This window comes from Pseudomonas reactans, from assembly GCF_013385825.1.
In the GTDB taxonomy this organism is placed as follows: domain Bacteria; phylum Pseudomonadota; class Gammaproteobacteria; order Pseudomonadales; family Pseudomonadaceae; genus Aquipseudomonas; species Aquipseudomonas reactans.
On sequence record NZ_JACAPG010000006.1, the window covers coordinates 226,607 to 339,804 of the forward strand.

The window sequence follows — 113,198 nt, forward strand, 5'->3', positions numbered from 1 at the left end:
GCTGCGCTTTATGGTGGGCTTGGCCGAAGCGCCATCGTTTCCCGGAAATGCCCGTATTGTGGCCGCGTGGTTTCCTACGGCTGAACGCGGTACGGCTTCAGCGATCTTCAACTCGGCGCAGTACTTCGCCACGGTGCTGTTTGCGCCGCTGATGGGCTGGATCGTCTACAGCTTCGGTTGGCAGCACGTGTTTATCGTGATGGGTGTGATCGGCATCATTTTCTCGCTGATCTGGCTGAAAGTTATCCACAGCCCGCGTCAGCACCCGATGATCAACGAAGCTGAGTTCAATCACATCGCCGCCAATGGCGCGATGGTCGATATGGATCAGGACAAAGGCAAGGGTAAGAAAACCGACGGTCCGAAGTGGGATTACATCCGCCAGTTGCTGACCAACCGCATGATGCTCGGCGTGTACCTGGGCCAGTATTGCATCAACGGTATCACCTACTTTTTCCTTACCTGGTTCCCGGTGTACCTGGTGCAGGACCGTGGCATGACCATCCTCAAGGCCGGTTTCATTGCCTCGCTGCCGGCGATCTGCGGGTTTATCGGCGGCGTGCTCGGCGGGGTGATTTCCGATTACCTGCTACGCAAAGGTCATTCCCTGACCTTCGCCCGTAAAGCGCCGATCATTGGTGGCCTGCTGATCTCCAGCAGCATCGTGGCCTGCAACTACGTGGATATCGAATGGATGGTGGTGGGCTTCATGGCCTTGGCCTTCTTCGGTAAAGGCGTTGGCGCACTGGGTTGGGCGGTGGTGTCCGACACCTCGCCGAAACAAATCGCCGGCCTCAGTGGCGGCTTGTTCAATACATTCGGTAACCTCGCGTCGATCACTACCCCGATTGTGATCGGCTACATCATCAGCACCACCGGCTCGTTCAAATGGGCCTTGGTGTTTGTAGGCGCCAACGCGCTGGTGGCGGTGTTCAGCTACTTGGTCATCGTTGGGCCGATCAAACGTGTAGTCCTCAAAGAGCCGCCTACCAAAGGGCCAGAGTTGACCAACCTAACCGAAGCGCATTCCTGAGGGGCCGTGTGATGCAGTTGATTGAACATGCCGACTCGCCGCGCTCGATTCGTTTGCACGAACGCGACAACGTGGTGATCGTGGTCAATGACCAGGGCGTTCCGGCCGGGACCGAATTCCCGGACGGCCTGGTGACCGTGGATTTCATCCCGCAGAGCCACAAGGTGACCCTGGAAGACATCCCCGAAGGCGGTCAGATTATTCGCTACGGCCAGACCATCGGTTACGCCTTGGCACCGATCCCGCGCGGCAGTTGGGTGCAGGAGGATCAACTGCGCATGCCCACCGCGCCGCCGTTGGACAGCTTGCCACTGTCCACTGAGGTGCCTGAGGCCCAGGCGCCGCTGGAAGGGTTTACCTTCGAGGGTTACCGCAACGCGGATGGCACGGTGGGCACGCGCAATATCCTTGGCATCACCACCACGGTGCAGTGCGTCACCGGCGTGCTGGACCATGCGGTCAAGCGCATCAAGGATGAATTGCTGCCCAAGTACCCACATGTCGATGACGTGGTGGCGCTGACCCACAGCTACGGCTGCGGCGTGGCGATCACCGCGACGGATGCCTACATTCCGATCCGCACGGTGCGCAACCTGGCGCGCAACCCGAATCTGGGGGGCGAAGCCTTGGTAATCAGCCTGGGCTGCGAGAAATTGCAGGCCGGGCAGGTGATGCACGACAACGATAGCTCGGTCGACCTGAGTGAGCCCTGGCTGTATCGCCTGCAGGATTCCAGCCACGGCTTTAGCGAGATGATCGAGCAGATCATGGCGCTGGCCGAGACGCGCTTGAAGAAACTCGACCAGCGCCGCCGGGAAACCGTGCCGGCGTCGGAGTTGATCCTGGGCATGCAGTGCGGCGGCAGTGATGCGTTTTCCGGTATCACCGCCAACCCTGCGCTGGGCTATGCCTCGGATTTGCTGCTGCGGGCCGGAGCGACGGTGATGTTTTCCGAAGTGACTGAAGTCCGCGATGCTATCTACTTGCTGACGTCTCGCGCTGAAAGCGAGGCGGTTGCCCAGGAACTGGTCCGCGAGATGGACTGGTACGACCGTTACTTGGCCAAGGGCGAGGCGGATCGCAGTGCCAACACCACGCCGGGCAACAAGAAGGGCGGGTTGTCGAACATTGTCGAGAAGTCCCTGGGCTCTATCGTCAAATCCGGCAGCAGCGCGATCAATGGCGTGCTGGGCCCTGGCGAGCGCTTCAAGGGCAAGGGCCTGATCTTTTGCGCCACGCCAGCCAGCGACTTTGTGTGCGGCACTTTGCAGCTGGCGGCGGGCATGAACCTGCATGTGTTCACCACTGGGCGTGGCACGCCGTATGGGCTGGCGATGGCGCCGGTGGTGAAGGTGTCGACGCGTACGGAGCTGGCACAGCGTTGGCCGGACCTGATCGATATCGACGCTGGGCGTATTGCGACTGGGCGGGCGAGCATCGAGGAATTGGGGTGGGAGTTGTTTCACTTTTACCTGGATGTGGCCAGCGGCAAGAAACAAACGTGGGCGGAGCATCACAAGCTGCATAACGACATCACCTTGTTCAACCCGGCACCGATTACCTGAGACCGAGTCGCCAGCATCGGGGGCAAGCCCCCTCCCACATTTGGATCGGTGAACACATTCAAGGTGGGAGGGGGCTTGCCCCCGATAGCGGTAGACCAGACGAAGCGGCCTACACTGGCTTATCATTAGCCACCTAACGACGCTCACCAAGGTTCTCCCCGGCATGCTGGCAATCTTCCTCACCACCCTCACCATCACCGCGCCGGTGTTTGCCATGCTGTTCCTGGGGGTGTTGCTCAAGCGCATCAACTGGATCAACGACAATTTCATCCACACGGCCTCGTCCCTGGTGTTCAACGTCACCATGCCGGCGCTGCTGTTCCTCGGCATCCTGCATGCCGACCTGCACTCGGCGCTCAAGCCGGGGCTGCTGATCTACTTTGCGGTTGCGACCTTGCTTAGCTTCGCCCTGGCCTGGGGCTGGGCGATCTTTCGTTGCCCGCGTGAAGACCGGGGCATCTACACCCAGGGCGCGTTTCGCGGCAATAACGGCGTGATTGGCTTGGCGCTGGCGGCCAGCATGTACGGCGACTATGGGATTTCCCTCGGTGCGATTCTCGCGGCGCTGGTGATCCTGTTCTACAACACGCTGTCGACCATCGTGTTGGCGGTGTACAGCCCGGTGATCAAGTCCGATCCGTGGAGCATCTGCAAAAGTGTGGTGGCCAACCCGCTGATCATCAGCGTGATCGTGGCGGCGCCGTTCGCTTATTTTCAGATTGGCCTGCCGGGCTGGTTGGAAAAATCCATGCAGTATCTGGCGGATACCACCTTGCCGTTGGCCTTGATCTGCATTGGCGGCACCTTGTCACTGGCAGCGTTGCGCAAGAGCGGCAATCGGGCGCTGAGCGCGAGTTTGATGAAGATGGTCTGGCTGCCGGTTGCGGCGACCTTAGGCGCTTGGTTGCTGGGCTTTCGCGGGCCGGAGTTGGGGATTCTGTTTCTGTACTTCGGTGCGCCGACCGCAGCCGCCAGTTTTGTGATGGCCAGGGCGGCCGAGGGTAATCATGAGCTGGCGGCGGCGATTATCGTGATCACCACCTTGATGGCGGCGGTGACCACGAATATTGGGATTTTTGTGTTGCAGGCAGGTGGTTGGATCTGAATGTTACGGTGTCTGTGAGGGCCAATCGCCGGCAAGCCGGCTCCTACAGGGTGTCGTAGGTGTCGATGACTTCCTGGGCAGCGCGGAATGCGTCGATGGCAGCCGGTACACCCGCATACACTGCGCAATGTAGCAACGCCTCGCGGATCTCTTCCACGGTACAGCCATTGTTCAGCGCGCCGCGCACATGGCCCTTCAGCTCCTGGGGGCACTTGAGCGCGGTAAGGGCGGCGAGGGTGATCAGGCTGCGGGTTTTCAGCGGCAAGCCTTCGCGGTTCCACACACTGCCCCAGGCGTGCTCGTTGACGAAATCCTGCAGCGGCTGGGTGAACTCGGTGGCATTGCCCAGGGCGCGGTCGACGAACACATCGCCCATGACCTGGCGACGCATTTCAACCCCGGGCTTTTTCTGATCGGTCATTGCGATTCCCTCTTGTGTTGGCGGCGCCAGGCTCGCAGCGTGCTGAACAACAGAAAAGCCACCAGCACTGGCAGGACGTAGTACAGCATCAGTTGTTCAAGCTTGGTGGCCAGGGGCATGCCGGTGGTAAACGCCATCACGTGCAGCCCGTACGCCAGGTACAGGCCCAGCAGCACCAGGCCTTCGGCGCGGGTCACGCGGTAGCCGGTGTAGAACACCGGCAGGCACAGCACGACTACGCCGAGCATCACCGGCAGGTCGAAATCCAGGGCGTTGGGCGATACCGACAGCGGCGAGGGCGCGAGCAGCGCGGTCAGGCCCAACACGCCGAGCAGGTTGAACAGGTTGCTGCCGATCACGTTGCCCACGGCAATTTCCCGCTCGCCGCGCAGGGCGGCAATCAGCGAGGTCGCCAGGCATGGCAGCGAGGTGCCCACGCCGATCAGGGTCAGGCCAATCACACGTTCCGACAGGCCCAGGTCGCCTGCCACATCCACTGCGGCGCCCAGCAGTAAATGCCCGGCCAGCACCAGGATCAGTAAGCCACCGAGCATCAGCAACACGCTGCTCAGCCAGGGCGCGCGGGCGACAGTGTCCAGTGTGCGTGGGCGGCGCGAATGACGGGTCTGGTAGTGCAGCACGCCGAGGTAAGCGACCAGGGCAACGAGCAGCACCAGGCCATCAATCGGCGTGAGTTCCTCATTGGCGGCGAGCGTGAACACCAGCAACCCGGCGAGGATCATCACCGGAATATCCAGGCGCACCAACTGGCGCGAAACCCGTAGCGGAATGATCAGCGCCGACAGGCCCAGGGTCACCAGAATGTTGAAGATACTGCTGCCGATCACACTGCCCACCGCGATATCGGTGTTGCCAGCCAGGGTGGCTTGCAGGCTGACAGTCATCTGCGGCGCGCTGCTGCCGAAGGCCACGATCGTCAGGCCGATGATCAGCGGACGCACCTTGAGGCTCGCGGCCAGGCGCACGGCGGCGCGCACGAGGATTTCGGCGCCGATGATCAGCAGCACCAGGCCGCTGACCAATTCCAGCAGGCTCCAGGGCGAGAGGGCGGTTAATCCGAAAATGGCCAGGGCTCCGTCTCTAGTTGCTCAGCGCTTGTACGCGTACACGCGCCGTACCGCTGCCGATCATACCCAGCTGCTCGGCCGCCTTGCGTGAAAGATCGATCAGCCGCCCACGGGTATGCGGGCCGCGATCATTGATGCGGACAACCACGGATTTGTCGTTGTCGAGATTGGTGACCTTGACCTGGGTGCCGAACGGCAATTGCCGGTGGGCGGCGGTCAGGGCGTTCTGGTTGAAGGGTTCACCGCTGGCGGTCTTTTTGCCATGGTGCCGGGCGCCGTAATAGGAGGCGGTGCCGGTTTCGTCGTAGCCGTTGGGGTTGATGACGCCGCTGGCGCAGCCGGCCAACAGGGAGAACAAGGCCAGGAGGCCGAGTAGACGCTTCATGCAAGGTGTCCCCGAAAAAGTGCGCCCCCGAAGGGGCGCGTGTGCTGGTCAGCCTTCGAGTTTGCTTTTCAGCAATTCGTTCACCTGTTGCGGGTTGGCCTTGCCTTTGGAGGCTTTCATCGCCTGGCCCACAAAGAAGCCGAACATCTTGCCGCGCTTGGCTTCGTCTGCCGCACGGTATTGCTCGACCTGCTCGGCGTTGGCCGCGAGCATTTCATCCAATACAGCCGAGATCGCGCCGCTGTCGGTGACCTGCTTGAGGCCACGCTTCTCGATGATCTCGTCCGCGCTGCCTTCGCCTGCGGCCATGGCTTCGAACACGGTCTTGGCGATCTTGCCGGAGATGGTGTTGTCCTTGATGCGCAGCAGCATGCCGCCCAGTTGCTCGGCGGATACCGGGGCTTCGTCGATTTCCAGGCCCTGTTTGTTCAGCAGGCTGCCCAGCTCAACCATCACCCAGTTGGCCGCCAGTTTGGCGTCGCCGGCAATGCTCACAACTTTTTCGAAGTAGTTGGCTTGTTCGCGGCTGGAGGCCAAGACACTGGCATCGTAGACCGACAGGCCGAACTGCTCCTGGAAGCGCTCGCGTTTCTGCTGCGGCAGTTCCGGCAGGGTGGCGCGGATGTCGTTGAGGAACGAATCCTCAAGCACCACCGGCAACAGGTCCGGATCGGGGAAGTAACGGTAGTCGTTGGCTTCCTCTTTGCTGCGCATGGCGCGGGTTTCGTCTTTGTTCGGGTCGTACAGGCGGGTCTGCTGGATGACTTTGCCGCCGTCTTCGATCAGCTCGATCTGGCGACGCACTTCGCTGTTGATCGCCTTCTCGATGAAGCGGAACGAGTTGACGTTCTTGATTTCGCAGCGGGTGCCGAACTCGACCTGGCCCTTTGGACGGATCGACACGTTGCAGTCGCAACGCAGCGAACCTTCGGCCATGTTGCCGTCGCAGATGCCCAGGTAGCGCACCAAGGCGTGGATGGTCTTGACGTAGGCCACGGCTTCTTTGGCGCTGCGCATGTCCGGTTCGGAGACGATCTCCAGCAACGGCGTGCCAGCACGGTTCAGGTCGATGCCGGTAGAGCCGATAAACTCTTCGTGCAGGCTCTTGCCAGCGTCTTCTTCCAGATGCGCGCGGGTGACGCCGACACGCTTGATGGTGCCGTCTTCCAGGGGGATGTCCAGGTGGCCCTTGCCAACGATCGGCAGTTCCATCTGGCTGATCTGGTAGCCCTTGGGCAGGTCCGGGTAGAAGTAGTTCTTGCGCGCGAACACGTTGTGCTGGCCGATCTCGGCGTCAATCGCCAGGCCGAACATCACCGCCATGCGCACCGCTTCCTGGTTCAGCACCGGCAGTACGCCGGGCATGCCCAGGTCAACCAGGCTGGCCTGGGTGTTCGGTTCGGAGCCGAACGTGGTGGCGCTACCGGAGAAAATCTTCGATTGGGTGGCGAGCTGGGTATGAATCTCCAGCCCGATCACAACTTCCCATTGCATAGTGTTCTCCTCAGAAGCCGGTAGGGGTGCGAGTGTGCCAGTCGGTGTTCAACTGGTACTGGTGCGCCACATTGAGCAGGCGGCCTTCCTGGAAATACGGGGCGAGCAGTTGCACGCCGACCGGCAGGCCATCGACGAAACCGGCAGGCATGGACAAGCCCGGCAGGCCTGCGAGGTTGGCGGTGATGGTGTACAGGTCTTCGAGGTACGCAGCCACCGGGTCGCCGTTCTTGGCGCCGAGCTTCCAGGCCGGGTTCGGCGTGGTTGGGCCGAGGATCACGTCGACTTGCTCAAAGGCTGCCATGAAGTCGTTCTTCACCAAGCGACGGATTTTCTGCGCCTTGAGGTAGTACGCGTCGTAGTAGCCGGCCGACAGGGCGTAGGCGCCGACCATGATCCGGCGTTGCACTTCGGCACCGAAACCTTCGCCACGGGAGCGCTTATAAAGGTCGGTGAGGTCTTTCGGATTTTCGCAGCGGTAGCCGAAACGCACGCCGTCGAACCGCGACAGGTTGGAAGAGGCTTCTGCCGGCGCGATCACGTAGTACGCAGGAATCGCGTGCTGGTTGTTCGGCAGGCTGATTTCCTTGATCACGGCACCCAGGCTTTCCAGGGTCTTGACGCTGTTATGCACCAGCTCAGCAATACGTGGGTCGAGACCGGCGCTGAAGTATTCCTTCGGCACGCCGATGCGCAGGCCTTTGAGCGAGGTGTTCAGGCTGGCGCTGTAGTCCGGCACTGGCTCGTCAATGCTCGTGGAATCCTGTTTGTCGAAGCCTGCCATGCCTTGTAACAAAATTGCGCAGTCTTCGGCGGTGCGCGCCAGAGGGCCGCCCTGATCGAGGCTGGACGCGTAGGCGATCATGCCCCAACGGGAAACGCGACCGTAGGTCGGCTTCAGGCCGGTGAGGTTGGTGAAGGCCGCAGGCTGGCGGATCGAGCCGCCCGTATCGGTGGCTGTAGCTGCCGGCAGGAAGCGCGCGGCAACCGCGGCCGCCGAACCGCCGGACGAACCGCCGGGCACGTGCTCCAGGTTCCACGGGTTTTTCACCGCGCCGTAGTAGCTCGACTCGTTGGCCGAACCCATGGCGAATTCGTCCATGTTGGTCTTGCCCAGGGTCACGGCCCCGGCGGCAGCCAGCTTGGATACCACGGTGGCGTCATAGGGTGCTTTAAAGTTGTCGAGCATCTTCGAGCCGCAGCTGGTGCGAATGCCCTGGGTGCAGAACAGGTCTTTGTGGGCGATTGGAGCGCCCAGCAGCGCGCCATTTTCACCGTTGGCGCGACGTACGTCGGCGGCCTTGGCCTGGCTCAGGGCCAGTTCTTCGGTGAGGCTGATGAAGCTGTTGACCTTTGGATCGTGCTCGGCGATGCGCGCCAGCAGGGTCTTGGTCAGCTCTTCGGAAGAAAACTTTTTGTCGGCGAGACCGCGGGCGATCTCGGCCAGAGTCATGTGATGCATTGCAGGCTCTTTCCCTTTAGTCGATGACTTTCGGAACCAGGTACAGGCCGTTTTCGACCGCTGGCGCGATGGACTGGTAGGCCTCGCGATTATTACTCTCGGTCACGACGTCTGCGCGCAGGCGCTGACTGGCTTCCAGCGGGTGAGCCAAAGGCTCGATACCGTCGGTATTCACGGCCTGCATTTGGTCGACCAGCCCGAGAATGCTGTTCAGGGCTGCGGTGGTCTGTGGAAGATCGGCATCATTGAGGCCAAGCGAGGCCAGGTGCGCGATTTTTTCCACGTCGGAGCGTTCAAGCGTCATGGGAATCTCCAGTGGAAAACAGAACGGAGGCTGTCCGTGTGTTAGATTGTCGGAACACTACCGCATTTCTACGGTCTTACGGCCGCGATTGTGGGGTTAGGTGCACAGAAAGTCGGCCAATTTAGCACATTGGCGCCTTGCCCAAAATCCCTGTCGTTGTTAGAGTTTGCCGCACTTTTTTACCCACGCGTTGCCTAGGGTCCCTTTCCCATGTTCAAGAAACTGCGTGGCATGTTTTCCAGCGATCTTTCCATTGACCTGGGCACTGCCAACACCCTTATTTACGTGCGCGAGCGCGGTATCGTCCTGAATGAGCCATCGGTTGTGGCTATTCGGACGCACGGTAACCAGAAAAGTGTCGTTGCCGTCGGCACCGAGGCCAAGCGCATGCTCGGCCGTACACCCGGCAATATTGCCGCCATTCGTCCGATGAAAGACGGCGTGATCGCCGACTTCAGCGTCTGCGAGAAGATGCTGCAGTACTTCATCAACAAGGTTCACGAAAACAGTTTCCTGCAGCCCAGCCCTCGTGTGCTGATCTGCGTTCCGTGCAAATCCACCCAGGTTGAGCGCCGTGCCATCCGTGAATCGGCCCTTGGCGCCGGTGCCCGTGAAGTGTTCCTGATCGAAGAGCCAATGGCGGCTGCGATCGGTGCCGGCCTGCCGGTTGAAGAAGCACGCGGCTCGATGGTGGTGGATATCGGTGGTGGTACCACTGAAATCGCCCTGATCTCCCTGAACGGTGTGGTGTATGCCGAATCCGTACGCGTCGGCGGCGACCGTTTCGACGAAGCGATCATCACCTATGTACGTCGTAACTACGGCAGCCTGATCGGTGAATCCACCGCTGAGCGCATCAAGCAGGAAATCGGCACCGCCTACCCAGGCGGCGAAGTGCGCGAAGTTGACGTGCGCGGTCGCAACCTGGCCGAAGGCGTTCCACGTGCTTTCACCCTGAACTCCAATGAAGTGCTGGAAGCTCTGCAAGAGTCCCTGGCAACCATCGTTCAGGCGGTGAAAAGCGCCCTGGAGCAATCGCCGCCGGAACTGGCTTCCGACATCGCCGAGCGTGGCCTGGTGCTGACCGGTGGTGGCGCCTTGCTGCGTGACCTCGACAAGCTGCTGGCCCAAGAGACTGGCCTGCCGGTGATCGTCGCCGAAGACCCGCTGACCTGCGTTGCCCGTGGCGGTGGTCGTGCACTGGAAATGATGGATAAACACACCATGGACCTGCTTTCCAGCGAATAAGCATTTGCTGATTAGCCCATGTTTCGCCCACAGGCAGCACTTTGCAGTGCTGCCTGTTGGCGTTTATCTTCTTCAATCTGCATCCAGGCCGGTTAGATGCCGTATGAATAAAGAGAACATTTGCCTGGGAGGAGCGGCTTATTAAACCGCTTTTCGCCAAAGGCCCCTCATTGGGCGTGCGCCTGTTGGTGCTGGTCGTGCTTTCGGTCGCGCTGATGGTGGTCGATGCCCGTTTTGCACTGCTCAAGCCCGTGCGCAGCCAGATGTCGCTGGTGTTGATGCAGACTTACTGGATCACCGACCTGCCGCAACGTCTGTACCAGGGCGTGGCCAGCCAATTTGGCAGCCGCACCGAACTGGTCGCCGAAAACGAAAAACTCAAGACCGAAAACCTGCTGTTGCAGGGGCGCATGCAAAAGCTCGCGGCCCTCACCGAGCAGAACGTTCGGCTGCGCGAGTTGCTCAATTCTTCCGCGCTGGTCAATGAAAAGGTCGAAGTGGCCGAGTTGATCGGTATGGACCCCAACCCCTTCACCCATCGCATCATCATCAACAAGGGTGAGCGCGACGGTGTGGTCCTGGGCCAGCCGGTGCTCGACGCCCGTGGCCTGATGGGCCAAGTGGTTGAGCTGATGCCCTACACCTCGCGGGTATTGTTGCTGACGGACACCACCCACAGCATCCCGGTGCAGGTGAACCGTAACGGGCTGCGCGCAATTGCCAGCGGCACAGGTAACCCGGAGCGCCTGGAATTGCGCCATGTGGCGGACACCGCTGACATCAAGGAAGGCGACCTGTTGGTCAGCTCCGGCCTGGGTCAGCGTTTCCCGGCGGGTTACCCGGTGGCGACGGTCAAGGAAGTGATCCACGATTCCGGCCAGCCGTTCGCCATTGTGCGTGCCGTGCCGACTGCCGCCCTGAACCGCAGCCGCTACCTGCTGTTGGTGTTCAGCGACAATCGCACGCCGGAAGAGCGCGCCAACGATGCCGCGCAGGCCCAGGAAGCGGAGGACAAGCAAAACGGTACAGCGCCGATCGTTCCGGCGACCGTGCCCAAGCCGGCATTCGTCGGGCCGCCTGCTCCGGCGGCGGCTCCGCCAGCGCCTGTAGCCACCCCGGTCAAGCCGGCAGCCCACAACACGCGTCCTGCCAAGCCAACCGTGACTAAACCGCCGGCCGCGACCCCGGCTGCCAAGCCTCCGGCAGCTGCCCCGGCAACCACGCGGCAGAGGGAGGAATAATGGCCAGTACTCATTCGCGCAACGGCTGGATCGTCTGGCTGACCTTTGCTGTCGGCATGCTGCTGAGCGTTTCGCCCTTGCCGCAGTTCATGGAAATCCTGCGCCCGCTCTGGCTGGCACTGTTGCTGGCGTTCTGGTCGCTGAACCTGCCGCATAAGGTCGGCATGGTCACGGCGATGTTCCTGGGCTTGGCGGAGGATGTGCTCTATGGCACCTTGCTGGGTCAGAACGCGTTGATCCTGACCCTGATCACTTTCCTGGTGCTGTCGTTGCAGCAGCGCCTGCGGATGTTCCCGATGTGGCAGCAATGCCTGGTGATCCTGGTGATCTTCGGCCTGGCACAGCTGGTTCAGCTATGGCTGAGTGCGTTGACCGGTAACCGCCAGCCAACCCTGGCGCTGGTATTGCCGGCGTTGGTCAGTGCCTTGCTGTGGCCATGGATCAGCTTCGGTCTGCGTGGGTTGCGTCGTCGCTATAAAATCAATTGAATGGATTGCGAGGCTCTGCCTGGTTATCGAACCCTACAGGGAGAGTCTGCAATGAATTCGCTTTACCTGGCCTCGGGCTCCCCGAGGCGACGTGAATTGTTGACCCAGATCGGTGTGCCTTTCACCGTGGTCAGCGCCGCTATCGATGAAACTCCTCTTACAAACGAACCCGCCGTTGCCTACGTCGAGCGCCTCGCGCGTGGCAAGGCAGCGGCGGGTTTTGCTGCGCTCGAAAACACTGCCGACGCCTGCGTGTTGGGTGCCGATACCGCCGTAATTGTCGATGGCAAAATCCTCGGCAAGCCCGTCGATCAGGCCGATGCCCTGGCAATGTTGGTGGTGCTGGCGGGGCGTGAGCATGAAGTGCTGACCGCCATTGCCCTCACCGACGGCCAACGCTGTGAGACTGTTTGTGTAAGCAGTCGTGTACGGTTTCGCGGGATTTCCGTCGAGGAAGCGACCACCTACTGGCACAGCGGCGAACCCCAAGACAAGGCGGGCGGCTATGCTATCCAAGGGTTGGGCTCGGTCTTTGTCGCCGGGCTCAATGGCAGTTATTCCGCCGTGGTAGGCCTGCCGGTGTGCGAAACCGCGCAACTGCTCGGCCAATTCGGCATACCCTGTTGGCAAAACCTTACCGCGCGCTGAACGCCGTACTCCAGCGCCCAGCCTTAAGCGATCGGTCACTATTGTGAAAACGCCTGAACGAGACCCAGCCATGAGTGAAGAGATTCTGATCAATATCACGCCGATGGAATCGCGCGTGGCGGTGGTAGAGAACGGTGTTCTGCAAGAAGTGCACGTTGAGCGCACCCAGAAGCGCGGGATCGTCGGCAATATCTACAAAGGCAAGGTGGTGCGGGTGTTGCCAGGGATGCAGGCGGCATTCGTCGACATCGGCCTGGACCGTGCCGCATTTATCCATGCTTCGGAAATTTCGCTGCGCGAAGGGCCAGCGGTGGAAAGCATCAGCGCGTTGGTGCATGAAGGGCAGAGCCTGGTGGTGCAAGTCACCAAGGACCCTATCGGTTCCAAAGGCGCGCGGTTGACGACTCAACTGTCGATTCCGTCGCGTTACCTGGTGTATATGCCGCGTACTGCGCATGTCGGCATCTCGCTGAAAATCGAAGACGAAGCCGAGCGCGAGCGCCTGAAAAAGGTGGTCAGCGACTGTGTGGCGGCCGAAGGCATCAAGGAAGCGGGCGGATTCATCCTGCGCACCGCCGCTGAGGGTGCCGGCGCCGATGAAATCCTCATGGATATCCGCTACCTACGGCGCCTGTGGGACCAGATCGGCGCACAGATCAAGACCATCGGCGCGCCCAGTGTGATCTATGAAGACCTCGGCCTGGCCCTGCGCACGCTGCGCGACCTGGTCAGCCCGAAGATTGAGAAAATTCGCATCGACTCGCGGGAAACCTTCCAGCGCACCACGCAATTTGTTGCCGAGTTGATGCCGGAAATTGCCGACCGCCTGGAACACTATCCCGGCGAGCGACCGATCTTCGACCTGTATGGCGTCGAAGACGAAATCCAGAAAGCCCTGGAACGCAAAGTGCCGCTCAAGTCCGGCGGCTACCTGGTAGTGGACCCGGCGGAAGCCATGACCACCATCGACGTTAACACCGGCGCGTTCGTCGGCCATCGCAACCTCGAAGAAACCATCTTCAAGACCAACCTCGAAGCGGCCACCGCGATCGCGCGCCAACTGCGCCTGCGCAACTTGGGCGGCATCATCATCATCGACTTCATCGACATGGAAGATGAAGAGCACCAGCGCCAGGTGCTGCGTACCCTGGAGAAACAGCTGGAGCGCGATCACGCCAAGACCAACATCATTGGCATCACCGAGCTGGGCCTGGTGCAGATGACGCGCAAGCGCACCCGCGAAAGCCTGGAACAGGTGCTGTGCGAGCCGTGCAGCAGTTGCCAGGGCCGCGGTAAATTGAAGGCCCCGGAAACCGTTTGCTACGAAATTTTCCGCGAAATCCTGCGAGAAGCGCGAGCCTACCAGGCCGAAGGTTACAGAGTGCTCGCCAACCAGAAAGTGGTCGATCGGTTGCTGGACGAAGAATCCGGTAACGTTGCCGAGCTGGAGGGGTTTATCGGGCGCACGATACGCTTTCAGGTCGAAACCATGTATTCCCAGGAACAATATGACGTGGTGCTGCTCTGATCCCCAATCGTTTTCTTTTTACGAGACGGGCAGACCTTGATCTGCCGTCCGACTACTGTCTTGAGGGTCGCCTGACATGGAGCGTCTGATACGCTTTTTTGCCGCTTTGACCCGTTGGGGCCTGGGCCTCTGTGCCTTGCTGCTGGTATTGGCAGCGGTGTATGTGAGCCTGGGGCGCGAGTTGACGCCGCTGGTGGCCGAGTACCGTGCGGAGATCGAAGCCAAGGCCCAGGCCGCGGTGGACATGCCGTTGCACATTGGCAGCCTTGAAGGCCGCTGGAGCGGCTTCGCGCCGGTATTACGGGCCCACGATGTGATGGTGGGCGAGGGCAGCAGTGCCTTGCGCCTGGATCAGGTCGAAGTGGTGCCGGATATGTGGGCCAGCCTGATGGCCCGTGAAGTTCGCATTGCCCATCTGCAAGTCAGTGGCTTGCAGCTCAGCGTCAAGGAAGACAAGGACGGTAAATGGGCGTTGCAGGGCCTGCCGGTGCAGGACGACCAGCCCGTGGACCCTGAGCAGTTGCTCAAGAACATGCAAAAGGTCAAGCGCGTGTCGCTGCTCGACAGTCAGGTGACTTTGCAGCCGTTTGACCAGGCGCCGGTAACCCTGACGTATGTCGGCCTGAGCCTGCACACCGGCATCACCCGTCAACGCCTGGATGCGCGCCTGACGCTGCCCGACGGTCAACCCTTGGCGGTGAACCTGCGCACGCGCATTCGCGCCAACCAGTGGAAGGACGGCGAAGTCCAGGCGTACCTGAGCCTGCCGCAAAGCGACTGGGCCAAGTGGATCCCGGCCAAGCTGACCCAGCAATGGAAGCTCACACAATTCAAGGCTGGCGGTGAATTCTGGCTGATCTGGGCCAAAGGCACCGTGCAAAGCGCGGTGGTGCGCCTCAACTCGCCGCAGGTAAAAGGCAGCTACGCCGACCGCAAACCTGTGCATATCGAGAACCTGGCGCTCACCGCCTACCTGCAACGCAGCGATACCGGTCTCAAGGTGCTGTTCGACTCGCTGGCGATGAACCTGGGGGAAACCCGCTGGGAATCGCGCCTGCAACTTCAGCAAACCCTGGCCACCGACAAGGATCAGGAAGTCTGGAAGCTCCAGGCCGACCGCCTGGATCTGACGCCGATCACGCCACTGCTCAATGCCCTGGCGCCACTGCCGGAGGGTTTCGCCAAGACCATTCAGCACCTCAAGGCCACGGGCCTGCTGCGTAATGTGCTGGTGGATTTCCGTCCTCAAGATACGACGGATCAAAAAGTCAGCTTCGCCGCCAACCTCGAACGCATCGGTTTTGATGCCTACTTTGGCGCACCCGCCGCGCGCAACGTGTCCGGTAGTATCAGCGGTGACTTGGGGCATGGCGAGTTGCGCATGGACAGCAAGGACTTTTCCCTGCACCTCGACCCGATCTTTGCCAAGCCGTGGCAGTACATCCAGGCCAATGCGCGCCTGACGTGGAAGCTCGATAAGCAAGGCTTTACCCTGATCGCCCCGTATATCAAGGTGCTGGGTGAGGAGGGCAAGGTCGCTGCCGACTTCCTGATTCGCCTGCATTTCGACCACGACCAGGAAGACTACATGGACCTGCGGGTCGGCATGGTCGATGGCGATGGGCGTTTCACCCCCAAATACCTGCCGGCGGTGTTGAGCCCGGCGTTGGATGAATGGCTGCGCACGGCGATTCTCAAGGGCGCGGTGGACCAGGGCTTCTTCCAGTACCAGGGTTCGCTGGACCACGACGCGCTGCCGGCTTCACGCAATATCAGCCTGTTCTTCAAGGTGCATGACGCCGAACTGGCGTTCCAGCCTGGCTGGCCGCATGTGAGCAAGGTCAGTGGCGAAGTGTTTGTCGAGGAGAGCGGCGTGCGCATCCTGGCCAGCAAGGGCCAGTTGCTCGACACCAAGGTCAAGGACGTCTACGTCAATATCCCCCACGCGCCGGCGGGCAAGGACAGTCATCTGTTGCTGACCGGCGGGTTTGCCGGTGGTTTGGGCGACGGTTTGAAAATCCTTCAGGAAGCACCGATCGGCACCGCATCGACCTTTGCCGGGTGGAAGGGTGAGGGCGACCTGCAAGGCAGCCTTGACCTGGATGTACCGTTGGCGAAGGGCACCGAGCCGAAAATCGTGGTGGACTTCAAGACGGATAAAGCACGCCTGCAACTGGCCGAGCCGACTCTGGACCTCACTCAGCTCAAGGGCGACTTCCGCTTCGACAGCGCCAAAGGCCTCAGTGGCCAGAACATCACGGCCCAAGCGTTCGACCGGCCGATCTCCGCGCAGATCGTTGCCGATGGCAAGCCGGGCAATATCAGTACGCGTGTGACTGCCAAGGGCCAGGTAACGGTCAAGCGACTGACGGACTGGTTGAAAGTCAGCCAGCCGTTGCCGGTGTCCGGCGATATTCCCTACCAGTTGCAACTGACCCTGGACGGTGCCGATAGCCAACTGATGGTCAGCTCCAACCTGAAGGGCGTGGCCGTGGATTTACCCGCTCCGTTCGGCATGCCGGCGAGCCAGGGGCGTGACAGCGTGTTCCGCATGACTTTGCAAGGTGCCGAGCGGCGTTATTGGTTCGACTACGGCGAGCTGGCCAACTTCACCTTTGCGGCGCCGCCGGACAAATTCAATGAGGGGCGAGGAGAGCTATTCCTCGGTGATGGCGATGCTGTGTTGCCAGGAGCCAAGGGCTTGCGCATTCGCGGCGTGCTGTCTGAACTCGATATCGACCCGTGGAAGAAGCTGGTAGACCGCTACGCGGGCAACGACCCGGGCGGCAGCGCCAAGCAGTTGCTCAGCGGCGCTGACTTCAAGGTGGGCAAGCTGACCGGCTTTGGTACCCAGTTCGATCAGGTCAACCTCCTGCTGGACCGCAAGCCCGCGGCCTGGGGTTTGCAGCTCGACAGCCAGCAGGCCAAGGGCACGGTCAACCTGCCGGACGCCAAAGGCGCGCCGATTGCGATCAACCTGCAGTATGTAAAGCTGCCGGCAGTGGATCCGACGGTGCAGGCTGATGAAAACGCACCGGACCCCTTGGCCGATGTCGACCCCAAAAATATCCCTGCGCTGGATATCGCCATCGATCAACTGTTCCAGGGCCCTGACCTGATAGGCGCCTGGTCGCTGAAAATCCGCCCGACCGCCAAAGGCCTGGCCTTCAATAACCTCGACCTCGGCCTCAAGGGCATGCAGCTCAAGGGTGCGGGTGGTTGGGAAGGGGCGGCTGGTGACAGCAGCAGTTGGTACAAGGGCCGACTGGATGGCAAGAATATCGGCGATGTGCTCAAGGGGTGGGGTTATGCGCCTACCGTCACCAGCCAGGATTTCCATCTGGATGTGGATGGTCGCTGGCCCGGTTCGCCAGCCTATGTCGGGCCCAAGCGCTTCTCCGGCAGCCTGGATGCGGCGTTCCGCAACGGCCAGTTTGTAGAGGTGGAAGGCGGTGCCCAGGCGTTGCGGGTGTTTGGCCTGCTGAACTTTAACTCCATCGGGCGGCGTCTGCGCCTGGACTTCTCGGACTTGCTCGGCAAGGGCTTGAGCTATGACCGTGTGAAGGGCTTGCTGGCGGCGAGCAATGGGGTATTCGTGACCCGTGAACCGATCACCATGACCGGACCTTCGACTAACCTGGAGCTAAACGGCACCCTGGACCTGGTCGCAGACCGTGTCGACGCCAAGCTGCTGGTCACCCTGCCGGTGACCAACAACCTGCCGATCGCAGCGCTGATCGTGGGTGCGCCGGCTATTGGCGGTGCGTTGTTCCTGATCGACAAGTTGATCGGTGATCGGGTTTCACGTTTCGCCAGTGTGCAATACAAGGTCGAAGGGCCGTGGAAGGACCCGAAAATCACCTTCGACAAACCATTTGAAAAGCCAAACTGAGGGCCTGTGGAGTAGCATGGCCGCATGCTCATTACGGAGAGACGGCCCATGTCCTTTGCGGTAATTCAAATGGTCAGCCAGAGCGATGTGCTGGCCAACCTGGCCCAGGCCCGGCGCTTGCTGGAACAAGCTGCTGCGGGTGGGGCGAAGCTGGCGGTATTGCCGGAAAACTTCGCTGCCATGGGCCGCCGCGACGTGGCCGACATCGGTCGCGCCGAAGCATTGGGCGAAGGCCCGATCCTGCCGTGGTTGAAACAGACCGCCCGCGACCTCACCTTATGGATAGTGGCTGGTACTTTGCCGCTGCCGCCAAAGGACCAGCCGAACGCCAAGTCCAATGCCTGCTCGTTGCTGGTAGATGATCAGGGCGAAATCGTTGCCCGTTACGACAAATTGCACCTGTTCGATGTGGATGTCGCCGATGCCCGCGGTCGTTATCGCGAATCCGACGACTATGCTTTCGGAGGCAATGTGGTGGTAGCGGACACGCCTGTTGGCCGGTTGGGCCTGACGGTGTGCTACGACCTGCGCTTCCCCGAGCTGTACAGCGAGTTGCGTGCGGCGGGGGCAGAGTTGATTACCGCGCCGTCGGCGTTTACGGCGGTGACCGGCGCGGCGCATTGGGATGTGCTGATTCGCGCACGCGCCATCGAGACCCAGTGTTACCTGCTGGCGGCGGCTCAAGGCGGTGTGCATCCGGGGCCACGGGAAACCTATGGTCATGCGGCGATTGTCGACCCTTGGGGCCGTGTGCTGACACAACAGGATCAAGGCGAAGCGGTGTTGCTGGCCGAACGCGATAGCAATGAACAGGCGTCGATACGGACGCGCATGCCGGTGGTCAACCATCGGCGCTTTTTCTCGCAGGGCGCACAGCGACCTGCTTCGGAACGATGAATTTAAGGCCATACCTATGAGCGAGTTGTTGTCCTCAGTCAGTGATCACCTCCTGGCGCCCGGTGGCGTGACCATCGAAAGCTTGCAGACCGTACTCGGCGACTTGGCGGGGCCGGGCATCGACGCCGCCGACCTGTATTTCCAGGGCCAGATTTCCGAGTCCTGGGCCCTGGAAGACGGCATCGTCAAGGAAGGCAGTTTCAACCTCGACCAGGGTGTGGGCGTGCGCGCGCAATCCGGCGAGAAAACCGGTTTTGCCTACAGCAACGCAATCACCCTGGAAGCCTTGGGCCTGGCCGCGCGTGCTGCGCGTTCGATCTCCCGTGCCGGCCAAAATGGCACAGTGCAGGCGTTCAGCACTCAGGACGTGGCGCAACTGTACGCGCCCGATAACCCCCTGGAAGTGATCAGCCGTGCGGAAAAGGTCGAGCTGCTCAAGCGCATCGACGCCGCCACCCGTGCGCTGGACCCGCGTATCCAGCAGGTCACAGTGAGCATGGCCGGTGTGTGGGAGCGCATTTTGGTCGCGTCTACCGACGGCGGCCTGGCGGCGGATGTACGCCCGTTGGTGCGTTTCAATGTCAGCGTGATCGTCGAACAGAATGGTCGCCGCGAACGGGGTGGTCATGGCGGCGGCGGGCGTACCGACTACCGTTATTTCCTCACCGACGACCGTGCCATGGGTTACGCCCGTGAAGCGTTGCGCCAGGCGCTGGTCAATCTGGAAGCCATCCCGGCACCGGCGGGTACTTTGCCTGTGGTGCTGGGCTCGGGCTGGTCCGGCGTGCTGCTGCACGAAGCGGTCGGCCATGGTCTGGAAGGTGACTTCAACCGCAAGGGCAGTTCGGCCTACAGCGGGCGCATGGGCGAGATGGTCGCGTCCAAACTCTGCACTATCGTCGACGACGGCACCTTGGCTGGGCGCCGGGGCTCGCTGAGCGTCGACGACGAAGGCACCCCGACCGAGTGCACCACCCTGATCGAAAATGGTGTGCTCAAGGGCTACATGCAAGACAAGCTCAACGCCCGCCTGATGGGCGTGGCGCGCACGGGTAACGGCCGTCGCGAATCCTATGCGCACCTGCCGATGCCGCGCATGACCAATACCTACATGCTCGGTGGCGAAAGCGACCCGGCCGAGATCATCGCTTCGGTCAAGCGCGGCATCTACTGCGCCAACCTCGGGGGCGGCCAGGTGGATATCACCAGTGGCAAGTTCGTGTTCTCCACCAGCGAAGCGTACCTGATCGAAGACGGCAAGATCACCGCGCCGGTCAAAGGCGCAACGTTGATCGGTAATGGGCCGGAAGCCATGAGCAAGGTGTCGATGGTCGGTAACGACCTGTCGCTGGACAGCGGCGTGGGCACTTGCGGGAAGGACGGGCAGTCGGTGCCGGTGGGTGTCGGCCAGCCAACGCTGAAGATTGATGCGATCACCGTGGGTGGCACGGGCTCGTAAGAGGTGGAGCTTCGGGTGACGCAGAGCGCCACCCAGGGCAGAGGATCAACGCAGGCCGCGTTGAGTCTCGTCCAGCTCACGGATGTACTTGAAGATTTTACGGCTGGTCGCCGGCGCCTTGTTATGCGCCAGTTCGTGCTGGGCCTGACGGATCAGGGAGCGCAGTTGCTGGCGGTCCGCGTCCGGATAGTCCACCACAAATTTCTCCAGCACCGCGTCATCGCCCGAGATCAGGCGGTCACGCCAACGTTCCAGGTTATGGAAGCGTTCGTTGTACTGACGAGTGGAGGCATCGGTTTGATCGAGCAAGGTCAGAATGGCGTCGATGTCCTGATCGCGCATGAGTTTGCCGATAAACGAGATGTGCCGTTTACGCGCGATATTCGCGGTGTGCTTGGGCGCATCGGCCAGGGCACGACGCATTTCGTCGGTCAGTGGCAGTTTTGCAATCAAGTCTTTTTTGAGCGTTGTAAGGCGCTCGCCGAGGTCAACCAGAGCATGCAGCTCACGTTTGACCTGGGTTTTGCTTTTCTCCCCATCGAGGGAGTCGTCGTAAGAATCAACCATGGTGGCAGTCCGCAAAGAAACGCCGCCATGATAACCAGTCGGGGGCCGCTTGTCCGGCCCGGTCGCTCGATGGCCTTAACCGAAAGCAGAATTTGAGTGGAGAAAACCATGAGTGCAGCCCAAAGCGTCGGTCCGCAAGCGTTACCGGCACTGCAGGAACAAGTCGAGCAGATCCTTGCCGAGGCCAAGCGCCAGGGGGCCAGTGCCTGTGAAGTGGCGGTGTCGCTGGAGCAGGGGCTGTCGACGTCGGTGCGCCAGCGGGAAGTGGAGACCGTTGAGTTCAACCGCGACCAAGGCTTTGGTATCACCTTGTATGTCGGGCAGCGCAAAGGTTCGGCGAGTACGTCTGCCAGCGGGCCGGAAGCCATTCGCGAGACGGTGGCGGCTGCGCTGGCAATCGCCAAGCACACCTCTGAAGACGAAAGCTCAGGCCTGGCCGACAAGGCGCTGATGGCCAAGGACTTGCAGGATTTCGATCTGTTTCATGCCTGGGACATCACACCCGAGCAGGCCATCGAAAAGGCATTGATCTGCGAAGCCGCCGCGTTCGACGCCGATGCCCGCATCAAGAACGCGGATGGCACCACGTTGAGCACGCACCAGGGTTGCCGCGTGTATGGCAACAGCCATGGTTTTATTGGGGGTTATGCGTCCACCCGTCATAGCTTGAGCTGCGTGATGATCGCCGAAGCCGATGGCCAGATGCAGCGTGATTACTGGTACGACGTGAGCCGCCAGGGTGAGTTGCTGGCGGACCCGGTCAGCATTGGTCTGCGCGCCGCGCAGCGTGCGGCGAGCCGTCTGGGCGCACGCCCGGTACCGACCTGTGAAGTGCCGGTGCTGTTTTCGGCAGAACTGGCCGGTGGGTTGTTTGGCAGTTTCCTGGGGGCGATTTCCGGTGGCAACTTGTACCGCAAGTCCTCGTTCCTGGAGGGGGCGATTGGCCAGAAGCTGTTCCCGGAGTGGCTGACCATCGACGAGCGTCCGCACTTGATGCGCGCCATGGGCAGTACGTCATTCGACGGTGATGGCCTGGCGACGTATGCCAAGCCATTCGTCGAAAAAGGCGAATTGGTGTCTTATGTACTGGGCACGTACGCCGGTCGCAAACTGGGCCTGCCAAGCACCGCCAACTCCGGTGGTGTACACAACCTGTTCGTCACCCACGGCGATGAAGACCAGGCGGCGCTGCTGCGGCGCATGGGCCGTGGCTTGCTGGTGACCGAGTTGATGGGTCATGGCCTGAACATGGTCACCGGTGATTACTCCCGCGGCGCGGCGGGTTTCTGGGTGGAAAATGGCGAGATCCAGTTTGCCGTCCAGGAGGTGACCATCGCCGGTAATATGCGCGACATGTTCAAGCAGATCGTCGCCGTGGGTAATGATCTGGAACTGCGCAGCAACATTCGCACAGGTTCGGTGTTGATCGAGCGGATGACTGTCGCCGGTAGCTGATCTTTCCGACGTTTTACGCAAAAAAGGCGCGCCACCCATTGGGTGGCGCGCCTTTTTTTGTGGGCGTTTTGCAGGCGGATCAATTTGCAGCTATTGTTTTGATTCTCAATATCATTTAATAATAAATATCATTACCGAATGAGCGTGGATCATGAGTTCTGTCCTGCATGAGGATCCTTACCTGGAGAGCTGGCGCTGGATGAGTCGCCAGATTCGCTGCGGCCTTGACCCCAACGAGCCGCGCCTGATCGAACACTACCTCAATGAGGGGCGATACCTGGCGTGCTGCACCGCGACCCATCCGTGGACGATCGCAGAAACCTCATTCCGCCTGCTGCTCGATACCGCCAGCGACATCGCGCTGCCTTGGCATTGGCGCTCCATGTGCCTGGATCAAGCCTGGCGCCCGCTGCGCGACCTGGAAAAACTCTCTCACTGCGCCTGCCGCCTCAAGCGCTGGCAGTCTTTTGCGTGGCGATTGGCGACCTGCGAATTGCTGCCGTCTATTTCTCACTCCGACCTGGTGCAAGGATCTAACGATGAGTAACACCCGTATCGAACGCGACAGCATGGGCGAACTGCAAGTGCCGGCCGAGGCCTTGTACGGTGCGCAAACCCAGCGCGCGGTGAACAACTTCCCGATCAGTCACCAACGCATGCCGGCGCAATTCATCCGAGCCCTGATTCTGGCCAAGGCCGCCGCCGCCAAGGTCAACGTCGACCTCAAGCAAATCAGTGAAGGGCAGGGCAAAGCCATCGTCGACGCCGCCCGAGGCTTGCTGGAAGGCGACTTCATGCAGCACTTCCCGGTGGATATCTTCCAGACCGGCTCCGGCACCAGCTCCAACATGAACGCCAACGAAGTGATTGCCACCCTGGCAACCCGCTTGCTCGGCGAGTCGGTCAACCCCAACGACCACGTGAACTGCGGCCAGAGCAGCAACGACATCATCCCGACCACCATCCACGTCAGTGCCGCGCTGGTCCTGCATGAGCAAACTCTCCCGGCCCTGCTGCACCTGGTGCAGGTGATTGAGCAGAAGGCCGAAGAGGTTCACCCGTTCATCAAAACTGGTCGTACCCACCTGATGGACGCCATGCCGGTGCGCATGAGTCAGGTGCTCAATGGCTGGGCGCAGCAGCTCAAGGCCAATATCGGGCATTTGCAGGACCTTCTGCCGAGCTTGCAGGCGTTGGCCCAGGGCGGCACTGCGGTAGGTACCGGCATCAACGCGCACCCTGAATTCGCGGCACGTTTCAGCCAGCAACTGAGCAGCCTGACCGGCGTTAAATTCACGCCCGGCAAGAACCTGTTCGCCCTGATTGGCTCCCAAGACACCGCCGTCGCAGTCTCCGGCCAGTTGAAAGCCACTGCTGTGTCGCTGATGAAAATCGCCAACGACCTGCGCTGGATGAACTCCGGCCCGCTCGCCGGCCTGGGTGAAATCGAGCTGGAAGGCTTGCAGCCTGGCTCGTCGATCATGCCTGGCAAGGTCAATCCGGTGATCCCCGAGGCAACCGCGATGGTTGCCGCTCAGGTCATCGGTAATGACACGGTGATCACCGTCGCCGGTCAATCGGGCAACTTCGAGTTGAACGTGATGCTGCCGATCATTGCGCAGAACCTGCTCAGCAGTCTCGAATTGCTGGCCAATTCCAGCCGTTTGCTGGCGGACAAGGCCATCGCCAGCTTCAAGGTCAATGAAGCCAAGCTCAAGGAAGCGCTGTCGCGCAACCCGATCCTGGTGACGGCACTTAACCCGATCATCGGCTACCAAAAGGCTGCTGAAATCGCCAAGAAGGCCTATCAGCAAGGCCGTCCGGTGATTGATGTCGCCCTTGAGCACACCGACTTGCCACGTAGCCAACTGGAGATCCTGCTGGATCCGGAAAAGCTCACGGCCGGCGGCGTGTAATAAACGACCCTGCTTTGGAGGCTCACCATGGAGCACTGGAAACGCACGATCGAACGGGCCAATCGCTGCTTTATGGCGGGCGAATTGGTTGACGCTCGCGAGGCTTACTTGCAAGCCCTTGCCCTGGCCCAAGTATTGTTCGAACGCTGGGCGGATGCCGACGAAGCAGTGGCGGCCTGCGTCATTTCCCATCACAACCTGGCGGACCTGCATCTGCGGCTGAACCAGCCCGAGGAGAGCGCCGAATACCTCTGCGCCATCCACCAGCGCCTGCTGCAAACCATGCAGGACCCGCGTCTGAACCCGCAATTGCGCGAAGCGGCGCTGCGCCAGAGCAGCAAGACCTACGTCGAGCTATTGAATTTCATCAGCGATCACGGCGAATACCCTCGCACCCATCGCCTGTTGGGTGGCGCTGCGGCGCAACCCACCACTCCTCAATATGGAGCACATTGATATGACCTACACCTTGCCTGCCTTGCCTTACGCTTACGACGCTCTGGAACCGCATATCGATGCGCAAACCATGGAAATTCACTACACCAAGCACCACCAAACCTACATTAACAACCTCAACGCTGCCGTCGAGGGCACCGAGTTCGCCGGCTGGCCGGTCGAGAAGCTGGTTTCCAGTGTGCAGCAACTGCCGGAAAAACTGCGTGCAGCGGTGATCAATCAGGGCGGTGGTCATGCCAACCACTCGCTGTTCTGGGCGGTGATGTCGCCCAAAGGCGGTGGCAAGCCCGAAGGCGCACTGGGTAAAGCCATCGAGGAGCAATTGGGCGGTTTTGATAGCTTCAAAGAGGCGTTTACCAAAGCTGCACTGACCCGTTTCGGCAGCGGCTGGGCCTGGCTGAGTGTCACCCCACAAAAGACGCTGGTGGTGGAAAGCAGCGGTAACCAGGACAGCCCGCTGATGGGTGGCAACACGCCGATCCTCGGCCTGGACGTGTGGGAACACGCCTACTACCTGCTTTACCAGAACCGCCGCCCGGAATACATCAATGCCTTCTACAGTGTCATCAACTGGCCGGAAGTCGCTGCACGCTATCAGGCCGCCGTGGCCTGACATTCACCTTCATAACAAGATCTAAGGCCGACTATGGGCACTGAAACACTGGCGATCTGCAGCGGGCGAATGTTTCGTTATGCGTTTGGCTCGTTGTTGCTGTTGGCAGGTACTGCATTGCTGGTGGCCCATGGGCTGGCCTGGCTGAACCTGGAACCACGGATTCTGCGTGCGCTTCAGGGTGGATCTATCTGCGCTCTCGGTACGGCGCTCGGCGCGGTACCGGTGCTGGTCATTCGGAGGATGCCGGTGGCGTTGAGCGATACGCTGCTGGGCTTCGGGGCTGGGGTCATGCTCGCGGCGACAGCGTTTTCGCTGATCGTGCCGGGTATTGCTGCGGCTGAAAGCCTGGGGCTTTCGCCCTGGGGCGCCAGTGGATTGATCAGCTTTGGCATCATGTTGGGTGCTTTCGGGCTGTATCTGGTGGACCGCAAGGTCTCCGGTGCCAGTCCGGAAATGCTGGTGGGCACGCCGGAAAAGCCGGTGATTCCGCCACGTATCTGGCTGTTCGTGTTTGCCATCATCGCCCACAACATCCCGGAAGGTATGGCGGTCGGCGTCTCGGCGGGCGGCGGCATGCCGGATGCCGACAGCCTGGCCATGGGCATTGCCTTGCAGGACGTGCCCGAAGGGCTGGTGATTGCGTTGGTGTTGGCCGGGGCCGGGATGTCGCGGGTCAAGGCGTTCCTGATCGGTGCGGCGTCAGGCCTGGTCGAGCCGGTATTTGCCGTGCTCTGCGCTTGGTTGGTGAGCCTGGCCGAGGTGCTATTGCCGTTGGGGCTGGCCCTGGCCGCTGGTGCGATGCTACTGGTGGTGACCCACGAGGTCATTCCCGAATCGCGGCGCAATGGTCACGAAAAGCTCGCCAGTTTGGGGTTGTGCATCGGATTCTGCTTGATGATGGTGATGGACACCGCCTTGGGGTAAACCGCTCCCTTGTAGGAGCCGGCTTGCCGGCGATCGGTCGCGAGTCTTGCGCGGGATGGAAGGACGCCATCGCCGGCAAGCCGGGCTCCTACAGGGGGTTATCCGCCTTCGTCGAAGAAGTTATTGATCAGCGCCACCAGTGCGGCCATCGCTTCGTCTTCCTGCTCGCCTTCCGTCTTCAAGTGAATCTTGGTGCCCTTGCCCGCTGCCAACATCATCATGGCCATGATGCTTTTGCCGTCGACCATGGATTCCGGCGTACGACCCGCGCGGATTTGGCAGGGAAACTGCCCGGCTACGCCCACGAATTTGGCCGAGGCGCGGGCGTGCAGGCCCAGTTTGTTGATGATTTCAATTTCCAGAGCGGGCATCGCGAAGGTGTTCCTTTCAGCTAAGGTCGCGGTGGCGGACCTGGACGTTCTTGAGGGTTTTTTGCAGGACCTGGCCCAGGCGCTCGGTCAGGTAGACGGAGCGGTGGTGCCCGCCGGTGCAGCCGATGGCAATGGTGACATAGGCGCGGTTGCTTGCGGCAAAACGCGGCAGCCATTTGAGCAGGTAACTGGAGATGTCATGGAACATCTCTTCCACATCCGGTTGTGCGGCCAAGTAATCGGCCACGGGCTGATCCAGCCCGGACTGTTCGCGCAGCTCCGGCTTCCAATAAGGATTGGGCAGGCAACGCACGTCGAACACCAGGTCGGCGTCCACCGGCATGCCGCGCTTGAACCCAAACGACTCCACCAGAAACGCCGTACCCGGCTCCGGCTGGTTCAGCAGGCGCAGCTTGATGGCATCGCGCAACTGGTACAGGTTGAGGCTGGTGGTGTTGATCTTGAGGTCGGCGAGGTCAATGATCGGCCCCAGCAGCTTGGTTTCGTCTTCGATGGCTTCGGCCAGGGAGCGGTGAGGGCTGCTGAGGGGGTGGCGCCGGCGGGTTTCCGAGAATCGCTTGAGCAGCGTCTCTTCGTCGGCATCCAGGTAGAGCACGTCGCAATGAATGTGCTTGGCCCGCACTTCCTCGAGCAATTGCGGGAAACGCTCAAGGTGGCTGGGCAGGTTGCGGGCGTCAATCGAGACAGCGACCAGCGGTTGCGCCAGTTCGGTGTGGATCAACGCGCGTTCCGCCAGTTCCGGCAGCAGGCCGGCGGGCAGGTTGTCGATGCAATAGAAACCGTTATCCTCAAGTACGTTGAGGGCGGTGCTTTTACCCGAGCCGGAGCGGCCGCTGACGATGATCAAGCGCATGATTAATGCCCGTTCTGTTCATCCAGGACAACCTGGTACAGCGCCTCGCTGTTGCTGGCGCTGCGCAGTTTGTCGCGTACTTCCTTGCGGTCGAGCATGCTGGCGATCTGCCGGAGCAGTTCCAGATGCGCATCGGTGGCGGCTTCCGGGACCAGCAGCACGAACAGCAGGTCGACCGGGGCGCCGTCGATGGCATCGAAATCGATGGGATGGTCCAAGTGCAGCAGTGCGCTGACGGGTTTCTCGCAGCCTTTGAGGCGGCAGTGAGGAATCGCGATGCCGTTACCAAAACCGGTCGAGCCAAGTTTTTCACGGGCAATCAATGCCTCGTACACAGCTTGCGTGTCCAGTTCGGACACTTCTCGGCCGATCAGGTTGGCAATTTGTTCGAGGGCGCGCTTTTTACTGCCGCCCGGCACGTTCACGAGGGAACGGCCGGGGGTCAGGATGGTTTCAAGTCGGATCATGGGGGGAGAGTTAACGACCTGTACCTTGCATCAGGTGCAGATTCTTTTCCTTATGCTTTATGAGTTGGCGGTCCAGCTTGTCGTAGAGCGAGTCGATCGCCGCGTACATGTCTTCATGCTCCGCATTGGCGACGAGCTTTGCATTCGGTACGTGCAGGGTGGCCTCGATTTTCTGCTTGAGCTTATCGACCTCCATGATGACCTGCACGTTGGTGATCTTGTCAAAATGCCCTGCCAGCTTGTTCAGCTTGCTTTCGGTGTATTCGCGCAGGGGTTTGGTGACTTCCAGCTGGTGTCCACTGATGTTGACTTGCATACAGCTTCTCCTTCGTTGCCAGTGCATAAAGCGGTGGGCAGGAATACCCACCACTGGAACGCTGTGGCCCGCCCGTCACATCAAACGCTTACGCTCGCTGGAAGGCGCGATCCCGAGGGACTCGCGGTACTTGGCGACGGTTCGACGGGCGACCTGAATGCCTTGTGCCTCCAGTAAACCAGCGATCTTACTGTCACTCAATGGCTTTTTCTGATTTTCCGCGGCAACCAGTTTTTTGATGATCGCGCGGATCGCCGTGGACGAGCATTCACCGCCTTCGGAGGTGCTGACGTGGCTGGAGAAAAAGTATTTCAGTTCATAAATACCCCGTGGGGTATGCATGAATTTTTGCGTAGTAACCCGTGAAATCGTCGATTCATGCATGCCGACCGCTTCGGCGATGTCATGCAGCACCAGCGGTTTCATCGCTTCGTCGCCGTATTCCAGGAAGCCGCGCTGGTGCTCGACAATCTGGGTGGCCACTTTCATCAGGGTTTCGTTGCGGCTTTGCAGGCTCTTGATGAACCAGCGGGCCTCCTGCAACTGGTTGCGCATGAAGGTGTTATCGGCACTGGTATCGGCGCGGCGTACGAAACCGGCGTATTGCGGGTTGACGCGCAGGCGTGGCACCGATTCCTGGTTCAGTTCAACCAGCCAGCGCTCGTTGTCCTTGCGCACGATCACGTCAGGCACCACGTATTCGGCTTCGCTGGACTCGATTTGCGAACCCGGGCGCGGGTTGAGGCTCTGTACCAGCTCGATGACCTGGCGTAGGTCGTCTTCCTTGAGCTTCATACGGCGCATCAACTGGCTGTAGTCGCGACTGCCCAGCAGGTCGATGTAATCGGTGACCAGGCGCTGGGCCTCTGCGAGCCAGGGGGTTTTGGCCGGTAGTTGGCGCAGTTGCAGCAGCAGGCATTCACTCAGGGTGCGTGCGCCGATCCCGGCAGGCTCGAATTGCTGGATGCGGTGCAGGACGGCTTCGATCTCGTCCAGCTCGATGTCCAGTTCCGGGTCGAAGGCTTCAAGAATCTCTTCGAGCGTCTCGTCTAGATAACCCTGGTTGTTGATGCAGTCGATCAGGGTCACGGCGATCAGGCGGTCGGTGTCCGACATCGGCGCCAGGTTCAGTTGCCACAGCAGGTGGCTCTGCAGGCTTTCACCGGCGGAGGTGCGGGTGGTGAAGTCCCACTCGTCATCGTCATTGCTGGGCAGGCTGCTGGCGCTGGTCTGGTAGACGTCTTCCCAGGCCGTGTCGACGGGAAGTTCGTTGGGGATGCGTTCGTTCCATTCGCCTTCCTCAAGGTTATCCACCGTAGGGGCGGTTTCCTGATAGGAGGGTTCCTGCACGTCGGAATTGGGTTTTTGCTCGATGTTATCGGCCAGCGGGTCTGCGTTATCGAAGTCGTCGCCTTCTTCCTGGCGTTCGAGCATCGGATTGGACTCCAGGGCCTCCTGGATTTCCTGTTGCAGGTCCAGGGTCGACAATTGGAGCAGGCGGATGGCCTGTTGCAGCTGCGGTGTCATCGTCAGCTGCTGGCCCATTCTCAGGACTAGCGATGGTTTCATGGCAGGGGCTTAACACCTTATTCGCCGGCGCAATGCGCCATCCACGACAGGGCGCGTGAGCGCCAAACATAAGCAAATTATATGCCTGATGTCGGGTGCTTTGCCTAGAGCGCGGTAACAATAAAAATCCGGAGGTTTTCATTGACTCCCGCGCACCTCGGCAAACGGCCGTGACACCACGGTGTTTACAGGCGGAACTCGTGACCCAGGTACACTTCCTTGACCAGTTCGTTGGCCAGGATGGTGGCGGAATCGCCTTCGGCGATCAGCTGGCCATCGTTGACGATATACGCGGTTTCGCAGATGTCGAGGGTTTCACGGACGTTGTGGTCAGTGATCAGCACGCCAATGCCCTTGGCCTTGAGGTGATGGATGATCTGCTTGATGTCGCCGACCGAGATCGGGTCGACGCCGGCAAACGGTTCGTCCAACAGGATGAACTTGGGTGCAGTGGCCAGCGCGCGGGCGATTTCCACGCGACGACGCTCACCACCGGACAGGCTCATGCCGAGGTTGTCGCGGATGTGGTTGATGTGGAATTCCTGCAGCAGGCTTTCCAGCTCCTTGCGACGGCCGTCACGGTCGAGTTCCTTGCGGGTCTCGAGGATCGCCATGATGTTATCGGCGACCGACAGTTTGCGGAAGATCGACGCCTCCTGCGGGAGATAGCCGATACCGGCGCGCGCACGACCATGCATTGGCTGGTGGCTCACGTCCAGGTCGTCGATCAGGACGCGACCCTGATCCGCTTGGACCAGGCCGACAATCATGTAGAAGCAGGTGGTCTTGCCGGCGCCATTCGGGCCGAGCAAGCCGACGATCTGGCCGCTGTCGATCGACAGGCTGACGTCGCGCACGACCTGACGGCTTTTGTAGGCCTTGGCCAGATGCTGGGCTTTCAGGGTTGCCATTACTCGGCCTTCTTCTTCGGCTGGATAACCATGTCGATGCGTGGGCGAGGTGCGGTGACCTTGCTGCCATTGGCACGACCGGCATTAGCGATCTGTTTCACGGTGTCGTAGGTGATTTTCTCACCTTCCGTGGAGTTGCCATCGGGGCTGAGCACCTTGGCCTGGTCGATTAGTACGATGCGGTTCTGCTGGGCGTGATACTGGATGGTCTTGCCGAAGCCCTTCATCTTGCCGGTATCGGTCGCCGACTGCTGCTGTTCGAAGTATGCCAAGTTGCCCACCGACGTCACCACGTCGATATCGCCGTCCTTGGTGCGCGTAAGCGTCACCGTATTGCCGGTGATCTTCATCGAACCCTGGATGATGATCACGCCGCCGGTATAGGTCGCGACGCCTTGTTTGTCATCCAGCTGCGCATCGTCAGCCTGGATGTGGATCGGTTGCTGGCTATCGTTCGGCAGAGCCCAGGCGCTCACGCTTCCCAGTGCTGCGCCCAGACCGAGCAAAATAGGGAGAGTTTTAACGAGCCTCATACTGTCCTCTTACGTTCGATAGCAGGTGTATCCTGCTTTCTTTCAAATACGCTTTCATTCCCTTGCCAGTCGATACACCGCCAGCGCCGTCGATTCTAACGTCTTGCTCGGTCTGCGCATATTGCTTCTGCGGGAATACGGTCATGCGACTGCTGGTAATCACGGTCTCACGATTTTTATCGTCGGTGCGCGCAACGCGCACCGAGTCGATCAGTTCCACCTCGGTACCGTCCGGGTTGACCTCGCCACGCTTGCTGGTGACGTGCCACGGGAACTCGGTACCGCGGTAGATGTTCATGTCCGGGTTGGTCAGTAGCGTGATTTCGCTGGCCTTCACGTGCTCGACCTTGTCCGAGGTCATCTCGTACTGCACCTTGCCGTCGGGCAGGAACTGCACGCTCTTGGCATTGATGGCGTAATAGTCGATAGCACCCTCGTCAACCTGCGCGGCAGGCTGGTCGAGAAAGCGCTCCGGGCTGATATTCCAGTAGCCTACCGCCAGGAACAGCGCGGCAATGACCCCGAATAACAGGAAGTTGCGAATCTTTTTGCTCAGCATAAAACGCTCTATAAGTAGGCGGCGTGGGCCGCTTCAAGGCTGCCCTGGGCACGCAGGATCAGCTCGCAGAACTCGCGGGCGGCACCTTCACCGCCACGGGCGGTGGTGATGCCATGGGCGTGCTCGCGAACAAACGCCGCCGCATTGGCGACGGCCATGCCCAGGCCTACTCGACGGATCACCGGCAGGTCTGGCAGGTCATCGCCCAGGTAGGCGACCTGCTCATAGCTTAGGTTGAGTAGGCCAAGAAGCTCGTCCAGAACCACCAGTTTATCCTCACGGCCCTGATACAGGTGAGGAATCCCCAGGTTTTGTGCGCGGCGTTCCACAACCGGCGTTTTCCGGCCGCTGATAATCGCCGTTTGCACGCCCGACGCCATCAACATCTTGATGCCCTGGCCGTCGAGGGTGTTGAACGTCTTGAATTCGCTGCCGTCTTCGAGGAAGTACAGGCGGCCATCGGTCAGCACACCATCCACGTCGAAAATCGCCAATTTGATGGTTTTACCGCGTTGCAACAGGTCGCTGGTCATTTACATCACTCCCGCACGCAGCAAGTCGTGCATGTTCAGGGCGCCGATCGGGTGGTCATTGGCATCGACTACCACCAGCGCGCCGATCTTGTGGTCTTCCATGATTTTCAAGGCTTCGGCTGCCAGCATCTCGGGGCGGGCGGTCTTGCCGTGAGGGGTCATCACCGCATCGATGGTAGCCGTGTGGATATCTATGGTGCGGTCCAAGGTGCGACGCAAGTCGCCGTCGGTGAAGACCCCGGCCAGGCGGCCGTCGGCTTCCAGGATCACGGTCATGCCGAGGCCTTTGCGGGTCATTTCCATCAGCGCGTCCTTCAATAAGGTGCCGCGCTGGACGTGGGGCAACTCATCACCGGAATGCATGACGTTTTCCACTTTCAACAGCAGGCGACGGCCCAAGGCGCCACCTGGATGGGAAAACGCGAAGTCTTCAGCGGTAAATCCACGGGCTTCCAGCAACGCCACGGCCAGGGCGTCGCCCATGACCAGTGCGGCGGTGGTGGAGGAGGTCGGTGCCAGGTTCAACGGGCAGGCTTCGTGGGCCACGTGAACATTCAGGTTCACTTCGGCGGCCTTGGCCAGTGTCGAATCCGGGTTGCCGGTGAGGCTGATCATCTGGATGCCCAGGCGCTTGATCAGCGGCAGCAGGGTCACGATTTCGTTGGTGGTGCCGGAGTTGGACAGCGCCAGGATGATGTCATCCTTGGTGATCATGCCCATGTCGCCGTGGCTGGCTTCGGCCGGGTGCACGAAAAATGCCGTGGTCCCAGTGCTGGCCAGGGTGGCGGCGATTTTGTTGCCGACGTGGCCCGACTTGCCCATGCCGACCACGACAACGCGGCCCTTGCTGGCCAGAATCATCTCGCAGGCGCGTACGAAATCTGCGTCGATATGCGCCAGCAAGCCTTCTACGGCTTCAAGCTCGAGGCGGATGGTGCGTTGTGCGGATTGAATAAGGTCGCTGGATTGGCTCATGTCTGAAATCGTATAGCCTGACGAAAAGTCGGCGATTATAGCGGTAATGATCAATTCCCTCACGCAAGTTCGTCAGGGTTTGTTCGCAATGCACCTGAGATTCATCCTGAGTAACGACTTTTCCCTGTCCCCAATCTGAACAAGCGCTGTTCCGGCCTTGGGCGCCTTGTACCAGCAGTGATATAGTTCGCCGCCAGTTCGGTCCGCCCAGCCCACGTGCCAACTATTGCACAACGGTTGCAAACGTTTGTCACAAGCGTGGTGTCTGAGTGAGAGGCTGCATCCCAAGGAGTTTAGATGAGTGCCGATAACGCCTACGCGGTCGAGCTGAAGGGACTGACCTTCAAGCGCGGGACGCGCAGCATCTTCAATAACGTTGATATCCGCATCCCGCGCGGCAAGGTCACGGGCATCATGGGGCCTTCCGGTTGCGGCAAGACCACCCTGTTGCGCCTGATGGGCATGCAATTGCGTCCCAGCGCCGGCGAAGTGTGGGTCAATGGCCAGAACCTGCCGACGCTGTCGCGCAGTGATCTGTTCGATGCGCGCAAGCATATGGGTGTGCTGTTCCAGAGCGGTGCACTGTTCACCGACCTCGATGTGTTCGAGAACGTGGCCTTTCCGCTCCGGGTGCATACCCAGCTGTCCGATGAAATGATTCGTGACATCGTGTTGCTGAAACTGCAGGCCGTAGGCCTTCGTGGTGCCATCGACCTGATGCCTGACGAGCTGTCCGGCGGCATGAAGCGCCGTGTGGCCCTGGCGCGCGCCATTGCCCTCGACCCGCAGATTCTCATGTATGACGAGCCCTTCGTCGGCCAGGACCCCATCGCCATGGGCGTGCTGGTGCGCTTGATCCGCTTGCTCAATGATGCGCTGGGCATCACCAGTATTGTGGTTTCCCACGATCTTGCAGAAACCGCGAGCATTGCCGATTACCTCTATGTTGTTGGCGATGGCCAGGTGCTGGGTCAGGGCACGCCTGAAGAGCTGATGAACGCCGATAACCCGCGCATTCGCCAATTCATGACCGGCGATCCCGATGGTCCGGTGCCTTTTCATTTTCCGGCAGCGGATTACCGCTCAGATCTTCTGGGGAAGCGCTGATGCGCAAGACATCTCTCATCGAGAAGGTTCGCCTTTTCGGCCGCTCGGGTATCGACATTGTCGAAGTGCTCGGCCGTTCGACGATTTTCCTGTTCCACGCCCTGCTCGGTCGCGGCGGCATTGGCGGCGGCTTTGGCCTGCTGATCAAGCAGCTGCATTCGGTAGGTGTAATGTCCCTGGTGATCATTGTGGTCTCCGGTGTGTTCATCGGCATGGTGCTCGCGTTGCAGGGCTTCAATATTCTTTCCAGCTACGGTTCGGAGCAGGCGGTGGGGCAGATGGTTGCCCTGACGCTGTTGCGTGAGCTGGGGCCGGTGGTGACCGCCTTGCTGTTCGCCGGGCGTGCGGGTTCGGCGCTGACTGCTGAAATCGGCAACATGAAGTCCACCGAGCAACTGTCCAGCCTTGAAATGATCGGCGTGGACCCGCTCAAGTACATTGTTGCCCCGCGCCTGTGGGCCGGTTTCATTTCCCTGCCACTGCTGGCGATGATCTTCAGCGTGGTGGGTATCTGGGGCGGTTCGTGGGTGGCGGTGGACTGGCTGGGTGTCTACGACGGTTCCTACTGGGCCAACATGCAAAACAGCGTGACCTTCAGCGGTGACGTGCTCAACGGCATCATAAAGAGCATCGTCTTCGCCTTTGTAGTGACCTGGATCGCCGTATTCCAAGGCTATGACTGTGAGCCCACTTCAGAAGGGATCAGTCGCGCCACCACCAAGACCGTTGTGTACGCCTCGCTGGCGGTACTGGGCCTTGACTTCATTTTGACCGCCTTGATGTTTGGAGATTTCTGATGCAAAACCGCACTGTGGAAATCGGTGTCGGCCTTTTCTTGCTGGCTGGCATCCTGGCTTTACTGTTGTTGGCCCTGCGAGTCAGTGGCCTGTCGGCCAGCCCCACCGCCGATACTTATAAACTTTACGCGTACTTCGACAATATCGCCGGTTTGACTGTCAGAGCTAAAGTGACCATGGCCGGTGTGACCATCGGCAAGGTCACGGCAATCGATCTGGACCGCGACAGCTTCACCGGGCGAGTGACCATGCAACTGGACAAGAAGGTAGATAATCTGCCGACCGACTCCACTGCATCTATCCTCACTGCGGGTCTGCTGGGCGAAAAATACATCGGTGTCAGCGTGGGTGGGGAAACAGCCCTGCTCAAGGATGGCTCGACAATCCACGACACACAGTCGTCGCTGGTGCTTGAAGACCTGATCGGTAAATTCCTGCTTAATACGGTCAATAAAGACGCCAAATGAGGAATCTGTTCATGATCTCTACCTTGCGACGTGGCCTGCTGGTGTTGTTGGCAGCGCTGCCGCTGATGGCTAACGCTGCAGGTTCTGCGCACGATCTGGTGCAGGACACGACCAGCAAGATGCTGGCTGACCTGACTGCCAATAAAGAGCAGTACAAGCAAGATCCGAGTAAGTTCTACGACGCACTCAACACCATTGTCGGCCCAGTCGTCGATGCAGAGGGCATTTCCCGCAGCATCATGACGGTCAAGTATTCGCGCAAGGCGACCCCGGCGCAGATGCAGACCTTCCAGGAAAACTTCAAGCGTGGCCTGTTTCAGTTCTATGGCAACGCACTGCTTGAGTACAACAACCAGGGCATTACCGTCGCTCCAGCCGGTGACGAGTCCGGTGATCGCACCAGCGTCAACATGAGTGTCAAGGGCAACAACGGTGCCGTCTACCCGGTGCAGTACACCCTGGAGAAGGTCAACGGCGAGTGGAAGTTGCGTAACGTGATCATCAATGGCATCAACATCGGCAAGCTGTTCCGTGACCAGTTCGCCGATGCCATGCAGCGCAATGGCAACGACCTGGACAAAACCATTAATGGTTGGGCCGGCGAAGTCGCCAAGGCCAAGGAAACGTCCGATAAAGAAGCCGGGAAGCCTGCACAATGACTGAAGCGGCTGTTCGTCTAGGCGATGCCGGCGAGCTGTTCATCAGCGGCGTGCTGGATTACCGCACCGGGCCTGACCTGCGCAAGCAGGGCCAGGCCCTGATCAAGACCAGCTCCGCGCCCGCGCTGGTGCTGGATTGTTCGGCAGTGACCAAGTCCAGCAGCGTCGGTTTGTCGTTGCTGCTGTGCTTCATGCGCGATGCCGAAGCGGCCAAAAAGCCGGTCAGCATCCGTGCAATGCCCGAAGACATGCGTGAAATCGCCGAAGTTTCCGGGCTGACCGAGTTGCTGGCCCATCCTTAATACACATTATTAAAGAGGCCCCCCGTCAGAGTCCTGCTATGCGGGGTTCGCAGGCGCGGGGCTTTTTTGTATGATGTGCGACCCGCGCGCACTGGGCGCCGATAGAGGTTGAGCATGCAGGCCCTAGAAGTTAAGAGCTTTCTTGAAGGAAAGCTGCCGGATACGACCGTAGAAGTTGAAGGCGAAGGCTGCAACTTCCAGCTGAACGTGATTAGCGATGAACTGGCGGCACTCAGCCCGGTCAAGCGTCAACAGCAGATCTATGCCCATTTGAACCCGTGGATCACCGATGGCAGCATCCATGCGGTCACTATGAAATTTTTCAGCCGCGCGGCCTGGGCCGAGCGCACCTGAGCCCCCAAGGCGTCGAGATTCTTATGGATAAATTGATTATTACCGGCGGTGCCCGCCTTGATGGCGAGATTCGCATCTCCGGTGCAAAAAACTCTGCCTTGCCGATCCTGGCAGCGACCCTGCTGTGCGATGGCCCGGTCACCGTGGCCAACCTGCCGCACCTGCACGACATCACCACCATGATCGAGCTGTTCGGTCGCATGGGCATTGAGCCGGTGATCGACGAGAAGCTGGCCGTTGAAATCGACCCACGCACCATCAAGACCCTGGTCGCCCCGTACGAACTGGTGAAAACCATGCGTGCGTCGATCCTGGTGCTGGGCCCGATGGTTGCCCGTTTCGGAGAAGCCGAAGTCGCCTTGCCTGGCGGTTGCGCCATCGGTTCGCGTCCGGTGGACCTGCACATCCGTGGCCTCGAAGCCATGGGCGCAGTCATCGACGTCGAAGGCGGCTACATCAAGGCCAAGGCGCCGGAAGGCGGCCTGCGTGGCGCGAACTTCTTCTTTGATACCGTCAGCGTGACCGGTACCGAGAACATCATGATGGCCGCTGCCCTGGCCAAAGGCCGCAGCGTGCTGCAGAACGCCGCGCGCGAGCCGGAAGTGGTCGACCTGGCCAACTTCCTGAACGCCATGGGTGCCAAGGTTTCCGGCGCCGGCACCGACACCATCACCATCGATGGTGTAGAGCGCCTGCACACCGCTACCTACAAGGTCATGCCAGACCGTATCGAGACCGGCACCTACCTGGTTGCCGCCGCCGTGACCGGTGGCCGCGTCAAGGTCAAGGACACCGATCCGACTATCCTGGAAGCGGTCCTGGAAAAACTGCGCGAAGCCGGTGCCGAAATCACCACCGGTGAAGACTGGATCGAGCTGAACATGCACGGCAAGCGTCCTAAAGCCGTCAACGTGCGTACCGCTCCGTACCCGGCGTTCCCGACCGACATGCAGGCGCAGTTCATCTCCTTGAACGCCATTGCCGAAGGCACCGGCGCCGTGATCGAGACCATCTTCGAAAACCGCTTCATGCACGTGTACGAGCTGCACCGCATGGGCGCGAAGATCCAGGTTGAAGGCAACACCGCCATCGTTACCGGCACCGAGAAACTCAAGGGCGCGCCAGTGATGGCCACTGACCTGCGGGCTTCGGCCAGCCTGGTGATCTCGGCGCTGATCGCCGAAGGCGATACCCTGATCGACCGTATCTACCACATAGACCGTGGTTACGAGTGCATCGAAGAAAAACTGCAGATGCTCGGCGCGAAAATCCGCCGCGTACCGGGCTAGTCCCTGCTGCGCTGTAGGAGCGAGCTTGCTCGCGAAAAACTTCAACGATAACGTGTTTATCTAGAATCAACGCGGTGTCCATGAGTTCTTCGCGAGCAAGCTCGCTCCTACAAATACAGATTTGTTTGAAATCGAGGCTGTAATGGCCTCGATCTGTGTCCGGCGCCGTTTGCGACCGGGCAGCAATAGCCTGATGAAGGACTGACGTTTCCCATGTTGACCATCGCACTGTCCAAGGGCCGCATCCTTGACGACACTTTGCCGCTTCTGGCTGAAGCGGGCATCGTGCCGACCGAGAATCCGGACAAGAGCCGCAAGCTGATCATCCCTACGACCCAGGACGACGTTCGCCTGTTGATCGTGCGGGCTACCGACGTGCCGACCTACGTTGAGCATGGCGCGGCCGACCTCGGTGTCGCCGGTAAGGACGTGCTGATGGAATACGGCGGCCAGGGCCTGTACGAGCCATTGGACCTGCGTATCGCCCTGTGCAAGCTGATGACTGCCGGCCGTGTTGGCGACGTCGAGCCTAAAGGCCGCCTGCGCGTGGCGACCAAGTTTGTCAACGTTGCCAAGCGTTACTACGCCGAACAAGGTCGTCAGGTCGACATCATCAAGCTCTACGGCTCGATGGAGCTGGCGCCGCTGATCGGCCTGGCCGACAAGATCATCGACGTGGTCGACACCGGCAACACCCTGCGTGCCAACGGTCTTGAGCCGCAAGAATTCATTGCCGACATCAGCTCCCGCCTGATCGTCAACAAAGCATCGATGAAGATGCAGCACGCCCGTATCCAGGCGTTGATCGACACCCTGCGCAAGGCAGTGGAGTCGCGACACCGCGGTTGACTTACCCGCGTAGCCGGAAGGCTGCGCCCGTCTATCCGCCTCATAGCCAGAATTCTCAGGTGCCCAAGCGGAAACGACTGCTAGTTTAGGGCGCCTGAGTTTTTGCCAATTCTATTGAGGCCCTCGCTATGACCACGTCCACTGCAATTGCCCGACTCAACGCTGCCGACCCGGATTTCGCCCATCATCTGGATCATCTGCTGAGCTGGGAAAGCGTGTCCGACGAGTCGGTCAACGGGCGAGTGCTCGACATCATCAAGGCCGTGCGCGAGCGTGGTGATGCGGCGCTGGTGGACTTTACCCGTCAGTTCGATGGCCTGGACGTTGCGTCGATGGCCGATCTGATCCTGCCCCGTGAACGCTTGGAACTTGCCCTGACGCGCATTACTGCACCTCAGCGCGAAGCCCTGGAAGTTGCGGCGGCGCGGGTGCGCAGCTACCACGAAAAGCAGAAACAGGACTCCTGGAGCTACACCGAGGCCGACGGCACCGTGCTGGGCCAGAAGGTCACACCGCTGGACCGCGCTGGTCTGTACGTGCCGGGCGGCAAGGCGTCGTACCCGTCGTCGGTGTTGATGAACGCGATCCCGGCCAAAGTGGCGGGCGTAACCGAAGTGGTCATGGTGGTGCCGACCCCGCGCGGGGAAATCAATGAGCTGGTGCTGGCCGCCGCCTGCATCGCCGGTGTCGACCGCGTGTTCACCATCGGTGGCGCCCAAGCCGTCGCGGCCTTGGCTTACGGCACCGAGAGCGTGCCGAAAGTAGATAAGGTGGTCGGCCCTGGCAACATCTACGTCGCCACCGCCAAGCGCCACGTGTTCGGCCAGGTCGGTATCGACATGATCGCCGGCCCGTCGGAAATCCTCGTGGTGTGCGACGGTCAGACTGATCCGGACTGGATCGCCATGGACCTGTTTTCCCAGGCCGAGCACGACGAAGACGCCCAGGCGATCTTGGTCAGCCCGGACGCCGAATTCCTTGACCAGGTCGCCGCCAGCATCAACAAGCTGCTGCCGACCATGGACCGCGCGGAGATCATCGAGAAGTCGATCAATGGCCGTGGCGCGTTGATCCTGGTGCGCGACATGGAGCAGGCCATTGAAGTGGCCAACCGCATTGCGCCGGAGCACCTGGAGCTGTCCGTCGCCGATCCACAAGCCTGGCTGCCGTCGATCCGCCATGCCGGTGCGATCTTCATGGGCCGCCACACCAGCGAAGCCCTGGGCGACTACTGCGCGGGCCCGAATCACGTGCTGCCGACGTCCGGCACCGCGCGTTTCTCCTCGCCACTGGGGGTGTATGACTTCCAGAAGCGTTCGTCGATCATCTTCTGTTCGCCACAGGGTGCTTCCGAACTGGGCAAGACCGCCTCGGTGCTGGCCCGTGGTGAGTCCCTGAGCGCTCACGCCCGTAGCGCTGAATACCGCATCCTTGAAGAGAAGGGGAACTGAGACATGAGCAAATTCTGGAGCCCTTTCGTCAAGGACCTCGTGCCTTACGTGCCCGGCGAGCAACCCAAGCTGACCAAATTGGTCAAGCTCAACACCAATGAAAACCCCTACGGCCCATCGCCCAAGGCGTTGGCCGCGATGCAGGCCGAGTTGAACGACAACCTGCGCCTGTACCCGGACCCCAACAGCGACCTGCTCAAGCAGGCGGTCGCCAAGTATTACGGGATTGATGCCGGCAAGGTGTTCCTCGGCAACGGCTCCGACGAGGTCCTGGCCCACATCTTCCACGGCCTGTTCCAGCACGACCTGCCGCTGCTGTTCCCAGATATCAGCTACAGCTTCTATCCGGTTTACTGCGGGCTGTATGGCATCCAATCCGACCCGGTGCCGCTGGACGAACAGTTCCAGATTCGTGTGGCGGATTACGCCAAGCCCAACGGTGGGATCATCTTCCCCAACCCGAACGCGCCGACCGGTACTGTGCTGGCGCTGGACGCGGTGGAGCAGATTCTCAAGGCCAGTCCGGATTCGGTGGTAGTGGTTGATGAAGCCTATATCGACTTCGGTGGCGAAACCGCCATCAGCCTGGTGGACCGTTACCCGAACCTGCTGGTGACCCAGACCCTGTCCAAATCGCGCTCACTGGCCGGTTTGCGGGTGGGCCTGGCCGTGGGCCATCCGGATCTGATCGAGGCGCTGGAGCGCGTCAAGAACAGCTTCAACTCCTATCCGCTGGATCGCCTGGCGATTGTCGGCGCGGCGGCGGCGTTCGAGGACCGTGAGTACTTCGACAAGACGTGTCAGTTGGTGATCGACAGCCGCAACAAGGTGATTGGGCAGTTGGAGGCGAAGGGCTTTGAAGTGTTGCCGTCGGCAGCCAACTTCATCTTTGCCCGTCACCCACAGCATGACGCGGCGGGCCTGGCGGCCAAGTTGCGTGAGCAAGGGGTGATTGTTCGTCACTTCAAGCAGGCGCGGATTGCCCAATTCCTGCGGATCAGCATCGGCACGCCGGAGCAGAACCAGGCGTTGATCGACGGCCTCGGCCAGCTGTAGCCCCCCTGTAGGAGCCGGCTTGCCGGCGATGAGGCCCTTAAACCATCACTGAACTCAAGGGCGCCATCGCCGGCAAGCCGGCTCCTACAGAGATTGCGTTTACAGCAGCGGTTCGTCCGGCTTTTTGTTCTTCCAACCATCATTGCCCGGCAGCAGCAGGTTCAAACCAATCGCTACCACCGCGCACAGGGCGATGCCCTTCAGGCCGAAATCATCCGGCCCGGTGCCGGTGCCGACCAGCACACCGCCAATGCCGAACACCAACGTCACTGACACGATCACCAGGTTGCGCGCCTCGCCCAGGTCAATCTTGTGGCGGATCAGCGTGTTCATGCCCACCGCAGCAATCGAACCGAACAGCAGGCACAGGATCCCGCCCATCACCGGCACGGGGATGCTCTGCAGCAGTGCGCCAAACTTGCCGATGAACGCCAGGCTGATGGCAAACACCGCCGCCCAGGTCATGATTTTCGGGTTGTAGTTCTTGGTCAGCATCACCGCACCGGTCACTTCCGCGTAGGTCGTGTTAGGCGGGCCACCAAACATACCGGCTGCCGTAGTGGCAATGCCGTCGCCCAGCAAGGTGCGGTGCAGGCCAGGCTTCTTCAGGTAGTCGCGACCGGTCACGCTGCCGACCGCAATCACACCACCGATATGCTCGATCGCCGGGGCCAGGGCCACCGGGACGATGAACAGGATCGCCTGCCAGTTGAATTCCGGCGCGGTGAAGTGGGGCAGGGCGAACCACGGCGCGGCGGCGATCTTCGCCGTGTCGACCACGCCAAAGTAGAACGACATGGCAAAACCCACCAGCACGCCAGAGATGATTGGCACCAGGCGGAAAATACCCTGGCCGAACACCGCCACGATCAACGTGGTCAGCAGCGCCGGCATCGAGATCAGCATCGCTGTCTTGTAGGGGATCAGTTCGGCACCGTCACCGCCTTTGCCCATCGCCATGTTCGCGGCGATCGGCGCCATGGCGAGGCCGATGGAGATGATCACCGGGCCAATGACCACGGGAGGGAGCAGTCGGTCGATGAAACCGGTGCCCTTGATCTTCACGGCAGCGCCCAGGAAGGTGTAGACGAAACCGGCCGCCATCACCCCGCCCATGGTCGCTGCGAGGCCGAATTGCTGCTTGGCGAGAATGATCGGGGTGATGAAGGCAAAGCTCGACGCCAGGAAGACTGGCACCTGGCGGCCCGTTACGACCTGGAATAACAACGTGCCCAGGCCGGCGGTGAACAATGCAACGTTTGGATCAAGACCTGTGATCAGCGGCATCAACACCAGCGCGCCAAATGCCACGAAGAGCATTTGTGCGCCAGACAGGATCTGGCGCCAAAGCGGGTCGTTGAATTCATCCTGCATGCTCACGCGTCCTTCTGCTTGGTGCCGAAGATCTTGTCACCGGCATCGCCCAGGCCTGGGATGATGTAGCCGTGTTCGTTCAGGCGCTCGTCGATGGAGGCGGTGTAGATCTGCACGTCCGGGTGGGCCTTCTCGACGGCCGCAATGCCTTCGGGTGCAGCGACGAGGACCATGGCGCGGATGTCCCGGCAACCGGCTTTTTTCAGCAGGTCGATGGTGGCAACCATGGAACTGCCGGTGGCCAGCATCGGGTCGATGATCATCGCCAGGCGCTCGTTGATTTCCGGAACGAGTTTTTCCAGGTAGGTGTGGGCCTCCAGCGTCTCTTCATTGCGGGCTACGCCCACGGCGCTGACCTTGGCGCCCGGGATCAGGCTGAGCACGCCTTCGAGCATGCCGATACCGGCGCGCAGGATCGGGACCACGGTGATTTTCTTACCAGCGATTTTCTCCACTTGGACGGGACCGGCCCAACCGGGGATCTCGTAGGTTTCCAGGGGCAAATCCTTGGTGGCTTCGTAAGTGAGCAACGCTCCGACTTCCTGAGCAAGCTCACGGAAGTTCTTCGTGCTAATGTCGGCGCGGCGCATAAGGCCGAGCTTGTGTCGGATCAGCGGGTGGCGGATCTCGCGAGTGGGCATGGGAAAGGCTCCGGCGGCGGGCAAAAAAACCGGCCTAGATTAATCTATCCGAGGGTGTTGTCCTATAGACATCTAGTACGTTAGTCCATTAACGCTTGCTCGGAGCGCACGAGAAGCGTACCTTCGCCCGCTTTTCTTGCCACAGCACCCCCTTGGAGAGCGCCATGTCCGCTGATCTCGAGCATATCCGTCAAATCATGCGCGAGGCTGACTGCCTGTACACTGAAGCGCAAGTCGAAGCGGCGATCGCCAAGGTCGGCGCGCACATCACCCGCGAAATGGCCGACACCAACCCGGTGGTCTTCTGCGTGATGAACGGTGGCCTGATCTTCGCCGGCAAATTGCTGACCCACCTGCAATTCCCGCTGGAAGCGTCCTACCTGCACGCCACCCGTTATCGCAACGAAACCAGTGGCGGCGACCTGTTCTGGAAAGCCAAGCCGGAAGTCTCGTTCATCGACCGCGACGTGCTGATCATCGACGACATCCTCGATGAAGGCCACACCCTGGGCGCGATCATCGACTTCTGCAAGCACGCTGGCGCGCGCAAGGTGCACACCGCCGTGCTGATCGACAAAGACCACGACCGTAAGGCCCGCCCAGACCTCAAGGCCGATTATGTCGGCCTGCCGTGCATCGACCGCTACATCTTCGGTTACGGCATGGACTACAAAGGCTACTGGCGCAACGCCAATGGCATCTACGCCGTCAAAGGGATGTAAGCCATGGCCCGCTTTCTTGATCAGACGCTGTTTGCCGAACTGGCCGAGAAAGCGGGCGCCAGCCCTCGTGGCCGGCACCATCACAATTTCCATCAGATGGAAGAACCCTGCCATCGCCTGGCGGTGGGCCTGCAACCGGACACCTACGTGCCGCCTCATCGGCACCTGAGCGCGGACAAGGCGGAAACCTTGCTTGTGCTGCAGGGCAGCCTGGGTTTGCTGGTGTTCAGCGAAACGGGCGAAGTGCTCGTCAAGCGTGTGATGCAGGCCGGTGGTGAATGCGCCGGCGTCGATCTTCCGCCCGGCGTATTCCACGGTTTGGTGGTGCTGGAGCCCGACACCGTGATGTTCGAGTGCAAGGCTGGGCCCTATCGTCCGGTGGGCGAGGGTGAACAGGCCGACTGGGCGCCCCGCGAAGGCGATGCCGGCGTGGCCGAGTATCAACGCTGGATGCTTGCCCAGTTCGATTGAGCTACAGTGCTGGGCCCATCTTGCCGGAGCGGCCCATGAGCCTGTTGATACGCACCTGCGCCGCCCTGGCGCTGACCCTCAGCCTGCCGCTGGCCGCCGCGCCTGCACCGATGCACAGCCAGTTCCTGCCCTCGGATGACCTGACCCTGCGCGCCGAAGCGCCGGACCAGCAGCAATTGCTGCAAGTCACCGAGTACGCGGTGGTGGTGGGCAACCAGCGCCAGTCCAGCCAACAGCCGATCCCGGTGACCTCGCCGCTGATGATCCGCCTCAAGGGCAAGTCCCTGAACAAAGGCGCGTCCATCGCCCAAGTGGTGCTCAATTTCGACGCCGAAAGCAAAAGCCTGAAAAAGCCGGCCTACGATGACAAGAGTAAAACCCTGACCTTGTCCTACCCGGTGGCTCAATATCGCGTGATTGTCGACTTGCTGCGCAATGACACGGTGTACGTGCAGTTTCTCAGTTATGCCAACGGGCATATCTGGGCGGATCTGCACACGGGTGCTGTAAAGGCCAGGTAGCCCCGCCTACACAAGCCCGCGCCCCGCAGGTAGACTTCAAACCCCGTGTAAATGTCTGCAGGCTGGAGTCGGTAATGCGTAAAGATAAGAAACAGGTGATTGGTGACGAGATCGGCGACGATCAGATCAAGTTGTTCCTGGACTTCGAGCCGGTCGACGCGACTTCCCCGTCCCTGCACAAGCTGATCAAGGCCTACCGTGGCCTGCGTATCGACGATTTCGAGCGGTTCCTGGGCTTTTTCAAGGAAGCGGGCCTGGACCTCGACGGCAAGGATGAGCATGGCCAGACCTTCGTCGACCTGATCAAGGACCAGCGCCACGCGGACGAGTACATCGAATTGATCGAAAGCGCTCGCGGCTGATTATCCGAGACATAAAAAAACGCCCCGTTCTCATTGCGAGAGCGGGGCGTTTTTGCTTTCTACTGTAGGAGCGAGCTTGCTCGCGAAAAACCAGAGAGCGCTGCGTTAATCCATATGCGCTGCGTTATCGTTGACGTTTTTCGCGAGCGAGCTCGCTCCTACAGGTTCAACCAGCTCCAGGCTGATGTTGTTCTGCGCGTTGATCTTGCGGTACAGCTCCGCATCCGTTTCCAGGACTTTTTCCCGTGCCGGGAAAATTTCCTGCAACTTGGCGGCCCATTCACCCGCGGCTTTGCTCGGGAAGCACTTCTCGATCAATTCCAGCATGATCGAAACGGTCACCGAAGCACCCGGGGATGCACCCAGCAGCGCGGCCAGCGAGCCGTCTTTGGCCGCGACCAGCTCGGTACCGAATTGCAGCACGCCGCCTTTTTTCGGGTCTTTCTTGATGATCTGCACCCGTTGGCCGGCCACTTCCAGGCGCCAGTCTTCGGCTTTCGCCTCCGGGTAGAAGCGACGCAGGGATTCCAGGCGCTGTTCCATGGACTGGCGTACTTCGCTGACCAGATACTTGGTCAGGTCCATGTTGTCGCGGGCCACGGCGAGCATCGGGCCGATGTTGCCGGCGCGAATCGACATCGGCAGGTCGAGGAACGAGCCGTGCTTGAGGAACTTGGTTGTAAAGCCGGCGTATGGCCCGAACAACAGGGACTTCTTGCCGTCCACCACACGGGTGTCCAGGTGCGGTACGGACATCGGTGGCGAACCTACGGCTGCCTGGCTGTAGACCTTGGCCTGGTGATGCTTGACCACTTCCGGGTTGTCGCAACGCAGCCACTGGCCGCTGACCGGGAAGCCGCCAAAGCCTTTGCTCTCTTCGATGCCCGAGGCCTGCAGCAGCGGCAGGGCCGCGCCGCCGGCGCCGAGGAACACGAACTTGGCGTCCACTTCACGGCTGTTGCCGCTGTTGACGTCCTTGATGCTCACGGTCCAGCCCGCGCCGTTGCGCTTGAGGCCGGTCACGCGCTTGCTGTACTTGACCTGGGCGTCTGCCGAGCTGGTCAGGTGGCTGAGCAGTTGGTTGGTCAGTGCGCCGAAGTTGACGTCAGTGCCGTTCATGACACGGGTGGCCGCGATTTTTTCATCGAGCGGGCGGCCCGGCATCATCAGCGGCATCCACTCGGCCATTTCGCTACGGTCTTCGGTGTAGTGCATGTCCGAAAACGCGTGGTGCTGGCTGAGGGTTTCAAAGCGTTTCTTGAGGAAGTCCACGCCTTTGTCGCCCTGCACGAAGCTCAGGTGCGGCACCGGGCTGATAAAGGACTTGGACGAGCCAAAAGTGCCCTTTTTGGTCAGGTACGCCCAGAACTGCTTCGACACCTCGAACTGAGTGTTGATGTGCACGGCTTTCTTGATGTCGATGGAGCCATCGGCGGCCTGCGGCGTGTAGTTCAGCTCACACAGCCCGGCGTGGCCGGTCCCGGCGTTGTTCCACGGGTTGGAACTTTCCGCGGCACCCGAATCCATCAGCTCAACGACTTCCAGCTTGAGACCGGGGTCGAGCTCTTTGAGCAGTACGGCCAGGGTGGCACTCATGATGCCGGCCCCTACCAGTACTACGTCGACTGCTTCGTTATGCGCCATTTAACGCGTCTCCAAAATCTGCAGCACCAAATTGACGGCATGGCTGCCAGGAGTGATGGGGCGGTTCACGTGTTGCCCCAGGTTACCCATGGCCAGGATCGCCATGTCCGATTCGCAATTCTTTGCATGTTCAGCGCACGCTTCCTGCCGGGCTAATCTGCCTATGAACGCATTCATGGGCGCCTGTGGCAATTCGACTTATGGTCAAAGCGTGCGATTCGTGCAACCAATCCGTAGCGGACAGGCTCAAGCTCCGGTTTTTAAGGCGTGCTCGGTCCTGTGTGGTTGGGCTGTTCCAGACGCTGATGGTGCTTGTACAAACGCCAAACTATTCATTTGCTCGCCACACTCTTGTGAAGTTGTGAAAACCCGTTTTTTCACGCTCTTTTGAAGACGTGAACCTCAAAAAAGGGCTGCCCCAGCCTGGCACCTGGCCCCTAGCCGACACGCGGCAAAACGGGCAAACAACTCAAGTGGCCGAGCGCAATGGCAGCTCTGGCAGATTCGGTAAAGGCGGATGGTTTGCAAGGAAAACAGCAAGCACGCCAGCTTCACTCGATCTGTGTGGGCGGCTCTCTGTGGGCGATTGGGGGGTTAGTGCCGAGGCATTAACGATGCTGCGAGGCCCGATCAGGAGACGTCCTTATAATCGGGGGGAGATTGTAGCGAAGAACGCCAGGGAAATGGGCGTGTTTTATGACTTTTATTAAGGATCTGGTCAGGAAGCCAGCGCGTGGCGTGGGTGCCCATGTGTCGACATCGAGTTCACCCGGGCGCTGGCCGGCAGCGGGCGGTGCATCCAACCCAGATGGGTCTCCGCTACTTCCACCCAGCCCTCGCCGACCGGAGGCAGGCTGCACTGTTTGAACGCCAGGCAATGGCCGCGTGCGTCAAGCAAGGCATAGTGGCGATGACGGGCGTTTGGCATGAACAGCGATTTGAGAAGGCGCATGGCTTTGTACCTATGGTGTTACATGCTTGAAGGTTGCCAGTGTGTCATGACATTGGAATGACGAATTTATGCGAAGTTGTAATTTCAACGCGGCTTCAGCTCCCGTTCAGGATGGCTGGTGAGTGGCGTGCGTGCACCGTTATACTGCTGGCCTGTTTGCGCCTAGTCTTGGAGAAATGAGTATGTTGCAACGCCTGTTGTTCGGTTTGATCACTGTGACCAGTTTGACCCTGGTTGGCTGCGCCAACAGCCCGCAACAACTCAGTCCAGAGCCGAAAGTCACCTCCCAGCTGGCGCCTGTCGGGCATGGCCAGCCGGTGTCGGTGCGTGTGGTGGATGGCCGTCCATCGCCAACCCTCGGCTCGCGCGGTGGCCTGTACCCTGAGACCGCTTTGGTTTCTGTGAATGCCCAGGACGTACTGCCCAAGCTGCAGGCCCAGGCTGAAGCCGCCGTGCGTCTGCTGGGTTTCACCCCGAGCGCCAACGCACCGGGTGCGCCGCAACTGACCATCACCCTGGCCGAGCTGAAGTACCAGTCGCCTAAAGACGGCCTGTACGTGACCGAAGCGTCCATCGGCGCGACCTTCAAGTCCGACGTCAGCGCCGGCACCCGTCGCTACAGCGGTCGCTACGGTGCGTCCCTGAACCAGCGCTTCGGCATGTCGCCGAACCAGGAAACCAACACCAAGCTGGTCAGCGACGTCCTCAGTGATGCGTTGACCCGCCTGTTCAAGGACCCAAGCATCGGTTCCTTGCTCAGCTCGCAATAACCGATTCAACAAAAAGCCGGGCCCAGTGATGAGCCCGGCTTTTTTTCGCCTCCAGTTTCACGCGGCGGTGTCGATACAGAAATCCAGCAGGCTCACCCCTGTCAGCAGATCGGTCTCCGGCAGGTCTGCGTGCTGGTGCCCGCCGAGGGCGCAATACACCAGCCAGTGGCGGTCCTGGACGTTGAAGGCCAGGCCGCCGACCAGTGCTTCTTGCTCATCACTTTGGGTGATCAGGTACAGCCGATCCTGGTTTTGCGCGTGCAGCATGACAAGCTCCTAAGCGTCGAAGGGCAACAGAGTGGCTTGTTAAGGTGACGTTCAGGTGACGGCGTAAATTACTGGATACATTAACCGTCAATGGGGGAGGGAGCATTTACGGCGCCGGAGGCCACTATCGTTCAGGTTTGTATCTGAACCGATACCAAAATACTGTTCTACCGAGGTTTGCGATGGCGCTGCCCGCATTATTGACCAATGTTGTTGCGTTAGCGGTGGCTTGCCCGGGCGCTGCGCTGCTGTTCATTACCCGCCTGCGCGAACAGCGCGCAATGGCCGACCTGACCGCGCAGGGCGAAGACCGCGCGATCGACCAACCGATGTTGTTTCTGGATGTGCGCACCGAGCGGGCACATCGTCTGGCATACCGCGTCGGATTTGCCTGCCTTGGGCTGGCGCTGGCCATCTCCTGGCTCAGCACCCGCCTGTAGGAGCTGGCTTGCCAGCGATCGCATCACCGCGGTACGCCTGAGTACCGAGTCGCCGGCATCGCCGGCAAGCCAGCTCCTACAAGGGTTACAGCGGTATTCCCGCCTTGACCCGATACTGATTACGCACCGGCGTTGCATATTGCACCACCAGGAAGGGTCGGTGCTCGGCCGGGCACTCGCTCAAGCGTCGCTCCCACTCCGCCTTCGCCTTGGCCAGTTCGTCCGCCGGGAACACTTCGGCGGCGGTCGGCACCTGCAATTGCGGGTCGGCATCGCTCCACTGGGCGTAGGCCAGGTAATGCACCGGGAACAAGCGGTATCCGCCGAGAATCTGCCGGTCCATTTCGGCGGCCAGCAGTTTGGTGTCTTCGAAGCGCTCGGTGATCGGCGGCGCGAAGTTCACATGCACCCGGCCTTTGTAGCCGGTGATGCCCAGCGCAATGCTCACGTCATCCTCGCCCGGCGCCTTGCTGTAGGTACCGGTAGTAGCGCGGATGTACAGTTCACGGGCCTTGGCTGAATCGCACGGGTCGTATTCGTAGCTGATGGACACCGGCGTCAGGTTCAGCGACTGGATCACCTCGGCAAACGGCTCTTCCTTGCGGCTGACGTGGAACATCTTGAGGATCGCCGACTCGGTGCGATCATCCCCATCCTTGGCGCGCCCTTCAGCCTGGGCGATCCAGATCGACGCACCGTCGTTGCGGATCGAATGGTTGATGTACGCCGACAGCAGCTGATAGGCCGCCATCTTCTCTTTGCGCCCGGTGATCGAGCGGTGCACGATGAAACTCTTGTTCAGGCGCATCAGGTCGCTGACAAACGGCTTTTGCAGCAGGTTGTCACCGATAGCGATACGCGGTGTCGGCAGGCCGGCGTGGTACACGGCGTAGTTGACGAAGGCCGGGTCCATTACGATATCGCGGTGGTTGGCCAGGAACAGGTAGGCCGTGCCGGACTTGAGCTGCTCGACGCCGGTGTAGGTCACGCCGTCGGTCGCCCGGTCGATGGTGTGGTCGACGTAGTACTCGACTTTGTCCTGCAGCGTGGCCACGGTGGTGACGCCAGCGAACTCGCGGCGCAGTTTGCGGGCGATCATCGGCTTGAGCAGCCAGCCCAGGGCGCCGGCAAAGCGCGGGAAGCGGAAGTGGGTCAGGATGTCCAGAAAGGCCTTGTCACTGAACAGACGTGCCAGCACTGCCGGGACTTCGCTGTCGTTGTAAGGTCGGATGGTATCGAATTCGCCCATCATGCTCTCTTGTTAGAAACGGCTAGGGTAAGTAAAGGAAATACCAGGGTGCGGACTGAGGAATGGCCCAGCCGGAAATAGCCCTGTAAATAGACCGGCGATTATACGCACAAGTCACCTTGGAGGCTGCGATGCTGGAAAATGCGACGTACGATTGTCCTTATTGTGGTGAAGCGGTCGAAACGACGGTGGATTTGTCTGGCGGTGACCAGACCTATATAGAAGACTGCCAAGTGTGTTGCCGGCCGATCATTTTCGATCTGCAGGTGCACGGGGAAGAGTGGATGCTCGAAACCCGAAGCGAAAACGAATAACGGGTACGCTGATGCTGCGAATCTACGAACCGGAAAACCTGATGGAAGGCGAGCTGCTGCAACAGATGCTCGCCAGCGAAGGCATCGAGGCGCACTTGGTGGGCCGGCATTTGCTCGGCGGCACTGGCGAGCTGCCGATCTTTGGTCTGTTGGGCCTGGAGGTTGACAATGACCGGGCCATGCACGCCCGCGAGCTGATCACTGCCTACATCGGCGCACAACCACTACCCGGTGACGAACCCGACAGCTTCCCCGACGTGCTGGTCTGTTAGGCTGTCGGTCGGTTTACCCAAGAGTCGTGTTGCCCCATGTGTGGACGTTATGCCCTGTTTCGCTGGAATCCCGCCTTCGCTGCCTTGCCGGGCTTCCCGGCCGACCAGCAGGCCCAGTGGAATATTTCCCCGAATGATTCGGTGCTGATCCAGCGCGCCACCGACGGTCAGCGCACCCTGGCCCGCGCTCGCTGGGGCCTCACGCCGCCGTGGTTGACCGATCTTTCCCGCACGCCTGCCCATGCCCGCGCCGAAACCCTGGCCGAACAACCGATGTTCCGCGAAGCGTTCCGTCAGCGCCGTTGCCTGCTGCCCGCCAATGGGTTCTACGAATGGCGCGGCACCCAGCGTAAACGCCCGTACTGGCTGACGCCGGGGGAGGGCTCCACGTTGTTTTTCGCCGCGATCTGGGAAGCGTATCCGGTGCAGGAACAGGTGTGGTTGAGCACGGCGGTAGTGACCCAGGCGGCGCAGGCTCAGCGGCGGCCATTGATTCTGGGTGAGGCCGGGCAGGCAGCCTGGCTCGATCCCGAGACGCCGTTGCATGTGTTGCAAGGCCTGCTGGCCAGTGAACCCGTCGCGTTGCGCGAGCGGGTCCTGGCCAACATGGTCAACGATCCCAAGCTCAATGGGCCGGAGTGCCTGACCCCGGCTTAGACCTTGAACTGATTGATCAGCCGCCGCTGCTGCTCCGCCAGCTTGGTCAAGTCCGCACTGGCCGCGCTGGATTCATCCGCGCCGCCTGCTACTTCATTGGCCACCTGGCCGATATTGATCACGTTGCGATTGATGTCCTCGGCCACCGCGCTCTGTTCTTCGGCGGCACTGGCGATCTGGGTGTTCATGTCGTTGATCACCGAGACGGCCTGGGTAATCGTTTCCAGCGCTTCGGCCGCCTTGGCCGCGTGTTGCACGCTTTCATCGGTGCGGTTCTGGCTGTCCTCCATCACCCGCACCACGTCCCGCGTGCCTTGTTGCAACTGCTGGATCATGGTCTGGATTTCTTCGGTGGCCTTTTGGGTCTTTTGCGCCAGGTTGCGCACTTCGTCGGCGACCACCGCAAAACCACGGCCTTGCTCCCCGGCCCGCGCCGCTTCGATGGCGGCATTGAGCGCGAGCAGATTGGTCTGTTCGGCAATCCCGCGAATCGCCGTGAGGATGGCGTTGATGTTCTCGCTGTCCTTGGCCAGTGTTTGCACCACGCCCACCGCTTTGCCGATTTCTTCAGCCAGTGCGCCGATGGAGGTCGAGGTGTCGCGCACGATGCGCATGCCTTGGCTTGCGGCCTGATCGGCATGGCTGGCGGCTTGGGCGGCTTGGGTGGCGTTGCGCGCAACATCTTGCGCAGTCGCGGTCATCTCATGCACAGCGGTGGCGACCTGGTCGATTTCCACCATCTGTTTGTGCACGCCCTGGTTGGTGCGGATCGCAATGTCGGCGGTGTGCTCTGACGAATCGCTGACCTTCTGCACCGAACTCACCACCTGGGTGATCATGCCCTGCAGCTTGATCAGGAAGGTATTGAAGCCGCTGGCGATCGCGCCCAGTTCATCGGCACGGTCACTGGTCAGGCGCCGCGTCAGGTCACCTTCGCCCTGGGCGATGTCATTGAGCATCGCGACCATTTGTTTGAGTGGGCGGGCAATGCCGTGACCGACCAGCCAGATCACCAGCAAGCCGATACCAGCGATCAACAGGCCAGCGATGGTCATGCCGAAAATGTCAGTCTTGCGCTGGGCTTCCAGGTCGCTTTGCAGCTTCTGCGAATCGGCCATCACGGCGCTGAGGGGTAGTTGCAGCATCAGCGTCCAGCGCGCGTCGGCCTGGCCGATATTGAACGGCAGGAACAGCTCGATGTGCCCGTGTTCCTTGTCGATGTCGTAGCGCACTTCGCCGACTTTCAACTGGCCGAGGTTGGCCAGTTCATTGCTGTCGAGCAGGTCGCTGGCCTTTTCGCCGAGCTTGCTGGCGTCCTTGGTGTAGGCCACCAGGCGGCCGTTGCTGGAGATCAGCGCCAGTTCACCAGCACCGTTGTAGAGTTTTTGATCGGCGCTGGTGAGCATGTCCTGGATGAAGTTCACCGACAGGTCGGCACCAACGATGCCCTGGAAGGTGCCGTCGATCATGATCGGCTCGATGAACGAAGCCAGCATCACCATCGCGTTGCCCACTTTGTAAGGAGCCGGGTCGATGGCGCAGGCCTTTTTGTTTTCCTTGGAGCACAGGTAGTACTCACTGGCGCGCACACCGGTGGACAGGATGTTCTGGTCGTTGACGTCGGCAAGCTTGTCCAGGCCCAGGCTGCCATCGGCGTTGCGATACCACCAGGGCAGGAAGCGGCCGTCGGCGGCCATGCCGATAATGGGGCTGTTCACGTAGGCTGCGTCGTTGTGATCGATCGCATTGGGCTCCCAGCCGATGTAGGCGCCGAGGATCTTCGGATTGCGCACCACGGTTTCATGCAGCAGGTTGATCAGTTGCTCGCGGCCGACTTGCAGCGCCGGCTGGCCCTTGGCGTCTTTCATGCCGAGCAGGGCGTTGGCGGTGGCCAGGCTCTTGGCGGTCACCAAGGGCGCTTCCAGTTCGCGCTGGATCAAGGTGGCTTGGGTTTGCGCCAAGGCGGTCAGGCGCTGCTCGATGATCTGTTCGAATTGCACCTGGGTGCGATCCTGCACCATCTCTTGGGTCCGCGCTCCGGCAAACAAGGCGTACAGCACCAGCACCGCGACCACGCTCAGGACAATCGCCCCGGCCAGTGCCGCGACAGAAAATTGGATCGACTTGAATTTCATGAAAGCTCCGGGCACAGGGGAGAGAATCCGCCTTTTTGTATCGGCCACGGGCGCGCAGGGCATTAGGGGTTGTCCTACAAAAATGTTTGGGGTGTCGCAAATGGAAAGCCCGTCGACGTTATTGGCGCCGTGGGATGTATCTGAAAATCAGCGGTTACACGTCTGGTGTATCTGGCGTCGATACAAACGAGCGCCTACGATACGCGCCATGTTTTAAGGGCGTGTTTTCAGGGAGAGGTTCATGAAGAAGTCATTGGCAGTTAGCGGCCTGGTTGCAGCGATGCTGCTGGCCGGGTGTCAGTCGGTCAACACCACCAGCGGCGGCGCCGTTGGGGTTGAGCGTAAGCAGTACATGTTCAGCATGCTGTCGAGCCAGGAAGTCGACCAGATGTATGCCCAGTCCTACCAGCAGACCCTGGGAGAGGCCAGCAGCAAGGGCCAACTGGACAAGACCAGCGCCAACGCCAAGCGCGTGCAGGCCATCGCCAACCGCTTGATCGCCCAGGCGCCGACCTTCCGTGCGGATGCCGCGCAGTGGAAGTGGGAAGTGAACCTGATCAAGAGCGACGAGATGAACGCCAACTGCGGGCCTGGCGGCAAGATCTTCGTGTACAGCGCATTGATCGATAACCTCAAGCTCACCGATGACGAACTGGCCGCCGTGATGGGTCATGAAATCGCCCACGCGTTGCGTGAACACGGCCGTGAAGCCATGTCCAAGGCCTACGGGATCGAGATGGCGAAGCAGGGCGCCGGTGCATTGTTCGGCCTCGGCCAGGACAGCCTGGCATTGGCCGATACCGTGGCCAACTACGGCATGACCTTGCCCAACAGCCGCAGCAATGAAAACGAAGCGGACCTGATCGGCCTGGAGCTGTCGGCTCGTGCGGGCTACAACCCGAACGCTGCCATTACCTTGTGGAACAAGATGGCTAAAGCCTCGGAAGGTGCGCCGCCGGAGTTCATGAGTACTCACCCGGCCTCCGACAGCCGAATCGCCTCGTTGCAGGCGGCGATTCCGAAGGTGATGCCGCTGTACCAGCAGGCAAAAAAATCCTGAGTTAACGCTGCCCCTTTGTAGGAGTCCGGCTTGGCGAATCGTCGCACCGCGGCGATAGCGCCCTGAAGATCGCTATCGACGGCAAGCCGGGCTCCTACAAGGTGTGTGTTAGATCCAGCCGCTGCTCTGCATGGCCTTGTAAACAGCCACAATCGCCAGGATGAAAAACGCCGAAGCCGCCAGTCGACGAATCAGCGTCAACGGCAGTTTCTCCGCTGCAAAATTCCCCGCCAAGACCACCGGCACGTTGGCAATCAGCATGCCCAGGGTCGTCCCGATAATCACCAGCCACAACTCCGGGTACTGCGCCGCCAGCATCACTGTGGCGATCTGCGTCTTGTCACCGATTTCCGCGAGGAAGAACGCGATCAGCGTGGTCAGGAACGGGCCGAATTTGCGCGTGGTACTGGCTTCGTCATCGTCGAGTTTGTCCGGCACCAGGGTCCACAACGCCGTGGCGCAGAAGCTCGCCGCGAGGATCCAGTGCAACACCGCATCCGAGAAGAAACTGCCGAACCAGGCCCCCACGGCACCGGCGGCCGCATGGTTAGCCAGGGTCGCGGCGACGATGCCGGCGATGATCGGCCAGGGCTTGCGAAAGCGGGCTGCAAGGATGAGCGCGAGCAGTTGCGTCTTGTCGCCGATTTCGGCCAAGGCAACGATTGCGGTAGGAACGAGTAATGAATCCAGCATCAGGTAGGTTTCCAGGGGCGGGTCGACACGGCTATGACACGTACAGCCTTCCCGCCCCGGGTAAGGTGTGCGTGTCATAGGTCTTGTCAAACCCCGGTCCGTCTGTGCGGACTCCTGGGTCGCATACGCCATGGTCTGCTGACCAAGTATGTTGACGTATGCCGGACGAGCGTGGCGCTCGTGGGAGACTACTCCCCTAGGACGGAGCGGATTCTGCCTAGGCAAAATCCATTCGGCAAGCCTTCTTTTTCAAACGCCCGTCAGCCGCGCTTGGCACGGTAGATGCGAAAACCATTGCCTTCGGCCTTGATCGCGCACACGCCCAGGTGCTCTTCGATCAGCGGCTGGTACTTCAGGAAGCTGTTGGCGACCAGGCGAAGTTCGCCACCTTTTGCTAGGTGTTTCGCCGCTTTTCGCAGCAGGTTCTCAGTGGCGAAATAATCGGTGTGCACGCCGACATGGAACGGCGGGTTGCTCAAAATCGCGTTCAAACCCATCGGTGCCGCGTCGATACCATCGCCGGTCAATACCTCGGCTTCCAGGCCATTGGCGGCCAGGGTCAAGCGACTGCTGGCGGCGGCGAAGGCATCGACGTCGAGCATCGTCACCGTGTTGTGCGGGTAGCGACGTTTGACCGCAGCCCCCAGCACCCCCGCGCCACAACCAAAGTCCAGCAGATGGCCGCTTGGCAGTTTGTCCAGATGTTCCAGCAGCAGTTCGGTGCCACGATCCAGGCGCCCGTGGCTGAACACGCCTGGCAGGCTCACCACTTTGAGCGGGCCCTCGGCCAGCGGCACGTCGAAGACCTGGGCGAGGCTCTCCAGCTCGACGGCTTGCGGGGCGTTGGCCACGGTGATCTGCCACAGCTGGCAATGCCGCGCGCTGTCGAGCTTGCGCGGTTTGCCGAAAGGGATCAGCTGCTTGGCGGCGCTTTCGATACCGGCTTTCTTCTCGCCGACCAAAAACAGCTCGGCGCCGGGCAAGCGCGAGGCCACGGCGTTGAGCAGGTAGTCGGTGAGATCCTTGGACTTGGGCAGGAAGATCACCGCCGTATCAAACGCCCGGTCAGGCACGTTCACACCGAACTGGCTGCGCCCGGGGAAACGTGCATCGAGTGCCGCCTGATCGCCGGCATGCCAGCACCAGCCATGGGCGTTTGGCAGGCGACCCAGCAGGTCGTCGGCAGGCAACCCCACCAGCAGCAGGTTGCCTTGAAAAAGTTCGGCCTGACGAAGCAGTACTTCACTGCGCGGATCCATGGTCTGCTCCTTGAAAAGGGGCGCAGTTTATCAACTGACGACGCGCAGCGGGGCCCCGTTGAAAAAGCCCCGGGCGTTTTCCGCCAGTTGGCCAACGATGCGCTGGCGCGCTTCGCGACTGCCCCAGGCGTTGTGCGGGGTGACGATCAGTCGAGGGATATCACCGGCCAACAGTGGGTTGCCATTCACCGGCGGTTCCACGCTCAGTACATCGGTGGCTGCGCCGCCCAGATGGCCGCTGCGCAAGGCGTCCGCCAGGGCCTGCTCATTGATCAAACCACCGCGCGCCGTGTTGACCACAAACGCGCCAGGCTTGAGCAGTGCCAGCTCGCGGGCGCCGATAAAGTCGCGGGTGTGTTCGTTGAGCGGGCAGTGCAGGGTGAGTGCGTCCACCTGCGCTAGCAACTCATCCAGCGGCACGCGGTCAGCGCGGGCCGGGCGGCCTGGAATCGCGCCGAGCAGGACACGCATGCCGAACGCTTCAGCCAGTCGCGCGACGGCGCCGCCCAACTCACCATGGCCGAGCAGGCCGAGGGTCTTGCCTTCCAGCTCGACAATGGGGTGGTCCAGCAGGCAGAACTGCTTGGCCTCCTGCCACTTGCCGGCGCTGACGTCCCGTTGATAATCCTTCAAGCGCGTCGCCAGGTTGAGCAACAGCATGATCGTGTGCTGCGCCACCGACGGCGTGCCGTAGCCCTGGCAGTTGCTCACGGTGATGCCGTGGGCGCGGGCGGCGTCGAGGTCGACGTTATTGGTGCCAGTGGCCGACACCAGGATCAGCTTGAGGTCCGGGCAGGCCGCCAGGGTTTCGGTGTTGAGGGCGATTTTGTTGCTGATGACCACGTGGGCGCCTTGCACGCGTTCGATCACGTTCTGCGGCGTGGTGCCGGTAAACAACTGCAACTCGCTGAAGCTGTCTCGCAGCTCGCTGAGGTCGAGGTCCCCCAGGTCCAGGGACGGGTGATCAAGGAAGACGGCGCGGCAATTGTTCGTCATCAACTGTACCTTTTGCGACAGGGTTCGAAGGCGTAATCTCCCGAGCCTATCAGATGAAATAATCAGTTACTTAATTGGAGTGAGCATGTACGCCGCCGAATTTTTGACCGTAGCCCTGATTCACTTGTTGGCGGTGGCCAGCCCCGGCCCGGATTTCGCGGTGGTGGTGCGTGAGAGTGTCACCCATGGCCGTCGCGCCGGGACCTGGACTGCGCTGGGCGTCGGCTCGGCGATTTTCCTACACGTAGGTTATTCGTTGCTCGGTATCGGCTTGATCGTGTCCCAGTCCATCGTGCTGTTCAACGCCCTGAAATGGGCGGCCGCCGCCTACCTGCTGTACATCGGTTTCAAGGCCCTGCGCGCGCAGCCGGCCAAGCCAGTCGCCGAAGGCGAACTGCACCGCGAAGCGGGCGAGCGCACACCACGTGGTGCGTTTACCGCAGGCTTTGTCACCAACGGCTTGAACCCCAAGGCCACGCTGTTCTTCCTGTCGTTGTTCACCGTGGTGATCAACCCCCATACACCGCTGGCGATCCAAGCCGGTTACGGCGTGTACCTGGCGGTGGCGACGGCGCTGTGGTTCTGTTTGGTGGCGATGCTGTTCAGCCAGCAGCGCGTGCGCGCCGGTTTTGCGCGGATGGGGCATTGGTTCGACCGCACCATGGGCGCGGTGTTGATTGCGATTGGGGTCAAGCTGGCCTTCACCAGCATGAAATAGGCTGGATGCTGGCGCAAAGCTAGCGTTCATTGGGGTCTGCAAATCATTCCTTTGGCTGATTTGGCTGAAACATATGCGCTCTACAGTGCAGTTCTTTCAGCCAAGACCATGCAGTCATAAAAGGGATTCGTATGTTGCAGACCCGTGTTATCCCGCCCGCCGAAGGTGCGTACCAATACCCGCTGTTGATCAAACGCCTGTTGATGTCCGGCACCCGCTATGAAAAGACCCGGGAAATCGTCTACCGCGACAAACTGCGTTACACCTACCCCACCCTGATCGAGCGCGTTGCGCGCCTGGCCAATGTGCTGACTGAAGCGGGTGTGAAGGCCGGTGATACCGTGGCGGTGATGGACTGGGACAGTCATCGTTACCTGGAATGCATGTTTGCCATCCCGATGATTGGTGCGGTGATCCACACCATCAACGTGCGCCTGTCGCCGGAACAGATCCTGTACACCATGAACCACGCCGAGGACCGCTTCGTGCTGGTCAACAGCGAGTTCGTGGGGCTTTACCAGGCGATTGCCGGGCAGTTGACCACGGTCGACAAGACCCTGCTGCTCACCGACGGTGAGTCCAAGACCGCCGAGTTGCCCAACCTGGTGGGCGAGTACGAAACCCTGCTGGCCGCCGCCAGCCCGAAGTACGACTTCCAGGACTTCAACGAAAATTCTGTCGCCACCACTTTCTACACCACCGGCACCACCGGTAACCCCAAGGGCGTGTATTTCACCCACCGCCAGTTGGTGCTGCACACCATGGGCGTGGCGACCATCATGGGCAGCGTCGACAGCGTGCGCCTGCTGGGCACCAACGATGTGTACATGCCGATCACGCCGATGTTCCACGTGCACGCCTGGGGCCTGCCGTATGTGGCGACCATGCTCGGCCTGAAACAGGTCTACCCCGGTCGCTACGACCCGGAATACCTGGTGGAGCTGTGGCGCAAGGAAAAGGTCACCTTCTCCCATTGCGTACCGACCATCCTGCAAATGGTGCTCAATGCCAAGGCGGCCCAGGACGTGGATTTCGGTGGCTGGAAAATTGTCATCGGCGGCAGTGCGCTTAACCGTTCGCTGTACGAAGCGTCCAAGGCACGGGGCATTCAGTTGACCGCCGCGTATGGCATGTCCGAGACCGGGCCGCTGGTGTCCTGCGCCCACCTCAACGAAGAGTTGATGGCTGGCAGCGAGGATGAGCGCACCACCTACCGCATCAAGGCCGGCGTGCCCGGGCCGTTGGTGGAAGCCGCGATCATTGATGGCGACGGCAACTTCCTGCCGGCCGACGGAGAGTCCCAGGGTGAACTGGTGCTGCGCGCGCCATGGCTCAGCGAAGGCTATTTCAACGAGCCGCAAAAAGGCGCCGAGCTGTGGGAAGGCGGCTGGATGCACACCGGCGACGTGGCCACGCTGGATGCCTTCGGCGTGATCGACATCCGCGACCGCATCAAGGATGTGATCAAGACCGGCGGCGAGTGGATCTCCTCCCTGGCCCTCGAAGACCTGGTCAGCCGGCACCCGGCGGTACGCGAAGTAGCGGTGGTGGGCATCGCCGACCCGCAATGGGGCGAGCGCCCGTTTGCCTTGCTGGTGGTGCGTGATGGCCATGTGATAGGGGCCCGCGAGCTCAAGGAGCACCTCAAGCCGTTCGTGGAACTGGGCCACTTGAGCAAGTGGGCGATTCCGAGCCAGATTGCCGTTGTTACTGAAATTCCCAAGACCAGTGTCGGCAAGCTCGACAAAAAACGTATCCGTATCGACATCATCGAATGGCAGGCCAATAACAGCACCTTCCTGTCCACCCTCTGACGCCCCTCGCCGTGCCCGTTCGGGCACGGCAATGCTCTATCTGGCGCCTTTACTTGTGATTTGCCGATTTTCAGCCATCCTTGCCGCGTCGGCCTTCGTCGACGTGGCGAAAGGGTCGTGGCAGACGGGTTGGTGATGCAAATCACACTTTAGAGGGATCAAGCACTACCCCCTGCTGGCTATAGTCCCTTCCAGAGTTTTTCAAGGATGTTCCGCTTCGGGCCATGGGGGCTCGGCTGCCGAGCGGCATTGGAATCGTTGTATTCCGGCCGTTACATGCATCACAGAAAGAACTCACTGCCATAACAATAATGCACATGGAGTAGCGTCGATGACCTCAGTAAACCAGTTCTGGCGCCGGGCAAGACTGCCCCTGGCCGTCAGTCTCGCTTCTACGCTCGCCGGGCCCGCATTCGGCGTCAGTTTCAACATTGGTGAAATCGAAGGGAGCTTTGACTCGTCGCTTTCCGTGGGGGCGAGCTGGTCGACAGCCAAGCCCAACAAGGACCTGATCGGCGCCAACAATGGCGGTCGTGGCCTGTCCCAGACTTCCGACGACGGCCACCTTAACTTCAAGCGCGGCGAGACCTTTTCGAAGATCTTCAAGGGCATCCATGATTTGGAACTGAAGTACGGAGACACCGGTGTTTTTGTACGAGGCAAGTACTGGTATGACTTTGAGCTAAAGGACGAAAGTCGCCCCTTCAAGGACATCAGTGACAACAACCGTAAAGAAGGCGCCAAGTCCTCTGGCGGGCAGATTCTCGATGCGTTCATCTACCACAACTATTCCATTGCCGATCAGCCCGGTAACGTGCGATTCGGTAAGCAAGTAGTGAGCTGGGGTGAAAGTACCTTCATCGGCGGCGGCATCAACTCCATCAACCCGATCGATGTATCGGCGTTCCGTCGTCCGGGTGCAGAAGTCAAAGAGGGTTTGATTCCGGTCAACATGTTCTATGTGTCGCAAACGCTGACGGATAATTTGTCGGCGGAGGCGTTTTATCAGTTGGAGTGGGACCAGACGGTAACGGATAACTGCGGAACGTTCTTCTCCCAGCCCGATATTATTTCAGATGGCTGCACCGATAACCTGCGTGTATTGAACAAGCGTTCTCGAATTAACCCCGCAGCTTATCCGACCCTCAACAGCTTTGGTGTTGATGTAAACGAAGAAGGGGTAAAGGTTGCTCGTGGCGGTGACAGGGATGCCCGGGACAGCGGGCAGTTCGGCGTTGCCTTCCATTACAACTATGAGCCGTTGGACACGGAGTTCGGCGCTTACTTCATGAATTACCATAGTCGGGCACCTATCTTCAGTGCTCGCGGCGCCTCCCAGTCCCTCTATAACCTGCTCAATAACCCAGGCGCGCCCGCGGCGTTACGGCAATTGGCGCCTGTGATAATCGCCGGCAACTCCCAGTATTTTGTCGAGTATCCAGAAGATATTCGTTTGTATGGCTTGAGCTTCTCCACCACCCTGCCTACCGGCACTGCGTGGAGTGGTGAGGTGAGTTATCGTCCGAATGCGCCGGTGCAACTGAACTCGACGGATATTCTATTTGCCGGTGTCACACCGTTGAACGGTTATTCCAATGCCTCTGTGCTCAAAGGCGTTCCAGGACAGGATCTCAATGGTTATCGGCGTAAGGAAATTACCCAGCTACAAACAACATTCACGCATTTCTTTGATCAGGTCATGGGGGCAAGCCGCCTGACGACGGTGGGCGAAATCGGCGTCACACATGTGGGCGGGCTGGAAAGCAAGTCCAAGACTCGTTATGGCCGCGACCCGGTTTTCGGCCCTGGTAGTCTGCCTGCCGGTTTCTGCAATGGCCTCAACGCCTCGACCGCCGCAGGTGCCGGTGTGCCCGTTGCGGACCTGAACACTAACTGCAACAACGACGGTTTCACCACCTCCACCTCCTGGGGCTACCGCGCCCGTGCCATTTGGGAATATCCGGACGTCTTCGCCGGTGTGAACCTGAAGCCCAACGTCGCTTGGTCCCATGACGTCAGCGGTTATTCGCCAGGCCCTGGCGGTAACTTCGAAGAAGGTCGCAAGGCGGTCAGCCTGGGCCTGGATGCCGAGTACCAGAACACCTACACCGCCAGCCTGGCCTACACCAACTTCTTTGGTGGCAAGTTCAGTACGGTAGATGACCGCGACTTCGTCGCTTTGAGCTTCGGCGCCAACTTCTAAGCACACTGTATTTTCAGGAAGACCAGAACATGAAAATAACCAAAAGTCTGTTGCACGTGGGTGTGCTTGGGCTGTCGATCCTGGCGAGCAACGTCATGGCGGCAGTGTCGGCGGATGAAGCCGCCAAGCTGGGCACGACCCTGACACCGATGGGCGCCGAAATGGCCGGTAACGCGGCGGGCACCATTCCTAAATGGTCGCCGCTGCCCACCAACGCCGGCGCTGTTGACGCCCGTGGGTTCCTGGCCAACCCATACGCCAGTGAACAACCGCAATTCACCATCACTGCGGCGAACGTCGAGCAGTACAAGGACAAGCTGGCGCCGGGGCAGTACGCGATGTTCAAGCGCTACCCGGAAACCTTCAAGATGCCGGTCTACCCGACCCATCGCGGTGCCACCGTGCCGGCGGAGGTGTTTGCGTCCATCAAGAAAAACGCCACCAACACCAACCTGGTGTCTGGCGGCAACGGCCTGGAAAACTTCGAAACCGCGGTGCCGTTCCCGATCCCGAAAAGCGGTGTTGAGGTGATCTGGAACCACATCACTCGGTATCGCGGCGGCAGCGTAACCCGTTTGGTAACCCAGGCTACGCCGCAAACCAACGGTTCCTACAGCCTGGTGTATTTCCGTGACCAGTTTGTGTTCCGCGACAAGATGAAGGATTACGATCCGAAAAATCCGGGCAACGTGCTGTTCTACTTCAAGCAGCAAGTGACCGCGCCGGCACGTCTGGCCGGTGGTGTGCTGCTGGTGCACGAAACCCTGGACCAAGTGAAGGAGCCGCGTTCGGCGTGGGTTTACAACGCGGGCCAGCGCCGTGTGCGCCGGGCGCCGCAAGTGTCCTATGACGGGCCGGGTACTGCCGCCGATGGCCTGCGTACCTCCGACAACCTCGACATGTACAACGGTGCACCGGATCGCTACGACTGGAAGCTGGACGGCAAGAAAGAAATCTACATCGCCTCCAACAGCTACAAGATCGACGATCCGAAGCTCAAGTACGCCGATATTATCAAGGCCGGCCACATCAACCAGGACCTGACGCGTTACGAGCTGCGCCGCGTCTGGCACGTGGTCGCCACCTTGAAGGAAGGCCAGCGCCACATCTACGCCAAGCGTGACTTCTTCATCGACGAAGACACCTGGCAAGCCGCTGTGATCGACCACTACGACGGTCGTGGCCAACTGTGGCGCGTGGCGGAAGCCCATGCCGAGAACTACTACGACAAGCAAGTGCCGTGGTACGCCCTGGAAACCCTCTACGACCTGCAGTCCGGTCGCTACCTGGCGCTGGGCATGAAGAACGAAGAGAAGCAGGCGTATGACTTTGGCTTCACCGCCACCACCAGCGACTTCACCCCGGCGGCCCTGCGCCAGGATGGTGTTCGCTAACGTGCGTTAACCGAGGCCGCATCCTCGCAAAGAAGCCCCGACCGGTTCGGGGCTTTTTTGTGCGCGTATTTTTTTGTCGCAGTTCTTTTTCAGTCATTTGTAGCAAAGATCTACAAACCTGCGGCTTTTACCGCTAGTCTGCGGACATCTGCAATGCCGACAACAGCCTTCTACAAGAGCCCGGCGATGACTGATCTGTCCCGAATCCAAGGGCCTGCCAGTGCGGTAATCCCGACCCTGGAAGGTCGCTTCTACAGGCCCCCCCTGCCTGACGGCTACGTGCTGCGCCCGCGCCTGTGCGAACGCCTGAGCGCCGGGCTGGAAGGGCGGCTGTTGCTGGTCAGCGCGCCGGCAGGTTTCGGCAAGAGTTCATTGGCGGTGGAGTTCTGCCAGGGCTTGCCGGCCCATTGGCAAAGCCTGTGGCTGGGCCTCAGCCCACGAGACAACGACCCTGGGCGTTTCCTCGAACGCCTGCTCGACGGCTTGCAGCAATTCTTCCCGCAACTCGGCGCCCAATCCCTGGGCCTGCTGAAAATGCGTCAGCGTCATCAACCCTTTGCCTTCGAAGAATGGCTCGATGGTCTGCTCGACGAGCTGGCGGTGCAGCTGTCTACCCGCACTCCGTTATTGCTGGTGCTGGATGATTACCATCTGGCCCAGGGGCCGGTGCTCGACCGTTGCCTGCAGTTTTTCCTCAATCATTTGCCTGATGGTTTGGTGGTGCTGGTCACCAGCCGTCAGCGTCCGGACTGGCATCTGGCGCGGCTGCGGCTGTCGCGTCATCTGCTGGAACTGCACGAACAGGATTTGCGCCTGACGCACGACGAATCACTGGCCGTACTGGATCGCCACAGCAGTTCCTTGCGCGGTGAAGCGCTCGACAACCTGATTCGCCGCAGCGAAGGCTGGGTCGCCGGCCTGCGCTTCTGGTTGCTGGCCGCCTCCGAGGCCGGCAGCGACGGCGCCTTGCCGCAAAGCCTGCACGGCGGCGAAGGGCTGATCCGCGATTACCTGCTGGAAGAGGTCATCGACTGCCTGCCGACCGAAGTGCAGGCGTTTTTGTACGACACCGCCCCTCAGGACCGATTTTGCAGCGAACTTTGCGATGCGGTGCGTGAAGCCCACGACAGTGCCGAAATCCTGCGTTACTTGCAGGCGCACCAAGTGTTCCTGGTGCCGCTTGACGAGCAGGGGCATTGGTACCGTTATCACCATCTTTTTTCGGATTTGCTGCGCACGCGGCGCGCCAGCAGCAACGTGCTGCCGGCGGCCAGCCTGCACCTGCGCGCGTGTCGTTGGTTCAATGCCCAGGGGTTGATCGATGAGGCGGTGGAGCAGGCGCTGCGCGCCGGTCATCTGGATGTGGCGGCCAACCTGGTGCAGAACCTGTCCGAGGAACAACTGCTGGCCGAACAGAACGTGGGCATGTTGCTGCGCTGGAAAATGGACTTGCCCGACAGCCTGCTGATCAGCACGCCGCGCCTGATCGTGCTCTACAGCTGGGCGTTGGGCCTGGCCTGCCAATTGGATGCGGCGGAAGAACTGTCCAGCTACCTCAGTCGCTTCCTGCCGGCGCCGTCGGCCACTGCGCAAAAGTCGATGTTGGCCCAGTGGCTGGCATTGAGCGGGATCATCGCCCGTGGCCGTGGCGATCGCGAACTGACTCAGCGCTATTGCAGCGAAGCGCTGGAAAGCTTGCCGCAACGGCGTTACGGCCAGCGGTTGATGTGCTTGTCGACCCTGTCCAACCTGGCCATTGTCGATGCCGACCTGTGGCGTGCACGGGGCTTGAATCGTGAATCCCTGGAACTGGCGCAGCGCGTCGGCAACCCCTTGTTCGAAGCCCTGGCCCATTACGACCGTGCGCGGGTGTTGCAGGCGCGCGGCGAGATCCTGCGTTCCCTGGATGAAGTGCGCCAGGGCCTGCAACGCCTGCACGGCCTGGCGCCGCAGCGCTTGTACGCGGTGCGTGCACGGTTATCGCTTTACGAGGGTTTTTTGTTGCTGGTGCGCCTCCAGCCCGAAGTCGGGCTCGCCCGTTTGCGCGCCGGTCTTGCTGAAGCCAGGGCTTGCCGCGACATCAGTGTGTTGATCGGCCACTGCGTGATCGCCAATTTCGAAGGGCGCCGTGGCGACTTTGCCAAAGCCTTCGCCGAGCTGGCCGAGGCCGAGCGGTTGATGCATATCTGGGATGTGCCGCCAATCTACTACCTCGCGATGATCACCCTGATCAAGTGCGAGCTGTGGCTGGCCCAGGGCCGCACCGACTTGGCCGACGCCTGGCTGACGCGGCTGGGGCAAACCTACAACGGCGAAAACGCCGCCGCCGCGCCAGAGTTTCACCCACATCTGCCACAGCATATCGGGCTGCAACAGGCAGCGTTGGACGCGACTCGCCACCAACCGGCGGCGGCGTTGCAACGTCTCGAAGCGTTGGCGATACAGGCTCATAACAGTGGGCGTCAGATGATCGCGCTGATGGCCCTGACCCAGCGGGTGCAACTGTTGCTTGGGGAGGGGCAGGAGGCAAAGGCGCGTCCAGTGTTTGCCCAAGCCCTTGAGGCCGGGGCAGGTGGCGCGTTGCAACCCTTCGAACGATTGCTGGAAACCCACCCGGACTGGATGCGCGAGCAGCTTGCCAAAGATCCCCATCGGCTGCTGAGCCAGAGCCTGCTGGCGCTGTTACCGGCGGTTGCAGTGGTGGAGGCAGCTTCGACTCATGAGACATTGAGCGCCCGAGAGCTGGCGGTGCTGCAATTGATCGCTCAGGGCTGCTCCAATCAGGAGATCAGCAACCGGCTGTTTATCTCCCTGCACACGGTCAAGACTCACGCGAGCCACATCAACAGCAAGCTAGGTGTGGAGCGCCGTACCCAGGCGGTGGCTAGGGCGCAGGAGTTGAGGCTGATTGGTTAAGCCTGGGCTTTTGCAAAAGCCGGAGCCATATAGTCTTGTTCTCTTTGTGAAAAGCCCACTGCTTGGGCGACTGTTCGCCAGTGGCTCACGGAATTGATGCAATCAGCGATGATTTCATCCGCGTCTCTAAGGTTCACACGAAAGAAGCCCGCGACCTCTCTTGCCAGTTCGAGATCCAGTGCGTTGTCATGTTCGGTGATATTGAGTTTCAGGCCGTCTCCCATTGGCGTCGGGTTTAAATCATACGCATCCGAAAGGCGCCATCCGTGACCTGGTTCCAGGATGAAACCGTGATTGCGCAGGTGGTCGTCGGTGTTTGAAACCAGAATGTTGAACACGATGCGTGTCCATAGCTCTTGCAAATCCTGATCAGTGTTCGAGCCATTGCGCATCAGTACTTCAGCCAGCTCTAGATAGCTTGCGCCCGTGCTCGCGTCGTCACCATCGACTCGACTGGTGAGGGTCATAGCGGATGCAAAATGCAGGCGGCCGCCCGCGGCCGTGCGGTCGAACCGCTTGACCATGAAACAATGAAAGTCGCTGGCATAGCGTTTGGCGACTGCCGACGCGACTCTCAAACCACATGCCTTGGCAAGAGCATTGATGACCAACTCCCAACCACCTACATCGTAGGTATCACGGGTCGAGGGAAACTTGGCGATCCAAAGATGATTATTGCGATCGGCCACACTGGCTTTCGGGCGTGCTCCACCCAGGGAACCGCCGGGTGCAATCAACATGCGCAACCACTCCCGACCTTCTGGCGCCCGATTATCCGGATCGTTCTCCAGTTCGCGACTGGCTCTTTCAAGCGCGTGCAACTCGATAAAAGGCGGCGCAGCAATGGCGTCCTGGTCGTCGAGGAAATGGCCGGTGTCGTTCAGTCGGTAGCGCAGTGCGCCTGCGCGAAAAACGTCATGTACGCCCAGCAAGTAGTCCGACTCGCCGAGCCGAGTGTTCGCGTCGTACAGCCCGTCGCGGATGTCGCGTTCCAGGCGGCGTTTCATCAGCAGGCGACCCCAGCGATCCGGGCAGGAATCGCTGAACACACCAAACATGTTCCGCCCCTCAGCGGGAAACTGAGCACCTGCAAAGGGGCCAATGCCAGGATCAATCCGGATGGCGCTCAGCGCTCGGTTTTGCAAGGCCAGGGGATCGTGTTCGTACTCGAACTTTTCGGTCTGTCGGGTTTTTCTTACGTGCAGCCAGCCAAGCCGTAAGGGGCCGTCGATACCTTCCCAGTCGGCATAAACCCCAATCATGGTCATTACGTGTCTTTCCTTTGCCGTGGTGGGATCAGCGCAGCCAGCGCATCGCTGCTGATCGTGCCCTTGTCGGGAGGGGGCATAGGATTTGAAGGTAGTGGCTTCGTACGAACGCTGGCGGGCTTAGTTGTAACTTTCTCTGACGCCATCGACGTATTCGTTCGGGTAACTGATGTCTTTGCGGATAGCAGCTTTGCATCCTGAAGATGTCTACCCAGCTCATCTTCCGATGCGACGGTGTTCAGGTCTTTTTCGAGGCCAAGGACCTGCAGGACCGCCAAGTAAGCGCCTATCGTGCTACCCGAAGATCCTCGCTCCAAGGCGCGGAGCGTCATCTGGGACATGCCGGCACGTTCAGCGGCTTGTTTGGCGGTGATTTTTCGGCGCATGCGAGCAAGTTTGATCCGCTCGCCAAGGCCGGCAAGCAAGCGTTCTGTAGCAGGTAGCAGCGGAGATGTTTTTTTTGCCATGCTATTATTCCTGCTCTTTTTTGCGGTATGTGAAAAAATAATAGCACTTTAATTGATCTATAAAAGTGCAATTATTTTGGCGATATTGGCTTGGAAGTTATAGTTTAATTGCACTGAGTAGGATTCAGAGGATCACTCATGACGCTCATAGCCCCCACGCTGATTCGCGAAACCTTCCCCGTCGGCCCCCTGCAGTGCAACTGCACCATCATCGGCGACCCCGTCAGCAAAAAGGCCATCGTGGTCGACCCTGGCGGCAATCATGAGCTGATCCTGGCACGGCTGGATGCCCTGGGCCTGAGGGTGGTGAGCATCATCCACACCCATGCCCATCTGGATCATTTCCTGGCATCCGGCCAGTTGAAAGAGAAGACCGGTGCCACCTTGCACCTGCACAAAGAAGATCAATTCCTTTGGGACAATCTGGAAATGCAATGCCAGATGTTTCGCGTGCCCTATACCCCCGTGCCTTCGCCGGACCGTTGGCTGGAACATGATGAAGAGTTGGCCTGCGGTTGTGGTGTGGCGTTGCACACGCCCGGCCATACGCCGGGGTCGATGAGCTTCTGGTTTGCCGATGCCAAGCTGCTGATTGCCGGCGACACACTGTTCCGTCGCGGTATCGGTCGCACCGATTTGTGGGGCGGCGACCAGGCGACCATCGTGCGCTCGATCAAGCAGCGCCTGTACATCCTGGACGAGGGTGCGACGGTGGTGACCGGGCACGGGCCGGATACCCGGCTGGGCGATGAAATGCGTGAGAACCCTTTTGTGCGGGCGTGAAGGAATAATTGCCGGGCTGAACGCGTTCTATAACAGGCAAACCTTGTAGCAAAAACTCAGGTCGTGTTCAGCGCGCGTCTGCTACGGTTTCTGTAGTCACGGAATTTTTACCGTTTGTCGCGTTCCAAACTCGGCACAGGTCCATTGCCAATGTCCTTTGCACCATAGAATGCAAAAGTAGGAGCTCCCTTCATGTTCACTTCGCGTCGTCTGCTTGTTGTCGCTACCGCCGTAGCCTTGTTGTCCGGCTGCGCATCACCTAATCCTTATGACGGCAGCAGCCAGGGACAGGCGAGTAATGAATCCGGCGGTATGAGCAAGACCGCCAAGTACGGTGGCCTGGGCGCTCTGGCCGGTGCATTGGCGGGTGCGGCCATCGATCACAACAACCGTGGCAAGGGCGCGCTGATTGGTGCGGTCGTTGCGGGTGCCGGTGCTGCGGGTTATGGCTACTACGCCGACCAACAGGAAAAGAAACTGCGTGAAAGCATGGCCAATACCGGTGTTGAAGTTCAGCGCCAGGGTGACCAGATCAAGCTGATCATGCCGGGCAACATCACCTTCGCGACCAACTCGGACGCGATCTCCAGCAGCTTCTACCAGCCGCTGAACAACCTGGCCAACTCGCTCAAGCAATTCAACCAGAACACTATCCAGATCGTCGGTTACACCGACAGCACCGGTAGCCGCCAGTTGAACATGGACCTGTCCCAGCGTCGTGCCCAGAGCGTGGCCAACTACCTGACGTCCCAGGGCGTCAACGGCGCCAACCTGAGTGCCCGCGGTGCCGGCCCGGATAACCCGATTGCCAGCAACGCCGACGTCAACGGCCGTGCCCAGAACCGTCGCGTAGAAGTGAATCTTGGCCCGATCCCAGGCCAGCAGTATGGCCAGCCAGGTGCCCAGCAACAGGCGCCACAACAGAACAACCAGTTCCAGGGCAATCCGTACTCGCAGTACCAGTAAATATTCGCTAATAAAAAAGGGCGCCATGCGGCGCCCTTTTTTGTGGCTGTCGTTTCGGTCAGTCGATGTACTCGAACACCTTGACGATTTTCTGTACCCCGGACACACCCTGCACCAAGTTAGCTGCGCGAGTGGCTTCGGCTTGGGTGAGCAGGCCCATCAGGTAGACGATGCCGTTGTCGGTCACGACCTTGATGCGCGAACCTGGGATCGCGTTATCGGTGAGCATCTGTGCCTTGATCTTGGTCGTCAGCAGCGCGTCGTTGCTGATGGCCAGCAGGGTGATCGGGTCCATCACTTGCAGTTCGTTGTGGACCTTCTTCACGCGCTGTACAGCGGCGGCGGCTTGTTCGGCCTGGGCCTTGAGGTCGGCGCGTGGCGTCTGGCCGGCGAGCAGCACGACGCCGTTGAAACTGGTAACCACAATGCGCGAGGCTCCGTTGCCCAGGTCGGTGGCGGCCTTGGCGACGTTGACTTCAACCTTGGTTTCGATCAGTGAGTCATCGATCTTGCTGCCGAAGGTACGGGTGCCCTTGTCATCCTGAATAGGGGTGTCTCGTGTTGCAGTGATGGCCGTGCTGCAGCCGCTGATAGCGAGGCACAGGGTGATGGCCAAAAGGCTGAGGCGGTTAACGGTCATTCTTCACTCCCAAACAGTTGGCTGTCGATCAGATCGCACAGGCAGTGGATCGCCAGCAGGTGGACTTCCTGAATACGTGCGGTGACATTGGCCGGGACGCGAATCTCCACGTCCTCAGGCAGCAGCAGCGAAGCCATGCCGCCGCCATCGCGCCCGGTCAATGCTACGACAATCATTTCGCGATCATGTGCGGCCTGGATCGCCTGAATAATATTCGCCGAGTTGCCGCTGGTGGAAATCGCCAGCAGTACATCGCCGGGTTGCCCCAGGGCGCGGATCTGCTTGGAGAAGATTTCGTTGTAGCTGTAGTCGTTGGCGATCGAGGTGATCGTCGACGAGTCAGTGGTCAAGGCAATGGCCGGCAGGCTAGGGCGCTCACGCTCGAAACGGTTGAGCAGCTCGGACGAGAAATGCTGGGCATCGCCGGCCGAACCGCCGTTGCCGCACGAAAGCATTTTGCCCTCATTGAGCAAGGCATTGACCATGACCTGACTGGCTTGCTCGATGTGCGGTGCAAGTACGTCCATCGCCTGTTGCTTGGTGTCGATGCTGGCCTGGAATAGCTGGCGAATTCGGGATTGCATGTCCATCTGTGTGACCTTAAGTGGCGCGGCTGTTTGGCACAGGAATGTGCAGCCCGCAAAGCAAAGAGCAAAAGTGTGTGGTGAAGATGTCCGGCGAATCAGCTGTCGAAGGCATCTTTGAGCCAGTTCAGATCAGCCTTACCAGACGGTGTGCTTTCTATGGCAACCACATCGAAACGGCAGGGGGCGTCGGCCCAGCGATGCTCTTTCTGCAGGAAAAACTGCGCGGCGAGTATCAGCTTTTGACGCTTGCGCCCGTCAATACTGGCGAGCGCGCCACCCCATTGTGCGTGTTTTCTGTAGCGGACTTCGACGAATACTACTGTATCGCCGTCAAGCATGACCAGATCAAGCTCGCCGCGTTTACACAACCAGTTCTGCGCCAGCAGGCGCAGACCCTGTTGTTGTAAGTGTTTCAGCGCTTGTAGCTCGGCATCCTTGCCGCTTTGTGCACTGGACCGCTCGGGCATCAGCGCGGGGTATCCGGCAGGCGCTGGATCTCGCCGCCGACAAACTTGGCCCATGGCATCTGGCGATCAACGCGCTGGTTGGCGCTGATGCCCAGGTTGCCCGACAGACCGTCAACACGGGTGTCCGGCAGTGCCTTGAGTTGCCCCAGGCGCGGCGCCAGGCGGTAGGCATCGACGCCCATCGCGTACAGGCGGCCGAGGCTGCCATTGGCTTGCGGCCATTGTGCGGCAACCTGGTTGCGCAGCGGATCGGTGGTGTTGAGCAGCCAAGGGGTTTCGCAGAACATCACGTTGGTCATGTCCAGGTACTGGTTCTTGTCGCCGCTGGCGCTGAACACGTGGGACGTGGCGTACACCGGCACGTCGCCAGCGTATTGGAAGTTCAGGGTCGGCTTGATCTGCTGGGCCAGTTGCGGGGTCACGGCCAGGAAGATGAACTCGATGTCCTGGCGGCGCGAAGGTTGCGCAGCGACGTCGGTGCCGACGGTGCTTTGCAGGCTCTTGGCGCGGCCTTCGCTTTTGCGCAGTTGGAACAGGTCGGCAATCTGCTGGGCAAGGGCAACAGGCTGATCGACATACTCGACCCCCATGACCTGGCCGCCATTGGCTTCCCAGTCCTGTCGGAAGGCCTTGTAGACGCGCTCACCCCATTCGCCACGGGGTACCATCGCGGCAGCGCGATGCAGGCCGTCGGCGCGTGCACGACGCGAGACTTCGCGGGCTTCGTCTTCTGCGGCCAGGCCGAACTGGAACAATTGCGCCGGGCTACGATCGGTCTCGCTGTAGTTCAGCGCCAGGGTGGTGATCGGCAACTGCGGGCGTGCGCTGAGCTGTTTGACCAGCGGCTTCTCCAGTGGGCCGACCACCAGTTGCACGCCGGCCGCCTGGGCTTTGGCGTAGAAGTCGTCGAGGGAGTTGAGGCGCGAGCTGTCATAGAACTCGATGACCGGCGGCTTCTGCCCGGCTTGTTCAGCCTGGTAGTGCGCAGCCATGAAGCCTTCACGCAGCGCCTTGCCGACGGAAGCCAGCGGGCCATCCTGTGGCAGCAGCAGGGCGATCTTGGTCAGGGGCTGGCTCGCCAGCTCCTTGAGCTTGGTCAGCGGCGTCGGCAATTGTACGGCCGCCGGGTGACCCGGGTTTTGCGCGCGCCAGGTGTCGATGGCAGCCTGTTGTTGCTCCAGCGTGCCGGCGCCTTTGACCGCCTGGGCCAGGGTAATCCAGCCGTCGAGCGTCGGGTTGCCGCTGGCTTGCAGTTGTTCGGCCGGCAGGGCGGCGATCAATACCCAGATGGCTTCATGGTTGCTTTTGGCGGCATCGCCCGTGAGTAGCGGGGCCATGGCCACACGTTCGCGGGCGGCGGCCAGGGTCTGGCCATCCGCTTCATAGGCACGGGCGTGCACGCTGCCGGTGCGGACCTGCTGTTCAGGCGGCAGGTCCTTCAGGCTTTGCAGGCTCGGGTGGTTCAGGGCGGTCAGCGCGGCCTTGGGCTGGTTGCGTGCCATGGCCAGTTCGGCGGCCAGGGTGCTGGCAAACACTTGCGCGGCTGGCTTGAGGACATCCAGGGGCACCTGCGCAAGAATCTGCGACGAGCGGCCAGGGTTGTTCTGTTTATAGGCCATGTCTGCCGCACTCAGGCGCAGCAGCGCGGCCTTTTCTGGTGTCTTGGCGGTGGTAGCCTGTTCGAGCAGTTGCTCGATACTGGCGTCCGGGGTCCGTGGAAGGTCGCCAAGGCTGGACGAGGGCGAGCTGGCACACGCGGCCAATAAGGCAGCGAGGCAGAGGGCGGAGAGCAGCCGCAGGCAAGCGATCATGTAAGTGTTCCTGATACCGATCAAATTAGCGTGGAATTGTACCCAAGCACTGGCCCAGGCGCGATGTTACTGGCGTGAAACCGTCGATTTAGGTCGTGCAAATGTTGCAACGGGCGTTAAACGGCTGAAAAGGCATCGGCCGTGATGGCATATTTTCCAGGCGCCTACGCGCTACAATGCCCCTTTTGCCAACCATCGAGGTGTGCGTTTTGACTGCTCCAGGTCCTTTGAATTCCACTGCAGGCTCGCTTTTTGTCGTGGCGACGCCCATTGGCAACCTGGACGACATCAGTGCCCGGGCATTGAAAGTGTTGCGCGAGGTTAAATTGATCGCGGCTGAAGACACGCGGCACTCCCAGCGGTTGATGCAGCATTTTGGTATCAGCACGCCATTAGCGGCTTGCCATGAGCACAACGAGCGCGAGGAAGGCAGTCGCTTCATCCTGCGCCTGCTGGCCGGCGACGATGTAGCGTTGATCTCCGACGCGGGCACGCCGCTGATCTCCGACCCCGGCTACCACCTGGTGCGTCAGGCGCGGGCCGCTGGTATCAATGTAGTGCCTGTTCCGGGAGCGTGCGCGCTGATCGCTGCATTGTCGGCGGCGGGCCTGCCGTCCGACCGTTTCATCTTTGAGGGTTTTCTTCCGGCTAAAGCAGTAGGGCGCCGTGCTCGCCTTCAAGCGCTGAAGGAAGAACCACGCACGTTGATCTTCTATGAGGCCCCGCATCGTATCCTCGAATGCCTGCAGGACATGGAGCAGGTGTTCGGCGGCGAACGCCTGGCGCTGCTGGCCCGCGAGCTGACCAAGACCTTCGAAACCCTCAAGGGCCTGCCGCTGGAAGAGCTGCGCGCGTTTGTCGAAGGCGACAGCAATCAGCAGCGCGGCGAATGCGTGGTGCTGGTGGCGGGCTGGACGGCGCCTGAGGATGAAGACGCGGTGGGCAGCGAGGCCATGCGCATCCTGGACCTGCTGCTCAAGGACATGCCACTCAAGCGTGCGGCGGCCCTGGCGGCGGAAATTACCGGCGTGCGCAAGAACCTCTTGTATCAAGCAGCGCTGGATAAGCAGAAAGCTGAATAGTTCCGGCGTTGAACCTGTATTCCGTCTGAACGTGATGGCAATTCTGAACTTTTATTACTTGTCCTAAGTCCGCCGTGCCGTTAACCTGCGCGGCGGAGAGTCGATTGGACAGTCGCTGCCCTCTATGAAAATTAGGGGGGGGAGGAAAGTCCGGGCTCCATAGGGCGAAGTGCCAGGTAATGCCTGGGAGGCGTGAGCCTACGGAAAGTGCCACAGAAAATAACCGCCTAAGCACTTCGGTGCCGGTAAGGGTGAAAAGGTGCGGTAAGAGCGCACCGCACGACTGGCAACAGTTCGTGGCTAGGTAAACCCCACTTGGAGCAAGACCAAATAGGGTCCCAAGGCGTGGCCCGCGCTGGGACCGGGTAGGTTGCTAAAGATGTCCAGTGATGGCCATCGTAGACGAATGACTGTTCAAGACAGAACCCGGCTTACAGATCGACTCTCCACCTTTTTCCTTTTGTCCGAATCTCGGGCAGAAAACCGGTAGTAACGCAAGAATCCCTCCCTGCCGAATCATTGGCAGATGCATCTTCGTAATACCAAAAAAATCTTACTCTTAATAAATTACTTTAACTTCGAGCTATAGCTCTTTGAGCTATTTGCGCTTGTTGGGCCAAAAACATCGCCGAACTCTGGTTTCTCCTCCCTTTACGCTCCTAAATCTCCGTTCTGTAAGGCTTTTCCTTGAATCCGCGCCTTGACGGTGTGGTAGGCGCATTCCTATAGTGTGCGCAAGTGGCGGAAAGTGGCACAAAGTGGGTTTTTTGAACGTAAAACGCTAAAATTTGGAGAAACGCATCTGTGTTTCGCGGAGCTAACGCTATCAGTCTCGATGCAAAAGGCCGTCTCGCCATGCCGAGCCGGTATCGTGACGAGCTCATTTCGCGAAGTTCCGGACAGTTGATCATCACGATCGATGCCGTTGACCCTTGTTTATGTGTTTACCCCCTCGATGAGTGGGAGTTGATTGAAACCAAATTGCGCGCCTTGCCTTCATTGCGTGAAGAGAACCGCCGCCTGCAGCGTTTGCTGATCGGTAATGCCGTCGACCTCGAGTTGGATGGCAGCGGTCGTTTCCTGGTGCCTCCGCGTCTGCGCGAATACGCCAAGCTGGACAAGCGCGCAATGCTGGTCGGCCAACTGAACAAGTTCCAATTGTGGGACGAAGATGCCTGGGATGCTGTTTCTGCAGCTGACCTGGCTGCTATTCAACAACCGGGCGCTATGCCTGATGAACTGCGTGATTTGATCCTGTGACTATTGATAGCGGCTTTAACCACATCACCGTACTGCTTGACGAAGCCGTTGAGGCTCTCGCCGTACGCGCGGATGGCTGCTATCTGGATGGCACCTTTGGCAGGGGCGGGCACAGCCGGTTGATACTCAGCCAGCTCGGGTCCGACGGCAAACTCCTCGGGTTCGACAAAGACCCTCAAGCGATTGCCACCGGGCAAGCGCTAGCGGCCGAAGACGGCCGCTTTGTCGTTGTGCAGCGCAGCTTTGCCGAGCTGGGCGCCGAAGTCGCCGAGCGTGGCATGGCGGGCAAAGTGGCCGGGGTTTTGCTCGACTTGGGCGTGTCTTCGCCACAACTCGACGACCCGGAGCGCGGCTTCAGTTTCATGAATGATGGCCCGCTCGACATGCGCATGGACCCGACTCGGGGCATTAGCGCAGCGGAGTTCATCGCGACCGCGCCCCATGAAGAAATCACCCGCGTGTTCAAGGAATACGGTGAAGAACGCTTCGCCGGCCGTATGGCCCGTGCCGTGGTCGAACGTCGTGAAATCCAGCCGTTCGAACGCACCGCCGACCTGGCCGAAGTGCTGAAAGTCGCCAACCCGGCATGGGAAAAAGGCAAGAACCCAGCGACCCGTGCGTTCCAGGGCCTGCGCATTCACGTCAACAACGAATTGGGTGACTTGGAGGCCGGCCTTGAGGCTGCCCTCGACGCGCTGGAAGTGGGCGGTCGCCTGGTAGTGATCAGCTTCCACTCCCTGGAAGACCGTATCGTCAAACTGTTCATGCGTCGCCTGGTCAAGGGTGAGTCCGACAACCTGCCGCGCAACCTGCCGGTCCGTTTCGAAGCCTTTGTGCCGAAAATCAAAATCCATGGCAAAGCGCAGTTCGCTTCCGAAGCCGAACTCAAGGCCAACCCACGTTCCCGTAGCGCCGTCATGCGTGTCGCGGAGAAGTTGCGGTGAGCAAGCTTTTCGCCAAGCCCCTCCCGGGCGGCAGCTTCTTCATGATGCTGCTGTACGTTGGCGTGCTGGTGTCCGCTATCGCGGTGTCTTACAGCGCCCATTACAACCGCCAGTTACTCAATACCCTGTATGGGGAATTGAGTGTGCGTGACAAAGCGCAGGCGGAGTGGGGTCGGTTGATCCTCGAGCAAAGCACCTGGACGGCCCATAGCCGCATCGAAGTGCTGGCCACCGAGCAGCTGAAAATGCACATTCCTGGCGCGGCTGAAGTTCGCATGGTGGCGCCATGATGAAACTCGAGGGCGCACTCTACCCATGGCGCTTCCGTCTGATGATGGGATTGCTGGCGTTGATGGTGGGCGCGATCGCCTGGCGGATCATCGACCTGCAAGTGGTCGACCGTGACTTCCTGATCGGCCAGGGCGACGCCCGTAGCCTGCGGCATATTCCGATTCCTGCGCACCGCGGTTTGATCACCGACCGTAATGGCGAACCCCTGGCCGTCAGTACCCCGGTTACCACGCTGTGGGCCAACGCCAAGGAGCTGCAAGTAGCCAAGGACAAGTGGCCGGAACTGGCGGCGGCGCTGGGGCAGGACCCGAAAGCCTTGGCTGAGCGCCTGGAAGCCCAGGCCAATAAAGAATTCATCTACCTGGTTCGCGGGCTGACCCCTGAACAAGGCCAGCAAGTGCTCGATCTTAAAGTCCCCGGTGTGTACGGCATCGAGGAGTTCCGTCGTTTCTACCCGGCCGGTGAGACCACCGCGCACATGGTCGGCTTCACCGACATCGATGACCATGGCCGTGAAGGCGTGGAACTCGCCTATGATGAATGGCTCGCCGGGGTTCCCGGCAAACGACAAGTCATCAAGGATCGGCGCGGCAGACTGATCAAGGATGTCCAAGTCACCAAAAACGCCAAGGCCGGTAAGCCCTTGGCGTTGTCGATTGACCTGCGCCTGCAATACCTGGCCAACCGCGAGCTGCGTAACGCGATCATCGAGAACGGCGCCAAGGCCGGCAGCCTGGTGATCATGGACGTGAAGACCGGCGAGATCCTCGCCATGGTTAACCAGCCGACCTACAACCCGAATAACCGTCGCAACCTGCAGCCGGCGATGATGCGCAACCGCGCGATGATCGACGTGTTCGAACCGGGTTCGACCATGAAAGCCATCTCCATGAGTGCCGCCCTCGAAACCGGACGCTGGAAGCCCAGCGACAAGGTCGAGGTGTATCCAGGCACCTTGCAGTTGGGCAAATACACCATTCGTGACGTGTCCCGTACCGAAGGTCCGGTGCTGGATCTGACAGGTATCCTGATCAACTCCAGTAACGTGGGCATGAGTAAGGTCGCCTTCGATATCGGTGGCGAAACCATCTACCACCTGGCGCAGAAGATCGGTCTGGGCCAGCCCACTGGCCTCGATTTCCCAGGCGAACGCGTGGGCAACCTGCCGAACTATCGCGACTGGAAAAAGGCCGAGACCGCCACACTTTCCTACGGCTACGGCTTGTCGGTGACCGCGATCCAACTGGCCCACGCTTTCTCTGTATTGGCGAACAATGGCCGGATGGTTCCGCTGAGCCTGATCCACGTCGACGAAGCGCCGAAAGCCACCCAGGTGATCCCGGAAAACGTCGCCAAGACCATGCAAGGCATGCTGCAACAAGTGATCGAAGCCCCGCGTGGCGTATTCCGTGCCCAGGTGCCGGCGTACCACGTGGCCGGCAAGTCGGGTACGGCGCGTAAAACCTCGGTGGGCACCAAGGGCTACGCCGAAAATTCCTACCGTTCGCTGTTCGCCGGTTTCGGCCCGATGAGCGATCCGCGCTACGCCATCGTCGTTGTGATCGATGAGCCGAGCAAAGCCGGTTACTTCGGTGGCCTGGTATCGGCGCCGGTGTTCAGCAAAGTGATGTCCGGCACCCTGCGCCTGATGAACATCACGCCGGATAACTTGCCGCCGACCCAACAAGCGAACGCCGGACCACCGGCTGCTGCCGTAAAAGCCAATGGAGGGCGCGGCTGATGTCTCTTAGCCTGAACAAGATTTTTGCCCACGCCGGTCGCGATCTGCTGATTCGCGAATTGAGCCTGGATAGCCGCAATGTGCGTGCCGGTGACCTGTTCCTTGCGGTGCCTGGCGGTAAGTTCGATGGTCGCGCGCATATCGCGGATGCGTTGCAACGCGGCGCGGCCGCCGTGGCCTATGAAGTGGAAGGCGCTACTGTGCTGCCGATCACCGACGTGCCGTTGATTCCGGTCAAAGGTTTGGCCAAGCAACTTTCGGATATCGCCGGGCGTTTCTATGGTGATCCGAGTCGACACGTGAATCTGGTCGGTGTCACCGGCACCAACGGCAAGACCAGCGTGACCCAACTGATTGCCCAGGCGCTTGACCTGCTGGGTCAGCACTGTGGCATCGTCGGCACACTGGGCACCGGTTTCTACGGCGCGCTGCAAAGCGGCCTGCACACCACGCCGAATCCAATCGCCGTGCAAGCGACCCTGGCCGACCTGAAAAAGGCCGGTGCCAAGGCGGTTGCCATGGAAGTGTCGTCCCACGGTTTGCACCAGGGCCGCGTGGCTGCGCTGGCGTTTGATGTGGCGGTGATGACCAACCTGTCCCGCGATCACCTCGACTACCACGGCACCATGGAAGCCTACGCTGCTGAAAAGGCCAAGCTGTTTGCCTGGAACGACCTCAAGTGCCGCGTGGTGAACCTGGATGATGCGTTCGGCCGCCAACTGGCTGCCGAAGACCGTGAATCGCGTCTGATCAGCTACAGCCTGGAGGATTCCAGCGCGTACCTGTATTGCCGCGAAGCCCACTTCAACGACGAAGGCGTGCGCGCCACACTGGTGACGCCGCAGGGCGAGCATCATTTGCGCAGCAGCCTGCTCGGGCGTTTCAACCTGAGCAACACACTGGCGGCCGTCGGTGCCTTGCTCGGCCTGGATTACGCCCTCGACGAAATCCTGCGTGTACTGCCGAAGCTGGAAGGCCCGGTCGGTCGCATGCAGCGCCTGGGTGGCGGCAAGCAGCCGCTGGTGGTGGTCGATTACGCCCACACGCCCGATGCCCTGGAAAAAGTCCTGGTTGCCCTGCGTCCACATGCCAAGGGCAAACTGCTGTGCCTGTTCGGTTGCGGCGGTGACCGTGATCGCGGCAAACGTCCGCTGATGGCTGAGATCGTCGAACGCCTTGCCGATGGCGTGCTCGTCACCGACGACAACCCGCGCAGTGAAGACCCGGGCCAGATTTTCGACGACATCCGTGTCGGCTTCAAAGACGTGTCCAAGGCCACGTTTGTCGCCGGTCGCGGCGCCGCCATTGCCCAACTGATCGCCAGCGCCGGTGCTGACGACGTGGTGGTGTTGGCCGGTAAAGGTCACGAGGACTATCAGGAAATCAACGGCGAGCGCCACGCCTTCTCTGATCTGGTCGAGGCCGATCACGCCTTGACCGCTTGGGAGGTCGCCCATGCTTAAAGCGATGACATTCAGCGAACTGACCCAGGCCCTGTCGGCCCGTGTGCTGTCGAGCGATTGCAGCTTTGACGGCGTCAGTATCGACAGCCGCGCCATCAAGCCTGGGCAGTTGTTTGTTGCCCTGGCTGGCCCGCGTTTCGATGGTCACGACTACCTGAATGACGTCGCCGCCAAAGGTGCCGTCGGTGCGTTGGTGCAGCGCGAAGTGCCTGATTCAACGTTGCCACAACTGCTGGTTGCCGACACACGTCTGGCGCTGGGCCAACTGGGTGCGCTGAACCGTGCGGCCTTCGACAAGCCTGTTGCAGCCATCACCGGCTCCAGCGGCAAGACCACGGTCAAGGAACTGCTCGCTGGCGTGTTGCGCACGCGTGGCCCGGTCCTCGCGACCCGTGGCAACCTGAACAATGATTTCGGCGCTCCGCTGACCCTGCTTGAACTGGCCCCGGAACACACAGCGGCCGTGATCGAACTGGGCGCATCGCGGGTTGGCGAAATCGCCTACACCGTAGCGCTGACCAAGCCCCACGTGGCGATCATCAACAACGCCGGTACCGCCCACGTTGGCGAGTTCGGTGGCCCGGAAAAAATCGTCGAAGCCAAGGGTGAAATCCTTGAAGGCCTCGATGCATCGGGCACCGCTGTATTGAATCTTGACGACAAGGCCTTCGAAACCTGGCGTGTGCGTGCCGCCGGTCGCAAGGTCCTGACATTTGCCGTGCTCAATGCCGCGGCTGATTTCCATGCCTCAAACATTACCGTTGATGCGCGTGGCTGCCCGTCCTTTACCTTGCACACCCCGCAAGGCAACGAACACGTGCAACTGAACCTGCTGGGCAACCATAACGTCGCGAATGCCTTGGCCGCCGCCGCTGCTGCGTACGCCCTGGGCGTGTCGCTGTTCGGTATCGCCACGGGCCTTGGCGCAGTACAACCCGTCAAAGGGCGCACCGTGGCGCAGTTGGCCAGCAACGGCATGCGCGTGATCGACGACACCTATAACGCCAACCAGTCCTCCATCTGCGCGGCCATCGACCTGCTCAAAAGCTTCGACGGCCGCAAGGTTTTGGTGCTGGGTGATATCGCCGAACTGGGCGAGTGGGCCGAACAGTCCCACCGCGACGTCGGCGCTTACGCTGCCGGCAAAGTCGACGCGCTGTACGCCGTCGGCCCGCACATGGCGCACGCGGTCAGCGTATTCGGCCCTGATGCCCGTCATTTTGCGACCCAGGCCGAGCTGATCCAGGCGCTGACGGCGGCTGAACACGACAAACACACAACCATTTTGATCAAGGGATCGCGCAGCGCGGTGATGGAAAACGTCGTCGCGGCCTTGTGTGGCTCAAGTACGGAGAAACATTAATGCTGCTGCTGCTGGCTGAGTATCTGCAACAGTTCCACAAAGGCTTCGCGGTCTTTCAGTACCTGACCCTGCGCGGGATCCTGGGTGTGCTGACCGCGTTGTGTTTGTCGCTGTTCCTGGGGCCGTGGATGATCCGCACCCTGCAGAACCTGCAAATTGGTCAATCGGTTCGTAATGACGGCCCGCAGTCGCACCTGTCCAAATCCGGCACCCCGACCATGGGCGGCGCGCTGATCCTGTCGTCCATCGGCATCAGCACCTTGCTCTGGGCTGACCTGCACAACCGCTACGTGTGGACCGTGTTGCTGGTGACCCTGTTGTTCGGCGCCATCGGCTGGGTGGACGACTATCGCAAGGTGATCGAAAAGAACTCCAAAGGGCTGCCAAGCCGCTGGAAGTATTTCTGGCAGTCGGTGTTCGGCCTTGGCGCTGCGATATTCCTCTACACCACTGCGCCAAGCGCGGTGGAAACCACCTTGATCATCCCGATGCTCAAGGACGCCAGCATTCCCCTGGGCGTCGGTTTCGTGGTGCTGACCTACTTCGTGATTGTCGGCTCCAGCAACGCGGTCAATCTGACTGATGGCCTCGACGGCCTGGCGATCATGCCGACGGTTATGGTGGGCGGCGCGCTCGGCATCTTCTGCTACCTGTCGGGTAACGTGAAATTCGCTGAATACCTGCTGATCCCTTACGTACCGGGCGCGGGTGAATTGATCGTGTTCTGCGGCGCGCTGATCGGTGCCGGCCTGGGCTTCCTGTGGTTCAACACGTATCCCGCACAAGTCTTCATGGGTGACGTCGGCGCACTGGCGCTGGGCGCGGCCCTCGGCACCATCGCCGTGATCGTTCGCCAGGAAATCGTGCTGTTCATCATGGGCGGTGTATTCGTGATGGAAACCCTGTCGGTGGTCATCCAGGTGGCGTCCTTCAAATTGACCGGGCGTCGTGTGTTCCGCATGGCGCCGATTCACCACCACTTTGAACTCAAGGGCTGGCCCGAGCCGCGCGTGATTGTCCGCTTCTGGATCATCACCGTGATTCTGGTGCTGATCGGCCTTGCCACCCTGAAACTGAGGTAGAAACGAGTGTCCCTGATCGCTTCAGACCACTTCCGCATCGTTGTCGGCCTCGGCAAGAGCGGCATGTCCCTGGTTCGCTTCCTGGCGAACCGGGGCAAGCCGTTTGCCGTGGCCGATACGCGGGAAAATCCACCGGAGCTGGTCACGCTGCGCCGTGACTACCCGCACGTGGAAGTGCGTTGTGGCGAGTTGGATGTCGAGTTTCTGTGCCGTGCCGACGAGCTCTACGTGAGCCCCGGCCTGGCCATCGCAACCCCGGCCCTGCAAGCCGCCGCTGCCCGTGGCGTGAAGCTGTCCGGCGACATCGACCTGTTCGCGCGTAACGCGCAGGCGCCGATCGTGGCCATCAGCGGTTCCAACGCGAAAAGCACCGTGACCACCCTGGTCGGCGAGATGGCGGCTGCGGCCGGCAAGCGCGTGGCGGTGGGCGGTAACCTCGGCACCCCGGCGCTGGACCTGCTCAACGACGACGTCGAGTTGTACGTGATGGAGCTGTCGAGCTTCCAGTTGGAAACCACCCACGACCTCGGTGCTGAAGTGGCCACCGTGTTGAACGTGAGTGAAGACCACATGGACCGCTACAGCGGCCTGCCGGCTTATCACTTAGCCAAGCACCGGATCTTCCGGGGTGCCAAGCAAGTGGTGGTTAACCGTCAGGATGCGCTGAGCCGTCCGCTGATGGGCGAGGGCCTGCCATGCTGGACCTTCGGCCTGAGCAGACCCGACTTCAAAGCCTTCGGCATTCGCGAAGAGAACGGCGAGAAATACCTGGCCTTCGAATTCCAGAACCTGATGCCGGTGCGCGAGCTGAAAATCCGTGGCGCCCATAACCAGTCCAACGCCCTGGCGGCATTGGCACTGGGGCATGCCGTTGGCCTGCCGTTCGACGCCATGCTGTCGGCCTTGCGCACGTTCGGCGGCCTGGAGCATCGCTGCCAATGGGTGCGCGATCTCGACGGGGTCAGCTATTACAACGATTCCAAGGCCACCAACGTCGGTGCGGCCCTGGCGGCTATCGAAGGCCTTGGCGCCGATATCGAAGGCAAGCTGGTGCTGATCGCCGGTGGCGACGGCAAGGGTGCCGACTTCAAGGACCTCAAAGGCCCGGTTGCCGAGCATTGCCGCGCCGTGGTGCTGATGGGCCGCGACTCCGATTTGATCGCCTCCGCCCTTGGCGATGCCGTGCCGCAAGTGCGCGCCACCTCCCTGGACGACGCCATCGCGCAATGCAAAGCCCTGGCCCAGCCGGGCGATGCGGTGCTGCTGTCGCCGGCGTGCGCCAGTTTCGACATGTTCAAGAACTACGAAGAGCGCGGCCAACTGTTCGCCGCCGCCGTGGAGGCCTTGGCATGAGTATCAATTTCCGGAACATCATCAAGCCGTACCCGTCGCCGATCATTACAGGGCGCGGTATCGACCTCGATTTCCCGATGCTCGCCGGTTGCCTGGCGCTGTTGGGCCTGGGCCTGGTGATGATCACCTCGGCTTCGTCCGAAGTGGCGGCCGTGCAGTCGGGCAACACCCTGTACATGATGATCCGTCACCTGGTGTACCTGGTGATCGGCCTTGGCGCGTGCATCGTCACCATGATGATCCCGATCGCCACCTGGCAGCGCCTGGGTTGGCTGATGCTGATCGGTGCGTTCGGCCTGCTGATCATGGTGATCCTGCCCGGCATTGGCCGCGAGGTGAACGGTTCGATGCGCTGGATCGGCTTCGGTGCGTTCAACGTACAGCCGTCGGAAATCGCCAAGGTGTTCGTGGTGATCTACCTGGCCGGTTACCTGGTGCGTCGCCAGAAAGAAGTGCGCGAAAGCTGGATGGGCTTCTTCAAGCCCTTCATCGTGCTGCTGCCGATGGCCGGCCTGTTGCTGATGGAGCCCGACTTCGGTGCCACCGTCGTGATGATGGGCGCAGCGGCGGCGATGCTGTTCCTAGGTGGCGTCGGCCTGTTCCGCTTCACCTTGATGGTGGTGCTGGCCGTGGCGGCCGTGACCATCCTGGTACAGGCGCAACCCTACCGGATGGCACGTCTGATCACCTTTACCGACCCGTGGTCCGACCAGTTCGGTTCCGGCTACCAGTTGACCCAGGCGCTGATCGCCTTCGGTCGCGGCGAGTGGCTCGGCGTGGGCCTGGGCAACAGCGTGCAGAAGCAGTTCTACCTGCCGGAAGCGCACACCGACTTCGTGTTCTCGGTGCTCGCCGAAGAGCTCGGCGTGGTCGGTTCACTATGCACCGTCGCACTGTTCGTGTTCGTGTGTGTGCGCGGCATGTACATCGGCCTGTGGGCCGAGAAGGCCAAACAGTATTTCGCTGCTTATGTGGCGTACGGCTTGTCGTTCCTGTGGATCGGCCAGTTCCTGATCAATATCGGTGTAAACGTCGGCCTGCTGCCGACCAAGGGCCTGACTTTACCGTTCCTCAGTTATGGCGGCAGTTCGTTGGTGATTTGCTGCGCGTGCCTGGGCTTGTTGCTGCGCATCGAGTGGGAGAGTCGAACTCACCTGGGCAGCGAAGAGATGGAATTCAGCGAAAGCGACTTCGCCGAGGAGCCGACCCATGGGCGCTAACGTGCTGATCATGGCAGGCGGCACCGGGGGCCACGTATTCCCGGCCTTGGCTTGCGCACGCGAATTCCAGAACCGTGGCTACACCGTGCACTGGTTGGGTACGCCGCGTGGCATCGAAAACGAACTGGTGCCGAATGCCGGTTTGCCGCTGCACCTGATCAACGTCACCGGCTTGCGTGGCAAGGGCAAGTTGTCCCTGCTCAAGGCGCCGTTCGTGTTGCTCAAGGCGGTGTGGCAGGCGCGCAAAGTCATTCGTGAACTGAAGCCGGTGTGTGCGCTCGGTTTTGGTGGCTATGTGACCGGTCCTGGTGGCGTCGCCGCCAAGCTCGCGGGTGTGCCGGTGATCGTGCACGAGCAGAACGCCGTCGCCGGTACCGCCAACCGCCTGCTGGTGCCATTGGCGGCTCGGGTGTGTGAAGCGTTCCCGAAAACTTTTGGCGCCTCGGACAAGCTGCGCACCACCGGCAACCCGGTGCGCACCGAACTGTTTATGGACATCGCCCGTGAAGCACTGCAAGGGCGCAAGCCGCACCTGCTGGTCATGGGCGGCAGCCTGGGCTCCGAGCCATTGAACAAACTGCTGCCGGAAGCCCTGGCGCAACTCCCTGTGGAATTGCGCCCGGAAGTCTTCCATCAGGCTGGCAAAGATCACGGTGAAGTCACCGCCACGCGTTATCGCGAAGCCGGTGTTGAGGCGAACGTACAGCCCTTCATCAAAGACATGGCCCACGCCTATGGCTGGGCCGACCTGGTGGTCTGCCGCTCCGGTGCGCTGACCGTCAGTGAACTGGCCGCCGCCGGTCTGCCGTCCTTGCTGGTGCCTTTGCCCCACGCGATCGACGATCACCAGACCCGCAACGCCGAATATTTGGCCGGGGAGGGCGCTGCCTTCCTGCTGCCGCAAAGAACGACTGGCGCCGCCGATTTGGCCGCACGCCTGACTGAGGTTTTGATGCAACCGGAACGACTCAATAACATGGCGAGCACCGCAAGCCGCCTGGCCAAACCTGACGCAACCCGCACCGTGGTCGATATCTGCCTGGAGGTGGCCCATGGTTGAGAATCAGAAAGCCATGCCGCAACCGGAAATGCGCCGCATCCGTCGCATCCATTTCGTCGGTATCGGCGGCGTGGGCATGTGCGGGATTGCCGAAGTGTTGCTGAACCTGGGCTACCAGGTGTCAGGCTCTGACTTGAAAGAGTCGCCGGTCACCGATCGCCTGAAAACCTTCGGTGCACAGATCTTTATCGGCCACCGTGCCGAGAACGCCGCCGAGGCCGACGTACTGGTGGTATCCAGCGCCGTGAACACCTCCAACCCGGAAGTGGCCACTGCCCTTGAGCGCCGCATTCCCGTGGTGCCACGCGCCGAGATGCTGGCCGAGCTGATGCGCTACCGCCACGGCATCGCCGTTGCCGGTACCCACGGCAAAACCACCACCACCAGCCTGATCGCCTCGGTGTTCGCGGCCGGTGGCCTGGACCCGACGTTCGTCATCGGTGGCCGCCTGAATGCAGCGGGCACCAACGCACAATTGGGCACCAGCCGTTACCTGATCGCCGAAGCCGATGAAAGCGACGCAAGCTTCCTGCACCTGCAACCGCTGGTCGCTGTCGTCACCAACATCGACGAAGACCACATGGCGACCTACGACGGTGACTTCAACAAACTGAAGAAAACCTTCGTCGAGTTCCTGCACAACCTGCCGTTCTACGGCCTGGCCGTGGTGTGCCTGGACGATCCGGTGGTGCGTGAAATCCTGCCACTGGTCAAACGTCCGACCGTGACCTACGGCTTCAGCGAAGACGCCGACGTGCGCGCCATCAATGTGCGCCAGGAAGGCATGCAAACCTTCTTCACCGTGCTGCGTCCGGAGCGCGAGCCGCTGGATGTCTCGGTGAACATGCCGGGCAACCACAACGTGCTCAATTCCTTGGCGACCATTTGCATCGCCACCGACGAAGGCGTCAGCGATGAAGCCATCGTCGAAGGCTTGTCGCGCTTTGCCGGCGTAGGCCGTCGCTTCCAGGTCTACGGCCAGTTGCCGGTAGAAGGCGGTGACGTGATGCTGGTGGACGACTACGGTCATCACCCGACCGAAGTCGCTGCGGTAATCAAAGCCGTGCGCGGTGGCTGGCCGGAGCGTCGCCTGGTGATGGTCTACCAGCCGCACCGCTATAGCCGTACCCGCGATCTGTACGACGATTTCGTCAATGTATTGGCCGATGCCAACGTGCTGTTGCTGATGGAGGTGTACCCGGCCGGTGAAGAACCGATCCCGGGCGCTGATAGCCGCAAGCTGTGCAACAGCATTCGTCAGCGTGGCCAGTTGGACCCGATCTACATCGAGCGCGGTGTGGACCTGGCGCCGATCGTCAAGCCGCTGCTGCGGGCCGGTGACATTTTGCTGTGCCAGGGCGCCGGTGACATTGGTGGTCTTGCGCCTAAGTTGCTGGCGAGCCCGCTGTTCGCTGCTGCGAAGGGGAAGTCGAAATGATCAACGACTACGGCTCCCTGTTCTCGACAATCGCACCGGCCGACTTCGGTCGCGTAGCGGTGCTGTTCGGCGGTAAAAGCGCTGAACGTGAAGTGTCGCTCAAGTCCGGCAACGCCGTACTCGAAGCCCTGCAAAGCGCCGGTGTGAATGCCTTCGGCATCGACGTGGGCGATGACTTCCTCGCTCGCCTGCTGGCCGAGAAGATCGACCGCGCCTTCATCATCCTGCACGGCCGTGGCGGTGAAGACGGCAGCATGCAAGGCCTGCTGGAGTGCGCTGGCATCCCTTACACCGGCAGCGGCATCCTTGCTTCCGCGCTGGCGATGGACAAGTTGCGCACCAAGCAGGTGTGGCACAGCCTGGGCATTCCAACCCCGCGTCACAGCGTTCTGTGCAGCGAAGACGATTGTATTTCTGCAGCCAAGGAACTGGGCCTGCCTTTGATCGTCAAACCTGCCCATGAAGGCTCCAGTATCGGCATGGCTAAAGTGAACTCGGCCGCCGAATTGATCGACGCATGGAAAGCGGCAAGTACCTACGATTCGCAAGTGTTGGTGGAACAGTGGATTTCCGGTCCCGAGTACACCATCGCCACCCTGCGTGGTCAGGTTTTGCCGCCTATCGCATTGGGCACGCCCCACACCTTTTACGACTACGACGCCAAGTACCTGGCTTCCGATACCCAGTACCGGATCCCGTGCGGCCTTGACGCAAGCAAAGAACAGGAATTGATGGACCTCACGGCGAAAGCCTGTGAGGCGCTGGGTATCGCCGGTTGGGCGCGGGCAGACGTGATGCAGGATGACCAAGGGAATTTCTGGTTCCTGGAAGTCAACACCGCACCGGGCATGACCGACCACAGCCTGGTCCCCATGGCAGCCCGTGCGGCCGGTTTGGACTTCCAGCAGTTGGTGCTGGCGATCCTGGCCGACAGCATTGAGCCAAGAGGCTAAGGACATGAAAGGCGCATCGCTTCGTCATCAGCCCCCACAAGTACCGAGCCGCAAGCCGGTGCCACGGGGTGCCAGCCGAATGGTGGCTAAAGAGCCGATGTCGGCGCGCCTGCCGAAAGCCAATTTTGGTTTCCTCAAGGCGCTGTTCTGGCCGGTGTTGCTGGTGGTGCTGGGTTTCGGAACCTACGAAGGCGCGCAGCGCCTGTTGCCGTATGCCGACCGGCCGATCACCAAGATCAGTGTGCAGGGCGACTTGAGCTACATCAGCCAGCAAGCGGTACAGCAGCGCATCGGCCCGTACCTGGCGGCGAGCTTCTTTACCATCGACCTGGCCGGTATGCGCGCAGAGCTGGAACAGATGCCGTGGATCGCCCACGCCGAGGTCCGCCGCGTATGGCCAGACCAGGTGACGATCCGTCTGGAAGAACAACTGCCCGTGGCCCGTTGGGGCGACGAAGCGCTGTTGAACAACCAGGGCCAGGCGTTCACCCCGCGTGAGCTGGCCAACTATGAGCACCTGCCGCAGCTGTTCGGGCCGCAGCGGGCGCAGCAACAAGTGATGCAGCAGTACCAGGCCTTGAGTCAGATGCTGCGTCCCATGGGCTTCTCCATCGCACGCCTGGAACTGCGTGAGCGGGGCAGCTGGTTTTTGACGACCGGGGCAGGCAGTTCCGGCCCGGGCATCCAGTTGTTGCTGGGACGCGACCGCTTGGTGGAAAAGATGCGCCGCTTCATTGCCATCTATGACAAGACCTTGAAAGAACAGATTACGAACATTGCGAGCGTCGACCTGCGTTACGCCAACGGCCTTGCCGTCGGCTGGCGTGAACCGGCTGCGCCCACGGCAGCGCAACCCGCTGTCGCGAAGAATTAAGAAGAGGCAGGACCCATGGCAAACGTGCAAAGCGGCAAAATGATCGTCGGTCTCGATATCGGCACCTCCAAGGTGGTGGCGCTGGTGGGCGAGGTCGGGGAAGACGGCGTTATCGAAATCGTCGGTATTGGCACGCATCCGTCCCGGGGCCTGAAGAAGGGCGTGGTGGTGAACATCGAGTCCACCGTGCAATCGATCCAGCGCGCCATCGAAGAAGCGCAGCTGATGGCCGGTTGCCGGATCCACTCGGCGTTCGTCGGCGTGGCGGGCAACCATATCCGCAGCCTGAACTCCCACGGCATCGTGGCGATCCGCGACCGCGAAGTCAGCTCCGCCGACCTTGAGCGCGTCCTCGACGCTGCCCAGGCCGTGGCGATCCCGGCTGACCAGCGCGTGTTGCACACGCTGCCGCAGGACTACGTGATCGACAATCAGGAAGGCGTTCGTGAGCCGCTGGGCATGTCCGGCGTACGTCTGGAAGCCAAGGTCCACGTAGTGACCTGCGCCGTCAACGCCGCACAGAACATTGAAAAATGCGTGCGCCGCTGCGGCCTGGAAATCGACGACATCATTCTTGAGCAGTTGGCCTCGGCCTACTCGGTACTGACCGACGACGAAAAAGAACTGGGCGTGTGCCTGGTGGACATCGGCGGCGGCACCACCGACATCGCGATCTTCACCGAGGGTGCGATCCGTCACACCGCCGTGATCCCGATTGCCGGCGACCAGGTGACCAACGACATCGCCATGGCGCTGCGTACACCGACCCAGTACGCCGAAGAAATCAAGATTCGCTACGCCTGCGCCCTGGCCAAGCTGGCCGGTGCCGGCGAGACCATCAAGGTGCCGAGCGTGGGCGATCGTCCACCGCGCGAACTGTCGCGCCAGGCCCTGGCCGAAGTGGTCGAGCCGCGCTACGACGAACTGTTCACCCTGATCCAGGCGGAACTGCGTCGCAGCGGCTACGAAGATCTGATCCCGGCCGGCATCGTGCTGACCGGTGGCACCTCGAAGATGGAAGGCGCGGTCGAGTTGGCCGAGGAAATCTTCCACATGCCCGTCCGCCTGGGCGTGCCCCATGGCGTCAAAGGCCTGGGCGACGTGGTGCGCAACCCGATTTATTCCACCGGTGTGGGCTTGCTGTTGTACGGGCTGCAAAAGCAGACCGACGGCATTTCCCTGTCGGGCCCGAGCAACCGTGACAGCTATCGCAGCGACGACGAGGCCAAAGCGCCGTTGTTCGAGCGTCTGCAGGCATGGGTCAAAGGCAATTTTTAAGATTTACCGCGACACCGTAGTAAGCAGTAGGCGAAAAAACTAGAGAAATGAAAGGAGAGGGAACATGTTCGAACTCGTAGACAACATCCCCGCAAGCCCGGTTATCAAAGTGATCGGTGTCGGCGGTGGCGGCGGCAACGCTGTCAACCATATGGTCAAGAGCAACATTGAAGGCGTTGAATTCATCTGCGCCAACACTGATGCCCAGGCGCTGAAAAGCATCGGCGCACGGACCATCCTGCAATTGGGCACAGCCGTGACCAAGGGCCTCGGCGCTGGCGCCAATCCGGAAGTCGGCCGTCAAGCCGCCCTGGAAGACCGCGAGCGTATTGCTGAAGTGCTGCAAGGCACCAACATGGTGTTTATCACCACCGGCATGGGCGGCGGTACCGGTACCGGTGCTGCGCCGATCATTGCCGAAGTGGCCAAGGAAATGGGCATTCTGACGGTCGCTGTCGTGACCCGTCCGTTCCCGTTCGAAGGTCGCAAGCGTATGCAGATCGCCGACGAAGGCATCCGTCTGCTGTCTGAAAGCGTCGACTCGTTGATCACCATCCCCAACGAGAAGCTGCTGACCATCCTGGGTAAGGACGCAAGCCTGCTGTCCGCTTTCGCCAAGGCTGACGATGTACTGGCCGGTGCCGTTCGCGGTATCTCCGACATCATCAAGCGCCCAGGCATGATCAACGTCGACTTTGCCGACGTCCGTACCGTGATGAGCGAAATGGGCATGGCGATGATGGGCACTGGCTGCGCCAGCGGTCCGAACCGTGCGCGTGAAGCCACTGAAGCGGCCATCCGCAACCCGTTGCTGGAAGATGTGAACCTGCAAGGTGCACGCGGCATCCTGGTGAACATCACCGCCGGTCCTGACCTGTCCCTGGGTGAGTACTCCGACGTGGGTAGCATCATCGAAGCCTTCGCTTCCGAGCACGCTATGGTCAAAGTCGGTACCGTAATCGATCCGGACATGCGCGATGAGCTGCATGTGACCGTGGTTGCGACCGGTCTGGGTGCAAAAATCGAGAAGCCTGTGAAGGTCATCGACAACACCCTGCACAACGCCCAAGCCAGCCACGCCAGCCAAGCGGCTGCCGCTCCAGCGCCTTCGCGCCAGGAACTGCCGTCGGTGAACTACCGTGATCTGGACCGTCCGACCGTGATGCGCAACCAGGCTCAGGCCGGTGCTGCGGCGTCCCGTAGCCCGAATCCGCAAGATGATCTGGACTACCTGGACATCCCGGCATTCCTGCGTCGTCAGGCCGATTGATGGAATGTATCAGGGCTATGAAGGTGATTGGTGTTCAGCAAAGGTCTGGTCTGCTATTATCGCCAGCCTTTGTTGATACCAGTTCGCAATTTGCGCTCAAGCGGTCCAAGCCATGATTAAACAACGCACCCTGAAGAATATTATCCGTGCCACAGGTGTAGGTCTGCACTCCGGGGAGAAGGTATACCTGACCCTCAAACCTGCACCTGTCGACACCGGCATCGTGTTTGTTCGTGCCGACCTGGACCCTGTGGTGCAGATTCCTGCTCGCGCGGAAAACGTTGGCGAAACCACGATGTCGACCACATTGGTCAACGGTGACGTCAAAGTGGACACGGTGGAGCACTTGCTCTCGGCCATGGCTGGCCTGGGCATCGATAACGCCTACGTCGAGCTCTCCGCGTCCGAAGTCCCGATCATGGATGGCAGCGCTGGACCCTTCGTATTCTTGATTCAATCTGCCGGCCTGGAAGAACAGGACGCAGCCAAGAAGTTCATTCGCATTCTGCGGGAAGTGACAGTAGAAGACGGCGACAAGCGCGCCACCTTCGTCCCGTTCGAAGGCTTTAAAGTGAGCTTTGAGATCGATTTCGATCACCCGGTATTCCGTGACCGCACCCAAAGTGCAAGCGTGGATTTTTCCAGCACTTCGTTCGTAAAAGAAGTCAGCCGCGCCCGTACCTTTGGTTTCATGAGTGACATCGAGTACCTGCGCAAGCACAACCTCGCACTCGGCGGCAGCGTTGAAAACGCCATTGTGGTCGACGCGGATGGTGTACTGAACGAAGACGGCCTTCGCTATGAAGACGAATTCGTGAAGCACAAGATCCTCGATGCAATCGGTGACCTCTACCTGCTGGGCAATAGCCTGATAGGCGAGTTCAAAGGCTTCAAGTCGGGCCACGCCCTTAACAACCAGCTGCTGCGCAAGTTGATTGAGCAGACAGACGCTTGGGAAGTCGTGACCTTCGAAGATGCCAGCACCGCACCGATCTCTTACATGCGTCCCGTTGCGGCGGTGTAAGTAACAACTCTCTTTCTTTAGTTTTGAAAGGCCGCCTTCGGGTGGCCTTTTTTTATATGCGCTGATACGACACTAGTCCTCTGTAGGAGCGAGCTTGCTCGCGAAAAACCCAAGCGCGCCGCGAATTTCCTGATGCTCGCGTCATCGTTGATGTTTTTCGCGAGCAAGCTCGCTCCTACAGAGGGAGGCTTTGAGCATCGATAATACAGTTTCGGCCGCTGTGCTTGGCTTCATACAGCGCCTGATCCGCACTCAGCAACAACGCCTCCAACGACTGTCGACTGCGCTTGTCCCACGTGCTCATGCCAATACTCACCGTAATCGGCTGCTCATCCCCTCCCACCCTCGGCAAGTGCTCGATACCGCTGCGGATATGCTCGGCAATCACCCAGGCGCCCTGGGCGTCGGTCACCGGCAGCACTACTGCAAACTCTTCGCCGCCATAACGTGCGGCCAGGTCGGCCGGGCGGCGGATGTTGGTGCCGATTACCTGGGCGACGGTGCGTAATGCTGCATCGCCGCCGTGATGGCCATGACGGTCGTTGAACGCCTTGAAGTGGTCCACATCAATCATCAACACGGTCAGCGGTTCGGTCGAGCGTTGCGCGCGATCCCATTCCAGACGCAGGCGCTCGTCGAGGATACGGCGGTTGGCCAGGCCGGTGAGCGCGTCGGTAGCTGCCAGTTCTGACAGCACTCGCTCAGTGCGATAGCGGCGGCGCAGTTCCCGGCGCAGCATCCAGGTCAGCCATAACAGCCCAATACAGAGGACGCCGGTGGCGCTACTGACCAGTAGCGCGGCGCGTTGCCAGGGGGCGAACACATCATCGGCGGATAACGCCACTACCACTATTAGCGGCAGCTCTCCGACGTTGCTGAACGTATACAGCCGTTCCTGGCCAGAAATGGCAGAAATCGCCCGGAAACTGCCTTGGCCCTCGCGCAGCATGCGTTTGAAGTTGGGGCGATCACTCAGATCTTTGTCGATCATGTCGCGCTCCAGCAAGGGCTGCTGGGCCAGGAGAATGCCATGGGTATTCAGCAGATTGACGGAGCTGCCATTACCGATGGCCAGGCGATTGAACAACTGATCGAAATACGCCAAGCGCATGGTCGCCACGGCTACCCCAGCAAACTCGCCATTGGGGCCGGACACCCGGCGGCTGAATGCAATGCGCCACACCTGGTCGCAGGCGCAGTGGATCTTGAATGGCCGGCTGATGAACAACCCCGCCTGGGATGTGGTTTGGTGGGCTTGGAAATAATCGCGATTGGCGAAATTGCGCGGCGTCGGCCACAGCGTCGAAGAGTCTGCAATCACCGCGCCGTTGGCGTTCAGTAACAGCACCTCACCTTTGAAGGGGGCTGCTGTGGATTGATCAAACTGCACAAGGTGCCGGATGTCCGGTGACACCTGGTTCAAGTCCTTGCGCGTGGTGGCGGCGATCAGCCCTTGCAGGGCCAAATCGTAGAGTTCTACGTTGCGCAGCACGTCGGCATTGATCAGTTGAGTGATGTTGCTGGTGGCGCGCTTGGCAGCCTGCAGGGTGCTGGCGTGCTCGCGGATCAGCAGCGCCGCAACGATCACCACGATCAGGACGACAGTGAAACCACTGCCCAGCATCAGAAACAGCTCCGGGCGGGCCGGCGGGGTGCGAGAACTGGCTTGACTCATCGGGCAGACTTCAGCGGTGAGGATGCTGGCAGTTTAGTTCTACCCGATGAAAATTAAATACTTGGTTAAAAAGAAAGATGTGTCCGTCAGAACACGTTGATCGGGTAATCGACGATTACTCGGTACTCATCCACATCCCGATCCACCGCTGAATAGCCGTTGCCGCCGCGATTGGTCGCCCATTGCAGACGCACCGCCAAATCCTTGGCCTTGCCACCCTGGACCACGTACTTCAGGTCGATGTCCCGTTCCCAGTGTTTGGCGTCTTTGCCATCGGCGCTGTACCAGGCGCTGTAGCCACGGCTTTGCGGATCGACCTTGGTCAGATCGGTCTTGCCGCTGATGTAAGACACGGCCGAGGTCAGGCCGGGCATGCCGAGGCCGGCGAAGTCGTAGGCGTACTTGAGCTTCCAGGACCGTTCGTTGGGGCCGTTGAAGTCGGAGTACTGCTGGGAGTTGTCCAGGTAGATGCTGTCGCCCTGGGCGATATAGTCGAACGGCGTGTTGCCGTTGACCCGTTGGTAGGTGGCAGTGACGCTATGGTTTCCCACACCGACGGTGAAATGCAGGCTGTAGGTATTGTTGTCGATATCCCCGAGCAGGGATTGGCCGGTGTCCTGGGTGTGGTAGTAGTGCAGGCCCGGGTTGAGGCTGACCAGGTCATTCAGCGCGTAGGTGTAGTCCAGGTCGTAGTAGTACTGGTTCCACACATCCTTGAGTTCGGAGGCATAGAGGTTGCTGGTCAGCCCTTCGATGCCGCTGAACGACACACCGGCCCAGTTCATGTGCTGGCTGTCGGTATTGTTCGGCAGAGCGCCGTAGCTGGTGCCGATGCGGCGGTGGCCACTCTGGTTGTAGAGTTTGGTAAAGCTGGCCTGGCCGCCTTCGAACATCCAGCCGTCGAAGCTGTGATTGGTCAGGCTGGCGCCACGAAAGGTCTGCGGCAGCATGCGGGTCATGCCACCGGCGATCACCGGGTTGCTGAGGAACAGGTCACCGGCCTTCAACTCGGTATCGAATGCGCGCATTTTCAGGGTGCCGCCGGCCGTCGAGAACGAACCGGGCGCCTTGCCGTTGCCACTGCCGTACGGAAGGATGCTGGACCCATCGGTGCCGCCACCGCCATCCAGTTTGAGGCCGAGCATGGCGTGGGCGTCCAGGCCGAAGCCGACGGTGCCTTGGGTGTAGCCGGATTCGAAGGTGCCGAGGAAACCCTGGCCCCATTCCTTGCTGTCATCGGTGTGAATGTCGCGACGGTCGCGGTTCATGTAGTAGTTGCGGGTGTTGATGGTGAGGTGGGCGCCTTCGACGAAGCCGTCGGCGGGGGTGGTGTCTGCCGCGTGGGCAAGGGGGGCAATCGTTGCTGCAATCGCGAGGAATAACGGGGTGAACGTCAGCGAGTTCTTCACCGGTGGAGCTCCTTTGGTCAATCGAAAACGGCCAATGTCGTTGGGTGTGCCTGGCCTTTTTTACGGCAAAAAAAAGCCGCTGAAGTCAGCGGCTTTAAGACAGATTCCCAGTGTAGAGCCCTGGAAAAAAGTCGAGGGAAATTCGGGTAAGCGGAGACTGCCTTTGCCGTCGCGCTCATCGATGCGTCAAATTAACGCAGGCGAGCGGTACGATACAGAGTGTAACAAGATAATGACTGTTGCCCAAATCGCAACAGTCAGAGGTTAGACCGGCAGGGTAATGCCAAACGTATTCCCGCCGCCGTCGCTGCGCACGAACACATCGCCGCCGTGCATCAGGGCAATCGCCTTGACGATGGCTAGCCCCAGGCCGTGATTGGCCCCGCTGTTGCTGCGCGACGCGTCCACCCGATAGAAGCGTTCGAACAGGCGCGGCAGATGCTCGCTGGCAATCGCATCGCCAGGGTTGGTCACGCCGATGGCCACCTGGTGCTCCTGCACCTCGATGTTCACAACGATAACCTGACCCGGCGCGGTGTGTTGTACCGCATTGCTCAGCAGGTTGATCAGGGCACGGCGCAGGTGGGCTTTTTCGATCTGCACCGTGGCATCGCCGCGTACCTGCACCTCGACTTGCGCGTCTTCGAGGATGAAGTCCAGGTAGTCGAGGGTGGTCGCTACTTCGTCGGCCAGGGAGCTTTCGATCAGCTTGGTGGCCTTGCTGCCCTGGTCGGCGCTGGCCAGGAACAGCATGTCGTTGATGATCGAGCGCAGGCGCTCCAGTTCTTCAAGATTGGATTGCAGCACCTCGAAGTAATGTTCGGCCGACCGCCCGCGGGTCAGGGCCACTTGGGTCTGGCCGATCAGGTTGGTCAACGGCGAGCGCAGTTCGTGGGCCACATCGGCGTTGAACGATTCCAGTCGCGAATAGGCCTGCTCGACGCGGTCCAGCGTAGCGTTGAACGAGTTGACGAACTGGCTCAGTTCCGGCGGCAATGGCGAGAGTTGCAGGCGCCCGGAGAGCTTGGGCGGTGCGAGTTTCTGCGCTTCATCCGAAAGCTTGCCCAACGGCTTTAGGCCGATGCGCGCGACCCAGAAACCCAGTAACGAAGCGAGCACCACGCCGACCAATGCGAGACTGACCAGCGCAACCAGCAGGTGGTGCTGGGTGGCCCGGAAGTTTTCGGTGTCGATGGCAATCATGAAGCGCAGCGGCGGGCGCTGATCCTTGGCCGGGAACTGGCTCACCAGCACCTTGAGCGGATATTCGCGCCCCGGCAGGCGCAGGTCGCGTTTGCCCGTCGGCCCTTCGGCAAAGGCGCGGATCTGTACGTCGGGGTTGCCATACTCGTAGTTTGGATCGCTGCTCACGACCCAGAAGCGGATGCGTTTGTCCTCCTCGCCCAACAATTTGAGCTTGGCCTGCATCTTCACCCAATGGTCCGGCGTGCCGAAACGGTTTACCGAAGACTCCAACACGCTGTAACGCGCATCCAGCTCGGCGCCCGGCAACAAGCCCAGGCTGCGGTCCACCTGTTGATACAGCGCGCCGCCGATCAACAGGAAGATCAGCGCCGCCACCAGGGTGAACAGGCTGCTCAGGCGCAGGGCAATGGAGTTAGTTGCCACTCCGGCTCTCCAACACATACCCCATGCCCCGGATGGTGTGCAGCAGCTTGGTGTCGAACGGCCCGTCAAGCTTGGCGCGCAGGCGCTTGATCGCGACTTCCACCACGTTGGCGTCGCTGTCGAAATTGATGTCCCAGACCATCTCCGCAATCGCGGTCTTGGACAGGATCTCACCCTGGCGCCGCGCCAATACGCTGAGCAGCGAGAATTCCTTGGCGGTCAGGTCCAGGCGCAGGCCGTTGCGACTGGCCTTGCGGCTGATCAGGTCGATCCACAGGTCGGCGACGGTCACCTGCACCGGCTCATGCCCACCGCTGCGACGGGTCAGGGCTTGCAGGCGGGCGACCAGCTCCAGGAAGGAGAAGGGTTTGCCCAGGTAATCGTCGGCGCCTTCGCGCAGGCCACGGATACGATCTTCCACGCGTTCGCGAGCGGTCAGCATGATCACCGGTGTCTGTTTGCGCGCACGCAAGGCGCGCAGCACGCCAAAGCCGTCGAGGCCGGGCAGCATCACGTCGAGCACTATCACTGCGTAGTCGTTTTCGAGCGCCAGGTGCAGGCCCTCGACGCCTTCGCGGGCCACATCGACGGTATAGCCTTGCTCCGTCAGACCACGGTGCAGGTAGTCCGCGGTTTTTTCTTCATCTTCAATAATCAGGACGCGCATATCACCGCCTCAAGCTGTGGTCACCAACGCAGGCGTTGGTGTGGGCCGGTGGAAAAACTTCTCAAGGTACAAGTATATGACCGGTGTGGTGAACAGCGTCAGCGCCTGGCTCACCAGCAGGCCGCCGACCACCGCGATACCCAGCGGCTGGCGCATTTCCGCACCGGGGCCGGCGCCGAGCATCAGCGGCACCGCGCCAAGCAGGGCGGCGAGGGTGGTCATGATGATCGGCCGGAACCGTGTGACACAGGCTTCATAGATCGCATCTTCCGGTGACAGGCCCCTGACACGCTGAGCCTCCAGGGCAAAGTCGATCATCAGGATGCCGTTCTTCTTCACGATGCCGATCAACAGCACCAGGCCGATCAGCGCCATGATCGAAAAGTCCTGCCCCATCAGTGACAGCATGATAAGCGCGCCCAACCCTGCCGAGGGCAAGGTCGAAATGATCGTCAGCGGGTGCACGAAGCTCTCGTACAGCACGCCGAGAATAATGTAGACCGCCACCAGCGCCGCCAGGATCAGCCACGGTTGGCTGGCCAGCGAACTCTGGAACGCCTGGGCAGCGCCCTGGAAGTTGCCGATGATGGTGGTCGGCATGCCAATTTCATTCTTGGCCTGGTTGAGCATGATCACCGCGTCGCCCAGGGCCACGCCCGGCGCCAAGTTGAACGACAGGTTGGCGGCCGGAAACATGCCGTCATGGCTGATCGAAAGCGGCCCCACGGTGGGCGGATCGACTTTGGCCAGGGCCGACAGTGGCACCATCTCGCCTGTCAGCGGCGAGCGCAGGTAGAAGTAGTTGAGGCTCTCGGCCTTGCCGCGTTGTCGGGTGTCCAGTTCCAGCACCACTTGGTACTGGTTGATCTCGGTCTGGAACTCGTTGATCTGGCGTTGGCCGAAAGCATCGTACAGCGCCTGGTCCACATCGGTGGCGGTGAGGCCAAAGCGCGCAGCGGCCTGGCGGTCGATGCTGATGTGGGTGATGCTGCCGCCCAGTTGCAGGTCATTGGACAGGTCGCGGAAGGCCGGGTTGGCGCGCAGTTTTTCGGTGAGGCGCTGGGTCCAGGTATTGAGCGTCGGGCCGTCGTTGCTCTTGAGCACATACTGGTACTGGGCGCGGCTGGGGCCGGAGCTCAAGTTGATGTCTTGCCCGGCGCGCAGGTACAGCACGATGCCCGGCACCTTGGCCAGTTTCGGGCGGATGCGGTCGATGAACTGGCTGGCGGACACATCGCGGTCGCCGCGGTCTTTCAAGGCGATCCAGAAACGGCCGTTGGCGATGGTCTGGTTGCTGCCCGTCACGCCGACCGAGTGCGAAAACGCCTCCACCGCCGGGTCTGCCGTGACGATCTCGGCCAGGGCTTTGTGCTTGGCGACCATGTCCGGGTAGGACACGTCGGCCGCCGCTTCGCTGGTGCCCAGCACAAAACCGGTGTCCTGCACGGGGAAGAAGCCCTTGGGGATAAACACATAGCCGACCACGGCCAAGGCCAGGGTCACCACGAAAATTGCCGCCATGCTGCGTTGATGGGCCAGGGCACGACGCAGGTTGCGTGCATAGCCGGCCAGCAGTCGCTCGCTGAAACCGGGTTTGTCGTGGGCATGATGAGTGGGCGCGCGCATGAACAGCGCGGCCAGTGTCGGCGCCAACGTCAGCGAGACCACCACCGAAATCAGGATGGTCGAGGTCGCCGTCAAGGCAAACTCCTTGAACAACCGCCCAACCACCCCGCCCATGAACAGCAGCGGAATGAACGCCGCCACCAGCGAGAAACTGATCGACACCACGGTAAAGCCGATTTCACCGGCGCCCTTGATCGCGGCCTCGCGTTTGTCGAGCCCGGCTTCCAGGTGGCGGTGAATGTTTTCCACCACCACGATCGCATCGTCCACCACAAACCCCACGGCGATCACGATCGCCACCAGCGTGAGGTTGTTCAAGCTGAAGCCCATCAGGTACATCAGCGCAAAGCTGGCGACCAGCGATACGCCCAGCACACTGGACACAATCATCGTTGCCGACAATTGGCGCAGGAACAGCGCCATCACCGCCACCACCAGCAGGATGGCGATCAACAGCGTCACCTCCACTTCATGCAGGGAGGCGCGAATGGTCTTGGTACGGTCAGTCAATACGCTGACCTGCACCGACGCCGGCAGCATGGCTTGCAGGCGCGGTAGCTCGGCTTGAATGCGGTCCACGGTCTCGACGATGTTCGCGCCGGGTTGGCGCGAGATCACCAGGTTGACGCCAGGCGTGTCGCCGGACCAGGCCTGTACGTAGGCGTTTTCCGAACCGTTGATGACCTTGGCGATATCCCGCAGTTGAACGGGTGCTCCGTCCTTGTAGGACACGATTAACTGCGCGTAGTCCTCCGGATGAAACAACTGGTCGTTGGTCGACAGGGTCGACACGCTGTTCTCGCCGTAGATCGCGCCCTTGGCCAGGTTGAGGCTCGATTGCTGGATGGCCAGGCGGATATCGGCCAGGGTCAGGCCGATGGCGGCGAGTTTGTCTGGCGATGCTTGGACGCGGATCGCCGGGCGCTGCTGGCCGGTGATGTTGATCTGGCCAACGCCGTCGATCTGGCTGATCTGCCTGGCCAGCAGGGTTTCCACGTAATCACTCAGTTCGGTGCTGGGCATGCTGTTGGAGCTGACGCTGAGGATCAGTACCGGGCTGTCCGCCGGGTTGACCTTCTTCCACGTCGGCAGGCTCGGCATATCGCTGGGCAGCTTGCCGGACGCGGTGTTGATCGCCGCCTGTACTTCCTGCGCGGCAGTATCGATGCTTTTGTTCAGGGTGAATTGCAGGGTCAGGAGACTTGAACCCAAGGCACTGCTGGAGGTCATTTGCGTCATGCCGGGAATGGCGCTGAATTGCACCTCCAACGGCGTGGCCACGGACGAAGCCATGGTGTCCGGGCTGGCACCGGGCAAGGTGGCAGTGACCTGGATCGTCGGAAATTCCGCTTCCGGCAGTGGGGCGATCGCCAGGCGCGGGAAGGCAATGAGCCCGAGCAGCACCAGGGCAAAGGTCAGCAGCAGGGTGGCGACCGGGTGGTCGACGCACCAGGCTGACGGCGAACGGCTCATGGCTGCACCTTGGCATCAACGGTCTGGATCACCTGCGGCGGTTCCTTGAGGACCTCCACCTGGGCACCGGCCTTGAGCCGCGACTGGCCGTCGCTGACCAGCACATCGCCGGGCTGCACGCCTTTGATGATATTGATGTCGCTGTCTTGGTAGGTGACCTGCACTGGGACCACATCCACTTTGTCACCGTTGACCCGGTATACGAAGTGCGAATCCAGGCCGCGTTGCACCACCGTCGGCGGAACCACCAGCGCATTTTTGTCGAGGGCGGTCTGGATCTTGATGGTCACCAGTTGCCCCGGCCACAGGCGCTGCGAGGCATTGTTGAATTCAGCTTTGGCGCGCAGGGTGCCGGTGGTGGAGCTGATCTGGTTGTCGATCAGGCTCAAGTGGCCTTCGCCGAGCAAGTCGCCGGTCTGGCCATCGGTGTCGGCACCCAGGTAGGCATCGACGCTGGCTTTTGTGGGCGCTGCGATCAGGCCCTGCAAGGTGGGCAGCATCTGTTGCGGCAGGGAGAACTCGACGGCAATCGGGTCGATCTGAGTCACGGAAAACAGGCCTTGGGTGTCGGCGGTGCGCAGGAAGTTGCCTTCATCCACGGTGCGAATACCGACACGACCACTGACCGGCGAACGAATCTGGGTGTAGGAAAGTTGTACCTGAGCCGAATCGATTGCGGCCTGGTTGCCTTGCGCGGTGGCCTTGAGCTGGTTGACCAGGGCTTGTTGCTGGTCATAAGTCTGCTTGGACACGCCGTCGTCGACGCTCAATTCCTTGTAGCGCTTGAGGTTGACCAGCGCCACCTGCAATTGCGCCTGGCTTTCGCCCAGTTGAGCCTTGGCCTGGTCCAGGCTGGCGCGGATCGAGCGGTCGTCGATGGTCGCCAGCAGGTCACCGGCCTTGACCAGTTGGCCTTCCTTGACCAGCAATTTAGTCAGAATGCCGTCCACTTGCGGGCGAATCACCACACTGTGCAGCGACAGCACCGAACCAATCCCGCTGACAAAGCGCGGAATATCCTGTTGCGCCACGCTTACCACCCGTACCGGAATTGCAGTGGGCGCCGCCAGTTTGGACTTGGCCGGGCGGCTCAGTGCCCAGGCTGCAACGGCCAACACCACGAGGACACCCACGATCAGGGCGGTTTTGCGTTGAATGTGCATGGGGTGAGGCGCCAGGGCAAAGGATTGGAGGTGTGTGAGGCCTTTATAGCCCGCCAACCCGGTCAGCACGGTGACTGCTAACTGACAGCGCTGTCAGTAAAGGCCGACCATTCGTACAGGCGATGGTTAAAGATCCGAGGCGGGCAGGTATACTGCGCGCCAGCGTGGCCAGCAAGCAGGTCCCGCGTCATTTCTTGCACGCTCCGGAGCTTCCATGACTTCCCCGACACAACCCCCTGTTGAAGCGGCCGACCTCGTCGATCCGGCCAGCGCCGAAGGCGTTGAAAAAGCCGAGATCCCGGCGTTCAAGTTTCCCTTCAAGCCGGGTGAGCTGGCTGGGGCCAAGAATGTTGCCCAGCCCTGGTACAAGAATGGGGCCAAGAACGGCCACACCAAGTCCCCGGGCATGGCCCCGCCGGGCACCCGACGCTCCATGGGTAAACGTTAAGATCAATCGGTTGTAATATTTGGCGGATGTTGCCTACAGCTCCCGTCGATGTTTCTGCTTGTAGGCATGCGACCGTTTCTTGAAAGCTTGCACAGCTTTCGCGCTTCCCTGGGTTTTTAGTGGGGGGAGCGCAGCGTGCACTTTCTGGAAAAGGACGTTTCCTGTGGCTCTGATACACCTTTGTGTAGCGCTTGTCCTATTGCTCGCGGTGGATGCCGTCGCAGGCATTGATCAACCACGGCGCGAAATCCGTTTTGCGGTTGCCGCGTTGTTCCCTCCCTTCCAGAGTCGCGATCCGCAAGGGCAACTGGTCGGCATGCACATCGAGCTCGGTAATGCCCTGTGCCAGCAATTGAATGTGCGCTGTACCTGGATCGATCAGGTGCTGGTCGAAAACTTCGACGACCTTGACGCCCGAAAATTCGATGCAATCATGGGCATTGCCTTCACTCCTCAACGGCGGCGCCGGGTGAGTTTCACCGATAACCTCTACCCGTTCACTACGCGCCTCGTTGCGCACAGGGCCTCGGGTCTCATGCCGACTACAAAGTCACTCAAAGGCAAGCGTGTCGGCGTTTTGCTGGGGAGTAATCGCGAAGCCTTTGCCTTGTCTCAGTGGGCTCGCGAAGGCGTGATCATCAGAAGTTTTTGGCTCAACGACGAACTGGTCCGTAGCCTGGTGGCAGGGCATATCGATGCGACACTGCAGGGCCCCGTGGAAATCCGCAACGTACTGCTCGACACCGCTGCCGGCGCGGATTTCGACTTCCTGGGCCCTGCTGTTTCCGCTGAGCTGCTGGGCGACGGCATCGCGATCGCATTGCGCAACACCGACACTGCGTTGCGTACTGAACTCAACCGCGCCCTCGAACAGCTCAAGCACAATGGTGAATACCAACGGATCCTTGCGCCTTATCGATTGGACCCAAAATGATGGCTAATTAATTGCGCGGAACATGAGCTGGATCAGTATTTGCCCTCTCGGTGCGCTTAGAGTCGACGCCCTGCCGACTCCTCCAATAATTACGAGCGCGCTTCTCCATGAAGATCAATCTGCCGGTCACCGGTCGGAATGTGGACTTTGCCCCCGACGCCAACATCCTTTCGACCACCGACCTGACCAGCGCGATGACCTACGCCAACCAGGATTTCATCGACATCAGCGGCTACAGCCGTGACGAACTGCTGGGCATGCCGCATAACGTCCTGCGCCACCCGGATATGCCGCCCGAGGCGTTTGCCCACATGTGGCAAACCCTCAAGGGCGGGCGGTCGTGGATGGGCATGGTGAAAAACCGTTGCAAGAACGGCGATCACTATTGGGTCAGCGCCTATGCCACGCCGGTCACCCGCGACGGAGCGACGGTGGAGTATCAATCGGTGCGCACCAAGCCGGATGCCCGCAGAATTGCCTTGGCAGAGCGGATCTACGCACGCTTGCGAGCCGGCCAGCGCCCGACGTGGCCGGCCATCGGCATGGGCATGAAACTGCTGGCTTGGGTCGCCGTCACCTGTGGTGCGACCTGGGCGTTGGGTCTGGGCCTGGCGGAACACGCCTTGGCTTGGCAAATACTAGCGCTTCTGGCGGGATGTTCGGTCGGGGCTGTGGGTGTGCGTGCGATCCTGCGGCCCTTGGCCCAGTTGCAAGAACGGGCGCGCCGCATCGCCGACAATCCCCTGAGCCAGGTTATCTATACCGGACGTCGCGACGAGTGCGGGCAAATCGAATTTGCCCTGCATATGCTCGAAGCCCAGGTGGGGGCTGTGGTGGGCCGTATCGGCGATGCCTCTCAGCGCCTGTCCGGGCATGCCGCGCAATTGGTGCGGCACCTCGACAGCAGCCACGCCAGCAGCCTGGGTCAGCAAACCCAGACCGACCAGGTGGCGGCGGCGATCCACCAGATGGCCGCCAGCGTGGCCGAAATGGCCAACCATGCGCAGCAGGCATCCAAGGCCGCCGACCAGGCTGGCAGCGAAACCCGCGAAGGCCATCAACGTGTGGATCAAAGCCGTGATGCGGTGTTGCGCCTGTCCCAGGAACTCGCGCGTGCCACCGAGGTGATCAACCAATTGGAAAGCCACAGCGGCGAGATCAGCGGCGTGCTGGAAGTGATCCGCACGATTGCCGAGCAGACCAACCTGTTGGCGCTGAATGCCGCTATCGAAGCGGCGCGCGCGGGTGAGCAGGGGCGCGGGTTTGCCGTGGTGGCGGATGAAGTGCGCGGACTGGCCCAGCGCACGCAGCAATCGACCGATGAAATCCAGCGCATGATCAGCACCCTGCAAGGCGGCGCCCGTGATGCGGTGCAGGCCATGGCGCAAAGCAGCGAGCATGTCGAGGCCAGCGTCGAACAAGCACAACGTGCCGCCGCCGCGCTGGATGGCATCAGCCAGCGCGTCACGCAAATCACCGCCATGAGTCTGCAGATCGCAACAGCCGTGGAGGAGCAGAGCATGGTGAGCGAGGACATCAACCGCAATATCGTCGGCATTCGGAACGCGGGGGAGGCCACCGTCAGCGCCGGGCAGCAAAGCCAGCTCAGCTCAAGCGATGTGGCGGCGTTGGCGGAGGATTTGCGTCAATTGGCGCGGGAGTTCTGGTCTAAGCCGCGCGTAGCGGGATAAACGCATAGTTGGCCGGCACCTCGGTCGCAATCTGCGCCCCGGCATCCAGCACCTGCTCGGCGATGTCCAGCCCCGACACATGGAACACCCATTCATTGGCCACGGACGGCTGATTCATCGCCAACTCGATCGCCTGGGCGAATGCACTCATGTCCGGCAGATAGGCCGTAAATCCATCGCCCTTGAGCGCCGTGGTGCGAATGCCCAGCAAGGCACACACCGCTTCCTTGGTCTGCACATCGTCACGGTCGGCCTGGCGCGAGCGGCGGATCAGTTCGGCCAGTTCCTGGTCCAGCAGCTCACCGCCGACGATCAGTGCCGGCCCCTGTTCCCAGGATTCCGGCGGGCAATCCTTGGCGGCGGGGTTCAACGGGATATGTGGGTTGATTTCCATCGGGTAGATGCGGCACACCAATGGGCGGCGCTCATAGATGCGGCACCGGTTGTCTTCGTCAAGATTCCGGCAGCGACCGGCGTTGTAGGCGGCAAAGGTGATTGCCACAAACGCCTCGGTATTGCCGCTGGGCACCACCACCGAACGGCGCTCGGCATGCTCGCGTTGCTGCTGCGGCAGGCCCAGGCCATTGCCGAGGAAGCCTTCCACCAGAACGATGACGTTACCGCCGTCCGCCGCCCACATCCGGGCTTCTGCGAGGGTCAGGGGCACGTGGTGGTCGGAGCAGCATTTGCCGCAACCAACGCAGGAAAATTGAGTATTCATGGCGGATCTGTCACCGGGCTAGGTCAGAGGGCACGCAAGAACGGTGACGGGTTTTTACCTCTGTTCACCGATTCGCTCTCTGGAAGCAAGTAACACGCCAGTGTCTGTCAGTCCTGTGGCACCACATCGCGCAGGACAAGTTTCATGCCCGCGCTTTCGTACAGTTGGCGGGCACGCCCATTGCTCTCCAGCACCTTGAGGTCCACATAGGGTTCGCCGCGTTGCTTGAACGCCTGGAAGCTGTGCAGCAACAAGGCACGCCCCAGCCCTTGGCCTTGGGCGCAAGGATGAATGGAAAGGTTCTTGATAAAGGCGCTGGTCCAGCACTGGGCCACGCCGAGAATGCCGTCGTCGTTGCTGACCACCAGGCACAGGGTGGGATCGAACTCGGCATCGGTGGTGAACTGGTGCTGCCAGGTTTCCAGGTTGGGCACGCGACCGCCGCCCTGGTCCTGGGTCAGGCACAACACGGCATGAATCGCCGGAGCCAGGTCGTCGCGGTAGTGGTCTAGCTGCACACCGGCGGGCCATTGCGGGGCGGGCAGGCTGCCGGTGAGGTCGCGGCGCAGCAGTTGGAAATAATCGCTCACAGGCCTTTTTGCGCCACCGTTTGAGCGGCCACCACCAGGCACTTGGTCAGCTCTGGCGAGGAGAATTTGGTGAGCACGGCGTCGGCGCCGGCCAACCGGGCTTTTTCGCTGTTCATCGCACTGTCCAGGGAGGTGTGCAGCAGTACATAGAGGTGCTGGAAATCCGGGGTTTCGCGCAGGGTGCGGGTCAGGGCGTAGCCGTCCATTTCCGACATTTCGATGTCAGACACCACCACATTGATCTGCTCGACCGTGCCTTGCAGCTCCAGCAGCACATCGATGGCTTCCTTGGCACTGCGCGCGGTGTGGCAGGTGAGACCGAGGTTGCGCAGGGTATGCACCGATTGCTGCAGGGCGACCTGGCTGTCGTCCACCACCAGGATGCGCGCATTGCCGAGCACTTCGGCCTCTTCCATGGTCAGGTCGGTCGGCGCCGCTTCGATCGGTGCCGGGGCGATGCCGTGGATGACTTTCTCGATATCCAGCACCTGCACCAGGCCGCCTTCCACCTGGGTGACGCCGGTGATGAACGCGCGATTGCCGCCGGAGCCATAGGGCGGCGGGCGGATGTCGGTGGTCAGGCAATGCACGATCTTGCTCACCGCCTGCACATGCAAGCCCTGCTTGGATCGGCTCACGTCGGTGACGATCAGGCAGCCGCCGTCGGGATCTGCCAAAGGCATTTCGCCGAGGGCGCGACTCAGGTCGATCACCGCCAGCGAGTTACCGCGCAGGGTAGCGATGCCTTTGACGTGGGGGTGCGACTCCGGCAGCTTGGTCAGCGGCGGGCAGGGAATGATTTCGCTGACTTTCAGCAGGTTGATCGCCATCAGCTTGCCGCTGCGCAAGGTAAAGAGCAGAAGCGAGAGTGAGTCTGCGCGGGCTTTGGTGGTGGACATAAAAACCTTCTGTGGATCAGGGATGACGATCTTCTATGGAAGGTTATCGACCTGTGCACCCAAAACTGTAGGAGCGAGCTTGCTCGCGAAAAACTCAAGGGCACCGCGTCTATCCAGGATGGGCGCGTTATCGTTGATGCTTTTTCGCGAGCAAGCTCGCTCCTACAGTGGGAACGGTCAGGCCCTTAAAGTCAGCCCTTCCACACCTGCGGGTTCACCAGGTCCTGCGGACGTTGGCCCAGCAAGGCGCTGCGCAGGTTGTCCAGGGCGCGGTTGGCCATGGCTTCGCGAGTTTCGTTCGTGGCCGAGCCGATGTGCGGCAAGGTCACGGCGTTGCTCAGTTGGAACAGCGGCGACTCGGCCAGCGGCTCCTGCTCATACACATCCAGCCCGGCGCCACGGATGCGCTGGTTTTGCAGGGCTTCGATCAGCGCCGGCTCGTCGACTACCGGGCCACGGGAGATATTGATCAGAATCGCGCTGGACTTCATCAAGCCCAGCTCGCGGGTGCTGATCAGGTGGCGGGTCTTGTCGCTCAACGGCACCACCAGGCACACGAAATCTGCCTCGGCCAGCAGCTCATCCAGGCTGCGAAATTGCGCGCCCAGTTCCTGCTCCAGTGCCGGCTTGCGGCTATTGCCGCTGTACAGGATCGGCATGTTGAAACCCAGGCGCCCACGCCGGGCCACGGCCGCGCCGATATTGCCCATGCCGACGATGCCCAGGGTCTTGCCATGCACATCGCACCCGAACAACGGCGCGCCGACGCTGGCTTTCCACTGGCCGGCCTTGGTCCAGGCATCCAGTTCTGCCACGCGGCGGGCGCTGCTCATGAGCAGGGCGAAGGCCAGGTCGGCGGTGCTTTCGGTGAGCACGTCGGGGGTGTTGGTGAGCATGATCCCGCGTTCGTTGAAGTACGCCACATCGTAGTTGTCATAGCCCACTGAAACGCTGGACACCACTTCCAACTTGCTCGCGCCCTGCAACTGCTCGCGCCCCAGCTTACGGCCCACGCCGATCAGGCCGTGGGCGTGGGGCAGGGCTTCATTGAATTGAGCATTGAGGTCGCCCAGCTTGGGGTTGGGCGCGATCACCTCGAAGTCCTGTTGCAGGCGTTCGATCATTTCCGGGGTGACGCGGCTGAAGGCGAGGACAGTCTTTTTCATTGCAGGCGGGCTCATCGACTACGGAAGAATGCCAAGCACGCTAACATTCCTGCTGCCGCTTGTCAGTTGGCCATCCGCACGCCGCTGAGGCTGCCACTCAACTCATACGCCACCAGTTCCGCCTGGTGCGCCGCCAGAATCTCCGGCAGCGAACCGCGCAAGTATTCCACCCAGGTCTTGATCTTCGCATCCAGGTATTGGCGCGACGGGTAGATGGCGTATAGGTTCAGTTCCTGGGAACGGTAGTTGGGCATCACCCGCACCAGGGTGCCATTGCGCAGCCCCTCGATGGCCGCGTACACCGGCAACAGGCCGACGCCCATGCCGCTGGTGATCGCGGTTTTCATCGCGTCGGCCGAGTTCACCAGGAACGGCGAGGTGTTGATCGCCACGCTTTCCTGGCCTTCAGGGCCGTTGAAGGTCCATTTATCCAACTGGATCACCGGGCTGACCAGGCGCAGGCAGGCGTGGTTGAGCAAGTCCTGTGGGCGCTGCGCGCAACCTTTGGCCTTGACGTAATCCGGCGAGGCGCAGGCGATGCTGTAGGTGATGCCCAGGCGCTGGGACACGAAGCCTGAGTCCGGTAGCTCGCTGGCCAGCACGATGGATACGTCGTAGCCCTCATCAAGCAGGTCCGGCACGCGGTTGGCCAGGGTCAGGTCGAAGGTCACGTCCGGGTGGGTACGGCGGTAGCGCGCAATCGCATCGATGACGAAGTGCTGGCCGATACCGGTCATGGTGTGCACTTTCAACTGCCCGGCGGGACGCGCGTGGGCGTCGCTGGCTTCGGCCTCGGCTTCCTCGACGTAGGCCAGGATCTGTTCGCAGCGCAGCAGATAACGTTTGCCGGCCTCGGTCAGCGCGATGCGCCGGGTGGTGCGGTTGAGCAAGCGGGTTTGCAGATGGGCCTCAAGGTTGGAGACCGCGCGCGACACATTGGCCGTGGTGGTGTCCAGTTGCACGGCGGCGGCGGTGAAGCTGCCGGCTTCGGCCACGCAACTGAAGGCGCGCATGTTTTGCAAAGTGTCCATGGAGTGTTCTCAGGGGAGATAACAAATTGTGACAGAAAGTTACGCCGTCCAGTGATCCCTACCAACGGATTATCGCCTGAACGGTAACAAAGATTCACAGGAATACCAGCTTATCGTCGTTCATGGCGCCGCCTAGAATTGCGCCACCTTTCCCGCTCCACCCTCTCAGGAATACGCTTGCCGTGCCGCGTCGCATCAGCAGAGAGCTTAAGACTCTCAGTGTTTGGGCTTTATCGTTAGCAATCAGCGGCTGCATCGGAACCGGAGGAATCGCCCCACAAGGCCAGTCTCTCGACGCCAACCACCTGGCCACCGACGAAGCCATCCAGAGCGCCGCCCAGGACGCCCGCTGGCCCACCGGGCAATGGTGGCAAGCCTACGGCGACGCGCAGCTGAACCGCTGGGTCGACCTGGCCACGCAGCATAGCCCGAGCCTGGCCATGGCTGCCGCGCGAGTGCGCGAGGCGCGGGCCATGGCCGGGATTGCCGAGTCGGCCGAGTCGCTGCAGGTCAATAGCGACACCACCCTCAAGCGCCACAACTGGCCGAAGGATCAGTTCTATGGTCCCGGCGAGCTGAGCGGTGCCAACACCTGGGACAACAATACGTCCCTGGGCCTGAGCTACGCCCTCGACGTGTGGGGCCGCGAAAGCAATGCCACCGAACGTGCCGTCGACCTGGCGCACATGAGCGCCGCCGAAGCGCGCCAGGCCCAACTCGAATTGCAGAACAACGTGGTGCGCGCCTATATCCAGTTGTCGTTGCATTACGCCAACCGCGATATCGTCGCGGCGACCCTGGCGCAACAGCAACAGATCCTCGACCTGGCCAACAAGCGCTTGAATGCCGGGATCGGCACCCACTTCGACGTCAGCCAGGCCGAAACCCCGTTGCCGGAAACCCATCGCCAACTGGACGCCCTCGACGAAGAGATCGCCCTGAGCCGTAACCAGTTGGCGGCCCTGGCGGGCAAAGGCCCGGGGGAAGGCGCGCAGTTGCAACGCCCGAGCCTGTCCCTGGCCGCACCGTTGAAATTGCCGTCGAGCCTGCCCGCGCAGTTGCTCGGCCAACGCCCCGACGTGGTCGCCAGTCGCTGGCAAGTCGCGGCCCAGGCCCGTGGTATCGATGTGGCCCACGCCGGTTTCTACCCCAACGTCGACCTGGTCGGCAGCCTCGGCTACATGGCCACCGGTGGCGGCATGCTGGAATTCCTGGCGGGCAAGAAATTCAACTACAACGTGGGACCTGCGATCACCTTGCCGATCTTCGACGGCGGGCACCTGCGTGCAGAATTGGGCGAAGCCAGCGCCGGTTATGACATCGCCGTCGCCAGGTACAACCAGACCCTGATCAATGCACTCAAGGGCATCAGCGATCAGTTGATCCGCCGTGAATCGATGGACAAGCAAGCCGCCTTCGCCGCGCAATCAGTGGCTTCAGCGCAGAAGACCTACGACATCGCGATGATCGCCTATCAGCGCGGCCTCACCGACTATCTCAATGTACTGAATGCGCAGACCTTGCTGTTTCATCAGCAACAGATCGAGCAACAGGTACAAGCGGCTCGCCTGAGTGCCCACGCCGAACTGGTGACGGCGCTGGGCGGTGGCCTCGGCGCCGGCAACGATGTGCCGCAAGACGCCAAGACCCTCCCGAGCAAGACCCCGGCGGCGCTGGCCGTGTTTGATCACTGAGTAGGATTTGATGACTCCCTTGCCTGCACCGCTGCGCTGGCTGCATTCCCTTGAGTGGCGCCGTGGCTTTTTCGACTGGGCACGCAGCGACGGCGTGACCTGGGTGTATATCTTCAAGGTGCTGATCGCCGCGTTCCTCACGCTGTGGCTGGCCATGCGCCTGGAACTGCCGCAACCACGCACGGCGATGATCACGGTGTTCATCGTGATGCAACCGCAGAG

General features: G+C 60.8%; 110 protein-coding genes, 1 other RNA gene, 2 pseudogenes and 1 riboswitch (2 of these 114 running past the window's edge). Of the genes and pseudogenes, 68 read left to right on the forward strand and 45 right to left on the reverse strand.

Annotated features, from left to right (window positions below):
* From HX868_RS07140 to HX868_RS07150, 3 genes are all read left to right on the forward strand, one after another.
* Positions 1-1,033 carry the 3' portion of an MFS transporter gene (locus tag HX868_RS07140; protein WP_058423015.1) on the forward strand. 332 nt of this gene lie to the left of the window's left edge, so 1,033 of the gene's 1,365 nt are visible here — the last part of the coding sequence; its start codon lies off the left edge, out of view; it ends in the stop codon at positions 1,031-1,033.
* Positions 1,034-1,044: 11 nt separating this feature from the next.
* Entirely contained in the window at positions 1,045-2,598 is a 1,554-nt protein-coding gene (gene garD / locus HX868_RS07145) for a galactarate dehydratase (protein ID WP_177002396.1), read from the forward strand.
* Positions 2,599-2,761: 163 nt separating this feature from the next.
* Positions 2,762-3,703: an AEC family transporter gene (locus HX868_RS07150; protein WP_033899317.1), complete on the forward strand. Its 942-nt coding sequence runs from the start codon at positions 2,762-2,764 to the stop codon at positions 3,701-3,703.
* Between the two features lie 43 nt (positions 3,704-3,746).
* On the opposite strand, the gene HX868_RS07155 is transcribed toward HX868_RS07150, so the two are convergent.
* Genes HX868_RS07155 through gatC form a run of 6 tightly spaced genes read right to left on the reverse strand, consistent with a single transcriptional unit; the run spans position 3,747 to position 8,857 of the window.
* Positions 3,747-4,124 carry a carboxymuconolactone decarboxylase family protein gene (locus HX868_RS07155; RefSeq protein ID WP_177002397.1) on the reverse strand — a complete coding sequence of 126 codons (378 nt, stop codon included), beginning with the start codon at positions 4,122-4,124 and terminating at the stop codon, positions 3,747-3,749.
* On the reverse strand, positions 4,121-5,167 hold the full coding sequence (locus tag HX868_RS07160) for a calcium/sodium antiporter (RefSeq protein WP_095014708.1): 1,047 nt from the start codon (positions 5,165-5,167) through the stop codon (positions 4,121-4,123). Before HX868_RS07160 ends, HX868_RS07155 begins: the two co-directional genes overlap by 4 nt.
* A 58-nt stretch (positions 5,168-5,225) precedes the next feature.
* Entirely contained in the window at positions 5,226-5,597 is a 372-nt protein-coding gene (locus HX868_RS07165; RefSeq protein ID WP_095014709.1) for a septal ring lytic transglycosylase RlpA family protein, read from the reverse strand.
* Positions 5,598-5,645: 48 nt separating this feature from the next.
* Positions 5,646-7,091 carry an Asp-tRNA(Asn)/Glu-tRNA(Gln) amidotransferase subunit GatB gene (gatB, locus tag HX868_RS07170; RefSeq protein WP_177002398.1) on the reverse strand — a complete coding sequence of 482 codons (1,446 nt, stop codon included), beginning with the start codon at positions 7,089-7,091 and terminating at the stop codon, positions 5,646-5,648.
* A gap of 10 nt (positions 7,092-7,101) precedes the next feature.
* Complete coding sequence (gene gatA / locus HX868_RS07175; RefSeq protein WP_177002399.1) at positions 7,102-8,553, reverse strand: Asp-tRNA(Asn)/Glu-tRNA(Gln) amidotransferase subunit GatA; 1,452 nt, start codon at positions 8,551-8,553, stop codon at positions 7,102-7,104.
* Positions 8,554-8,569: 16 nt separating this feature from the next.
* Positions 8,570-8,857: an Asp-tRNA(Asn)/Glu-tRNA(Gln) amidotransferase subunit GatC gene (gene gatC, locus HX868_RS07180; protein ID WP_010213142.1), complete on the reverse strand. Its 288-nt coding sequence runs from the start codon at positions 8,855-8,857 to the stop codon at positions 8,570-8,572.
* 210 nt (positions 8,858-9,067) lie between these two features.
* Here gatC and mreB point away from each other — a divergent pair, with 210 nt between their 5' ends.
* The 8 genes from mreB (at position 9,068) to tldD (ending at position 20,258) form a co-directional block, all read left to right on the forward strand.
* Positions 9,068-10,105 (forward strand): rod shape-determining protein MreB, encoded by a 1,038-nt coding sequence (mreB, locus tag HX868_RS07185; RefSeq protein ID WP_002555108.1) that lies wholly within the window; start codon positions 9,068-9,070, stop codon positions 10,103-10,105.
* Between the two features lie 140 nt (positions 10,106-10,245).
* Positions 10,246-11,346, forward strand: coding sequence for a rod shape-determining protein MreC (gene mreC, locus HX868_RS07190; RefSeq protein ID WP_177002534.1), 1,101 nt, complete (start codon positions 10,246-10,248; stop codon positions 11,344-11,346).
* Entirely contained in the window at positions 11,346-11,834 is a 489-nt protein-coding gene (mreD, locus tag HX868_RS07195; protein ID WP_177002400.1) for a rod shape-determining protein MreD, read from the forward strand. The genes mreC and mreD overlap by 1 nt, the downstream gene beginning before the upstream one ends.
* A 51-nt stretch (positions 11,835-11,885) precedes the next feature.
* Positions 11,886-12,482, forward strand: coding sequence for a Maf family protein (locus HX868_RS07200; protein WP_177002401.1), 597 nt, complete (start codon positions 11,886-11,888; stop codon positions 12,480-12,482).
* Between the two features lie 70 nt (positions 12,483-12,552).
* On the forward strand, positions 12,553-14,010 hold the full coding sequence (rng, locus tag HX868_RS07205) for a ribonuclease G (RefSeq protein WP_177002402.1): 1,458 nt from the start codon (positions 12,553-12,555) through the stop codon (positions 14,008-14,010).
* A gap of 76 nt (positions 14,011-14,086) precedes the next feature.
* A complete protein-coding gene (locus HX868_RS07210; protein ID WP_177002403.1) occupies positions 14,087-17,902 on the forward strand; it encodes a YhdP family protein in 3,816 nt (1,271 codons plus the stop codon).
* A gap of 48 nt (positions 17,903-17,950) precedes the next feature.
* The gene (locus HX868_RS07215; RefSeq protein ID WP_122723739.1) at positions 17,951-18,799 is read left to right on the forward strand and encodes a carbon-nitrogen hydrolase family protein; all 849 of its coding nucleotides are present in this window, start codon (positions 17,951-17,953) and stop codon (positions 18,797-18,799) included.
* 16 nt (positions 18,800-18,815) lie between these two features.
* Positions 18,816-20,258: a metalloprotease TldD gene (tldD, locus tag HX868_RS07220; RefSeq protein WP_010213129.1), complete on the forward strand. Its 1,443-nt coding sequence runs from the start codon at positions 18,816-18,818 to the stop codon at positions 20,256-20,258.
* A gap of 45 nt (positions 20,259-20,303) precedes the next feature.
* On the opposite strand, the gene yjgA is transcribed toward tldD, so the two are convergent.
* Complete coding sequence (yjgA, locus tag HX868_RS07225; RefSeq protein WP_033899348.1) at positions 20,304-20,825, reverse strand: ribosome biogenesis factor YjgA; 522 nt, start codon at positions 20,823-20,825, stop codon at positions 20,304-20,306.
* A 108-nt stretch (positions 20,826-20,933) separates the two neighbouring features.
* Between yjgA and pmbA the strand changes: the two genes are divergently transcribed.
* The 6 genes from pmbA (at position 20,934) to HX868_RS07255 (ending at position 26,192) form a co-directional block, all read left to right on the forward strand.
* Positions 20,934-22,280, forward strand: coding sequence for a metalloprotease PmbA (gene pmbA / locus HX868_RS07230; protein WP_177002404.1), 1,347 nt, complete (start codon positions 20,934-20,936; stop codon positions 22,278-22,280).
* A 151-nt stretch (positions 22,281-22,431) separates the two neighbouring features.
* Positions 22,432-22,827: a FagA protein gene (locus tag HX868_RS07235; protein ID WP_095014717.1), complete on the forward strand. Its 396-nt coding sequence runs from the start codon at positions 22,432-22,434 to the stop codon at positions 22,825-22,827.
* The gene (locus tag HX868_RS07240; protein WP_177002405.1) at positions 22,820-24,196 is read left to right on the forward strand and encodes a class II fumarate hydratase; all 1,377 of its coding nucleotides are present in this window, start codon (positions 22,820-22,822) and stop codon (positions 24,194-24,196) included. Before HX868_RS07235 ends, HX868_RS07240 begins: the two co-directional genes overlap by 8 nt.
* Positions 24,197-24,223: 27 nt before the next feature.
* Positions 24,224-24,652: a hypothetical protein gene (locus HX868_RS07245; RefSeq protein WP_095014719.1), complete on the forward strand. Its 429-nt coding sequence runs from the start codon at positions 24,224-24,226 to the stop codon at positions 24,650-24,652.
* Between the two features lies 1 nt (position 24,653).
* Positions 24,654-25,265 (forward strand): superoxide dismutase, encoded by a 612-nt coding sequence (locus HX868_RS07250; RefSeq protein ID WP_016976209.1) that lies wholly within the window; start codon positions 24,654-24,656, stop codon positions 25,263-25,265.
* 33 nt (positions 25,266-25,298) lie between these two features.
* Positions 25,299-26,192 (forward strand): ZIP family metal transporter, encoded by an 894-nt coding sequence (locus HX868_RS07255; RefSeq protein ID WP_177002406.1) that lies wholly within the window; start codon positions 25,299-25,301, stop codon positions 26,190-26,192.
* Between the two features lie 98 nt (positions 26,193-26,290).
* Here the strand turns inward: HX868_RS07255 and HX868_RS07260 are convergent, their stop codons facing one another.
* From HX868_RS07260 to HX868_RS07305, 10 genes are all read right to left on the reverse strand, one after another.
* Positions 26,291-26,563 carry an HPr family phosphocarrier protein gene (locus HX868_RS07260; RefSeq protein WP_177002407.1) on the reverse strand — a complete coding sequence of 91 codons (273 nt, stop codon included), beginning with the start codon at positions 26,561-26,563 and terminating at the stop codon, positions 26,291-26,293.
* Positions 26,564-26,579: 16 nt separating this feature from the next.
* Positions 26,580-27,437 carry an RNase adapter RapZ gene (gene rapZ, locus HX868_RS07265; protein ID WP_016976207.1) on the reverse strand — a complete coding sequence of 286 codons (858 nt, stop codon included), beginning with the start codon at positions 27,435-27,437 and terminating at the stop codon, positions 26,580-26,582.
* A gap of 2 nt (positions 27,438-27,439) precedes the next feature.
* Positions 27,440-27,904 (reverse strand): PTS IIA-like nitrogen regulatory protein PtsN, encoded by a 465-nt coding sequence (gene ptsN / locus HX868_RS07270; protein WP_177002408.1) that lies wholly within the window; start codon positions 27,902-27,904, stop codon positions 27,440-27,442.
* Positions 27,905-27,914: 10 nt separating this feature from the next.
* Complete coding sequence (hpf, locus tag HX868_RS07275) at positions 27,915-28,220, reverse strand: ribosome hibernation-promoting factor, HPF/YfiA family (protein WP_003171804.1); 306 nt, start codon at positions 28,218-28,220, stop codon at positions 27,915-27,917.
* A 75-nt stretch (positions 28,221-28,295) separates the two neighbouring features.
* Positions 28,296-29,789: an RNA polymerase factor sigma-54 gene (locus HX868_RS07280; protein ID WP_016974289.1), complete on the reverse strand. Its 1,494-nt coding sequence runs from the start codon at positions 29,787-29,789 to the stop codon at positions 28,296-28,298.
* A gap of 185 nt (positions 29,790-29,974) precedes the next feature.
* Entirely contained in the window at positions 29,975-30,700 is a 726-nt protein-coding gene (gene lptB, locus HX868_RS07285) for an LPS export ABC transporter ATP-binding protein (protein ID WP_003171806.1), read from the reverse strand.
* On the reverse strand, positions 30,700-31,233 hold the full coding sequence (gene lptA / locus HX868_RS07290; RefSeq protein ID WP_177002409.1) for a lipopolysaccharide transport periplasmic protein LptA: 534 nt from the start codon (positions 31,231-31,233) through the stop codon (positions 30,700-30,702). The genes lptB and lptA overlap by 1 nt, the downstream gene beginning before the upstream one ends.
* The gene (gene lptC / locus HX868_RS07295) at positions 31,220-31,792 is read right to left on the reverse strand and encodes an LPS export ABC transporter periplasmic protein LptC (protein ID WP_016976204.1); all 573 of its coding nucleotides are present in this window, start codon (positions 31,790-31,792) and stop codon (positions 31,220-31,222) included. Before lptC ends, lptA begins: the two co-directional genes overlap by 14 nt.
* A gap of 8 nt (positions 31,793-31,800) precedes the next feature.
* The gene (locus tag HX868_RS07300; protein WP_177002410.1) at positions 31,801-32,325 is read right to left on the reverse strand and encodes a KdsC family phosphatase; all 525 of its coding nucleotides are present in this window, start codon (positions 32,323-32,325) and stop codon (positions 31,801-31,803) included.
* Positions 32,326-33,300 (reverse strand): KpsF/GutQ family sugar-phosphate isomerase, encoded by a 975-nt coding sequence (locus HX868_RS07305; RefSeq protein WP_016976203.1) that lies wholly within the window; start codon positions 33,298-33,300, stop codon positions 32,326-32,328. It lies immediately after the preceding gene.
* A gap of 297 nt (positions 33,301-33,597) precedes the next feature.
* On the opposite strand from HX868_RS07305, the gene HX868_RS07310 reads away from it, so the two are divergent.
* The 10 genes from HX868_RS07310 (at position 33,598) to hisC (ending at position 41,631) form a co-directional block, all read left to right on the forward strand.
* Positions 33,598-34,407, forward strand: coding sequence for an ATP-binding cassette domain-containing protein (locus tag HX868_RS07310; RefSeq protein ID WP_003171811.1), 810 nt, complete (start codon positions 33,598-33,600; stop codon positions 34,405-34,407).
* A complete protein-coding gene (gene mlaE, locus HX868_RS07315) occupies positions 34,407-35,204 on the forward strand; it encodes a lipid asymmetry maintenance ABC transporter permease subunit MlaE (RefSeq protein ID WP_010213107.1) in 798 nt (265 codons plus the stop codon). Before HX868_RS07310 ends, mlaE begins: the two co-directional genes overlap by 1 nt.
* Positions 35,204-35,671 (forward strand): outer membrane lipid asymmetry maintenance protein MlaD, encoded by a 468-nt coding sequence (gene mlaD, locus HX868_RS07320; RefSeq protein ID WP_003171814.1) that lies wholly within the window; start codon positions 35,204-35,206, stop codon positions 35,669-35,671. The genes mlaE and mlaD overlap by 1 nt, the downstream gene beginning before the upstream one ends.
* A gap of 11 nt (positions 35,672-35,682) precedes the next feature.
* Positions 35,683-36,330, forward strand: coding sequence for an MlaC/ttg2D family ABC transporter substrate-binding protein (locus HX868_RS07325; protein ID WP_016976201.1), 648 nt, complete (start codon positions 35,683-35,685; stop codon positions 36,328-36,330).
* Entirely contained in the window at positions 36,327-36,632 is a 306-nt protein-coding gene (locus HX868_RS07330) for an STAS domain-containing protein (protein ID WP_177002411.1), read from the forward strand. Before HX868_RS07325 ends, HX868_RS07330 begins: the two co-directional genes overlap by 4 nt.
* A 114-nt stretch (positions 36,633-36,746) precedes the next feature.
* On the forward strand, positions 36,747-36,986 hold the full coding sequence (locus tag HX868_RS07335; RefSeq protein WP_032886286.1) for a BolA family protein: 240 nt from the start codon (positions 36,747-36,749) through the stop codon (positions 36,984-36,986).
* 23 nt (positions 36,987-37,009) lie between these two features.
* Positions 37,010-38,275 (forward strand): UDP-N-acetylglucosamine 1-carboxyvinyltransferase, encoded by a 1,266-nt coding sequence (gene murA / locus HX868_RS07340; RefSeq protein ID WP_095014725.1) that lies wholly within the window; start codon positions 37,010-37,012, stop codon positions 38,273-38,275.
* Between the two features lie 213 nt (positions 38,276-38,488).
* Complete coding sequence (gene hisG, locus HX868_RS07345; protein ID WP_010213102.1) at positions 38,489-39,124, forward strand: ATP phosphoribosyltransferase; 636 nt, start codon at positions 38,489-38,491, stop codon at positions 39,122-39,124.
* Between the two features lie 128 nt (positions 39,125-39,252).
* Positions 39,253-40,575, forward strand: a complete 1,323-nt coding sequence (hisD, locus tag HX868_RS07350) for a histidinol dehydrogenase (RefSeq protein WP_177002412.1) — start codon at positions 39,253-39,255, stop codon at positions 40,573-40,575.
* A 3-nt stretch (positions 40,576-40,578) separates the two neighbouring features.
* Positions 40,579-41,631, forward strand: coding sequence for a histidinol-phosphate transaminase (hisC, locus tag HX868_RS07355; protein WP_177002413.1), 1,053 nt, complete (start codon positions 40,579-40,581; stop codon positions 41,629-41,631).
* 99 nt (positions 41,632-41,730) lie between these two features.
* Here hisC and HX868_RS07360 read toward each other — a convergent pair whose 3' ends face one another.
* Positions 41,731-43,005, reverse strand: a complete 1,275-nt coding sequence (locus tag HX868_RS07360; RefSeq protein WP_177002414.1) for a uracil-xanthine permease family protein — start codon at positions 43,003-43,005, stop codon at positions 41,731-41,733.
* A gap of 2 nt (positions 43,006-43,007) precedes the next feature.
* Positions 43,008-43,646: a uracil phosphoribosyltransferase gene (gene upp / locus HX868_RS07365; RefSeq protein WP_010213094.1), complete on the reverse strand. Its 639-nt coding sequence runs from the start codon at positions 43,644-43,646 to the stop codon at positions 43,008-43,010.
* 164 nt (positions 43,647-43,810) lie between these two features.
* Here upp and HX868_RS07370 point away from each other — a divergent pair, with 164 nt between their 5' ends.
* The 4 genes from HX868_RS07370 to HX868_RS07385 all read left to right on the forward strand — a co-directional run bounded on the left by HX868_RS07370 (position 43,811) and on the right by HX868_RS07385 (position 45,722).
* On the forward strand, positions 43,811-44,368 hold the full coding sequence (locus HX868_RS07370; protein WP_105696150.1) for a hypoxanthine-guanine phosphoribosyltransferase: 558 nt from the start codon (positions 43,811-43,813) through the stop codon (positions 44,366-44,368).
* A gap of 3 nt (positions 44,369-44,371) precedes the next feature.
* The gene (locus HX868_RS07375; protein ID WP_177002415.1) at positions 44,372-44,839 is read left to right on the forward strand and encodes a WbuC family cupin fold metalloprotein; all 468 of its coding nucleotides are present in this window, start codon (positions 44,372-44,374) and stop codon (positions 44,837-44,839) included.
* Between the two features lie 35 nt (positions 44,840-44,874).
* Positions 44,875-45,360 (forward strand): hypothetical protein, encoded by a 486-nt coding sequence (locus HX868_RS07380; protein WP_177002416.1) that lies wholly within the window; start codon positions 44,875-44,877, stop codon positions 45,358-45,360.
* Between the two features lie 74 nt (positions 45,361-45,434).
* Positions 45,435-45,722: a PA4642 family protein gene (locus tag HX868_RS07385; protein WP_177002417.1), complete on the forward strand. Its 288-nt coding sequence runs from the start codon at positions 45,435-45,437 to the stop codon at positions 45,720-45,722.
* 105 nt (positions 45,723-45,827) lie between these two features.
* Here HX868_RS07385 and mqo read toward each other — a convergent pair whose 3' ends face one another.
* Entirely contained in the window at positions 45,828-47,366 is a 1,539-nt protein-coding gene (gene mqo / locus HX868_RS07390) for a malate dehydrogenase (quinone) (RefSeq protein ID WP_177002418.1), read from the reverse strand.
* Between the two features lie 718 nt (positions 47,367-48,084).
* Positions 48,085-48,318: a hypothetical protein gene (locus tag HX868_RS07395; RefSeq protein WP_016978309.1), complete on the reverse strand. Its 234-nt coding sequence runs from the start codon at positions 48,316-48,318 to the stop codon at positions 48,085-48,087.
* A 182-nt stretch (positions 48,319-48,500) separates the two neighbouring features.
* Between HX868_RS07395 and HX868_RS07400 the strand changes: the two genes are divergently transcribed.
* The gene (locus tag HX868_RS07400; protein WP_177002419.1) at positions 48,501-49,088 is read left to right on the forward strand and encodes a YajG family lipoprotein; all 588 of its coding nucleotides are present in this window, start codon (positions 48,501-48,503) and stop codon (positions 49,086-49,088) included.
* A 57-nt stretch (positions 49,089-49,145) separates the two neighbouring features.
* Here the strand turns inward: HX868_RS07400 and HX868_RS07405 are convergent, their stop codons facing one another.
* Positions 49,146-49,355, reverse strand: coding sequence for a hypothetical protein (locus HX868_RS07405; protein ID WP_016978307.1), 210 nt, complete (start codon positions 49,353-49,355; stop codon positions 49,146-49,148).
* Positions 49,356-49,537: 182 nt separating this feature from the next.
* Between HX868_RS07405 and HX868_RS07410 the strand changes: the two genes are divergently transcribed.
* Positions 49,538-49,795 (forward strand): hypothetical protein, encoded by a 258-nt coding sequence (locus tag HX868_RS07410; protein ID WP_177002420.1) that lies wholly within the window; start codon positions 49,538-49,540, stop codon positions 49,793-49,795.
* A gap of 85 nt (positions 49,796-49,880) precedes the next feature.
* Here HX868_RS07410 and HX868_RS07415 read toward each other — a convergent pair whose 3' ends face one another.
* Positions 49,881-51,044, reverse strand: a complete 1,164-nt coding sequence (locus HX868_RS07415; RefSeq protein ID WP_177002421.1) for a 1-acyl-sn-glycerol-3-phosphate acyltransferase — start codon at positions 51,042-51,044, stop codon at positions 49,881-49,883.
* 131 nt (positions 51,045-51,175) lie between these two features.
* Here HX868_RS07415 and HX868_RS07420 point away from each other — a divergent pair, with 131 nt between their 5' ends.
* From HX868_RS07420 to HX868_RS07430, 3 genes are read left to right on the forward strand one after another with little or no spacing between them, the layout of a single operon-like run.
* Positions 51,176-51,358, forward strand: coding sequence for a CPXCG motif-containing cysteine-rich protein (locus HX868_RS07420; RefSeq protein WP_071494123.1), 183 nt, complete (start codon positions 51,176-51,178; stop codon positions 51,356-51,358).
* 11 nt (positions 51,359-51,369) lie between these two features.
* Positions 51,370-51,630: a putative signal transducing protein gene (locus HX868_RS07425; protein ID WP_177002422.1), complete on the forward strand. Its 261-nt coding sequence runs from the start codon at positions 51,370-51,372 to the stop codon at positions 51,628-51,630.
* Between the two features lie 36 nt (positions 51,631-51,666).
* Positions 51,667-52,287 carry an SOS response-associated peptidase gene (locus HX868_RS07430; RefSeq protein ID WP_177002423.1) on the forward strand — a complete coding sequence of 207 codons (621 nt, stop codon included), beginning with the start codon at positions 51,667-51,669 and terminating at the stop codon, positions 52,285-52,287.
* Here HX868_RS07430 and HX868_RS31195 read toward each other — a convergent pair.
* The gene (locus HX868_RS31195) at positions 52,284-53,126 is read right to left on the reverse strand and encodes a methyl-accepting chemotaxis protein (protein ID WP_371262124.1); all 843 of its coding nucleotides are present in this window, start codon (positions 53,124-53,126) and stop codon (positions 52,284-52,286) included. The genes HX868_RS07430 and HX868_RS31195 overlap by 4 nt on opposite strands.
* A gap of 15 nt (positions 53,127-53,141) precedes the next feature.
* A pseudogene (locus HX868_RS31200) lies at positions 53,142-54,485 on the reverse strand (methyl-accepting chemotaxis protein); the annotation flags it as partial.
* Between the two features lie 178 nt (positions 54,486-54,663).
* Here HX868_RS31200 and HX868_RS07440 point away from each other — a divergent pair.
* Positions 54,664-55,482, forward strand: a complete 819-nt coding sequence (locus HX868_RS07440) for a M48 family metallopeptidase (RefSeq protein WP_016978301.1) — start codon at positions 54,664-54,666, stop codon at positions 55,480-55,482.
* A gap of 108 nt (positions 55,483-55,590) precedes the next feature.
* Here HX868_RS07440 and HX868_RS07445 read toward each other — a convergent pair whose 3' ends face one another.
* The 3 genes from HX868_RS07445 to HX868_RS07455 all read right to left on the reverse strand — a co-directional run bounded on the left by HX868_RS07445 (position 55,591) and on the right by HX868_RS07455 (position 58,430).
* Positions 55,591-56,175, reverse strand: a complete 585-nt coding sequence (locus HX868_RS07445) for a TMEM165/GDT1 family protein (protein ID WP_016978300.1) — start codon at positions 56,173-56,175, stop codon at positions 55,591-55,593.
* 88 nt (positions 56,176-56,263) lie between these two features.
* Positions 56,264-56,385: riboswitch (yybP-ykoY riboswitch) on the reverse strand.
* Positions 56,386-56,435: 50 nt separating this feature from the next.
* The gene (locus tag HX868_RS07450) at positions 56,436-57,434 is read right to left on the reverse strand and encodes a methyltransferase (RefSeq protein WP_177002425.1); all 999 of its coding nucleotides are present in this window, start codon (positions 57,432-57,434) and stop codon (positions 56,436-56,438) included.
* A gap of 30 nt (positions 57,435-57,464) precedes the next feature.
* Positions 57,465-58,430, reverse strand: coding sequence for a 2-hydroxyacid dehydrogenase (locus HX868_RS07455; protein ID WP_177002426.1), 966 nt, complete (start codon positions 58,428-58,430; stop codon positions 57,465-57,467).
* 85 nt (positions 58,431-58,515) lie between these two features.
* Here HX868_RS07455 and HX868_RS07460 point away from each other — a divergent pair, with 85 nt between their 5' ends.
* From HX868_RS07460 to HX868_RS07480, 5 genes are all read left to right on the forward strand, one after another.
* Complete coding sequence (locus HX868_RS07460; protein ID WP_016978297.1) at positions 58,516-59,148, forward strand: LysE family translocator; 633 nt, start codon at positions 58,516-58,518, stop codon at positions 59,146-59,148.
* A 131-nt stretch (positions 59,149-59,279) separates the two neighbouring features.
* The gene (locus HX868_RS07465) at positions 59,280-60,962 is read left to right on the forward strand and encodes a fatty acid--CoA ligase (RefSeq protein WP_177002427.1); all 1,683 of its coding nucleotides are present in this window, start codon (positions 59,280-59,282) and stop codon (positions 60,960-60,962) included.
* 331 nt (positions 60,963-61,293) lie between these two features.
* Positions 61,294-63,165 (forward strand): DUF1302 domain-containing protein, encoded by a 1,872-nt coding sequence (locus tag HX868_RS07470; protein ID WP_095014741.1) that lies wholly within the window; start codon positions 61,294-61,296, stop codon positions 63,163-63,165.
* A 29-nt stretch (positions 63,166-63,194) separates the two neighbouring features.
* On the forward strand, positions 63,195-64,559 hold the full coding sequence (locus tag HX868_RS07475) for a DUF1329 domain-containing protein (RefSeq protein ID WP_016978294.1): 1,365 nt from the start codon (positions 63,195-63,197) through the stop codon (positions 64,557-64,559).
* A gap of 186 nt (positions 64,560-64,745) precedes the next feature.
* The gene (locus tag HX868_RS07480; protein ID WP_177002428.1) at positions 64,746-67,475 is read left to right on the forward strand and encodes a winged helix-turn-helix domain-containing protein; all 2,730 of its coding nucleotides are present in this window, start codon (positions 64,746-64,748) and stop codon (positions 67,473-67,475) included.
* On the opposite strand, the gene HX868_RS07485 is transcribed toward HX868_RS07480, so the two are convergent.
* Together HX868_RS07485 and HX868_RS07490 are read right to left on the reverse strand one after the other, a co-directional pair.
* The gene (locus tag HX868_RS07485; RefSeq protein WP_177002429.1) at positions 67,472-68,743 is read right to left on the reverse strand and encodes a type II toxin-antitoxin system HipA family toxin; all 1,272 of its coding nucleotides are present in this window, start codon (positions 68,741-68,743) and stop codon (positions 67,472-67,474) included. The two genes, HX868_RS07480 and HX868_RS07485, sit on opposite strands and share 4 nt — an antisense overlap.
* Complete coding sequence (locus tag HX868_RS07490) at positions 68,743-69,210, reverse strand: helix-turn-helix domain-containing protein (protein WP_177002430.1); 468 nt, start codon at positions 69,208-69,210, stop codon at positions 68,743-68,745. Before HX868_RS07490 ends, HX868_RS07485 begins: the two co-directional genes overlap by 1 nt.
* 138 nt (positions 69,211-69,348) lie before the next feature.
* On the opposite strand from HX868_RS07490, the gene HX868_RS07495 reads away from it, so the two are divergent.
* Both HX868_RS07495 and HX868_RS07500 read left to right on the forward strand, forming a co-directional pair.
* Positions 69,349-69,993 (forward strand): MBL fold metallo-hydrolase, encoded by a 645-nt coding sequence (locus HX868_RS07495; protein ID WP_177002431.1) that lies wholly within the window; start codon positions 69,349-69,351, stop codon positions 69,991-69,993.
* A gap of 192 nt (positions 69,994-70,185) precedes the next feature.
* A complete protein-coding gene (locus HX868_RS07500; protein ID WP_058422961.1) occupies positions 70,186-70,959 on the forward strand; it encodes a YiaD family glycine zipper/OmpA-like lipoprotein in 774 nt (257 codons plus the stop codon).
* Positions 70,960-71,017: 58 nt separating this feature from the next.
* On the opposite strand, the gene HX868_RS07505 is transcribed toward HX868_RS07500, so the two are convergent.
* From HX868_RS07505 to HX868_RS07520, 4 genes are all read right to left on the reverse strand, one after another.
* The gene (locus HX868_RS07505) at positions 71,018-71,599 is read right to left on the reverse strand and encodes a BON domain-containing protein (protein ID WP_016974948.1); all 582 of its coding nucleotides are present in this window, start codon (positions 71,597-71,599) and stop codon (positions 71,018-71,020) included.
* Positions 71,596-72,189, reverse strand: a complete 594-nt coding sequence (locus HX868_RS07510; protein ID WP_007904374.1) for a phosphoheptose isomerase — start codon at positions 72,187-72,189, stop codon at positions 71,596-71,598. Before HX868_RS07510 ends, HX868_RS07505 begins: the two co-directional genes overlap by 4 nt.
* A 92-nt stretch (positions 72,190-72,281) precedes the next feature.
* Positions 72,282-72,653, reverse strand: coding sequence for a YraN family protein (locus tag HX868_RS07515; RefSeq protein ID WP_177002432.1), 372 nt, complete (start codon positions 72,651-72,653; stop codon positions 72,282-72,284).
* The gene (locus tag HX868_RS07520) at positions 72,653-74,464 is read right to left on the reverse strand and encodes a penicillin-binding protein activator (RefSeq protein ID WP_038849897.1); all 1,812 of its coding nucleotides are present in this window, start codon (positions 74,462-74,464) and stop codon (positions 72,653-72,655) included. Before HX868_RS07520 ends, HX868_RS07515 begins: the two co-directional genes overlap by 1 nt.
* 176 nt (positions 74,465-74,640) lie before the next feature.
* Between HX868_RS07520 and rsmI the strand changes: the two genes are divergently transcribed.
* The 18 genes from rsmI to lpxC all read left to right on the forward strand — a co-directional run bounded on the left by rsmI (position 74,641) and on the right by lpxC (position 94,160).
* Positions 74,641-75,546: a 16S rRNA (cytidine(1402)-2'-O)-methyltransferase gene (gene rsmI / locus HX868_RS07525; protein WP_177002433.1), complete on the forward strand. Its 906-nt coding sequence runs from the start codon at positions 74,641-74,643 to the stop codon at positions 75,544-75,546.
* A gap of 96 nt (positions 75,547-75,642) precedes the next feature.
* Positions 75,643-75,996: RNase P RNA component class A (gene rnpB, locus HX868_RS07530), an RNA gene on the forward strand.
* Between the two features lie 354 nt (positions 75,997-76,350).
* On the forward strand, positions 76,351-76,806 hold the full coding sequence (gene mraZ / locus HX868_RS07535) for a division/cell wall cluster transcriptional repressor MraZ (protein WP_003171868.1): 456 nt from the start codon (positions 76,351-76,353) through the stop codon (positions 76,804-76,806).
* Positions 76,803-77,750 (forward strand): 16S rRNA (cytosine(1402)-N(4))-methyltransferase RsmH, encoded by a 948-nt coding sequence (gene rsmH, locus HX868_RS07540; protein WP_167496641.1) that lies wholly within the window; start codon positions 76,803-76,805, stop codon positions 77,748-77,750. Before mraZ ends, rsmH begins: the two co-directional genes overlap by 4 nt.
* Positions 77,747-78,040 (forward strand): cell division protein FtsL, encoded by a 294-nt coding sequence (gene ftsL, locus HX868_RS07545; RefSeq protein ID WP_017738702.1) that lies wholly within the window; start codon positions 77,747-77,749, stop codon positions 78,038-78,040. The genes rsmH and ftsL overlap by 4 nt, the downstream gene beginning before the upstream one ends.
* Positions 78,040-79,782, forward strand: a complete 1,743-nt coding sequence (locus HX868_RS07550; protein ID WP_177002535.1) for a peptidoglycan D,D-transpeptidase FtsI family protein — start codon at positions 78,040-78,042, stop codon at positions 79,780-79,782. The genes ftsL and HX868_RS07550 overlap by 1 nt, the downstream gene beginning before the upstream one ends.
* Positions 79,782-81,245 carry a UDP-N-acetylmuramoyl-L-alanyl-D-glutamate--2,6-diaminopimelate ligase gene (locus HX868_RS07555; RefSeq protein ID WP_177002434.1) on the forward strand — a complete coding sequence of 488 codons (1,464 nt, stop codon included), beginning with the start codon at positions 79,782-79,784 and terminating at the stop codon, positions 81,243-81,245. The genes HX868_RS07550 and HX868_RS07555 overlap by 1 nt, the downstream gene beginning before the upstream one ends.
* Positions 81,238-82,608 carry a UDP-N-acetylmuramoyl-tripeptide--D-alanyl-D-alanine ligase gene (locus HX868_RS07560; protein WP_177002435.1) on the forward strand — a complete coding sequence of 457 codons (1,371 nt, stop codon included), beginning with the start codon at positions 81,238-81,240 and terminating at the stop codon, positions 82,606-82,608. Before HX868_RS07555 ends, HX868_RS07560 begins: the two co-directional genes overlap by 8 nt.
* Positions 82,608-83,690, forward strand: a complete 1,083-nt coding sequence (mraY, locus tag HX868_RS07565; RefSeq protein ID WP_028618893.1) for a phospho-N-acetylmuramoyl-pentapeptide-transferase — start codon at positions 82,608-82,610, stop codon at positions 83,688-83,690. Before HX868_RS07560 ends, mraY begins: the two co-directional genes overlap by 1 nt.
* A 6-nt stretch (positions 83,691-83,696) precedes the next feature.
* A complete protein-coding gene (gene murD / locus HX868_RS07570) occupies positions 83,697-85,043 on the forward strand; it encodes a UDP-N-acetylmuramoyl-L-alanine--D-glutamate ligase (protein ID WP_177002436.1) in 1,347 nt (448 codons plus the stop codon).
* Positions 85,040-86,263 carry a putative lipid II flippase FtsW gene (gene ftsW, locus HX868_RS07575; RefSeq protein WP_016974959.1) on the forward strand — a complete coding sequence of 408 codons (1,224 nt, stop codon included), beginning with the start codon at positions 85,040-85,042 and terminating at the stop codon, positions 86,261-86,263. The genes murD and ftsW overlap by 4 nt, the downstream gene beginning before the upstream one ends.
* Positions 86,253-87,323, forward strand: a complete 1,071-nt coding sequence (gene murG / locus HX868_RS07580; protein WP_177002437.1) for an undecaprenyldiphospho-muramoylpentapeptide beta-N-acetylglucosaminyltransferase — start codon at positions 86,253-86,255, stop codon at positions 87,321-87,323. The genes ftsW and murG overlap by 11 nt, the downstream gene beginning before the upstream one ends.
* Positions 87,316-88,761, forward strand: a complete 1,446-nt coding sequence (gene murC, locus HX868_RS07585; protein WP_177002438.1) for a UDP-N-acetylmuramate--L-alanine ligase — start codon at positions 87,316-87,318, stop codon at positions 88,759-88,761. The genes murG and murC overlap by 8 nt, the downstream gene beginning before the upstream one ends.
* Positions 88,758-89,714, forward strand: a complete 957-nt coding sequence (locus HX868_RS07590) for a D-alanine--D-alanine ligase (RefSeq protein WP_177002439.1) — start codon at positions 88,758-88,760, stop codon at positions 89,712-89,714. Before murC ends, HX868_RS07590 begins: the two co-directional genes overlap by 4 nt.
* Positions 89,715-89,718: 4 nt before the next feature.
* A complete protein-coding gene (locus HX868_RS07595) occupies positions 89,719-90,588 on the forward strand; it encodes a cell division protein FtsQ/DivIB (protein ID WP_177002440.1) in 870 nt (289 codons plus the stop codon).
* A gap of 15 nt (positions 90,589-90,603) precedes the next feature.
* A complete protein-coding gene (gene ftsA, locus HX868_RS07600; RefSeq protein WP_010213031.1) occupies positions 90,604-91,866 on the forward strand; it encodes a cell division protein FtsA in 1,263 nt (420 codons plus the stop codon).
* Positions 91,867-91,930: 64 nt separating this feature from the next.
* A complete protein-coding gene (gene ftsZ / locus HX868_RS07605; RefSeq protein ID WP_016974964.1) occupies positions 91,931-93,136 on the forward strand; it encodes a cell division protein FtsZ in 1,206 nt (401 codons plus the stop codon).
* Positions 93,137-93,248: 112 nt separating this feature from the next.
* Complete coding sequence (gene lpxC, locus HX868_RS07610) at positions 93,249-94,160, forward strand: UDP-3-O-acyl-N-acetylglucosamine deacetylase (RefSeq protein WP_003171886.1); 912 nt, start codon at positions 93,249-93,251, stop codon at positions 94,158-94,160.
* Positions 94,161-94,335: 175 nt separating this feature from the next.
* Here the strand turns inward: lpxC and HX868_RS07615 are convergent, their stop codons facing one another.
* The 6 genes from HX868_RS07615 to HX868_RS07640 all read right to left on the reverse strand — a co-directional run bounded on the left by HX868_RS07615 (position 94,336) and on the right by HX868_RS07640 (position 103,802).
* The gene (locus tag HX868_RS07615; protein ID WP_177002441.1) at positions 94,336-95,835 is read right to left on the reverse strand and encodes a sensor domain-containing diguanylate cyclase; all 1,500 of its coding nucleotides are present in this window, start codon (positions 95,833-95,835) and stop codon (positions 94,336-94,338) included.
* Between the two features lie 86 nt (positions 95,836-95,921).
* Positions 95,922-97,244 (reverse strand): OprD family outer membrane porin, encoded by a 1,323-nt coding sequence (locus HX868_RS07620; RefSeq protein WP_177002442.1) that lies wholly within the window; start codon positions 97,242-97,244, stop codon positions 95,922-95,924.
* Between the two features lie 264 nt (positions 97,245-97,508).
* Entirely contained in the window at positions 97,509-98,873 is a 1,365-nt protein-coding gene (locus HX868_RS07625; protein WP_177002443.1) for a heavy metal sensor histidine kinase, read from the reverse strand.
* A complete protein-coding gene (locus HX868_RS07630) occupies positions 98,863-99,540 on the reverse strand; it encodes a heavy metal response regulator transcription factor (RefSeq protein ID WP_016974969.1) in 678 nt (225 codons plus the stop codon). The genes HX868_RS07625 and HX868_RS07630 overlap by 11 nt, the downstream gene beginning before the upstream one ends.
* A 9-nt stretch (positions 99,541-99,549) precedes the next feature.
* On the reverse strand, positions 99,550-102,639 hold the full coding sequence (locus tag HX868_RS07635) for a multidrug efflux RND transporter permease subunit (RefSeq protein ID WP_177002444.1): 3,090 nt from the start codon (positions 102,637-102,639) through the stop codon (positions 99,550-99,552).
* A complete protein-coding gene (locus HX868_RS07640) occupies positions 102,636-103,802 on the reverse strand; it encodes an efflux RND transporter periplasmic adaptor subunit (protein ID WP_177002445.1) in 1,167 nt (388 codons plus the stop codon). The genes HX868_RS07635 and HX868_RS07640 overlap by 4 nt, the downstream gene beginning before the upstream one ends.
* A 214-nt stretch (positions 103,803-104,016) precedes the next feature.
* Between HX868_RS07640 and HX868_RS07645 the strand changes: the two genes are divergently transcribed.
* The 4 genes and pseudogenes from HX868_RS07645 to HX868_RS07655 all read left to right on the forward strand — a co-directional run bounded on the left by HX868_RS07645 (position 104,017) and on the right by HX868_RS07655 (position 106,875).
* A complete protein-coding gene (locus HX868_RS07645) occupies positions 104,017-104,250 on the forward strand; it encodes a hypothetical protein (protein ID WP_177002446.1) in 234 nt (77 codons plus the stop codon).
* 163 nt (positions 104,251-104,413) lie between these two features.
* Positions 104,414-105,184 carry a transporter substrate-binding domain-containing protein gene (locus HX868_RS07650; RefSeq protein ID WP_177002447.1) on the forward strand — a complete coding sequence of 257 codons (771 nt, stop codon included), beginning with the start codon at positions 104,414-104,416 and terminating at the stop codon, positions 105,182-105,184.
* 194 nt (positions 105,185-105,378) lie between these two features.
* Positions 105,379-105,573: pseudogene (locus HX868_RS31205) on the forward strand (PAS domain-containing protein); the annotation flags it as partial.
* A 219-nt stretch (positions 105,574-105,792) separates the two neighbouring features.
* Positions 105,793-106,875, forward strand: coding sequence for a methyl-accepting chemotaxis protein (locus tag HX868_RS07655; RefSeq protein ID WP_425504219.1), 1,083 nt, complete (start codon positions 105,793-105,795; stop codon positions 106,873-106,875).
* Here HX868_RS07655 and HX868_RS07660 read toward each other — a convergent pair.
* The 5 genes from HX868_RS07660 to HX868_RS07680 form a co-directional block, all read right to left on the reverse strand.
* Complete coding sequence (locus HX868_RS07660; protein WP_177002449.1) at positions 106,853-107,596, reverse strand: YkgJ family cysteine cluster protein; 744 nt, start codon at positions 107,594-107,596, stop codon at positions 106,853-106,855. The genes HX868_RS07655 and HX868_RS07660 overlap by 23 nt on opposite strands.
* A 107-nt stretch (positions 107,597-107,703) precedes the next feature.
* The gene (locus HX868_RS07665; protein WP_177002450.1) at positions 107,704-108,186 is read right to left on the reverse strand and encodes a GNAT family N-acetyltransferase; all 483 of its coding nucleotides are present in this window, start codon (positions 108,184-108,186) and stop codon (positions 107,704-107,706) included.
* On the reverse strand, positions 108,183-109,085 hold the full coding sequence (locus HX868_RS07670; RefSeq protein WP_016974976.1) for a chemotaxis protein CheV: 903 nt from the start codon (positions 109,083-109,085) through the stop codon (positions 108,183-108,185). Before HX868_RS07670 ends, HX868_RS07665 begins: the two co-directional genes overlap by 4 nt.
* Before the next feature lie 191 nt (positions 109,086-109,276).
* On the reverse strand, positions 109,277-110,251 hold the full coding sequence (locus HX868_RS07675; protein WP_177002451.1) for a 2-hydroxyacid dehydrogenase: 975 nt from the start codon (positions 110,249-110,251) through the stop codon (positions 109,277-109,279).
* A 62-nt stretch (positions 110,252-110,313) separates the two neighbouring features.
* Positions 110,314-111,282, reverse strand: coding sequence for a LysR family transcriptional regulator (locus HX868_RS07680; protein WP_016974978.1), 969 nt, complete (start codon positions 111,280-111,282; stop codon positions 110,314-110,316).
* A 182-nt stretch (positions 111,283-111,464) separates the two neighbouring features.
* On the opposite strand from HX868_RS07680, the gene HX868_RS07685 reads away from it, so the two are divergent.
* Positions 111,465-112,976, forward strand: coding sequence for an efflux transporter outer membrane subunit (locus HX868_RS07685; RefSeq protein WP_177002452.1), 1,512 nt, complete (start codon positions 111,465-111,467; stop codon positions 112,974-112,976).
* 10 nt (positions 112,977-112,986) lie between these two features.
* Positions 112,987-113,198: the beginning of an FUSC family protein gene (locus tag HX868_RS07690; RefSeq protein WP_177002453.1), read on the forward strand. 1,966 nt of this gene lie beyond the right edge of the window; the window shows 212 of its 2,178 coding nt (coding positions 1-212); it begins with the start codon at positions 112,987-112,989; the stop codon falls past the right edge of the window.

Coding starts and splice junctions, on each gene's coding strand:
- HX868_RS07425 (WP_177002422.1), top strand. CDS start 51,370: ATGCTGCGAATCTACGAACCGGAAAACCTGATGGAAGGCGAGCTGCTG.
- HX868_RS07510 (WP_007904374.1), bottom strand. CDS start 72,189: ATGGACATGCAATCCCGAATTCGCCAGCTATTCCAGGCCAGCATCGAC.
- ptsN (WP_177002408.1), bottom strand. CDS start 27,904: ATGATCCGACTTGAAACCATCCTGACCCCCGGCCGTTCCCTCGTGAAC.
- HX868_RS07405 (WP_016978307.1), bottom strand. CDS start 49,355: ATGCTGCACGCGCAAAACCAGGATCGGCTGTACCTGATCACCCAAAGT.
- HX868_RS07630 (WP_016974969.1), bottom strand. CDS start 99,540: ATGCGCGTCCTGATTATTGAAGATGAAGAAAAAACCGCGGACTACCTG.
- hisG (WP_010213102.1), top strand. CDS start 38,489: ATGTTGACCATCGCACTGTCCAAGGGCCGCATCCTTGACGACACTTTG.
- HX868_RS07360 (WP_177002414.1), bottom strand. CDS start 43,005: ATGCAGGATGAATTCAACGACCCGCTTTGGCGCCAGATCCTGTCTGGC.
- hisD (WP_177002412.1), top strand. CDS start 39,253: ATGACCACGTCCACTGCAATTGCCCGACTCAACGCTGCCGACCCGGAT.
- HX868_RS07445 (WP_016978300.1), bottom strand. CDS start 56,175: ATGCTGGATTCATTACTCGTTCCTACCGCAATCGTTGCCTTGGCCGAA.
- HX868_RS07200 (WP_177002401.1), top strand. CDS start 11,886: ATGAATTCGCTTTACCTGGCCTCGGGCTCCCCGAGGCGACGTGAATTG.
- ftsW (WP_016974959.1), top strand. CDS start 85,040: ATGAGTATCAATTTCCGGAACATCATCAAGCCGTACCCGTCGCCGATC.
- yjgA (WP_033899348.1), bottom strand. CDS start 20,825: ATGGTTGATTCTTACGACGACTCCCTCGATGGGGAGAAAAGCAAAACC.
- HX868_RS07495 (WP_177002431.1), top strand. CDS start 69,349: ATGACGCTCATAGCCCCCACGCTGATTCGCGAAACCTTCCCCGTCGGC.
- HX868_RS07210 (WP_177002403.1), top strand. CDS start 14,087: ATGGAGCGTCTGATACGCTTTTTTGCCGCTTTGACCCGTTGGGGCCTG.
- HX868_RS07310 (WP_003171811.1), top strand. CDS start 33,598: ATGAGTGCCGATAACGCCTACGCGGTCGAGCTGAAGGGACTGACCTTC.
- HX868_RS07430 (WP_177002423.1), top strand. CDS start 51,667: ATGTGTGGACGTTATGCCCTGTTTCGCTGGAATCCCGCCTTCGCTGCC.
- HX868_RS07150 (WP_033899317.1), top strand. CDS start 2,762: ATGCTGGCAATCTTCCTCACCACCCTCACCATCACCGCGCCGGTGTTT.
- HX868_RS07485 (WP_177002429.1), bottom strand. CDS start 68,743: ATGACCATGATTGGGGTTTATGCCGACTGGGAAGGTATCGACGGCCCC.
- HX868_RS07240 (WP_177002405.1), top strand. CDS start 22,820: ATGAGTAACACCCGTATCGAACGCGACAGCATGGGCGAACTGCAAGTG.
- murC (WP_177002438.1), top strand. CDS start 87,316: ATGGTTGAGAATCAGAAAGCCATGCCGCAACCGGAAATGCGCCGCATC.
- rng (WP_177002402.1), top strand. CDS start 12,553: ATGAGTGAAGAGATTCTGATCAATATCACGCCGATGGAATCGCGCGTG.
- mlaD (WP_003171814.1), top strand. CDS start 35,204: ATGCAAAACCGCACTGTGGAAATCGGTGTCGGCCTTTTCTTGCTGGCT.
- upp (WP_010213094.1), bottom strand. CDS start 43,646: ATGCCCACTCGCGAGATCCGCCACCCGCTGATCCGACACAAGCTCGGC.
- HX868_RS07490 (WP_177002430.1), bottom strand. CDS start 69,210: ATGGCAAAAAAAACATCTCCGCTGCTACCTGCTACAGAACGCTTGCTT.
- garD (WP_177002396.1), top strand. CDS start 1,045: ATGCAGTTGATTGAACATGCCGACTCGCCGCGCTCGATTCGTTTGCAC.
- HX868_RS07615 (WP_177002441.1), bottom strand. CDS start 95,835: ATGAGTCAAGCCAGTTCTCGCACCCCGCCGGCCCGCCCGGAGCTGTTT.
- HX868_RS07480 (WP_177002428.1), top strand. CDS start 64,746: ATGACTGATCTGTCCCGAATCCAAGGGCCTGCCAGTGCGGTAATCCCG.
- HX868_RS07370 (WP_105696150.1), top strand. CDS start 43,811: ATGTCCGCTGATCTCGAGCATATCCGTCAAATCATGCGCGAGGCTGAC.
- HX868_RS07450 (WP_177002425.1), bottom strand. CDS start 57,434: ATGGATCCGCGCAGTGAAGTACTGCTTCGTCAGGCCGAACTTTTTCAA.
- hpf (WP_003171804.1), bottom strand. CDS start 28,220: ATGCAAGTCAACATCAGTGGACACCAGCTGGAAGTCACCAAACCCCTG.
- HX868_RS07420 (WP_071494123.1), top strand. CDS start 51,176: ATGCTGGAAAATGCGACGTACGATTGTCCTTATTGTGGTGAAGCGGTC.
- HX868_RS07640 (WP_177002445.1), bottom strand. CDS start 103,802: ATGCACATTCAACGCAAAACCGCCCTGATCGTGGGTGTCCTCGTGGTG.
- HX868_RS07635 (WP_177002444.1), bottom strand. CDS start 102,639: ATGAGCCGTTCGCCGTCAGCCTGGTGCGTCGACCACCCGGTCGCCACC.
- HX868_RS07215 (WP_122723739.1), top strand. CDS start 17,951: ATGTCCTTTGCGGTAATTCAAATGGTCAGCCAGAGCGATGTGCTGGCC.
- HX868_RS07165 (WP_095014709.1), bottom strand. CDS start 5,597: ATGAAGCGTCTACTCGGCCTCCTGGCCTTGTTCTCCCTGTTGGCCGGC.
- ftsA (WP_010213031.1), top strand. CDS start 90,604: ATGGCAAACGTGCAAAGCGGCAAAATGATCGTCGGTCTCGATATCGGC.
- mlaE (WP_010213107.1), top strand. CDS start 34,407: ATGCGCAAGACATCTCTCATCGAGAAGGTTCGCCTTTTCGGCCGCTCG.
- rsmI (WP_177002433.1), top strand. CDS start 74,641: ATGCCCCTTTTGCCAACCATCGAGGTGTGCGTTTTGACTGCTCCAGGT.
- mreD (WP_177002400.1), top strand. CDS start 11,346: ATGGCCAGTACTCATTCGCGCAACGGCTGGATCGTCTGGCTGACCTTT.
- HX868_RS07235 (WP_095014717.1), top strand. CDS start 22,432: ATGAGTTCTGTCCTGCATGAGGATCCTTACCTGGAGAGCTGGCGCTGG.
- HX868_RS07280 (WP_016974289.1), bottom strand. CDS start 29,789: ATGAAACCATCGCTAGTCCTGAGAATGGGCCAGCAGCTGACGATGACA.
- gatA (WP_177002399.1), bottom strand. CDS start 8,553: ATGCATCACATGACTCTGGCCGAGATCGCCCGCGGTCTCGCCGACAAA.
- HX868_RS31195 (WP_371262124.1), bottom strand. CDS start 53,126: ATGATCACCCAGGTGGTGAGTTCGGTGCAGAAGGTCAGCGATTCGTCA.
- HX868_RS07255 (WP_177002406.1), top strand. CDS start 25,299: ATGGGCACTGAAACACTGGCGATCTGCAGCGGGCGAATGTTTCGTTAT.
- HX868_RS07515 (WP_177002432.1), bottom strand. CDS start 72,653: ATGCCCGAGCGGTCCAGTGCACAAAGCGGCAAGGATGCCGAGCTACAA.
- mqo (WP_177002418.1), bottom strand. CDS start 47,366: ATGGCGCATAACGAAGCAGTCGACGTAGTACTGGTAGGGGCCGGCATC.
- HX868_RS07385 (WP_177002417.1), top strand. CDS start 45,435: ATGCGTAAAGATAAGAAACAGGTGATTGGTGACGAGATCGGCGACGAT.
- HX868_RS07560 (WP_177002435.1), top strand. CDS start 81,238: ATGCTTAAAGCGATGACATTCAGCGAACTGACCCAGGCCCTGTCGGCC.
- HX868_RS07250 (WP_016976209.1), top strand. CDS start 24,654: ATGACCTACACCTTGCCTGCCTTGCCTTACGCTTACGACGCTCTGGAA.
- hisC (WP_177002413.1), top strand. CDS start 40,579: ATGAGCAAATTCTGGAGCCCTTTCGTCAAGGACCTCGTGCCTTACGTG.
- HX868_RS07415 (WP_177002421.1), bottom strand. CDS start 51,044: ATGGGCGAATTCGATACCATCCGACCTTACAACGACAGCGAAGTCCCG.
- HX868_RS07245 (WP_095014719.1), top strand. CDS start 24,224: ATGGAGCACTGGAAACGCACGATCGAACGGGCCAATCGCTGCTTTATG.
- HX868_RS07645 (WP_177002446.1), top strand. CDS start 104,017: ATGACTTCCCCGACACAACCCCCTGTTGAAGCGGCCGACCTCGTCGAT.
- HX868_RS07460 (WP_016978297.1), top strand. CDS start 58,516: ATGTACGCCGCCGAATTTTTGACCGTAGCCCTGATTCACTTGTTGGCG.
- murG (WP_177002437.1), top strand. CDS start 86,253: ATGGGCGCTAACGTGCTGATCATGGCAGGCGGCACCGGGGGCCACGTA.
- HX868_RS07260 (WP_177002407.1), bottom strand. CDS start 26,563: ATGCCCGCTCTGGAAATTGAAATCATCAACAAACTGGGCCTGCACGCC.
- HX868_RS07330 (WP_177002411.1), top strand. CDS start 36,327: ATGACTGAAGCGGCTGTTCGTCTAGGCGATGCCGGCGAGCTGTTCATC.
- lptA (WP_177002409.1), bottom strand. CDS start 31,233: ATGAGGCTCGTTAAAACTCTCCCTATTTTGCTCGGTCTGGGCGCAGCA.
- HX868_RS07500 (WP_058422961.1), top strand. CDS start 70,186: ATGTTCACTTCGCGTCGTCTGCTTGTTGTCGCTACCGCCGTAGCCTTG.
- HX868_RS07505 (WP_016974948.1), bottom strand. CDS start 71,599: ATGACCGTTAACCGCCTCAGCCTTTTGGCCATCACCCTGTGCCTCGCT.
- gatC (WP_010213142.1), bottom strand. CDS start 8,857: ATGACGCTTGAACGCTCCGACGTGGAAAAAATCGCGCACCTGGCCTCG.
- rapZ (WP_016976207.1), bottom strand. CDS start 27,437: ATGCGCTTGATCATCGTCAGCGGCCGCTCCGGCTCGGGTAAAAGCACC.
- HX868_RS07465 (WP_177002427.1), top strand. CDS start 59,280: ATGTTGCAGACCCGTGTTATCCCGCCCGCCGAAGGTGCGTACCAATAC.
- pmbA (WP_177002404.1), top strand. CDS start 20,934: ATGAGTGCAGCCCAAAGCGTCGGTCCGCAAGCGTTACCGGCACTGCAG.
- mraY (WP_028618893.1), top strand. CDS start 82,608: ATGCTGCTGCTGCTGGCTGAGTATCTGCAACAGTTCCACAAAGGCTTC.
- gatB (WP_177002398.1), bottom strand. CDS start 7,091: ATGCAATGGGAAGTTGTGATCGGGCTGGAGATTCATACCCAGCTCGCC.
- HX868_RS07590 (WP_177002439.1), top strand. CDS start 88,758: ATGATCAACGACTACGGCTCCCTGTTCTCGACAATCGCACCGGCCGAC.
- HX868_RS07395 (WP_016978309.1), bottom strand. CDS start 48,318: ATGCGCCTTCTCAAATCGCTGTTCATGCCAAACGCCCGTCATCGCCAC.
- HX868_RS07595 (WP_177002440.1), top strand. CDS start 89,719: ATGAAAGGCGCATCGCTTCGTCATCAGCCCCCACAAGTACCGAGCCGC.
- HX868_RS07555 (WP_177002434.1), top strand. CDS start 79,782: ATGTCTCTTAGCCTGAACAAGATTTTTGCCCACGCCGGTCGCGATCTG.
- HX868_RS07475 (WP_016978294.1), top strand. CDS start 63,195: ATGAAAATAACCAAAAGTCTGTTGCACGTGGGTGTGCTTGGGCTGTCG.
- HX868_RS07375 (WP_177002415.1), top strand. CDS start 44,372: ATGGCCCGCTTTCTTGATCAGACGCTGTTTGCCGAACTGGCCGAGAAA.
- HX868_RS07300 (WP_177002410.1), bottom strand. CDS start 32,325: ATGACCAGCGACCTGTTGCAACGCGGTAAAACCATCAAATTGGCGATT.
- HX868_RS07325 (WP_016976201.1), top strand. CDS start 35,683: ATGATCTCTACCTTGCGACGTGGCCTGCTGGTGTTGTTGGCAGCGCTG.
- tldD (WP_010213129.1), top strand. CDS start 18,816: ATGAGCGAGTTGTTGTCCTCAGTCAGTGATCACCTCCTGGCGCCCGGT.
- murA (WP_095014725.1), top strand. CDS start 37,010: ATGGATAAATTGATTATTACCGGCGGTGCCCGCCTTGATGGCGAGATT.
- lptB (WP_003171806.1), bottom strand. CDS start 30,700: ATGGCAACCCTGAAAGCCCAGCATCTGGCCAAGGCCTACAAAAGCCGT.
- HX868_RS07550 (WP_177002535.1), top strand. CDS start 78,040: ATGAAACTCGAGGGCGCACTCTACCCATGGCGCTTCCGTCTGATGATG.
- HX868_RS07670 (WP_016974976.1), bottom strand. CDS start 109,085: ATGTCCACCACCAAAGCCCGCGCAGACTCACTCTCGCTTCTGCTCTTT.
- mreB (WP_002555108.1), top strand. CDS start 9,068: ATGTTCAAGAAACTGCGTGGCATGTTTTCCAGCGATCTTTCCATTGAC.
- lptC (WP_016976204.1), bottom strand. CDS start 31,792: ATGCTGAGCAAAAAGATTCGCAACTTCCTGTTATTCGGGGTCATTGCC.
- HX868_RS07380 (WP_177002416.1), top strand. CDS start 44,875: ATGAGCCTGTTGATACGCACCTGCGCCGCCCTGGCGCTGACCCTCAGC.
- HX868_RS07335 (WP_032886286.1), top strand. CDS start 36,747: ATGCAGGCCCTAGAAGTTAAGAGCTTTCTTGAAGGAAAGCTGCCGGAT.
- HX868_RS07440 (WP_016978301.1), top strand. CDS start 54,664: ATGAAGAAGTCATTGGCAGTTAGCGGCCTGGTTGCAGCGATGCTGCTG.
- HX868_RS07675 (WP_177002451.1), bottom strand. CDS start 110,251: ATGAAAAAGACTGTCCTCGCCTTCAGCCGCGTCACCCCGGAAATGATC.
- HX868_RS07660 (WP_177002449.1), bottom strand. CDS start 107,596: ATGAATACTCAATTTTCCTGCGTTGGTTGCGGCAAATGCTGCTCCGAC.
- HX868_RS07410 (WP_177002420.1), top strand. CDS start 49,538: ATGGCGCTGCCCGCATTATTGACCAATGTTGTTGCGTTAGCGGTGGCT.
- HX868_RS07305 (WP_016976203.1), bottom strand. CDS start 33,300: ATGAGCCAATCCAGCGACCTTATTCAATCCGCACAACGCACCATCCGC.
- HX868_RS07680 (WP_016974978.1), bottom strand. CDS start 111,282: ATGGACACTTTGCAAAACATGCGCGCCTTCAGTTGCGTGGCCGAAGCC.
- lpxC (WP_003171886.1), top strand. CDS start 93,249: ATGATTAAACAACGCACCCTGAAGAATATTATCCGTGCCACAGGTGTA.
- HX868_RS07520 (WP_038849897.1), bottom strand. CDS start 74,464: ATGATCGCTTGCCTGCGGCTGCTCTCCGCCCTCTGCCTCGCTGCCTTA.
- HX868_RS07400 (WP_177002419.1), top strand. CDS start 48,501: ATGTTGCAACGCCTGTTGTTCGGTTTGATCACTGTGACCAGTTTGACC.
- HX868_RS07455 (WP_177002426.1), bottom strand. CDS start 58,430: ATGACGAACAATTGCCGCGCCGTCTTCCTTGATCACCCGTCCCTGGAC.
- ftsZ (WP_016974964.1), top strand. CDS start 91,931: ATGTTCGAACTCGTAGACAACATCCCCGCAAGCCCGGTTATCAAAGTG.
- HX868_RS07470 (WP_095014741.1), top strand. CDS start 61,294: ATGACCTCAGTAAACCAGTTCTGGCGCCGGGCAAGACTGCCCCTGGCC.
- HX868_RS07155 (WP_177002397.1), bottom strand. CDS start 4,124: ATGACCGATCAGAAAAAGCCCGGGGTTGAAATGCGTCGCCAGGTCATG.